At 39.5% G+C, this 115,343-nt stretch carries 106 protein-coding genes and 1 pseudogene (1 of these 107 running past the window's edge); 50 read left to right on the forward strand and 57 right to left on the reverse strand.

The features are described from left to right. Nucleotides 1-33: 33 nt before the first annotated feature. Nucleotides 34-249, reverse strand: coding sequence for a PIN domain-containing protein (locus tag H6G41_RS01345; RefSeq protein WP_242037776.1), 216 nt, complete (start codon nt 247-249; stop codon nt 34-36). 12 nt (nt 250-261) lie between these two features. Between H6G41_RS01345 and H6G41_RS01350 the strand changes: the two are divergent. From H6G41_RS01350 to H6G41_RS01370, 5 genes and pseudogenes are all read left to right on the forward strand, one after another. Beyond that, nucleotides 262-447 (forward strand): annotated as a pseudogene (locus H6G41_RS01350) (Uma2 family endonuclease); the annotation flags it as partial. A 329-nt stretch (nt 448-776) separates the two neighbouring features. Further along, complete coding sequence (locus H6G41_RS01355) at nt 777-992, forward strand: hypothetical protein (protein ID WP_190742905.1); 216 nt, start codon at nt 777-779, stop codon at nt 990-992. A 44-nt stretch (nt 993-1,036) separates the two neighbouring features. Continuing rightward, nucleotides 1,037-1,306 carry a DUF2171 domain-containing protein gene (locus H6G41_RS01360; RefSeq protein WP_190742907.1) on the forward strand — a complete coding sequence of 90 codons (270 nt, stop codon included), beginning with the start codon at nt 1,037-1,039 and terminating at the stop codon, nt 1,304-1,306. A gap of 472 nt (nt 1,307-1,778) precedes the next feature. Further along, a complete protein-coding gene (locus tag H6G41_RS01365; RefSeq protein WP_190742909.1) occupies nt 1,779-2,468 on the forward strand; it encodes a conjugal transfer protein TrbI in 690 nt (229 codons plus the stop codon). A gap of 456 nt (nt 2,469-2,924) precedes the next feature. Then, the gene (locus H6G41_RS01370; protein WP_190742911.1) at nt 2,925-4,166 is read left to right on the forward strand and encodes an S-layer homology domain-containing protein; all 1,242 of its coding nucleotides are present in this window, start codon (nt 2,925-2,927) and stop codon (nt 4,164-4,166) included. A gap of 150 nt (nt 4,167-4,316) precedes the next feature. Here the strand turns inward: H6G41_RS01370 and H6G41_RS01375 are convergent, their stop codons facing one another. Further along, nucleotides 4,317-5,648: an ATP-binding protein gene (locus tag H6G41_RS01375; RefSeq protein WP_190742913.1), complete on the reverse strand. Its 1,332-nt coding sequence runs from the start codon at nt 5,646-5,648 to the stop codon at nt 4,317-4,319. A gap of 281 nt (nt 5,649-5,929) precedes the next feature. On the opposite strand from H6G41_RS01375, the gene H6G41_RS01380 reads away from it, so the two are divergent. Then, entirely contained in the window at nt 5,930-6,247 is a 318-nt protein-coding gene (locus H6G41_RS01380; protein ID WP_190742915.1) for a DUF3155 domain-containing protein, read from the forward strand. Nucleotides 6,248-6,676: 429 nt separating this feature from the next. Here H6G41_RS01380 and H6G41_RS01385 read toward each other — a convergent pair whose 3' ends face one another. Together H6G41_RS01385 and H6G41_RS01390 are read right to left on the reverse strand one after the other, a co-directional pair. Continuing rightward, on the reverse strand, nt 6,677-7,207 hold the full coding sequence (locus tag H6G41_RS01385) for a cofactor assembly of complex C subunit B (protein WP_190742917.1): 531 nt from the start codon (nt 7,205-7,207) through the stop codon (nt 6,677-6,679). A gap of 59 nt (nt 7,208-7,266) precedes the next feature. Next, nucleotides 7,267-7,614, reverse strand: a complete 348-nt coding sequence (locus H6G41_RS01390; protein ID WP_190742919.1) for a PadR family transcriptional regulator — start codon at nt 7,612-7,614, stop codon at nt 7,267-7,269. 598 nt (nt 7,615-8,212) lie between these two features. Between H6G41_RS01390 and H6G41_RS01395 the strand changes: the two genes are divergently transcribed. From H6G41_RS01395 to rpsN, 5 genes are all read left to right on the forward strand, one after another. Next, nucleotides 8,213-8,788 carry a DUF3611 family protein gene (locus H6G41_RS01395; RefSeq protein ID WP_190742921.1) on the forward strand — a complete coding sequence of 192 codons (576 nt, stop codon included), beginning with the start codon at nt 8,213-8,215 and terminating at the stop codon, nt 8,786-8,788. Nucleotides 8,789-8,992: 204 nt separating this feature from the next. After that, nucleotides 8,993-10,273: a serine--tRNA ligase gene (gene serS, locus H6G41_RS01400; RefSeq protein WP_190743305.1), complete on the forward strand. Its 1,281-nt coding sequence runs from the start codon at nt 8,993-8,995 to the stop codon at nt 10,271-10,273. A 238-nt stretch (nt 10,274-10,511) separates the two neighbouring features. After that, entirely contained in the window at nt 10,512-11,609 is a 1,098-nt protein-coding gene (gene rseP, locus H6G41_RS01405; protein ID WP_190742923.1) for an RIP metalloprotease RseP, read from the forward strand. Continuing rightward, nucleotides 11,585-12,274 (forward strand): endonuclease III, encoded by a 690-nt coding sequence (gene nth / locus H6G41_RS01410; protein ID WP_190742925.1) that lies wholly within the window; start codon nt 11,585-11,587, stop codon nt 12,272-12,274. Before rseP ends, nth begins: the two co-directional genes overlap by 25 nt. Before the next feature lie 97 nt (nt 12,275-12,371). Further along, entirely contained in the window at nt 12,372-12,674 is a 303-nt protein-coding gene (gene rpsN, locus H6G41_RS01415; RefSeq protein ID WP_190742927.1) for a 30S ribosomal protein S14, read from the forward strand. A gap of 134 nt (nt 12,675-12,808) precedes the next feature. Here rpsN and H6G41_RS01420 read toward each other — a convergent pair whose 3' ends face one another. Beyond that, complete coding sequence (locus tag H6G41_RS01420) at nt 12,809-13,138, reverse strand: hypothetical protein (RefSeq protein WP_190742929.1); 330 nt, start codon at nt 13,136-13,138, stop codon at nt 12,809-12,811. 105 nt (nt 13,139-13,243) lie between these two features. Here H6G41_RS01420 and aat point away from each other — a divergent pair, with 105 nt between their 5' ends. Next, nucleotides 13,244-13,819 carry a leucyl/phenylalanyl-tRNA--protein transferase gene (aat, locus tag H6G41_RS01425; protein WP_190742931.1) on the forward strand — a complete coding sequence of 192 codons (576 nt, stop codon included), beginning with the start codon at nt 13,244-13,246 and terminating at the stop codon, nt 13,817-13,819. Between the two features lie 229 nt (nt 13,820-14,048). Here aat and H6G41_RS01430 read toward each other — a convergent pair whose 3' ends face one another. Then, complete coding sequence (locus tag H6G41_RS01430; RefSeq protein ID WP_190742933.1) at nt 14,049-15,515, reverse strand: diguanylate cyclase; 1,467 nt, start codon at nt 15,513-15,515, stop codon at nt 14,049-14,051. Between the two features lie 360 nt (nt 15,516-15,875). Here H6G41_RS01430 and H6G41_RS01435 point away from each other — a divergent pair, with 360 nt between their 5' ends. Beyond that, a complete protein-coding gene (locus tag H6G41_RS01435) occupies nt 15,876-16,094 on the forward strand; it encodes a hypothetical protein (RefSeq protein ID WP_190634527.1) in 219 nt (72 codons plus the stop codon). A gap of 125 nt (nt 16,095-16,219) precedes the next feature. On the opposite strand, the gene H6G41_RS01440 is transcribed toward H6G41_RS01435, so the two are convergent. Together H6G41_RS01440 and H6G41_RS01445 are read right to left on the reverse strand one after the other, a co-directional pair. After that, on the reverse strand, nt 16,220-17,029 hold the full coding sequence (locus tag H6G41_RS01440) for a DUF3598 family protein (protein WP_190742935.1): 810 nt from the start codon (nt 17,027-17,029) through the stop codon (nt 16,220-16,222). A gap of 93 nt (nt 17,030-17,122) precedes the next feature. Then, on the reverse strand, nt 17,123-18,025 hold the full coding sequence (locus H6G41_RS01445) for an ABC transporter permease (protein WP_190743307.1): 903 nt from the start codon (nt 18,023-18,025) through the stop codon (nt 17,123-17,125). Between the two features lie 176 nt (nt 18,026-18,201). On the opposite strand from H6G41_RS01445, the gene def reads away from it, so the two are divergent. The 4 genes from def to recG all read left to right on the forward strand — a co-directional run bounded on the left by def (nt 18,202) and on the right by recG (nt 22,804). Further along, complete coding sequence (def, locus tag H6G41_RS01450) at nt 18,202-18,765, forward strand: peptide deformylase (RefSeq protein WP_190742937.1); 564 nt, start codon at nt 18,202-18,204, stop codon at nt 18,763-18,765. 11 nt (nt 18,766-18,776) lie between these two features. Next, nucleotides 18,777-18,980, forward strand: a complete 204-nt coding sequence (locus H6G41_RS01455; RefSeq protein ID WP_190742939.1) for a hypothetical protein — start codon at nt 18,777-18,779, stop codon at nt 18,978-18,980. 350 nt (nt 18,981-19,330) lie between these two features. After that, nucleotides 19,331-20,209: a hypothetical protein gene (locus H6G41_RS01460; protein ID WP_190743309.1), complete on the forward strand. Its 879-nt coding sequence runs from the start codon at nt 19,331-19,333 to the stop codon at nt 20,207-20,209. A gap of 105 nt (nt 20,210-20,314) precedes the next feature. Continuing rightward, nucleotides 20,315-22,804, forward strand: a complete 2,490-nt coding sequence (recG, locus tag H6G41_RS01465) for an ATP-dependent DNA helicase RecG (RefSeq protein WP_190743311.1) — start codon at nt 20,315-20,317, stop codon at nt 22,802-22,804. Between the two features lie 11 nt (nt 22,805-22,815). On the opposite strand, the gene H6G41_RS01470 is transcribed toward recG, so the two are convergent. Beyond that, nucleotides 22,816-23,940, reverse strand: a complete 1,125-nt coding sequence (locus tag H6G41_RS01470; protein WP_190742941.1) for an ABC transporter permease — start codon at nt 23,938-23,940, stop codon at nt 22,816-22,818. Between the two features lie 824 nt (nt 23,941-24,764). Here H6G41_RS01470 and H6G41_RS01475 point away from each other — a divergent pair. The 6 genes from H6G41_RS01475 to H6G41_RS01500 all read left to right on the forward strand — a co-directional run bounded on the left by H6G41_RS01475 (nt 24,765) and on the right by H6G41_RS01500 (nt 31,886). After that, nucleotides 24,765-24,929: a hypothetical protein gene (locus tag H6G41_RS01475; protein ID WP_190742943.1), complete on the forward strand. Its 165-nt coding sequence runs from the start codon at nt 24,765-24,767 to the stop codon at nt 24,927-24,929. A gap of 370 nt (nt 24,930-25,299) precedes the next feature. After that, nucleotides 25,300-27,159 carry an NAD(P)H-quinone oxidoreductase subunit F gene (locus tag H6G41_RS01480; RefSeq protein WP_190742945.1) on the forward strand — a complete coding sequence of 620 codons (1,860 nt, stop codon included), beginning with the start codon at nt 25,300-25,302 and terminating at the stop codon, nt 27,157-27,159. Nucleotides 27,160-27,322: 163 nt separating this feature from the next. Further along, nucleotides 27,323-28,042: a carbonic anhydrase gene (locus H6G41_RS01485; RefSeq protein ID WP_190742947.1), complete on the forward strand. Its 720-nt coding sequence runs from the start codon at nt 27,323-27,325 to the stop codon at nt 28,040-28,042. Between the two features lie 157 nt (nt 28,043-28,199). Then, the gene (locus H6G41_RS01490; protein WP_190742949.1) at nt 28,200-29,699 is read left to right on the forward strand and encodes an NADH-quinone oxidoreductase subunit M; all 1,500 of its coding nucleotides are present in this window, start codon (nt 28,200-28,202) and stop codon (nt 29,697-29,699) included. A 219-nt stretch (nt 29,700-29,918) separates the two neighbouring features. Continuing rightward, nucleotides 29,919-30,518, forward strand: a complete 600-nt coding sequence (locus tag H6G41_RS01495) for a CDP-alcohol phosphatidyltransferase family protein (RefSeq protein WP_190742951.1) — start codon at nt 29,919-29,921, stop codon at nt 30,516-30,518. A 48-nt stretch (nt 30,519-30,566) separates the two neighbouring features. Next, a complete protein-coding gene (locus H6G41_RS01500) occupies nt 30,567-31,886 on the forward strand; it encodes a CO2 hydration protein (RefSeq protein WP_190742953.1) in 1,320 nt (439 codons plus the stop codon). A 64-nt stretch (nt 31,887-31,950) separates the two neighbouring features. On the opposite strand, the gene H6G41_RS01505 is transcribed toward H6G41_RS01500, so the two are convergent. The 4 genes from H6G41_RS01505 to H6G41_RS01520 all read right to left on the reverse strand — a co-directional run bounded on the left by H6G41_RS01505 (nt 31,951) and on the right by H6G41_RS01520 (nt 34,661). Continuing rightward, on the reverse strand, nt 31,951-32,268 hold the full coding sequence (locus H6G41_RS01505; protein ID WP_190742955.1) for a hypothetical protein: 318 nt from the start codon (nt 32,266-32,268) through the stop codon (nt 31,951-31,953). Nucleotides 32,269-32,271: 3 nt separating this feature from the next. Further along, nucleotides 32,272-33,456, reverse strand: a complete 1,185-nt coding sequence (locus tag H6G41_RS01510; RefSeq protein ID WP_190742957.1) for an AbrB family transcriptional regulator — start codon at nt 33,454-33,456, stop codon at nt 32,272-32,274. 279 nt (nt 33,457-33,735) lie between these two features. Continuing rightward, nucleotides 33,736-34,074: a hypothetical protein gene (locus H6G41_RS01515; RefSeq protein WP_190742959.1), complete on the reverse strand. Its 339-nt coding sequence runs from the start codon at nt 34,072-34,074 to the stop codon at nt 33,736-33,738. Between the two features lie 224 nt (nt 34,075-34,298). After that, the gene (locus H6G41_RS01520) at nt 34,299-34,661 is read right to left on the reverse strand and encodes a Lin0512 family protein (protein WP_190742961.1); all 363 of its coding nucleotides are present in this window, start codon (nt 34,659-34,661) and stop codon (nt 34,299-34,301) included. Nucleotides 34,662-34,844: 183 nt separating this feature from the next. Here H6G41_RS01520 and H6G41_RS01525 point away from each other — a divergent pair, with 183 nt between their 5' ends. Together H6G41_RS01525 and H6G41_RS01530 are read left to right on the forward strand one after the other, a co-directional pair. Next, on the forward strand, nt 34,845-35,864 hold the full coding sequence (locus H6G41_RS01525; protein WP_190742963.1) for an LD-carboxypeptidase: 1,020 nt from the start codon (nt 34,845-34,847) through the stop codon (nt 35,862-35,864). A gap of 465 nt (nt 35,865-36,329) precedes the next feature. Then, nucleotides 36,330-37,652 (forward strand): hypothetical protein, encoded by a 1,323-nt coding sequence (locus tag H6G41_RS01530; protein WP_190742965.1) that lies wholly within the window; start codon nt 36,330-36,332, stop codon nt 37,650-37,652. Between the two features lie 195 nt (nt 37,653-37,847). Here the strand turns inward: H6G41_RS01530 and H6G41_RS01535 are convergent, their stop codons facing one another. The 7 genes from H6G41_RS01535 to topA all read right to left on the reverse strand — a co-directional run bounded on the left by H6G41_RS01535 (nt 37,848) and on the right by topA (nt 45,367). Beyond that, nucleotides 37,848-38,180 carry a hypothetical protein gene (locus H6G41_RS01535; protein WP_190742967.1) on the reverse strand — a complete coding sequence of 111 codons (333 nt, stop codon included), beginning with the start codon at nt 38,178-38,180 and terminating at the stop codon, nt 37,848-37,850. Nucleotides 38,181-38,246: 66 nt separating this feature from the next. Beyond that, the gene (locus H6G41_RS01540; RefSeq protein ID WP_190742969.1) at nt 38,247-40,016 is read right to left on the reverse strand and encodes a GNAT family N-acetyltransferase; all 1,770 of its coding nucleotides are present in this window, start codon (nt 40,014-40,016) and stop codon (nt 38,247-38,249) included. Between the two features lie 196 nt (nt 40,017-40,212). Beyond that, nucleotides 40,213-40,446, reverse strand: coding sequence for a hypothetical protein (locus H6G41_RS01545; RefSeq protein WP_190742971.1), 234 nt, complete (start codon nt 40,444-40,446; stop codon nt 40,213-40,215). A 217-nt stretch (nt 40,447-40,663) separates the two neighbouring features. Beyond that, complete coding sequence (locus H6G41_RS01550) at nt 40,664-40,951, reverse strand: hypothetical protein (RefSeq protein ID WP_190742973.1); 288 nt, start codon at nt 40,949-40,951, stop codon at nt 40,664-40,666. A gap of 724 nt (nt 40,952-41,675) precedes the next feature. Continuing rightward, on the reverse strand, nt 41,676-41,996 hold the full coding sequence (locus tag H6G41_RS01555) for a hypothetical protein (protein WP_190742975.1): 321 nt from the start codon (nt 41,994-41,996) through the stop codon (nt 41,676-41,678). Between the two features lie 974 nt (nt 41,997-42,970). Beyond that, nucleotides 42,971-43,177 carry a hypothetical protein gene (locus tag H6G41_RS01560; RefSeq protein WP_190742977.1) on the reverse strand — a complete coding sequence of 69 codons (207 nt, stop codon included), beginning with the start codon at nt 43,175-43,177 and terminating at the stop codon, nt 42,971-42,973. Between the two features lie 30 nt (nt 43,178-43,207). Next, nucleotides 43,208-45,367 carry a type I DNA topoisomerase gene (gene topA / locus H6G41_RS01565; RefSeq protein ID WP_190742979.1) on the reverse strand — a complete coding sequence of 720 codons (2,160 nt, stop codon included), beginning with the start codon at nt 45,365-45,367 and terminating at the stop codon, nt 43,208-43,210. A 60-nt stretch (nt 45,368-45,427) separates the two neighbouring features. Between topA and H6G41_RS01570 the strand changes: the two genes are divergently transcribed. Then, the gene (locus H6G41_RS01570; protein ID WP_242037777.1) at nt 45,428-47,701 is read left to right on the forward strand and encodes an ATP-dependent RecD-like DNA helicase; all 2,274 of its coding nucleotides are present in this window, start codon (nt 45,428-45,430) and stop codon (nt 47,699-47,701) included. 10 nt (nt 47,702-47,711) lie between these two features. On the opposite strand, the gene H6G41_RS01575 is transcribed toward H6G41_RS01570, so the two are convergent. The 3 genes from H6G41_RS01575 to H6G41_RS01585 all read right to left on the reverse strand — a co-directional run bounded on the left by H6G41_RS01575 (nt 47,712) and on the right by H6G41_RS01585 (nt 52,411). Next, nucleotides 47,712-49,652: a hypothetical protein gene (locus H6G41_RS01575; RefSeq protein WP_190742981.1), complete on the reverse strand. Its 1,941-nt coding sequence runs from the start codon at nt 49,650-49,652 to the stop codon at nt 47,712-47,714. A 383-nt stretch (nt 49,653-50,035) separates the two neighbouring features. Beyond that, entirely contained in the window at nt 50,036-50,794 is a 759-nt protein-coding gene (locus tag H6G41_RS01580; RefSeq protein WP_190743315.1) for a superoxide dismutase, read from the reverse strand. Nucleotides 50,795-50,989: 195 nt separating this feature from the next. Further along, a complete protein-coding gene (locus H6G41_RS01585) occupies nt 50,990-52,411 on the reverse strand; it encodes an NADP-dependent isocitrate dehydrogenase (RefSeq protein WP_190742983.1) in 1,422 nt (473 codons plus the stop codon). 317 nt (nt 52,412-52,728) lie between these two features. On the opposite strand from H6G41_RS01585, the gene H6G41_RS01590 reads away from it, so the two are divergent. From H6G41_RS01590 to H6G41_RS01610, 5 genes are all read left to right on the forward strand, one after another. Then, the gene (locus H6G41_RS01590; RefSeq protein WP_190742985.1) at nt 52,729-53,442 is read left to right on the forward strand and encodes a GUN4 domain-containing protein; all 714 of its coding nucleotides are present in this window, start codon (nt 52,729-52,731) and stop codon (nt 53,440-53,442) included. Between the two features lie 244 nt (nt 53,443-53,686). Continuing rightward, a complete protein-coding gene (locus H6G41_RS01595) occupies nt 53,687-54,826 on the forward strand; it encodes an ABC transporter ATP-binding protein (protein WP_190742987.1) in 1,140 nt (379 codons plus the stop codon). 37 nt (nt 54,827-54,863) lie between these two features. Then, the gene (locus H6G41_RS01600) at nt 54,864-55,403 is read left to right on the forward strand and encodes a Uma2 family endonuclease (RefSeq protein ID WP_190742989.1); all 540 of its coding nucleotides are present in this window, start codon (nt 54,864-54,866) and stop codon (nt 55,401-55,403) included. Between the two features lie 96 nt (nt 55,404-55,499). Further along, on the forward strand, nt 55,500-56,336 hold the full coding sequence (gene dapB, locus H6G41_RS01605; protein ID WP_190742991.1) for a 4-hydroxy-tetrahydrodipicolinate reductase: 837 nt from the start codon (nt 55,500-55,502) through the stop codon (nt 56,334-56,336). A gap of 86 nt (nt 56,337-56,422) precedes the next feature. Next, nucleotides 56,423-57,139: a phosphate ABC transporter permease gene (locus H6G41_RS01610; RefSeq protein WP_190742993.1), complete on the forward strand. Its 717-nt coding sequence runs from the start codon at nt 56,423-56,425 to the stop codon at nt 57,137-57,139. A gap of 125 nt (nt 57,140-57,264) precedes the next feature. Here H6G41_RS01610 and H6G41_RS01615 read toward each other — a convergent pair whose 3' ends face one another. From H6G41_RS01615 to H6G41_RS01635, 5 genes are all read right to left on the reverse strand, one after another. Next, nucleotides 57,265-57,885 carry a precorrin-8X methylmutase gene (locus H6G41_RS01615; RefSeq protein ID WP_190742995.1) on the reverse strand — a complete coding sequence of 207 codons (621 nt, stop codon included), beginning with the start codon at nt 57,883-57,885 and terminating at the stop codon, nt 57,265-57,267. Between the two features lie 149 nt (nt 57,886-58,034). Next, nucleotides 58,035-58,844 carry a TPM domain-containing protein gene (locus H6G41_RS01620; RefSeq protein WP_190742997.1) on the reverse strand — a complete coding sequence of 270 codons (810 nt, stop codon included), beginning with the start codon at nt 58,842-58,844 and terminating at the stop codon, nt 58,035-58,037. 214 nt (nt 58,845-59,058) lie between these two features. Then, complete coding sequence (locus H6G41_RS01625; protein WP_190742999.1) at nt 59,059-59,601, reverse strand: DUF948 domain-containing protein; 543 nt, start codon at nt 59,599-59,601, stop codon at nt 59,059-59,061. A gap of 11 nt (nt 59,602-59,612) precedes the next feature. Next, nucleotides 59,613-59,993: a YtxH domain-containing protein gene (locus H6G41_RS01630; RefSeq protein WP_190743001.1), complete on the reverse strand. Its 381-nt coding sequence runs from the start codon at nt 59,991-59,993 to the stop codon at nt 59,613-59,615. A gap of 402 nt (nt 59,994-60,395) precedes the next feature. Then, entirely contained in the window at nt 60,396-60,728 is a 333-nt protein-coding gene (locus H6G41_RS01635) for a hypothetical protein (protein WP_190743003.1), read from the reverse strand. A gap of 129 nt (nt 60,729-60,857) precedes the next feature. Between H6G41_RS01635 and H6G41_RS01640 the strand changes: the two genes are divergently transcribed. Next, the gene (locus H6G41_RS01640; RefSeq protein WP_190743006.1) at nt 60,858-62,246 is read left to right on the forward strand and encodes a 1-acyl-sn-glycerol-3-phosphate acyltransferase; all 1,389 of its coding nucleotides are present in this window, start codon (nt 60,858-60,860) and stop codon (nt 62,244-62,246) included. 623 nt (nt 62,247-62,869) lie between these two features. Then, complete coding sequence (locus tag H6G41_RS01645) at nt 62,870-63,706, forward strand: hypothetical protein (RefSeq protein ID WP_190743008.1); 837 nt, start codon at nt 62,870-62,872, stop codon at nt 63,704-63,706. Between the two features lie 59 nt (nt 63,707-63,765). On the opposite strand, the gene H6G41_RS01650 is transcribed toward H6G41_RS01645, so the two are convergent. After that, nucleotides 63,766-63,990, reverse strand: a complete 225-nt coding sequence (locus tag H6G41_RS01650) for a hypothetical protein (protein WP_242037778.1) — start codon at nt 63,988-63,990, stop codon at nt 63,766-63,768. Nucleotides 63,991-64,128: 138 nt separating this feature from the next. Here H6G41_RS01650 and H6G41_RS01655 point away from each other — a divergent pair, with 138 nt between their 5' ends. Further along, the gene (locus tag H6G41_RS01655) at nt 64,129-64,959 is read left to right on the forward strand and encodes an isopentenyl phosphate kinase (RefSeq protein ID WP_242037779.1); all 831 of its coding nucleotides are present in this window, start codon (nt 64,129-64,131) and stop codon (nt 64,957-64,959) included. Between the two features lie 249 nt (nt 64,960-65,208). Here the strand turns inward: H6G41_RS01655 and H6G41_RS01660 are convergent, their stop codons facing one another. The 5 genes from H6G41_RS01660 to H6G41_RS01680 all read right to left on the reverse strand — a co-directional run bounded on the left by H6G41_RS01660 (nt 65,209) and on the right by H6G41_RS01680 (nt 71,181). Beyond that, entirely contained in the window at nt 65,209-66,030 is an 822-nt protein-coding gene (locus H6G41_RS01660; RefSeq protein ID WP_242037780.1) for a protein-glutamate O-methyltransferase CheR, read from the reverse strand. Between the two features lie 11 nt (nt 66,031-66,041). Continuing rightward, nucleotides 66,042-67,115: a chemotaxis response regulator protein-glutamate methylesterase gene (locus H6G41_RS01665; protein ID WP_190743011.1), complete on the reverse strand. Its 1,074-nt coding sequence runs from the start codon at nt 67,113-67,115 to the stop codon at nt 66,042-66,044. A gap of 147 nt (nt 67,116-67,262) precedes the next feature. Continuing rightward, nucleotides 67,263-68,594 (reverse strand): methyl-accepting chemotaxis protein, encoded by a 1,332-nt coding sequence (locus H6G41_RS01670; protein ID WP_190743013.1) that lies wholly within the window; start codon nt 68,592-68,594, stop codon nt 67,263-67,265. Between the two features lie 12 nt (nt 68,595-68,606). Then, complete coding sequence (locus tag H6G41_RS01675; RefSeq protein WP_190743015.1) at nt 68,607-69,062, reverse strand: chemotaxis protein CheW; 456 nt, start codon at nt 69,060-69,062, stop codon at nt 68,607-68,609. After that, complete coding sequence (locus tag H6G41_RS01680; RefSeq protein WP_190743017.1) at nt 69,055-71,181, reverse strand: chemotaxis protein CheA; 2,127 nt, start codon at nt 71,179-71,181, stop codon at nt 69,055-69,057. Before H6G41_RS01680 ends, H6G41_RS01675 begins: the two co-directional genes overlap by 8 nt. 596 nt (nt 71,182-71,777) lie before the next feature. On the opposite strand from H6G41_RS01680, the gene H6G41_RS01685 reads away from it, so the two are divergent. Genes H6G41_RS01685 through H6G41_RS01695 form a run of 3 tightly spaced genes read left to right on the forward strand, consistent with a single transcriptional unit; the run spans nt 71,778 to nt 74,430 of the window. Further along, complete coding sequence (locus H6G41_RS01685; RefSeq protein WP_190743019.1) at nt 71,778-72,143, forward strand: PleD family two-component system response regulator; 366 nt, start codon at nt 71,778-71,780, stop codon at nt 72,141-72,143. Between the two features lie 8 nt (nt 72,144-72,151). After that, the gene (locus H6G41_RS01690; protein WP_190743021.1) at nt 72,152-72,757 is read left to right on the forward strand and encodes a chemotaxis protein CheX; all 606 of its coding nucleotides are present in this window, start codon (nt 72,152-72,154) and stop codon (nt 72,755-72,757) included. Nucleotides 72,758-72,816: 59 nt separating this feature from the next. After that, entirely contained in the window at nt 72,817-74,430 is a 1,614-nt protein-coding gene (locus H6G41_RS01695) for an ATP-binding protein (RefSeq protein WP_190743023.1), read from the forward strand. 82 nt (nt 74,431-74,512) lie between these two features. Here H6G41_RS01695 and H6G41_RS01700 read toward each other — a convergent pair whose 3' ends face one another. Genes H6G41_RS01700 through cobG form a run of 3 tightly spaced genes read right to left on the reverse strand, consistent with a single transcriptional unit; the run spans nt 74,513 to nt 77,396 of the window. Next, complete coding sequence (locus H6G41_RS01700) at nt 74,513-75,217, reverse strand: precorrin-2 C(20)-methyltransferase (protein WP_190743025.1); 705 nt, start codon at nt 75,215-75,217, stop codon at nt 74,513-74,515. A 3-nt stretch (nt 75,218-75,220) separates the two neighbouring features. Beyond that, complete coding sequence (locus H6G41_RS01705; protein ID WP_190743027.1) at nt 75,221-75,847, reverse strand: precorrin-8X methylmutase; 627 nt, start codon at nt 75,845-75,847, stop codon at nt 75,221-75,223. A gap of 55 nt (nt 75,848-75,902) precedes the next feature. Continuing rightward, nucleotides 75,903-77,396, reverse strand: a complete 1,494-nt coding sequence (gene cobG, locus H6G41_RS01710; protein ID WP_190743029.1) for a precorrin-3B synthase — start codon at nt 77,394-77,396, stop codon at nt 75,903-75,905. A gap of 400 nt (nt 77,397-77,796) precedes the next feature. Between cobG and cbiE the strand changes: the two genes are divergently transcribed. Next, the gene (gene cbiE, locus H6G41_RS01715) at nt 77,797-79,008 is read left to right on the forward strand and encodes a precorrin-6y C5,15-methyltransferase (decarboxylating) subunit CbiE (protein ID WP_190743031.1); all 1,212 of its coding nucleotides are present in this window, start codon (nt 77,797-77,799) and stop codon (nt 79,006-79,008) included. 44 nt (nt 79,009-79,052) lie between these two features. On the opposite strand, the gene H6G41_RS01720 is transcribed toward cbiE, so the two are convergent. From H6G41_RS01720 to H6G41_RS01730, 3 genes are all read right to left on the reverse strand, one after another. Then, complete coding sequence (locus H6G41_RS01720) at nt 79,053-79,766, reverse strand: Uma2 family endonuclease (RefSeq protein ID WP_190743033.1); 714 nt, start codon at nt 79,764-79,766, stop codon at nt 79,053-79,055. Nucleotides 79,767-79,997: 231 nt separating this feature from the next. Beyond that, nucleotides 79,998-80,768 (reverse strand): cobalt-precorrin-6A reductase, encoded by a 771-nt coding sequence (locus H6G41_RS01725; RefSeq protein WP_190743035.1) that lies wholly within the window; start codon nt 80,766-80,768, stop codon nt 79,998-80,000. A gap of 76 nt (nt 80,769-80,844) precedes the next feature. Further along, a complete protein-coding gene (locus H6G41_RS01730) occupies nt 80,845-81,270 on the reverse strand; it encodes a DUF1636 domain-containing protein (RefSeq protein ID WP_190743037.1) in 426 nt (141 codons plus the stop codon). Between the two features lie 225 nt (nt 81,271-81,495). Here H6G41_RS01730 and H6G41_RS01735 point away from each other — a divergent pair, with 225 nt between their 5' ends. Continuing rightward, complete coding sequence (locus H6G41_RS01735; protein ID WP_190743039.1) at nt 81,496-81,675, forward strand: hypothetical protein; 180 nt, start codon at nt 81,496-81,498, stop codon at nt 81,673-81,675. Between the two features lie 23 nt (nt 81,676-81,698). Here H6G41_RS01735 and H6G41_RS01740 read toward each other — a convergent pair whose 3' ends face one another. Next, nucleotides 81,699-82,994, reverse strand: a complete 1,296-nt coding sequence (locus tag H6G41_RS01740) for a dicarboxylate/amino acid:cation symporter (RefSeq protein WP_190743041.1) — start codon at nt 82,992-82,994, stop codon at nt 81,699-81,701. Between the two features lie 175 nt (nt 82,995-83,169). On the opposite strand from H6G41_RS01740, the gene H6G41_RS01745 reads away from it, so the two are divergent. After that, nucleotides 83,170-85,803 carry a DNA polymerase III subunit alpha gene (locus H6G41_RS01745; RefSeq protein WP_190743043.1) on the forward strand — a complete coding sequence of 878 codons (2,634 nt, stop codon included), beginning with the start codon at nt 83,170-83,172 and terminating at the stop codon, nt 85,801-85,803. Nucleotides 85,804-86,507: 704 nt separating this feature from the next. Next, complete coding sequence (locus H6G41_RS01750) at nt 86,508-87,566, forward strand: L-histidine N(alpha)-methyltransferase (protein WP_190743045.1); 1,059 nt, start codon at nt 86,508-86,510, stop codon at nt 87,564-87,566. A 338-nt stretch (nt 87,567-87,904) separates the two neighbouring features. Here the strand turns inward: H6G41_RS01750 and H6G41_RS01755 are convergent, their stop codons facing one another. Together H6G41_RS01755 and H6G41_RS01760 are read right to left on the reverse strand one after the other, a co-directional pair. After that, entirely contained in the window at nt 87,905-88,792 is an 888-nt protein-coding gene (locus H6G41_RS01755) for a hypothetical protein (protein ID WP_190743047.1), read from the reverse strand. Nucleotides 88,793-88,840: 48 nt separating this feature from the next. Beyond that, the gene (locus H6G41_RS01760) at nt 88,841-89,350 is read right to left on the reverse strand and encodes a hypothetical protein (RefSeq protein WP_190743049.1); all 510 of its coding nucleotides are present in this window, start codon (nt 89,348-89,350) and stop codon (nt 88,841-88,843) included. Nucleotides 89,351-89,588: 238 nt separating this feature from the next. On the opposite strand from H6G41_RS01760, the gene H6G41_RS01765 reads away from it, so the two are divergent. Beyond that, entirely contained in the window at nt 89,589-90,050 is a 462-nt protein-coding gene (locus tag H6G41_RS01765; protein WP_190743051.1) for a hypothetical protein, read from the forward strand. A 120-nt stretch (nt 90,051-90,170) separates the two neighbouring features. Here the strand turns inward: H6G41_RS01765 and H6G41_RS01770 are convergent, their stop codons facing one another. Next, nucleotides 90,171-90,824 (reverse strand): class I SAM-dependent methyltransferase, encoded by a 654-nt coding sequence (locus tag H6G41_RS01770; protein WP_190743053.1) that lies wholly within the window; start codon nt 90,822-90,824, stop codon nt 90,171-90,173. Nucleotides 90,825-90,977: 153 nt separating this feature from the next. On the opposite strand from H6G41_RS01770, the gene H6G41_RS01775 reads away from it, so the two are divergent. Together H6G41_RS01775 and H6G41_RS01780 are read left to right on the forward strand one after the other, a co-directional pair. Continuing rightward, nucleotides 90,978-92,612 (forward strand): glycosyltransferase family 39 protein, encoded by a 1,635-nt coding sequence (locus tag H6G41_RS01775; protein WP_190743055.1) that lies wholly within the window; start codon nt 90,978-90,980, stop codon nt 92,610-92,612. A 78-nt stretch (nt 92,613-92,690) separates the two neighbouring features. Beyond that, on the forward strand, nt 92,691-93,158 hold the full coding sequence (locus H6G41_RS01780; RefSeq protein WP_190743057.1) for a MarR family winged helix-turn-helix transcriptional regulator: 468 nt from the start codon (nt 92,691-92,693) through the stop codon (nt 93,156-93,158). 104 nt (nt 93,159-93,262) lie between these two features. Here the strand turns inward: H6G41_RS01780 and H6G41_RS01785 are convergent, their stop codons facing one another. The 4 genes from H6G41_RS01785 to H6G41_RS01800 all read right to left on the reverse strand — a co-directional run bounded on the left by H6G41_RS01785 (nt 93,263) and on the right by H6G41_RS01800 (nt 98,016). After that, entirely contained in the window at nt 93,263-94,207 is a 945-nt protein-coding gene (locus H6G41_RS01785; RefSeq protein WP_190743061.1) for a GDP-L-fucose synthase, read from the reverse strand. Between the two features lie 23 nt (nt 94,208-94,230). Further along, nucleotides 94,231-95,310 (reverse strand): GDP-mannose 4,6-dehydratase, encoded by a 1,080-nt coding sequence (gmd, locus tag H6G41_RS01790; RefSeq protein WP_190743063.1) that lies wholly within the window; start codon nt 95,308-95,310, stop codon nt 94,231-94,233. A 692-nt stretch (nt 95,311-96,002) separates the two neighbouring features. Continuing rightward, on the reverse strand, nt 96,003-96,761 hold the full coding sequence (locus H6G41_RS01795; RefSeq protein WP_190743321.1) for a sugar transferase: 759 nt from the start codon (nt 96,759-96,761) through the stop codon (nt 96,003-96,005). 112 nt (nt 96,762-96,873) lie between these two features. Next, a complete protein-coding gene (locus H6G41_RS01800; protein ID WP_190743064.1) occupies nt 96,874-98,016 on the reverse strand; it encodes a glycosyltransferase in 1,143 nt (380 codons plus the stop codon). 344 nt (nt 98,017-98,360) lie between these two features. Between H6G41_RS01800 and H6G41_RS01805 the strand changes: the two genes are divergently transcribed. From H6G41_RS01805 to rfbD, 5 genes are all read left to right on the forward strand, one after another. After that, on the forward strand, nt 98,361-99,302 hold the full coding sequence (locus H6G41_RS01805; protein ID WP_190743066.1) for an NAD-dependent epimerase/dehydratase family protein: 942 nt from the start codon (nt 98,361-98,363) through the stop codon (nt 99,300-99,302). A 123-nt stretch (nt 99,303-99,425) separates the two neighbouring features. Then, nucleotides 99,426-100,496 (forward strand): dTDP-glucose 4,6-dehydratase, encoded by a 1,071-nt coding sequence (rfbB, locus tag H6G41_RS01810; RefSeq protein WP_190743068.1) that lies wholly within the window; start codon nt 99,426-99,428, stop codon nt 100,494-100,496. 85 nt (nt 100,497-100,581) lie between these two features. Further along, nucleotides 100,582-101,469, forward strand: a complete 888-nt coding sequence (rfbA, locus tag H6G41_RS01815) for a glucose-1-phosphate thymidylyltransferase RfbA (RefSeq protein WP_190743069.1) — start codon at nt 100,582-100,584, stop codon at nt 101,467-101,469. 109 nt (nt 101,470-101,578) lie between these two features. Then, complete coding sequence (gene rfbC, locus H6G41_RS01820) at nt 101,579-102,124, forward strand: dTDP-4-dehydrorhamnose 3,5-epimerase (protein WP_190743070.1); 546 nt, start codon at nt 101,579-101,581, stop codon at nt 102,122-102,124. After that, nucleotides 102,121-103,029, forward strand: a complete 909-nt coding sequence (gene rfbD / locus H6G41_RS01825; protein ID WP_190743071.1) for a dTDP-4-dehydrorhamnose reductase — start codon at nt 102,121-102,123, stop codon at nt 103,027-103,029. Before rfbC ends, rfbD begins: the two co-directional genes overlap by 4 nt. A 119-nt stretch (nt 103,030-103,148) precedes the next feature. On the opposite strand, the gene H6G41_RS01830 is transcribed toward rfbD, so the two are convergent. The 9 genes from H6G41_RS01830 to H6G41_RS01870 form a co-directional block, all read right to left on the reverse strand. Next, nucleotides 103,149-104,564 (reverse strand): hypothetical protein, encoded by a 1,416-nt coding sequence (locus H6G41_RS01830; protein WP_190743072.1) that lies wholly within the window; start codon nt 104,562-104,564, stop codon nt 103,149-103,151. 31 nt (nt 104,565-104,595) lie between these two features. Then, the gene (locus H6G41_RS01835) at nt 104,596-105,384 is read right to left on the reverse strand and encodes a glycosyltransferase family 2 protein (protein WP_242037781.1); all 789 of its coding nucleotides are present in this window, start codon (nt 105,382-105,384) and stop codon (nt 104,596-104,598) included. Nucleotides 105,385-105,393: 9 nt separating this feature from the next. Next, nucleotides 105,394-106,218, reverse strand: a complete 825-nt coding sequence (locus H6G41_RS01840; RefSeq protein WP_190743073.1) for a glycosyltransferase family 2 protein — start codon at nt 106,216-106,218, stop codon at nt 105,394-105,396. Beyond that, nucleotides 106,115-107,245 (reverse strand): hypothetical protein, encoded by a 1,131-nt coding sequence (locus tag H6G41_RS01845; RefSeq protein WP_190743074.1) that lies wholly within the window; start codon nt 107,243-107,245, stop codon nt 106,115-106,117. The genes H6G41_RS01840 and H6G41_RS01845 overlap by 104 nt, the downstream gene beginning before the upstream one ends. Then, nucleotides 107,230-108,573, reverse strand: a complete 1,344-nt coding sequence (locus tag H6G41_RS01850) for a glycosyltransferase family 2 protein (RefSeq protein ID WP_190743075.1) — start codon at nt 108,571-108,573, stop codon at nt 107,230-107,232. The genes H6G41_RS01845 and H6G41_RS01850 overlap by 16 nt, the downstream gene beginning before the upstream one ends. Before the next feature lie 105 nt (nt 108,574-108,678). After that, entirely contained in the window at nt 108,679-109,425 is a 747-nt protein-coding gene (locus tag H6G41_RS01855) for an FkbM family methyltransferase (RefSeq protein ID WP_190743077.1), read from the reverse strand. Between the two features lie 110 nt (nt 109,426-109,535). After that, entirely contained in the window at nt 109,536-110,474 is a 939-nt protein-coding gene (locus tag H6G41_RS01860) for a class I SAM-dependent methyltransferase (protein ID WP_190743079.1), read from the reverse strand. A gap of 26 nt (nt 110,475-110,500) precedes the next feature. Continuing rightward, on the reverse strand, nt 110,501-111,958 hold the full coding sequence (locus H6G41_RS01865; RefSeq protein WP_190743081.1) for an oligosaccharide flippase family protein: 1,458 nt from the start codon (nt 111,956-111,958) through the stop codon (nt 110,501-110,503). A gap of 329 nt (nt 111,959-112,287) precedes the next feature. Then, entirely contained in the window at nt 112,288-114,483 is a 2,196-nt protein-coding gene (locus H6G41_RS01870) for a polysaccharide biosynthesis tyrosine autokinase (protein ID WP_190743083.1), read from the reverse strand. A gap of 798 nt (nt 114,484-115,281) precedes the next feature. Between H6G41_RS01870 and H6G41_RS01875 the strand changes: the two genes are divergently transcribed. Next, nucleotides 115,282-115,343, forward strand: the start of a protein-coding gene (locus H6G41_RS01875) for a sugar transferase (protein WP_199315988.1). The gene runs 1,291 nt beyond the window's last position; 62 of the gene's 1,353 nt are visible here — the first part of the coding sequence; it begins with the start codon at nt 115,282-115,284; the stop codon falls past the right edge of the window.

The raw sequence follows: 115,343 nt of genomic DNA on the forward strand, positions 1-115,343 counted from the left end.
TAAATGTCTGGTTCCTGGTTTTTAATTGTATTATTATTTACCTTTTGCTTCAGTACAGCTATGTAGTTCTTTATGCTTCATAATGAAGTGCGGAATACGGGTTAAGAAAAAAGATGCACCGCCACGAATAGCAGTAGCAATCTGAATAGCATCTGGGGTTCTCAAATTGTAATCTGCTCTTAATTGTGCAGCAGTTTCAGCGATATCTGGAGAAACTTCGATAGTCGTCAAACCTTGGGAATTGAACAATATATCACGATATTACAGAACAAAATGCAAGAATATCTAGTTAATGGTTCTAGATTAGGCTGGTTAATTGATTTAGAAACTAAAACAGTAGAAATTTATCGCCATAATCAAGATATTGAAATACTGCAATCTCCTGCTACTTTATCAGGAGAAGATATACTACCTGGATTTGTGCTGAATTTAAAATATATCTGCTAAGTTTATCAATAAAAAGTGCGATCGCTTAAACACCACAGATATAGTTAAACTAACTCACACTCCTATCAGCTGATAACTCAATACAGTTCAGTTAGCGCCAAAAACATTAAGCTGCGTAGGTTGGGTTGAGGAACGAAACCCAACATTTCCAGGGGTTTGTTGGGTTTCACTTCGTTCAACCCAACCTACAATTATCCTTAACTGAACCGTATTGGCTTATAACTACAGATAGGATTTACTCTTTAAGCCTCTAAGCCTTCTGATAGTATATTTCCTAAAACCAAAAATCCAAGCTAAAGATGTTTGGTTATAGAAGTTAGGGGGAAATCATGCCTAGCGGTCATGCTAATCATAAAGGTAGTTCTAACAAACTCAATGTTAATGCTAATGGGGTAATTGATGACGCTGTAGATGAAGCAGTAAATCCCCAAGACTTACTACCAGAAGAGTTAACTAATACTGAAACTCTCAGAGTTGACGAAGCTGTTAATTATCCTCCCGCTACCCAACGTCCAGCTAAGGAAGGAAATCAGACAAATAAATAAGCTTTGGCGAAGAGAATTTTTAGGTATTTAATCAGAGGCTAAAAATGGAGATATCAAAGATTAAAGAACATCTACCAGTCTATGCAGAAGGTTCTGGTGGTTTAGCAGGAGCATCTGATACACATATTGGTAATGTTGATGCTGTAGAAAATGGTAACTACATCAAATTGACTAAAAATAATGCTCATGATGGAAAACATCACTGGTTTCCTATCAACTGGGTAAGAGCAGTAGATGAACGTGCTGTATATCTCAATAAGACTGTAGACGAAGCAATGGCTCAATTGCTGAATGAACAGCCTACAGGAGCTTAATTTTTAACTATCTGTCCTTGATTTTTGCACAAATATCTGCATTCATGGAATTTTGAAAGTCTAAGTTTTCTGATTTTTGGCGCTAAAACCAAGCGTATTGACCAATTGCTCAGGAAATACCAAAAAATAAATTATCGCAAATTGTAGGGGCGAGGTTTTCTCGCCCTTATGAGTTAAAAGATGCCGAATCATATGATATCGTAATCTTTTTAATTGCCACGCTTGACACAGATATGAAAACTTCGGGAACAATCTGATCGCGATTGCTGTCATATCTCATATATATACTGAACTAATTAATAGGCGCGTATTAGCAGCATAGAAAAGCTCAAGAGCGATCGCAAATAATGCGCGTCTTAAAAACACTTTATCTACGGAATATTCTTATAGGCAGGTTGCAAAATATTCAGAAACAATTTCAGTAAATCTGCGTCCTTAAATTATCTCAAGAGACTGAAACGGAAACCCTACCATGACAACTATTGATCGTTGGAAATCAGGAACAGCTGCCTTAATGGCAATGGCAATTACTACAGGTGCAATTACTCCTTTATTTTCCTCTGCTCCTGCTAGTGCCCAATACAATATTAACCAACCCCGAGTAGTTACTATTCCTTCCAATGTAACATTGCCTGTTACTTATGAAAAAGAAAAAGTAATTGTTAATCCAGGGGAAACTTTAGCTTTAACACTAAAAATAGAAAGCGACATTATTGATAGGAACAGAAATGTCTTGATTCCTCAAGGAACTGATGTTGTTGGGAGATTAGAACCTGTCAACCTGGGTGGAGTTTATTCCAATGATAGGAATGATAATAAGAATAAAGGTGTCCGGTTTGTCGCCCAAGAATTAGTATTTCCTTCTGGTCGCCGTCAGCAAATTAATGCTACTTCGCGCACATACTCTCAAACTGAAAGAATCTCTCAAGGTGCAGATACAGGTAAGATCTTAACAGATGCTGCTATAGGTGCAGGTGCAGCCACTGTAATTTCACTCCTTACAGGTAACCGCAGAATCGAAACTTTAGAACCTATTATTGGTGCGGCGGCTGGTGCTGGAGCAAGTATACTGTTACGCAAAAAACAAGCAGATGTTTACGTCTTACGCCCTCAGCAAGATTTAGACATTACTTTGACCTCTAGTTTGGCACTATCCCGCTAATAGGCTTAATTCAATTTAAGTCGTGAATGTAATCATCCCTAATGCGCGATCGCTACTTTTTAGATGTATGCGATCGCTTATTTTTTTTTATTCTTATCTCTCCCCAAATTGTTGTTTTATTAACTTGTATTTAATTAACTTTTTTAACCAGTATTTTTACAGAATAGGTGATATTTTAACAAATCCAATATCATCCTAAGTTTCATCCGGATCGCTGTAGTAGATTTTGAATAAAGAAATTCAATATCAATACATAATTTAGGTTAATTATAGGATTATTCCAGATTATGTATTGTGCTTTTTTGACTTCATTTATGACTTTATATATATGCCTCTATCACCAGTCATGACTTAAGTCACGGTTCCTAAAAAGACTAAATAATTAGGAACATTCACCTCACTAAAATGTCTAAGTAATTAACAGAAGAAAAATAAATTATATAGGATAAAAACTCTATGTTTGCTTTAAATCGTTGGCAATCTGGTACTGCTGCACTCATGGCTTTGAGCATCACAACAGGTACTGTAGCACCTTTATTTACAGCAACACCCTCATTTGCTCAAACTACTTTTACTGATGTTTCTTCTAACTATTGGGCATCACAATTTATTCAACAATTATCACAAAGAGGTGTAATTGCTGGTTTTCCTGATGGTAGTTTCCGCCCAGAAGAACCAGTAACCCGCGCTCAATTTGCTGCTATGGTAAACAAAGCTTTCCAAAAAGCACCACAACGGCAAGCAATTAATTTTACAGATGTACCCAGTAACTATTGGGCAACAAGTGCAATTCAGCAAGCTTATACCATCGGTTTCCTATCAGGATATCCCGGAAATCGCTTTGAACCTAACCAAGCAATTCCCCGTCAACAGGTTTTAGTATCCCTGGCTAATGGTTTAGAATATAGCCCTAATAGTAATGTTGAAAGTACTCTGCAATATTTCAACGATGCTTCTAACATTGCTGACTACGCCCGTAGTCCAATCGCAGCTGCTACTGAAAAACAAATTGTAGTCAACTATCCCAATGTTAAGTTCCTCAATCCTACTAGCACCGCTACCAGGGCACAAGTAGCAGCTTTTATCTATCAAGCTTTAGTTAGTTCCAATCAAGCCTCAGCGATTAACTCACCCTATGTTGTAGCGCTACAAAATACCACACCCACACCCGTAGCAGTGACAATTCCTCAAGGTACTGCTATCCCTGTGAAGTACGATAAAGCAGAAAAAATTCTTGTAACCAAAACTGAAACCGCACCTTTAACCTTAACAGTTGCGCAAAACGTCATCACTCAAGACGGTGCAATAGTCATTCCCGCAGGTAGTCAAGTAGTTGGTCAACTCAAACCAGCTGAAGGCGGTTCGCAATTCGTAGCCCAAAAACTAGTGTTAACCACAGGACAAGAATATCAAATTAACGCCACCTCTGAGGTCATTAACAAAACAGAAACAGTCAACAAGGGCACAAACGTCGGTACCATCATTAAAGATACTGTCTTGGGCGCAGGAGCCGCAGCTGCTGTATCCGCCGTCACAGGCGATCGCGCGATCGCCACAGAAGAAGTACTCGGTGGCGCAGGTATCGGTGCTTTAATTGGCTTATTCTTTGGTAAAAACAGCGTTGACCTCATCGCTATCGACCCCGACACCGACCTACAAATGACCATCAATCAAAACTTATTAGTTTCACTTAGATAGTCGGTTGTCAGTTGTCAGTTGTCAGTAGGGGCGGGTTTATGGGAGATAGTTATGGATATTTGAGGATATCTGTGAACCCGCCCGTACAGTAGTCAGTTGTTGAATTTTCATTAAACTTTTGACCATTGACCATTGACCATTGACTCTTGACTAATCCTCAACTTCTGGTAACCAAATAACAAAAGTTGTTCCCGGTGCATTGGGTGATGCGATTGTCGAATTAAATGCAGGGCTAAAGACTTCTATTTTGCCCTGCATTTGCTCTATTAACTGTTTAGCGATCGCTAATCCCAAACCAGTACCAGGAATTTCTGTTTGCGCCTGTACGCCTCGGTAATGACGTTCGCCAATATGTATTAAATCTTCTGGGGGAATACCAGGGCCTGTATCGCTAATAGCAATTCCCTGTAAATTCTCTTGTTCTTGCCCTACCTCAATCAAAATTTTCCCACCAGCGGGAGTGTATTTTAAAGCATTATCTAAAATATTGCTCAATACTTCTCGTAAAGCTTTGACATTAACATGGACTAAAGGTAAGTTTCGGGGAATTTTAGTTATTAATTGCAGCTTTCGTTCTTGAGCAATTGCTTTAGCCGATACTAATAACGGTGCTAATATTTCGACTAAAGCACAGTTAGTTGCTTGTTCTCCTGTTCCTGGTAATAACAGGGGAAGTTTTGCTTCTTGGTGAATAGTAGCTTCTACAACTACTTCATTTTCTGGAAGCGATCGCTGTGCTACATCTGGAGGTGCTAAGTCAATTACTTGGTCAAACTGTTGCAGTAATTCTTGTAAGCGATCGCTTTCTCTGATGATATTACCAGCCACATCACGATTCGCATCTCCCGCCCGCAAGCGCTTCATGAGCAGCTTTCCAAACGTCTTAATGGCTGTTAAAGGATTGCGGAACTGGTGTAGGAGGTTATCAAGCAAATCTCGCTGTTGTTCTTGCAGGATTTGTTGTTGATGCAATTGCTGCTGTAACCAGGCGCGACGCTGATCTAAAATACAGGCGATCGCTAAAGTTTGGGCTATTCTCTGAATTTCGCCTTGTTCTTGTTCATTCCAAGCCCTATCTTCCCTACCTGTTACCAATAACCCCATCATCACACCCTCATGAATTAAGGGTAAAACCATTTGGTTTTCACTCAGCAAATATTCCTCTGATGTATCGCGCTCCTGTGATGAATTTGTTGATTCTTCCCTACCTGTTAATAATTTTCCCTGATTCGCTGGTAATGCCAAAACATTTCGTACTGTCAGTTGTTCCGGCATTTTTGCCTTAGCAGTTCCCTCAACTTGCCTTAATATAGCTGTCTCTGGATATACCACTACCGGAATCAGTTTGGCCTCCCCCGTGGGAGCATCCACCAATTCTTGCGTTAAGTAGACAATACTCAACGATGCTCCTAGCCCTTGGGTCAATAGTGCTATTTGCTCTTGGCATAGAGCAACAAAATCAGAACTGGCAGACATTAACATTTTTCAGATTTTGCTCTAGTTTATAGAAATTGGGGGTAAATTAAAGAAGAGGGTAATTTTGTTCCTCGCCCATTTAATAAAGCTTAACTAAATCTTCTTAGTAATGCTTTGTCCCAGGGAATTATATATTCCCTAATTTTGATTTCTCTATTTTTAAAGAGATCTTTTTGGTTGTATCAAAACCTTAAAAACTGTTGATTTTTTGAACTAGAACTTATATAATTACGACGGATTTTGTAGCTATCACTACAATCTATAGCTTGAAAGAGGAGGAAAATAGGTTGGCAAGGAGACGGAAACGGAAAAGTCGTCGTCGCCAAGAAGGGCGTCGAATTCTAGAGCATGTGCCTCAATATAGCATCGAAAGTGGCGAAGAAAAACCTGTGACAGCAGCAAGAAAGTTTATTCAAGCTGAAGGTATCGCGCCACCTGCGTTGCTACTGGTAAAACGGAACGAACACACAACAGATCGGTATTTCTGGGCAGAAAAGGGTCTGTTTGGTGCTCAATACGTAGAAGAGAACCATTTCTTGTTTCCCAGCCTGAGGGTTTTAGAAGCCCCCGCTGGTCAGGAAACCCTAGCTTTAGCTAGTCGCTGAACTACAAATGGTTATCTTACGCCTTAATGTTGCTTCTGACAATCATTTAACTGGCAAAATTGCTCGCGTTATGTAAAAGTTTCATTTTTTTACTTTGTAGCTGAGTTGCCAGTTGGGCTATTCCAGGTAATGGGAAAATCAACTTGTTTCAAGCCACGCTTGTTTGCATGGGTTGATTGATAGCTTCGCGAGCAACAAGGGAGTCAGCATCCAGCGAAAAGTGTTTCCTAACGGGAGCTAAACTGCACGTTTATTTGGTAGATTGCTCAGGACGCTCTGTCAACAGCTATAGTTATTTCCCTACGATCTTGTATCGTAGGGAAACTGACATCTTATAGATTCTAATTTCAACTTCCAAGTGTGTGTTTCCGGAAAATTTAGACAGAAGTCAGCATATCGTACCCAAAAGATGTGCAAAAAATTCACAATTTATGAAATAGGTTTTAACTGTAGTGCCTTCTGCAACTCTGTGAGTTCGTCTCGATGAGCAATTACAGTTATTTTACTTGAGGATTGTTGCTGATTCGGGGTTGATTCCAGTTTGAGCGATACTTTCTCAAGTCTTCCAGCTTTTTTCCAATAAAAAATACCACTCATAGGAGAGAGCAGTAGTAGCCCAAAAAATAAGCTACGAACGCTTGGAAAAAGTATTGACAAAACCAGAGACAAGCAAACCAAACCAGTAAATGCTAGTAGTGTTAAAAACACTGCTAAAAACCAGCTTGGTTTAACAAACCCTTCAAAAGTCACTTGGTTTTGTTCACGGTCTACCGCTGCCACTCGATAAGACCGGGAGTGAAAATACTCCTTGAGTTGAGGCATCAAAGTGGCTTCATCTTGCTCAGATATCAGTTGTGCTGTCTGCGTACGCTCTTTAGTAGAGGCACGAATAAAGAAAAACAGCCCAACCGACAACAACAAGGTAAGTAGGAACGTGGATGGCAGAATAGCAGTATCCATAACTAAAACAGGTACTATTTGATTGGAGGGGACTTATTCATTTCATTATTAATTATTCGTTACTTTGTTCTTTGATTGATGTACTCGAGCCAAAGCTGAGCTAAATCTTGCGATTGAGCCTGCCATTCTGGAGAAACTTGGTACATCCGCCTCGGGCGTCCCCGCCCTTCGAGTTTCTTCCAGTATCCATTTATTGCCCTTTGGTCTTCGAGAAATTTAATCGCACTGTACAGTACGGTATCCGAAAGGCGATAGGTTGGATATTCATTCTCCAGTCGCTGGATCAACTCGGTTCCGTAAGATTCACCTTGTAATAAAACATACAGAATGTAACAAACTGCTAGTTCCTGACAGAGGTAAGTTGGCGGAGGATTCTCAAAGAATTGATATATATCCTCAAGTTTCATGGTTAGGGAATGGCTAAAAAATGCCTTAGGGTGAGATCTACAATGCTGGTAGCTAGTATATCGCGATACTTTAATCTATGTAAGTATATAGCGCTACTTAGCCATGATTTTACAAAGCGTAGACATGATAAATCAGTCCCACGTCAGTTGAAGTTGTAGGACAAGTGTGTGAGTTTCAGGGAAACAGAATATGCATCCCTGCCCAAGCTCAAGACGATGTGGTGAGGAGCGATTTAAGATATTGGCAAAGCCAATGCCTTAGTGTCAAGTGATGCCGAGCTGGTTAGAACTGCTTAAGCATAAGATGCCATCGATGAAATTTTACAGGTAAAATGCGATTTTGTCTGTAAAAGTTAATAAACACTTTTTTTACAATGATTATCCCAGTGCAGACCGTAGAATATGGGGGCTAGGGGCTAGGCAATAGGGAATAGGGACTAGATCTGGGATAATAATTACTCTTGCCACTAGCAATACCCCATGCCCAATACCCCATGACGCCAGTTGCCTCAAGTCGGGAAACCCGCCCACGGCACTGGCTCCCTAATGCCCCGTGCCCACATATTTTTAAAGTGCCTAGTAAATTGGTAATCAGTTTATGTCACAAAACTCTGACATTACATCGTCTTCTAATATTAGAGCAATTGGCCAGAAGTTTCGTTTGATAGGTTGGATTAGTTTTTGGATACAGCTAGTACTAGGTGTAGTTTCTGGAGTAATTTTGCTGTTATTTGCTATCTCTAGCCAAAGACCTGGGAGTACGGGTAATAATGCAGGAGCAGGCTTTGGCATTTTTTTGGCAATTTGTGGGCTAGTTACTTTGGGTGTAGGAATTTATTTAGCTTTTCGTTACAACAGACTAGGTGCTCAACTACTATCTGCCAATCCCAACAACCGACCGCGTAAAAGTGAAACTATACAAGTATTGCGCCTAGGTGTGATGGTAAATTTAGTGGGAATCCTCTTGACTCTTTTAGGAGCACAAGCGATCGTTGGGACTTTAGCAGCCAGAGCAATTACCCAAACTCAATTTATCTTTTCGCCTCAAGGTAACCAACCATTCATTAGCGGTTTGGATATGTTTGTAGTCCAAGCAAATACCAATACTGTGATGGCTCACTTTGCAGGGTTGATTGCATCGCTGTGGCTACTCAATCGGATTAGTAAGCCTTAGTCAATGGTCATTTGTCATCCTTGTCTCCCTTGTCCCCCATATCCTCCTTGTCCTCCTGATCTCCCTTCCCTAGCCCCTAGCCTCTAGTCGCCATTTTCTACTTTTAATTAAATTTTGTATTGTAAATCCTGTGCTGTCATACCAAAATCAGGATATGCTGATGTGTTGGCAGGAAATACTAGGCAAAAGATAAAAGAAAAATCTGTGCTGGATATTAAGCAAATACGAGAAAATCCCCAATTAGTTCAAGAACGCTTGAATAGCCGTAGTGGTAAATACGATATTCAACCAATATTAGAATTAAATCAAAAACAACGGGAATTGGAAGGCACTCGCAGTCAACTCCAAGCCCGGAGTAACGAAATTGGTAAGATTGTTGGGCAAAAGATTAAATCTGGAATTGATGCACAGTCGCCAGAAATTCAATCTTTGCGGGATGAGGGTAACTCGGTTAAAGCTCAATTAAGCGAACTTGAGCCGCAAGAAAAAGCGATTAAAGCGGAAATTGAGCAATTGGTACTTGCACTCCCAAATTTACCCAGCGACTCTACACCCATTGGTAAAAATGAAGAAGAGAATATAGAAGTCCGGCGCTGGGGTGATGAATATATTCCTCAGAACCCGAATATTCTCCCCCATTGGGAAATTGGGGAAAAACTGGGTATTTTAAATGTGGCGCGGGCTGTGAAAATTGCCCAAAGTCGCTTTGTCAACCTCATCGGTGCTGGCGCGGCGTTGGAGAGGGCGTTAATTCAATTTATGCTGGCGCGTCAAATTGAAGCTGGTTATTTAGAAGTCAGTCCGCCGATTTTAGTAAATAGCGAGTCTTTGACAGCAACCGGTCAATTACCCAAGTTTGCTGAAGATAGCTTTAAATGTGCTGATGATGATTTGTGGTTAATTCCCACAGCAGAAGTACCAGTAACGAATCTCTACCGTGGAGAAATTCTCAATGCGGAAGATTTACCTATTTACCATTGTGCTTATACTCCCTGTTTTCGTCGCGAAGCTGGGAGTTATGGGCGTGATATGCGGGGATTAATTCGGCTGCATCAATTCAACAAAGTGGAATTGGTAAAATTTGTTCATCCGAGTACTTCCTTTGATGAACTAGAAAAACTCGTGGGAAATGCAGAAGCTATTTTACAAGCGTTGCGATTACCTTACCGAGTAATCAATTTATGCACAGGAGATTTAGGATTTTCCTCTACCAAAACCTATGATTTAGAGGTTTGGTTACCTTCAGCAGGGAAATACCGAGAAATTTCCAGTTGTTCTAATTTTATTGATTTCCAGGCACGACGGGCGGATATTCGCTTTAAAGAAACAGGGAAAAAAGGTACACAGTTTGTCCATACCCTCAATGGTTCTGGTTTGGCTGTAGGAAGAACTATGGCAGCAATTTTGGAGAATTATCAACAGCCAGATGGGACGGTATTAATACCAGAAGTCCTGCAACCCTATTTAGGGAGGGAAGTATTGTAGTTATTGGTCATTTGTCATTGGTCATTTGTCATTTGTAATTTGTCAAGAATTTCTGGACTGTTGACTGTTGACTGTTGACTGTTGACTGTTGACTGTTGACTGTTGAATACTGACTACTGACTACTGACTATTGACCTTTAGAGAGAAAATCTTTAATTCCAGGGTGTCAAGACCAATGCTAACGATTGACACATTTTAGAATGGGAATATGTATATAGCTTAATATCTTGTTTGATCTATGTCAGTTTTAGCAGCGATCGCAGTTTTGGCTGTTTTGATCTTGGTACACGAACTAGGACATTTCATTGCAGCACGTTCTCAGGGCATTCATGTTAACCGGTTTTCTTTAGGTTTTGGCCCGGTTCTTTGGAAATACCAAGGTACAGAAACCGAATACGCTATCCGCGCTTTTCCTTTAGGTGGCTTTGTGGGCTTTCCTGATGATGACCCAGATAGCGATATTCCTCCCAATGACCCGAATCTGCTGCGTAACCGTCCTATATTAGACCGAGCGATCGTCATCAGTGCAGGTGTGATCGCCAATTTAATATTTGCCTATTTGCTGTTGGTGGGACAAGTTAGTTTTGTTGGTGTGGGACACGCCACCCAACCAGGTGTTTTAATTCAACATTTAGCACCAGACGCTAGTCCTGTAGCAGCCAATGCGGGAATTAAACCAGGAGATGTCATAGTAGCGGCGAATCAAAGAGAATTTGGCACTTCTTTGCAAGAAATCGACGCTTTTAGAGATTTAATTAAAACTAGTGCAGGTAAGCCAGTTCAACTAGAAATTACGCGTGGTGACCAAAAACTATCGCTAACTGTAGTTCCAGAAGCGAAATCTAAGGGCGGTACAATTGGCATTGAACTTTCTCCTAACGGTAAAGTTGAGCGTCGTCCCATTTCTAAGCCGGTTGAAGCGTTATCAGTTGGTGCGACTGAATTTCAGCGTATTGTACTGATGACCTTTAAAGGTTTTGGACAATTAATTACCAACTTTGGGGAAACCGCAGGCCAAGTAGCAGGGCCAATTAAAATTGTGGAAATTGGTGCCAATATTGCCCAAAATGATACTGGCAGTTTGTTCTTCTTTGCGGCCTTAATTAGTATTAACTTGGCAATCATCAACATTTTGCCCCTACCTGCTTTAGATGGCGGACAACTAGCTTTTTTGTTGATTGAAGGTTTGCGCGGTAAGCCCTTACCTAGCCGCATCCAAGAAGGTGTTATGCAAACTGGTTTGGTGCTACTGTTAGGTCTAGGTATTTTTCTGATTGTGAAAGAAACTACTCAATTAACCATACAGTTGGAGTGGGTACAAAAATTGTTCCAGTGATTGCTACTCGCAAATCCCCATCTAAGAAGCAACGAGCGCTAGAAATTTTAACTCGCCTCAAGCGTCTTTATCCAGATGCGACTTGCTCTTTGAACTACGAAACACCTGTGCAGCTATTGGTAGCAACAATATTGTCTGCACAGTGTACTGATGAGCGAGTAAATAAAGTCACTCCAGCTTTATTTACTCGCTTTCCTGATGCTGAAAGTTTGGCTAATGCTGATTTAGCAGAATTAGAAGAATTGGTACGTTCGACAGGATTTTATCGAAATAAGGCTAAGAATATTCAAGGCGCTTGTCGAATGATTGTGTGTGAGTTTAACTCTGTAGTCCCTAATACAATGGAGCAACTCTTACGACTTCCTGGCGTAGCGCGGAAGACGGCTAATGTAGTTTTAGCTCATGCTTATGGGATTAATGCTGGAGTGACAGTTGATACTCACGTTAAGCGCCTCAGCAATCATTTGGGTTTGACAAAGCATACAGACCCAGTTCATATTGAGCAAGATTTGATGAAGTTATTGCCACAAGCAGATTGGGAAAATTGGTCAATTCGCCTGATTTATCACGGACGGGCTGTATGTAAAGCACGTTCTCCCTTATGTGTTGCTTGTGAATTAGCAGATTTGTGCCCAAATGCTAATAAGCCAACGTCAGTAGGCTAAGCTATAATAGCAGCCCTAGAATTGCTAGGAATGAAGGTTAAAAACCTGTCCTAACTGTAGAATGGAAAATGCTGTCTTTAAATAAATTAGAGAATCTATGGCCAAAAAGAGCATGATTGAGCGCGAGAAAAAGCGCGCTAAATTGGTAGAAAAGTATGCTGAAAAGCGGGAATCTTTGCAGTTAGACTTCCAAAATGCTGAATCTCCCCTAGAAAAGTTAGAAATTCACCGCAAAATTCAACAATTACCCCGTAACAGCGCACCTAACCGTCGTCGCAATCGTTGCTGGGTAACAGGTCGTCCTAGAGGTGTATATCGTGACTTTGGGCTGTCTCGGAACGTCCTGCGGGAATGGGCGCACGAGGGTTTGTTACCTGGAGTGGTTAAGTCTAGCTGGTAGTCATTAGTCATTGGTCAATAGTGAGCCAGCGCGGTCTTGGGGGTTTCCCTCATGAGCGACTGGCGAACCCCAAAGGGGTCAATTGTCAATAGTTTTTGAACTTTTGACTATGGACTTTTGACTATGGACTTCGTTTATTGACCACAACATCGATCGATTCCCAGACTTTCTAAGAGTAGATCGCTGACGGCGTTGGCGATCGCAAACTCTCCATAAAAGCTTTTAGAAAAATCAAACGCCTGCATCTCTGTGACAATGGCAATTACCAGAGAACCGAGATCGTTTTCTCCTTCCATTCGTTGGCGGACAAAAATCTGGGCGGCGCGTTGAGAAATTTTTTGATTAACTATTTCTGGCAAAAATTCTGTATCGAGCCACCGCAGCAGGCGTTGTTGTAACCATTCGCCTTCGAGTTGGGGATTTTCGGATGGTGGTAGAGTGATTGGTGGTATTGGTTCTGTCATTTTTTTTAAACGCACAGGGATACAAAGAGAAATTTCCAGGAACGCAGAGGATGACTGTTACCATCAAATTGCGTTCTGAATATGTTTTTTATTGCGATCTTCACTATGGAATATGATATCGCTGCGATTATTCAAGGTTATGCTCAAGGCTATTTTCTCATGGCTGATGACTATGGAGGCTTGGGCTGGTATGGTAGCCGCGATCGCACATTGATTCCTTTAGATGACAGATTTCGCTATCCTAAATCTCTGCGGCGAGTTTTGAACCAAGAACGGTTTACAGTCGCCATTAACCGTGATTTTCCGGCGGTGGTAGCTGGTTGTGCTAACCGCGAGACTACTTGGATTTCACCAGAATTAAAGGAAATATATCAGCTACTTTACCAGCATGGTTACGCCTTTAGTTTTGAAACTTGGCAAGGTGACGAACTGGCTGGGGGAATTTTAGGAATTGCGATCGCAGGTGCTTTTATTGGCGAATCGATGTTTTACCGCATTCCTGAAGGCTCAAAGGTAGCAATGGTAAAGTTGGTGGAGAGATTGCGTCAAAAGCAATTTGTCTTATTTGACGCGCAAATGATGAATCCCCATTTGGCGCGATTTGGAGCTTATAGAGTTCGCGATAAAGAATATCAAGCCCTACTTCAAAAAGCGTTACAAAGTCCCTGCGATTTTAAGTAATATCATGTCTGGTAATAGGACTTACGCAAGGAAAACGGAAAAATAAACCGCAGAGAACACAGAGTTCACAGAGAAATAAGAATTTGAGAAGTTTTATGCGTAAGTCCTAATTACGAACGTAACGATAGCGAAGTGAAGTTAATAATATTCACAATTCGTAAAATAGTTGATGGTGCTTTGCGCTGCGCGACAACACACCCTAGATCATATGAATTATGAGTTTTAGTGGTTAAAAACGGATTTGATTGCGTCCGTTTTTCTTTGCTTCTCGCACCTTATCGCTAGCACGCTGCAATAAAGCTACTGGAACATCTTCTTGTATGAGTTCGACAACGCCAAAACTAGCGGTCATGTAAAATTGCTGACCGTTGTAAGCGGTGACAATTTGCTTACTCAAAGCTAGGCGAATTCGTTCAGCTATCTGACAGCCAGTATTCAGGTCTGTGTCAGCCATAACGATACAGAATTCCTCGCCACCGTAACGTGTAACCCAATCTACCGACCTGACATTACTTTTAAGTATTTGTGCGGCTGTTTTCAGGGCTTGATCGCCTGTGGGAAAGCCGTAAGTGCGATTTACTTCACCAAAATGATCTAAATCGAGCAGTATAACTACTAGTGATTGCTTATACTTATGTGCTTTTTCAAGTTCACGGGGTAGTAATCTGTCAAGATAGCGGCGATTGAAAACCTCAGTCAAGCCATCGTGTTCGGCTTCGGCTCGGTACTTCTGCGCCAAACGACTGGCTTTTAATACCATCTCATTAATCATCCGTTCCGCAGTCACTCGAATTCGATGCTCAAAATCAGTGATCAGCTTGTCTTGTCCAGCTGCATCTGCGATCGCATCAAAGTCTTCAATGGTGACAACTTGGTTACGTCCCCGCTGTTTAGCAGCATAAATACATTGATTTATTTCCTGCCATAGTTGCTCCATAGAAGAATGTCCCTTCATGGGTACGACTCCTAAAGAAGCTGTCAGCTGAAGGAAAGACTTGTTCTCCAAAGGGAATTTATAATTTTGAACCTGAGTCTTGAGAAACTCTGCGAAGGCTTTTCCTTGCTCAATATTGCCACGCATACAAATAGCGAATTTATCACCACCTGTGCGGGCGACTATCCCGGCTCCGAGAGAGTATTGTTGGAGAATTTTGCCCAATTCTTGTAATATGCGATCGCCTGCACTATGACCATGACTATCATTGATGAATTTAAAGCGGTCAATATCTATGTAAATTAAACATACAGGGTCTTCATCTTCCTTGGCGGTGAGAAGCTTGAGTGCATAATCTTTGAACTTCTGAAAATTCGCAATTCCTGTAAGTTTATCAAGGTGGAATGAATACTTGTGCTGGCTATGCCAAAAACTACGCTGTAAACGCAAACCTATTTGCCCATCGATTGCTTGACGCTGACAGATTTCATCTCCTGCTTGTAACCAATAAAGAGCAGCAGATTCTTGTTCAATTGTGTCTACCAAAATTACTGTTGGTAAACCTATGGTGCTGTAAAGATATTTGACTTGCTCTAAGTTGTGAAAACTTTTGATGTCAAGTACAAGAATGTCAAAACCTTTTGCCGATAAGGCTAGAGCATCAACTCTAATCCATTCAAACTGGAGAGGCCAATCTTGCGATTGGGGCAAATCCATCGGACTGCACCAGGCAACTCTAATTACTTGCACCTGTTCATCCATTGATTCTACCTTTGTCAGCCAACATCTTGAGAATAGGTTTACCAAACAAGCAATTATGCTTATACAGGTAAATTAAAGTTTAGCAACCAAATTCACCATTGACTATGGCTGTGATTACCGCACTATCTACTGATGGAAATGAGGATGGATACCCATTTTTTGAATATTCAGCTAAGTTTTAAACTGGGTTACGTGAAGTTACCTGTATAAGATTTATTAATCAAATTCGTAGGATTCCTCACAAGTTCCTCAAATTCTTTGCTTATAACATTGTTGATGGAGATGAGCAGCAGTAAAAAAACGCCCTTATCTCCTAGTTAAGTCAAATTTGACCAAGAGAACTTAAGGGTTGTTAATTTTATGAGTAACTACTTGTTTCATGATCCAATTAGTCTGGCAGAGCAAGCAGAAGAATTAGGTAAAAAAGCTGTAAAATTGGGGCTTATTCCTTCTTTTAGCGTTCATTATTACTCGGATAGTCCAGAATTCTTTTTACCTGATGAAAAGACTGCTCTTTCTCTTACGGCACCAGAAGCTTACATGAAATTTAAAAAATTAGTTGAAGCTTCTTCCTGTTGAGGATACACTTATCTTTCTCAAATTCAATTTAATCAACTCCCATAATTTAGCGATCGCATAACTCTATTTGAGAAGATCGCTTTTTTATTGCGCTTCCCGTGTCAACAGTCAAAAGTATTTTGTTCTCACACTTTTTCTTCTGTAACTAAGGTAAGACTCACCCATTCGCCTTTGTCACTGTAGCTGCGAATCATGCGTTGGCGAAGGTTAGGCTTGATTAACCAACCAACTTCTAAAATAAAACTTTGGCGTAAATTTACTTTTAATGGAGAAGTAGCAGAAGCACCATGAGGTAAAAGTAATACCTGCATTTGCTTTTGTGGATCTTGATCGAAATGAAGTATCGATCCTTTAATGGTAGCGCTGGAGGTAATTGTATGTTGACCAAAAGACAAACTTTGGACAAATCGCCCAGCTGCATCTAGCTCTAATTTTAGAGTTGTAGGGGTAGTTGTAGACGGTCTTAAATCTGTATAGCTGGTTATTGCTTCACCCCGCCATTCTCCTAATAAATCATTTACCTGTACAGTTGGACTGGGTGTGGTTTCAGTACCAGCTAAATGTTCTGGTATCAAGGTAAGTTGACTAAGCTGACCGTTTTTATCAAATAACTGAACTAGCCGCAAACGGCGATTTTCATGAATTAACCCTAATTCTGCACCAAATTCGCTAAATGGTGCAAGTTGGATGGAACCTTGAGAAAATGCTCCATTTTCCAAAAACAGAGTACTCTTGCCTAAGGAACTATATTCTAGAACTAAATCTTCTTGTCCTTGACGGCTGACAATCTGGCGGATTGTTTGATTATTATTTAACCCTTCCAAGGAAACAACGCTTTTGACATCTGCTAGCAGTTCACCTTCAGGAGCGAAGCGAACAAACGAACCTTCCCACGCACCGAGATTAAGTAGCAATCTTTCCCATTGAGATGTCATAAGTATTGTCCTTTGTCATTGGTCATTTGTCAGAGACGCGATTAATCGCGTCTGTACAATTGTCAGTGGTTTCATGAAAATTGACCGTGGACGCTAACTTTTAGCAAAACGTCGAACAGCAAATAAACTGCCCATTAATCCTACAGTTGCACCAAAGCTTAAGAGAATCAAGGGTAATAGTAAAATTTGCATGGGTGTGAGTTGTAAACCCTTGCTAATAAATTGAATAAACTCCGGTTGGTTGGACAGGAGGTTGTTAATAAACTGTTGAGTGAGGCTAATAAAAGCCCAAGCGATCGCGCCGCCAATTAAGCCAAATGTTACACCTTGAAAAATAAACGGCAAGTAAATCCACGCAGTAGTTGCGCCAACTAATTGCATAATTTCAATTTCTTGCCGACGCGCCATAACTATCAGGCGGATTGTAATGCTGGTGACAGCGATCGCAGTTAATGTGAGAATAACCGTAATTGTCAAGCTAATCCAGTTTAAACCTTTGTGTAGCTGGGCTACCCGTTGCACTACTTCGTCAACATACTGGACTGTACTAACTCCCGGTAACTTAGCCAACTGGGTTGCTAAATTGGGCACGGCTTGAGAATTACGTGCTTTTACCTTGATTTCATCAACTAGGGGATTTTCTCCTAGCTGTTCGTTAGCACCTTCAATATCAGAAATTCTCAGTTCGCTAACTAACTTACTCCAAGCTTGGTCTTTGGTAATGGTTTTAGTTTCTACCACCTCTGACATATCTGTGATTAGTGGTTCAAGGGTGACAGATGATACCCCAGAATCAAGATAAACTGATACTTCCAATTGGCTGCCAAACTGATAAAGTAGTTGTTCTAATTGCCAGGAAGTTTGTAAACTCATACCAAATAAAAATAGTAATACCGTGACAGTACTCACAGCAGCCCAATTCATCCAACCACCGCGCAGCAAGCCGAGGAAAGTTTCTTTGAGCAGATAGTCAAATTTCGTGAAAAATTTCAACACAGAATTTTTGGTCAATAATTATTTGTCATTTGTCATTTGTCATTTGTCATTTGTCAAGAAGTTAATTATCATTTCTTGTGTCTTAGCCCCTAATCCCTAATCTCTAGCCCCTAGTCCCTAGCCGATTGATAGAATTAAACTAGTAGGAATTTTCACAATCTAGCCCATAAGGAATCATGCCCTCCGAAATTGCTGTCGAGAAAAAAAAGTTAAAAAACCCTCCTTTGGAACTTCACTATTTAGGCGATCGCGTTCTTCGTCAACCAGCAAAGCGCATCACCAAAATAGATGATGAACTGCGCCAGTTGGTACGCGAAATGCTGCAAACCATGTACAGCAAAGATGGGATTGGTTTGGCTGCACCCCAAGTAGGAGTTCATAAACAATTAATTGTTATTGACTTAGAACCAGATAATCCAGCTAATCCACCCCTGGTATTGATTAACCCCACAATTAAACAGGTGAGCAAAGAAATCTGCGTTGCTCAAGAAGGCTGTTTGAGCATCCCCAATGTTTACCTAGATGTCAAGCGCCCTGAGGTGGTGGAAATTTCCTATAAAGATGAAAATGGCCGACCTAAGACATTAAAGGCTAATGATTTACTCGCACGCTGTATTCAGCATGAAATGGATCACCTCAATGGCGTGGTCTTTGTAGACCGCGTGGATAATTCCTTGACTTTGGCACAGGAACTATCTAAAAATGGCTTCTCGTATCAAGCGGTGAAACCTGTAGCATAGGGTGTGTAGTAGTGTATTTAACTCCGAAAAGCGGTTTATTTTTGGCTGGGTCTTGTGTAAGTGCGATCGCGGCTGTCGGTTCTATTTTTGAACTCAGTTACGGACAACCAGATTTTGGTGTCACAGCCACGACAATTATCCTTGTATTAAGCATTCCCCTCACAGGATTATTTTTCTTTGCCGCAGTGAGGGACGCAAAGGATAACATTAAATAAGCATCAGGTACATAAAAAGGTAAAGGGATGGACGAGCGATCGCAAAATTCATCCTTTTGCCTTTTATTTTTCTGCACTCATGGATGTTCGTGAAGAGGAAAAGGGGCAAAATAGGCAGGGAGCAGGGGGTAGGGAGCAGGGGGATAAATAAATACTCAATGCCAAATGACGCCAGTTGCTACAACGGAGGTTACTTCCCCAATGCCCAATGCCCAATGCCCAATGCCCCATGCCCATCTGGGAGATTTGCTATACTTTTCGGGAAAATCTTCAATCCTTGGGATGTTTATTTTACAATAAATTCGTACATTTGTACCATATTAGGTTTAGGTGGTCAATTAAGAGAAGATATGGCTAGAGCAATCGAGAGAATTGATCGGGATATTGCATCGCTGAAAGAAGCGATAAAAGCGATCGCAGCAGAACTACAAAAAGCTTACGCTATTTATTTCACCCTTTTAGGTCAATCTGTGCGCCAGCAGTTGATTCTGGCAACTTACCACCTGTGTACTCAAGGGTATCCCGAAAAATTCCTGAGTTTGTCATTAAATCAACGGCAACATTTGCAGCAAGCCATCCGCAAGATGGGTAAACAAACAGCCGAGCATTTACTGACTATTATTAGTAGCGATAATGGTAGTGATACTAATGATATTAGTAGTGAACCAGAGCAGCAGCCAGTAAGCGAGGAAGATGAGGGGGAAGTGGAAGATGAAGTTGATGAAGAGAATGAAAACACTTTAAAATCCCCACTTTCAGTTTTAAAACTCGCTGACTCTTCTAACCCAATGGAATTATTAGCATGGCAACAGAGCGTAGAGAAGTTAACACACCACACAATCAGAAAACTCTCTCATGATGTTAATGCTGTGTTACAACAAGTCAGTATTTTACCCAAAAAGATACCAGAACCAATTTTAGAAGTAGCTGCGGCGGCATCAGAAGCATCTGCCGAAGTTATGCCAGGCCCACCTAATCTATTAAACGTGGTGATTGAAATTGAAAATGAACAGGATGCAGAAGAACCAAACCTGACAAAAGTCATGGCGATAAACCTCCGACTAGGAGAAATTGAATTTGCCGATCCGAAACTTTCCTCAGCTCGCAAACAGATACGCAACACCCTGCTGCAATTAAACAAACTAGGACAAGACTATCAAAGAAAGCATCGCGAACGCACCATAGCCGAAGCCGAAGCAGCTTGGCGGGCGATTTGGAATGATGAATAATTAGTCATTTGTCATTTGTCATTTGTGAATAGCTAGTGACTAATGCCCAATGCCCCATGCCCAATGCCCAATGCCCAATGCCCAATGCCCAATGCCCAATGCCCCATGACTACTGACAAACCAGATTGGATTAGATTGCAAAAAGCCTTGGCTGTAGAAGCGGAAAGCGGTTTTACAGATTTGATGGGTAGGCAATATCGCTTTAGTGAATTTCTCAGTCTAACTCTGGGGAAATTTCCTATGGGTTTACCCGCAATTGAACGCCGTCGCTGGCAAGAATTGGCGGTGCAATTTGCGAAATATCCCGATTTGGGTTTGGAAGAAAGGCAGCATTTAGTCGCGGAAACTCGCAGGTATTTGTATCAATTACAGCAGGATGATGGCAAGCCGCCAGAAAAAACTGGGGTAGCGGAGTCACAACCAAGAAATTATCAATCGAAAAATCAAATTGCCACGACGCCGATTGTGGCTGAAGTGAGTCGGAGACTTGCGCCCAAAATTGACCAAAAACTCAGCGATTTACCAGAAATTGGTATTAGAAAAGCTGACAATTTGGCGCGTCTGGGTTTGTATACTGTGCGTGACTTACTTTATTATTATCCCCGCGACCATATTGACTATGCGCGTCAGGTAAATATCCGCGAGTTACAGGCGGGTGAGACGGTGACGATAGTTGCTACCGTGAAGCGCTGTAACTGTTTTACTAGTCCGAAAAATCAGAAATTATCGATTTTAGAACTGGTACTGAAGGATAACACCGGACAAATCAAAGTTAGTCGGTTCTCTGCGGGTACGCGCTTTACTAGTCGCGGTTGGCAAGAAAGTTTAAAACGCCGCTATCCTGTGGGTGCTGTGCTTGCAGCTTGTGGGTTGGTGAAGGAAAGTAGATATGGCTTGACGCTGGATAACCCAGAATTAGAAGTATTAGCAAATCCCGGAGATGCGATTGATTCTTTGACTATCGGTCGAATCGTGCCGATTTACGCTTTAACTGAAGGTATTGCGGCGAATATGGTGCGACAGGCAGTAATATCGGCTTTACCTGCGGCGGCGAATCTTAAAGATCCTTTACCTAGTGGGTTGAGGGAAAAGTATGGGTTGATGGAATTGAAAGATGCGATCGCTAATATTCACTTTCCCCCAGATAGCGATCGCTTGCAAGTCGCCCGTCGTCGTCTAGTTTTTGATGAATTTTTCTATTTGCAATTAAGTTTACTGCAACGACAATATCAAGCAAGGCAAGTTCAAACTAGTGCTATTCTCGCTCCCAAAGGGCAATTATTAGAAAAATTCTACGAAATACTCCCATTTAAACTCACTGGCGCACAGCAGCGAGTCATTAACGATATTCTCAAAGATTTACAAGAAACTACACCCATGAATCGCTTAGTGCAAGGCGATGTGGGTTCCGGTAAAACTGTGGTAGCTGTGGTGGCTATTTTAGCGGCGATTCAATCAGGTTACCAAGCTGCGTTGATGGCTCCGACTGAAGTTTTAGCAGAACAGCATTATCGTAAGTTAGTCAGTTGGTTTAACTTGCTGCATTTACCAGTAGAATTACTGACAGGTTCCACAAAAACAGTTAAACGGAGACAAATTCATGCCCAACTAGAAACGGGAGAATTACCTTTATTAGTTGGCACTCACGCCTTAATTCAAGACCCCGTAAACTTTCGCCAATTGGGGTTAGCGGTGATTGACGAACAACATCGCTTTGGGGTGCAGCAACGGGCGCGTTTGCAGCAAAAAGGCGAACAACCCCATGTATTAACTATGACAGCCACCCCCATTCCCCGGACATTGGCATTAACCATACATGGGGATATGAATGTCAGTCAAATTGATGAGTTACCACCAGGGAGACAAAAGATACAAACTACCATGCTCACAGGTCAACAGCGCAGCCATGCTTACGACTTGATGCGGCGAGAAATTGTCCAAGGAAGACAGGTGTATGTAATTTTACCTTTGGTGGAAGAATCAGAAAAGCTAGATTTGCGTTCAGCTGTTGAGGAACATCAAAAGCTACAGGAAAGCGTGTTTCCAGAGTTTCAAGTCGGTTTGCTACATGGACGCATGACTTCCGCCGAGAAAGACGAAGCAATTACCAAATTCCGCGATAACAAAACCCAAATTTTAGTATCTACCACCGTTGTAGAAGTCGGCGTAGACGTACCCAATGCTACAGTCATGCTCATTGAAAACGCGGAAAGATTTGGTTTATCACAACTGCACCAACTTCGCGGACGGGTGGGAAGGGGTGCAGCGCAGTCCTATTGTTTATTAATGAGTAGTTCTCGAAGTCCCGACGCGCAACAAAGATTGAAAGTGATGGAACAATCCCAAGATGGATTTTTTATCTCAGAAATGGATATGCGTTTTCGCGGCCCTGGGGAAGTCTTGGGAACTCGCCAATCAGGTGTGCCGGATTTTACCTTAGCAAGTTTGGTGGAAGATGAGGAAGTTTTGCTGTTAGCACGTCAAGCAGCAGAGAAAGTTATTGAGATGGATGCAACTTTAGAACGTTGGATTTTGATGAAGGAAGAATTGAAGTATCGCTATGAGAGATTGATGGGTGGGGCGATTATGACGTAAATTTGTCACTATTAACTCAATTGACGGCGGAATTGGTTGATACTGATAGATAAGAGTAAGGTAGCAAAGAGAAAAAGTGCGATCGCATTCCACCACAGTACCTCTAAACCCACACCTTTGAGCAAAATTCCCCGTACAATCTCGATATAATGGCGTAACGGATCTAGTAGAGACAAGTACTTAAAGAATTCCGGCATACTTTCTATAGGTGAGATAGCACCAGAAAGTTGAATCAACGGTAAATTGATAAAAAACGATGTCAGCACAACTTGCTGTTGAGTACGGCAAATTGTCGCCAGCATAATTCCAATACCGATACCAACAAATAAATACAGTCCTGATAAACTTAAAAACAATAGCGCATTTCCGCGAAAAGGGACGCTAAATACTAATCTGCCGATACTTAAAGCTAAAATTACATCACCCATCAGCAATATAAATAAAGGCACAATTTTCGCCAGTAAAATTTCCCAAGCTTCGGCGGGAGTCATTAATAATTGTTCGAGAGTTCCAGTATCCTTTTCGCGAACTACTGTGACAGAAGAAACCAAAGAACTAATCAGCGTTAAAACTAAACCTAAAACGCCGGGGATGAAAAACCAACTGCTGCGTAATCCTGGATTATATAGGAAAGTCGTCTGCGGATTAATTAACGGCGGGGCTTGATTAGAGGAGAGACGGCGGCTAAATTGATTAATCATTTGATTGAGATAACCTTGAGCAATTCCCGCCGTATTTGCATCGACTGCATCAATTAAAATCTGTACCTCACCAGATTTATCTTCAGCTAAATTGCGTTTAAAATCTGGGGGGATGATTAAACCGGCTGTGATTTTACCTTGGCGTACCTCTTCACCTAAATCTTGGGGACTAAATAAATATTTTTCTAAAGTAAATACCTTATTGACTGTTAAGACAGAAACTAATTCTCGGCTTTCATAGGTATTGGCATAATCGACCACGCCTAACTTGAGATAATGGACATCAGGATTAAGTGCAAAGCCATAAAGCAGCATTTGCACTGTGGGAGGAATGATTAATAAAACTAAAGTCTCTCGACTCCGTAAGATTTGGCGAAATTCCTTAATCGCCAAACTCCAGAATCGACTATTCAAGAGATTTTGAATAAATTTCATAGCTATTACTTTGATGGTAAACAGATCCCCCGCATTCCTCACAAACTGTAGGGGCGGGTTTACAGATATGATTCAATCATCCACGAATATTTGGCTAAACCCGCCCCTACAACTCCTACTTCTCAATGCGGATACAAATAATTCTCTGGCTTACCCGACATAACGCCCGCAGGCTCAAAGCCGCAACTTCGAGGATAAAAGGTGCAACTTCGAGGATAAAAGGCTCATCATTGAGGTTCAGAGGCTCATCGCTGAGGTTCAGAGGCTCATCGTTGAGCTTCAGAGAGTCATCGTTGAGGATAAAAGGCTCATCGTTGAGGATAAAAAGCTCATCGCTGAGGCTAAAAGGCTCATCATTGAGCTTCAGAGAGTCATCGTTGAGGTTCAGAGGCTCATCATTGAGGATAAAAAGCTCATCGTTGGAGATAAAAGGCTTACCTTTAAAATCCCCGCTTGGCTGCTAACCCGCCTGGGAATGAATTCCCAGTCTAATAAATCAAGTCTACTGAAGTAGACTTAACTACATAATTCAGTCCACTTGAGTGGACTTACCCTATTAGCCCGGAACTTCAGTTCTGGGCGGAATGACGGTTAGGGCGATACTTTGACTGTGACAAAAATGTGGGTAAGCTATTCTGCTTTTAAGTTGTACAATCCATCGTGAAGGCTGTTGACCGTGCCGCACTGAAGTTGACAGTAGGGGAGGGTTCACCGATATCCGCGTTGAGCAACAAAGATCTAAATAAACCCGCCCCTACACCCGTTCGTACAACTGGCAATGTGGATATAGACACAACAGAAAAATTCATTTACAGGAAAGCCTAATGGAACGCTCGAAAATAATTGCCATTCTTACAGGTGCGATATCGATTATTTTAGCGATCGCCTACCTGATCATAGTTCAAATCCTCGACTACCGCGACATGAAACCCGCCCCCATTAGCGAACTCAACCAACCACCAGCAATTGTGGCTACTAGTTGGTACTAAAAATCCGTTTCTTTCCTCTTCCTAAGGATATAAACATTGATCGAGACGCAATTAAATGCGTCTTTTGTCATTTATGTCAATTGAAATTATTAATGATAACTATTGATTTGTTGCCTAAATTATCCATAGATAAAAATCAATAGTTGTTATTGATTAATTAAATAAAGTCCACCTATAAGAATTAATTAGAGGACTTATCGATCATTTATTTATTTGAAGTATTTCCTTTTTGCCATAGATAAAGGTAAGCTATTTCTAACAAAATTAAGCAAAAATAAAATTAAAGTATTGGTGATAGCTGGGTTGGTGGGGATCAAAGCTATTTGATTCTTAACCCCAGAGTTGTGCTGGATGTTATAGAGGTAAGTTCATGGCTCAGTTTCTTGTGGAGACTGTGTGGCTAGTTCCGTTATATGCGTTAATAGGTGGGCTGTTAGCGGTTCCTTGGTCGCCAGGGATCATTCGCCGCACTGGCCCTAGACCAGCTGGTTATGTCAATTTGGTAATGACATTTCTAGCGTTTTTGCACAGCGCGATCGCATTTGTTGCCACTTGGAATCAACCACCTGTAGAAGTATTTATTCCCTGGCTTTCTACAGCAGGTTTAAATCTTACCATTGCTTTAGAAATTTCTTCAATTACTGTAGGCGCATTGACTGTAATCACAGGCTTAAATTTCTTAGCGCAAATTTTCGCCATTGGTTACATGGAAATGGATTGGGGGTGGGGACGGTTCTATTCTCTATTAGGATTGTTTGAAGCGGGATTATGTGCCCTAGCTTTGTGTAATAACCTGTTCTTCAGTTATGTAATTCTCGAAGTTCTGACTTTAGGAACTTATTTGCTAGTTGGGTTGTGGTTTAGTCAACCGTTGGTAGTTAGCGGTGCTAGAGATGCTTTCCTTACCAAACGGGTAGGCGACTTATTCCTGCTGATGGGTGTACTGGGTTTATGGCCTTTAGCAGGGACTTGGAATTATACAGAATTAGCTGAATGGGCGACAACTGCCAATGTTGACCCCACTGTCATCACCTTGGTAGGTTTAGCTTTAATTGCCGGGCCAATGGGTAAATGCGCTCAATTCCCGCTACATTTGTGGTTAGATGAGGCGATGGAAGGGCCTGTTCCCAGTACAATCTTGCGGAACTCGGTGGTAGTAGCCAGTGGTGCTTGGGTACTGATTAAACTCCAACCAGTGTTAACTTTATCACCTTTCGTTTCCTCAGCTTTGGTAGCAATTGGTGCAGTTACAGCCGTTGGTGCTTCCTTAATTGCGATCGCGCAAATTGACATTAAACGCTGTCAATCTTACTCTGTCAGTGCTTACATGGGCTTGGTATTTATCGCTGTAGGTACTAAACAAGACGAAGCCGCACTGTTATTAGTACTGGCTAATGCTGTATCAGCTGCACTATTGGTAATGAGTACTGGCGGAGTTATCTGGAACAGCATTACCCAAAATGTTACACAGTTGGGTGGATTATGGTCGCGTCGTCCAATATCTGCGATCGCTTTTATTGTGGGAACATTGGGATTAATTGGCTTTCCCCCTTTAGGCGGCTTTTGGGCGTTGATGGAATTAATCGACGGACTTTGGGGAACTCAACCTGTATTGGTGGGTGTAGTCATAGCTGTGAATGCTTTAACTGCTGTGAGTTTAACCAGAGAATTTGGTTTGATTTTTGCTGGTAAACCACAACAGATGAGCGAGCGATCGCCTGAAGTACACTGGCCAATGGTCTTACCAATGGTGATTTTACTAGGCTTTGTGTTACATCTGCCATTAGTGTTGCAAAGCTTATCATTACTACCAAGTTGGGTAATTCTCAATAAGGATGTTGCACTGTTATTAATTTGGTCAAGTGTTTTTGGTTGTGGTATTAGTGGCGTAATTTATTTAGGTAACATTCCTAAACCAGTTCGCCTACCTTGGAAACCTTTACAAGATTTATTCGCCTACGATTTTTACACGCCAAGAATTTATCGGATGACGATTATTTTCAGCGTCGCTCAACTTTCTAAATTTGCCGATATGCTGGATCGTTTTGTTGTCGATGGTATCGTGAATTTAGTTGGTTTATTCTCTCTCTTAACGGGCGAAGGTTTGAAATACAGTACATCTGGACAAACGCAATTTTATGCCTTCACTGTACTTTTAGGAGTTGGTGTATTTGGCGTTTGGGTAACTTGGCCTTATTGGGGAATACAGTTTTTAGAGTTGATGTTTTAAAACCTAGAATTAGTGACTAGAAAAGAAGATTTTTCTGCGCCTAAGCATATAGAAAAATACTCATCTCTAGTTTCGCAATTTTAGTTCGATAGTCACGCGCCATCTTTCTTTTGTTGTTGAAATTTTCAGATTTTAAATTTGTGTTGTGTTGGGGGAAAAGACAATGAAAAAACAATATCGTCAAACAAATGTTTCTCGGAGAAACTTACTGAAACTCGGTGCAGGTGCAGTTGGTGCAGGAGTATTAACAGCCGGATTAGGTGCAAATTTGGCTGCACCTGAAAAAGTCTCAGCGCAAGACAAAAAAGATATTACTCCTGATGCAGCACTCAAAGAATTGCTGGATGGTAATGATAGATTTGTCAAAGCTAAAAAACGCTACCCAAATCAATCGATAAAACGCTTGCAGGAAGTTGCTAAAGGGCAAAAACCTTTTGCATCAATTCTCGGTTGTGCCGATTCACGAGTACCTTCAGAGATTGTTTTCGATCAGGGATTGGGAGATTTATTTGTTTGTCGTGTAGCTGGTAATATTGCTCCACCAGAAGAAATTGGCAGCCTAGAATTTGGCAGCCTAGTATTAGGTGCTAAGGTGATCATGGTACTAGGTCATGAAAGATGCGGCGCTGTAGATGCAACTATTAAAGGAGCCTCAGTACCAGGACAAATTGGTAGTTTACTCGAAGCCATTAAACCTGGTGTAGAAAGAGCTAAAGGACAACCAGGCGATCCATTAGAAAATGCTTGTAAAGCTAATATTTTAGTGCAAGTTGAGAAGCTACAATCATCACCAGTTCTGGCTGAGTTAATCAAAGAGGGTAAACTGAAAATAGTAGGTGGTTATTACGATTTAGATACTGGCAAAGTCAGCTTAGTTAGTTAGGTTTTGGGTATGGGGCATGGGGCATGGAGCATGGGCAATAGTCAATAGTTATTTCTCCTCTGTCTCTTTGTCTCCCTTGTCCTCCCATCCTTCTCATCTCTTTTGACCATTCACATATTTAAGAACTTCTTCTTTTTACTAATTTACCCAAATTGCCATGTTAAGTGTTCTGATTTGGCTCCCGATTTTAGCAGCAGCTATTATAGCGGTAATACCTAAAAATTTGCCTACCAATACTGTGCGGTTAAGTGCATTATACTTTGCTGCTATTGTATTGCTCTGGAATATTTTTATTCTCTTCAAATTTGATATCAGCAATCCAGGGATGCAGTTTCAAGAGAATATTCCTTGGAATGAAACTCTCGGTTTGAGCTATCAATTAGGCGTTGATGGGCTATCTATATTAATGTTGGTGTTAAATAGCCTCCTCACCTGGATTGCGATTTACAGCAGCAGCAAAGACACTCAAAGACCAAGGCTTTTTTACTCCCTAATTTTATTAGTCAGTGGTGGGGTAGCAGGGGCATTTTTAGCAGAGAATTTACTGCTTTTCTTCCTGTTCTACGAACTAGAATTAATTCCCTTCTATTTACTAATTTCCATTTGGGGAGGGGAAAAACGCGGTTATGCTGGTATCAAATTCCTGATTTATACTGCTGTTTCTGGGGCTTTAATCTTAGCAACATTCTTGGGTACTGTGTGGCTAACAGGTTCTACTAGTTTCGCCTTTGATGCAGTTTCTACCCAAACTTTATCTGCTGGGTTGCAAATCATTCTCTTAGCAGGAATAGTCTTAGGTTTTGGGATCAAAATTCCCTTGGTTCCCTTCCATACTTGGTTACCTGATGCTTATGTTGAAGCTTCTGCGCCAATTGCGATTCTTTTGGGTGGCGTGTTAGCTAAACTGGGAACCTACGGATTGTTACGATTTGGTATGGGGATGTTTCCCCAAGCTTGGAGTATTTTCGCACCGACATTGGCAATTTGGGGTGCGGTGAGTGCAATATATGGGGCTGTAGTAGCGATCGCGCAAAAAGATATCAAGCGCATGGTAGCATACAGTTCCATCGGTCACATGGGTTATATTTTGCTGGCTGGTGCTGCTAGTAATGCTCTAGCGCTGGTTGGTGCTGTCGCTCAAATGTTTAGCCACGGTTTAATTCTTGCTATCTTGTTCCATTTGGTGGGAGTTGTAGAAACTAAAGTTGGAACTCGCGAGTTAGATAAACTCAATGGTTTAATGAGTCCGATTCGGGGTTTACCTTTAATTAGTGCTTTGCTGGTATTAAGCGGAATGGCGAGCGCTGGTATTCCCGGTTTAACAGGTTTCGTGGCTGAATTTATAGTTTTCCAAGGAAGTTTCTCGGCGTTTCCTATCCCCACAATCTTGTGTGTAGTTGCTAGTGGTTTAACAGCAGTTTATTTTGTCATCCTGCTTAACCGCACCTGTTTTGGTAGACTCGACAACTTAGCCTACTATCCCAAAGTGCAATGGTTTGAGAAGACTCCTGCGTTAATTTTGGCAGTTTTAATCATCTTTTTGGGAGTTCAACCTACTTGGTTAGTGCGTTGGAGTGAACCCACAACTACAGCAATGGTAGCTGCAATTCCGGCGATGGAAAAAACTGTCAACTCGGAAATTGCTTTGAAACCATAACTCTTATCTGATTTGCGTCTTTGCGTCTACCCTGCGGGAACAACTGTGTCGAATGCGTGAGATTTATTTTGATAAATGAACCACAGAAACGCAGAGGAGCCAGTGTGTTGCGGGGGTTTCCCCCGTTGTAGAAACTGGCGTGACACAGAGAAAAGAGAGAATTTTATCAAATGATTGAGGATTGCTATCAGGAGTTATGCACCAAGATTAGGAGGAAGGATGAATTTAAAATTAATTCCCAGTGCTTTAGTAGGATTTCGCTTTTTAATTTCTCCCTTCCTCCTCTGGGATGCTGTTGATGGTAAAACTAGTATTTGGTTCATTGTTGGTTTTATAGCCGCATTCCTTTCGGATATTTTTGATGGCATAATTGCCCGGAGACTTGGTGTTAGTACTGCCGAATTAAGACAAGCTGATAGTTGGGCTGATGTTTGTCTTTTTAGTTGCATATTTGTGAGTGCTTGGTTAGTACATCAAGAAGTTTTAATTGCTTATCAAATCCCTTTACTCACAGTAGTTTTTGCCCAGTTGGTATGGTGGATAGTGAATTTAGTGAAATATGGTAAACCTGCTAGCTATCACACCTATTCGGCTAAATTTTGGGGTATCACTCTGGCGATTGCGATTATTTCTCTATTTGGCTTTAATTATGCAGGAATTTCTCTTTGGCTAACTTGTATTGCTGGTTTAGTCTACAGTATCGAAGAAATAGCCATGACAATGATTCTGCCAGTGTGGACACACGATGTTTTAAGCATTTTTCACGCCCTAAAGATACGCGAACAATTATTAATACAAAAAGACGAAATTGCATCATAGTCATCACAGATGACTAATAAAAAATAACAACCCTCACGAGATTTAAATATGACAGCAACTTTTGATAAAGCTACTAAATTACCTCCTTCTCGCCATGAATTTGCGGAAGTAATTCATCGTTTAGAAGCTGGCGGTTCAATGTTACCTGATACGCCAGAAAACTTGATGCAAATTATCGGTTTGTATAAAGCTTATGCAGTGCCGATGGATTTTTACTGGCGGGATTTACTTTATATTGCGGAACAAGAATTTTTAAATCCCTTTCCTTTCTTTAAATACTTCTTACCAAAAGAGTATTTAGACAGACATAATCATTATGCTGGTGATGATGCCGATTTAAGAATTTGGCGGGGACAAGCTACAGCCCATCCTGAGTTATTAGCATTTATTGAAAAAGGTGAAACTGGGAAAATGCCCAGATTATTTCACCATTTATTCCACGATCGCATTAATATGGAGTTTGCTGAAGCTTGTATGCGGGCTATGCTTTGGCATCGTCAGATGTACGCACCAGTAAACCAGTTTGACGCTTACCTGGATTCGGAAGAATATAAAGCTAACGCCGATAGGGCAATTAAAGCTTACTTTAAAGGTAACCCGGTAATGTTGGGGCTGCACAAGCTGTTCCCGGATATGTTCATTGAACAGTGCCGCCAGATGTCTTACTATGCTAACTTAGGCTTATTCTGGGAAGTCATGGCACCTGTGTTCTTTGAAATGTCGGATATCTACGACGAAGGCGGGTTTAAAGGTGTCCCCGATGCAATGAACTTTTTGGTAAATGGAATTTTTGCGATCGCAGGTCGTCCGATTTATCATCATGTATATATAGATGGCGAATGCTATGAAATCATTCCCAAATCTAAGGGTTTCACCTGGTTATACGAAGCTGCATTACCTTATGTAGAAGCTGTTTTCTACCGCACCGCACCTTTTAGAGGCACAAAATCTTATAATGCGCAAGCAGGTCAAGTACCTGATGATCAAAAAGATTTCCACTATGGCATTCTCTACGCTGATGTCTTCCCTGTAGGTACAGCAGGTATTCCACCCACATTATTGATGCAAGATATGTTACACTTCTTGCCTCAATATCTGCTTGATTATTACAAAAAACATTGTCGTGGCGAAGAAGATATGTTGATTCAGTTAGGAATTAGTTTCCAACGGTCAATGTATAATGTAACTTCTGCGGTAATTCAAGCATTACGCACTGCACTGTTATATCCTTTAGATGATCCCAATCCTAAGCATTTACAAGCAAACCGGGAATTCTTTGAAGCCCAGTTAAATCGCTTTACTCGTGCTGATTACAATATGCGAGATGCTGCGCGATTACAGAGTATTCAAAGTCAAGATTACAGGTAATTCGTAATTCGTAATTCGTAATTCGTAATTCGTAATTTTTTGGTAGGGTGTGTTACGCCGTAGGCTAACGCACCTTATATTTTTGCCAATGGTGATTCAAGGTTTTCGGAATCAACTTCAGGGTTCCTGGAATTAACTTCAGGGTTAACGTTTCCGTGTTTCGCGTAGTCTGAATCAACTTCAGGGTTCCCGAAATCAACTTCAGGGTTAACGTTTCCGTGTTTCGCGTAGTCTGAATTAACTTCAGGGTTCCTTGAATCAACTTCAGGGTTAACGTTTCCGTGTTTCGCGTAGTCTGAATCAACTTCAGGGTTAACGTTTCCGTGTTTCGCGCAAGCTGTGCTTCTGCATTTTGTCGGTGCGTTGCGCTGCGCGACAACATAACCTACTTTAGAGATAATTGCCCATCAAGATGACGAAACAAAAATAACCAAATTGGTAGAGAACTATTAATGGCAATTAATCTGATTAAATGACCTGTGGTGACAACCTCTACATTATGATTTAATACCAGAGAGATGAGAATCATTTCTGCTGAACCTCCTGGTGCTGTTACCAATAAACAAGTTAACCAATCCCAAGAAGTTAATTGCATAGCTAATATAGCCGCGATTGCGCCAGCAATTAAAGTCATCAGTACAGAAATTACAGCATAAACTATAGTACGTTTTTTAAAGCTGGGTTTTTCTCCCCAATATTCACCAATGGTAATTCCTAATAGTATTTGACCAACTATTTTTACTAATGATGGTGGGGTAAAGTCAATATCATGGAAAAAAGGTAGGAAATTTAGTACGGGATTAAATCCTATACCAATTAATAAAGCGCCAAAAAAATCTCCTGCGGGTATGTTAAATGTTATTGCTAAGTAAACAACTAATCCGATTATCCCCAGTGCTAACAAAAGTAATCCTAATTGAGAGGTATCGACACTAAACAAACTACTTTGAATAGAGATTGTTTGGTTATTCCATACATTGCTAACTGTATTTTTTGCAATAAAAGGAATCAGCAAAACTACAGATGTAACGCGCAAAGCTTGAACTAAGGCAACTAGGGTAACATTTTTGCCATAATCAGCAGCAATAGACGCCATTAGTCCCACACCACCAGGAACTGTGGCTAGCATGGCTGTTAACAAATTAGTCTGACTCAAGCGGGAATAAATGTAGCCAATACCAATACCACAAAGTAACAAAAAAAATGTTAATAAAATAAAAATCGGAATACCAGAAACTACACTAGTTAAATCGCTATGGGTAGTTGAGGCTCCGACTGTTAATCCTACCAATGCCATGCCCACTTTTCTGGCGTTGCGGTTAGGTTTGGGAGAATATTGATAGAAAATGCGGCATCCCTGCAACACTACAGTACCAGCAGCAATCCCCCCAAATATCCAAGCAATTCCACCAATTTGGAATCTGGTTAAACATAAACAAAAAGGTAAAGCTAGTAGCATTTCTACGCAAAGTATAGCTACTTGCTTGATAAATGAATTTTGAGGAGTAAGGGGAGAATTTTCAGCAGTAGATTGTTCTACAATGGGAATAAGGCTCAAGCTATTATTCATTGATATAGCGCTTTTTTCATTAGTTTAACTATGCACATAAGCTAATGCGATCGCGCAATACCCCAGACAGGATATAAATTTAAATTCTCCGATTAATGATGAAGAATGTATATATAGTGAATCTAACTTACGCATTATTACCAAGAATTTCTCAAAAATTTTCGTAGACGACAATATTATAGTAGGGACACAACATAAGTTATGACCCTACCGATAAACTGTATTTTTGTCCAGAGTCTAATTGTTGATTATTTCAGCTATCAGGGCGTATTTGTTGGATTAGTCTTCATCAAGCGCTGGGAAAACTTCTTCAAATTGCCATAACTCATCTTTGTGTTCCATAAACCAAATTCGAGTTTCTGGTGTCAATTTGCTCCAAATATTTTCCACAGGAATATGGGGAGATGCATAGCGATACTCTTCTCCCAAAGATTTAAGATTTTCCGCTACATCAAGCGGAATACCAAAATCGCGCCAGTCAACTTTTACATTTCTACCAGAAAGTCCGGCTGCGGGGTCAAAAATTAATTGTGCAGTTCTAATTAAATCAGCAAAATGGTTTGGTTTCAGTCCTATTATTTGCTGAATTTGGGGTGATTCATTATGCTGTTGAGACATTGGTCACTGGAGTGGTGAAGATGGGTCATTGGTTGAACTTACTGCCAGAGATTTTTATCCCAATTTCCTCATTTTAACCTAAAGTCACTCAGGCAAATGGTTTAGGCTGTACAAGTAGTAAAAAGATAAAAGTAAAGAGCGACACATCAATATATTCTAGAGGACATGGCAGTGCCATGCCCGTACTGAGCTTGGCTAAATCTGCTATCTCATGCCACAGTTATTTAGTTGTCAATGAAAACGGTAACAGCCGCAACTGCTATCAACATTTCATCATTTTTATCATTGAGAGAGGGAATTGCTCTTCCTTGCACTACCATCCCGCCAGATTCGACAGTCAGAGATTTGCGCCCAAAGGGGAGTACAGCTAATACTTCCTCTTGATTGACTTGTTCTGGGTATGGTACTGCTACTTGCACTTCCACAATCATCTCATTAGGATCGGTTAAACCTGCTACTTCCCAAACACCAGGTAAAGCATTATGTGCGATCGCATTTCTTACCGCCCTGGCTGCTGCTACTGTTGGTTCTTGTCCATGTTGGTCAATTCCCATTCCCATTTCAATTATCAAGCGTTTTTTGACCATAGATATTTCCCAAGCTCATTTACAGTATATTGCAGGTAAATAAACTAAAGGCAAAGCAAGGGCAAAGCAGTGCTTCCCTACTATGCCCAATACTTCTCTGCGAGACGCTTCGCGTAGGGTACGACTTCGCTCAGTACAAGTGCCCAATGCCCATGCCCCATGATGCCCAATGCCCAATGCCCAATGCCTATCAATCGCCGTAAATTCCTGACAAACTTTGGACTTGCTACTTTAGCGACTCAGTTACAACCGTTAACTGCTCAAGGTAAACTATCTCCCCAAGTTACCCTCAAGCCGCCACGCTTGCAAAGAGGTGATACTGTAGGCTTGATTGCACCTGCGGGTATCGTGGATGCTGAAGATGTGGAAACAGCAAGACGCAACTTTGCAGATTTAGGTTTAAAAGTCAAGTTAGGCAAACATATTTTAGATCGTTATGGTTATTTAGCTGGGAAAGATAGCGATCGCGCTTCTGATTTAAATAACATGTTTGCCGATAAATCTGTGAAAGCGATTATTACTATGCGCGGTGGCTGGGGTTGTAATCGCATTCTACCTTTACTGAACTATTCAAACATCCGCACCCACCCCAAAATCTTGATTGGGTACAGTGATATTACTTCTTTATTGTTAGCTATTAACGCTCGCAGCCGCATAGTTACTTTTCACGGCCCAGTTGCTATTTCTAGGTGGAATCAGTTTACCCTAGATTACTTTCAGCGCATCCTATTTACAGGGGAAACTGTAACCATGCAAAACCCTACCAATAGTGAAGTGCAATTCTTACCCATCGCCCCAGGGAAAGCTAAAGGTAAACTGGTGGGTGGCAATTTATCGGTACTAGCGGCGATGGTAGGTTCGCCTTATCTCCCTGCGTGGAATCAAACTATTCTATTTTTGGAAGAAATCGGTGAGGATGTCTATCGTGTAGACCGAATGCTCACTCAGTTAAAAAATGCAGGTATTCTACATCGCCTTGCTGGCTTGATTTTTGGGCAATGTACCAATTGTAGTTTAGGCGATGAACCGAATTTTACTTTAATGCAAGTATTACAAGATTGCATTCTCCCCTTAGGTATTCCCGCCTGGTATGGTGCGGCGATCGGTCATATTAAAGATAAATTTACCCTGCCATTGGGTGTGGATGTGGAGATCAATGCTGATGCTGGCACGATTAAGATGTTAGAGCCAGCTGTTAATTAATATTAATCACTCTTCTAGATAAAAGATAAGATTAGATTATAAATAGTAATCGTAAATTCATCAAAACTTCATATTTAAGCCGAAAAATTCCTAATTTACCACTGTTTTCTTAATTTTTCCTCATAAATCAAAAAAACTAGCCATTTTGGCTGGGAACTATGGAGATATGAATTATCCTTTTTATTAGGAAAGGATTAAATATTGCTTTCCCATAAGTACTTGTGCAAATAAATTATCTAGCAAAACTGATTTAAACTCACTTTTTATACCAGCTGCTTTATAACAATTTTTGGCGGGTGAGAAGTTTTTGAAGATTCTCAAACCCCTAATTTTGTGTTGCCTATATTGACCTAAATTCAGGTTTTGATACAAAGAGGTGAAGTTTTCAGTTTATGACTAAATGTGCAATTAATTGCCCAGTAGTACTTATCATTTGCCCTCACAAAAGATGAAAAGGAGGATGTGATGACAGCCTTTAACTTAAACCAATTCAAATTTACCCATAAAGCTGATTTAGTCGAGCCAGGTAAGGAAATATTCAATCCCCGATTCTCCTATATAGATACATTGAGAGGTAACGATCAAATTATTGGTACTTCCAAGGTAAATGGAGATTTTGCTTTAGAAGCCTATGCCATATCTCTAGCTAAAAATGGTAGTGCAATTACTTCGGCTCAATTAAAAAATCAAGCTACTGTTATTACCTATGGGATTAAAAACGAAGGAATTATCAATACAAATAATGGAGATGATAGAGTTAGGGGAAGAGCAATCGCTGACATTAGTGTGAGTGCAAAAACAGTATCTGACGCTATAACTATTTCCCAAAAAACAGATGCTGTGGCGATCGCTAAAGCTTTTGCTGAAGTTAACGTCAAAGCTATTGCTGACGGCATTGATAACTCTAGAGGCATACTTTATACTGGTAATGGTAGTGACTCCGTTGTTGGCGATACTGAAGGTGCTATATCTGCGGAAGCTACTGCAAAAGTTGATGCTGTAGCCATTGTTGAAGCTATCTGCAAAGCTCCTATGTCTGAAGGCTTAACAGCTTTTTCTGGCGCGATCGCTAGCAGTATAGCGAAAGCCAGCATCATAGCTACCGGCATTAAGAATATTAGCGGCATAATTGCCACTAGCAAGGGTAGTGATACTCTCAATGCTAGTGCTACTTCTAGTTCTAATAACTTCAGCCTTGCAGAAATTTCTGCTTTTGCTAGTGCCAATCGTGATAATCAAGCTTTGGCATTGGCTATAGCTGATGCTACTGCTGCGGCTGTTGACAAGGCGATCGCCATTGACAACACCAGAGGCTTAATTAGTACTGGAAGTGGAAACGATACCATCAAAGCGCGTGCTTCTGCTGATGATATAGCGATCGCTATTAATAACACTAGAGGCAGTATTGATACTGGCAATGGACACGATACCATAGAAGCCATAGCGACTGGCTCTGAGGCTTACGGCATTTTTGGTGGCACTATTTCTACAGCCAGGGGAAACGATCGAGTCATCGCTTCTAGTTTTGGAGGTGGTGTTAACATCCACTTGGGAGACGGTAATGACTTTATTCAAGGTTTTGGTGAAGCTAAAGTTTATGGTGGTAGGGATTTAGATACCATTAGCTTTGGTTCCTACGAAAAAGATGATTTTCAAATTAGTTTTGGTGCCAGCAATAATAATAGTGTAAGTTTTAAGCTAGACGGCATTACTATGATTACTACTGAATTTGAGCAATTTAACTTTGCTAATGGCAGTTACACTTACAATGAATTAAAGATAGCTTAATGTCTCATTCAATTTTTGCAAATGAGTAAATAGCCAGTATGTTTAGGGTGCGTTATCACTTCGTGATAACGCACCCTATTCTGGAATTTAGTGCGGCGCTTGGCGACAAAACAACGCCAGTTTGCACAATAATGGAAACTAGCAATGCACTAATCAATAGTCAACAGTCAACAATCAATGTCCAAAAAACAGAAGTTAGTTAGGTAAGTCTAATGCTATTACCTTAACAGTTTCATAGTCAGAGTTTTTGCCTGTCTTGGAGCGAGTTTTTACCTTGACTTTATCCCAACCTTCATAACTTACATAAACATCAGCTAGAGATTTAGTGCCAATCGCCAAAGCCGTTCCTGTACCCTTTGCTTTTGTAACTTTACCTTTGTTTTTAATATTAATATTAGTATTAGCAGAAGTGTAAGTATCATCTCCTTCTGCGAAGGCTACAGGAGTTATAGCTAATACAGCACCACCGACAATCAACTCGGTAGCGGAAATGTTTTCTAAATAAGACAAGTCTTTGATATCAAGCATAGTTACCTTTTGGCAAATGTTTTTCAGGATGGACTTCCTTGATGTGGGAAGTTAATTACCTATAAACTAGGTAAGACTGAGGGCTTTTTGATCGCAAGTACTAGCGGTTTCATGTAGAGTTTGTGCTTGCAGTACCAAAGCCAAATTATTCAAATTAGATTGAGCTTCTGCCAAATTTGGGTTCATAGCAATAGACTGTTGATAGTAGACTATAGCAGTTTTGATATCACCCAATTCTTGACATTTAGTCGCTAAATCATAATTCATTGCTGCATAATGAGCATGTTTGTCTTTTGAAAGTTTTCCTTGAGCATAAAGTGCATTGGCTAAGTTAATTTCAGCTTCAATGCAATCAGGCTTTAGTTTCAGAGCTTTTTCATAGCAGGCGATCGCATCTTCCCATTGGCCTTGCTGTTGTAGACTGTAACCAAGGTTATTGTAGGCCGCGATCGCATCTGGCTGTAGAGTTAAGACTTGATTATAAGCTGTGATCGCTTTCGATAACTCACCTTGAGTTTGATATAAATTCCCTAAGCCAAATAAAGCTTTAATAGAATTTGGCTGTACCTCTAGCAGACTTTTTAGAAGATTTTCCGCAGTGTGATATTCACCTTTTTGTCTCATCAATACCCCCAGTCCATACAGTGCTTCTGGGTGATTTGATTGTGTGGCTAAAATCTGACGGTATCCTTGCTCAGCTACACTAAATTCATTTGCTCGATGCTTCTCAACCGTTAGCTCAAACGCCGCAGCAAGAGTTCTCACATCTAGCTTGTTCTCTTGACAATCTTGATATTGAGCGATGAAGTACTGAATCCGGCGCTCTTTCGCACCAAAATAATACTTATATTGCTCATTCCCCCTTAAAAAATCATAAATTTTAAAGCCATTTTGAATAGCATAGCGGATGGCGTGCGCGTGCAGTATAAGCCCAGGAGGCAGATTTTTTACAGTTTCATCGCGCCCGGTAATGTAAAACAGCATAGACTTTTGCGTCACATCAACCAAATTCGCGATCGCTCCTAAAGGCCGATTTCCTTCCCAAAGAACTGGTAAATACAGGCAGTTATTTTCAAAACAATGCAATAAAATAGCGCGAACAAAAGCTATGATTACTTCGCATTGATCGCCTTTTTTTTCGCTCCATTTCAACTTCCAGAATTTGAGTAGGATCTCAATATGAGACTCCACATTTTCTGCATTAACGTGAGTAATATAAAACTCATCTGAGTTTTCAACTTGTCTCAACAAACGTCTAATTTTTTGGCGAGTATTTGCACTAACCTGGTTTTGTAAATATTGCTCCCAGTCATCTGTTAAAGAAACATAAGGAGCAATATGATTATCGATATTATCTTCCTCTTGCTCAATGTGGCGATTAATAAACCGCAAATTTTCGCCAGAAAAACTCCTCAATAGGAGAAGCATTCTTGTATCTGTTTCTAAAATATTTTGGAGATTGAAATTAGACCATACTAAATGCTGTTGAATGTAAGCAGAAAAAGCAGGAATTACTTCTTCTTCATAGCCTGGTAAGCAAATAAATCCCGTGTAATCTGCCATGCTACTTCCAGCCATCCAGAGTTCAGTATCAAACTCACCTTCATCCTTCTGGATTAGTACAAGTTTTAACGGAAAAAATGCCACATATGATGCACCTGGAATCTCTGGTTTGGCAGCTAATATTAACCAAGGTTGTGTTAGCATTTCTAACCATCCAGAAAACCAAATCCAAGATAAAAAGAACTGAGCCTGAGAGTCAGCCTGATAGACACAATCCCAATCTTTCTTTATATCTTGAAATATTTCAAAATCATCAATTACGTCAATTAGCATCTCATTTTATTCGAGTTAGTTGCTAATACAAATTAAAAAAATAAGGCAACAGATGATAAGGACAGAAAAATGTTGTGCCCTCTAAAATTTATTGCTGTTCCGCAAAAATTATTTAAATTGAGATACTTAAAAAGTACGCAGTTTTTTAAATTTGTTATCGTCAGTATTTAAGTCGAACTATTTGACTATACTCTAGCTATTCTTGACTAATTGATGAACTACAACTTGAGATTGAAGAACTACTAGAGCTACTAGAACTTCTGGAAGTAGCTCTCACATAACTGCTGCTACTATTTTCAGATGAAATGTTTACAAACACGCTTTGATCTGTCTCACCTTCACTTGATGTTTCAACTACACTTTTTGCTTCTGCAATAACTTTACCATCGGGTGAGACAATACGTTTAGCCACGACTTTGTAATGAGTCATAATTTTAATACCAATTATTAAATTTTAGTTAACTGACAAGCATCATAACTTGATTTTACAAATGTAAATTTTTGACCTTTCAATTAGATATTTCACAAGAAATTTGGAATAACTAATGTTAAACAAATTTCTTGTGAAAAGTAAAAGATTATGATATCACCAAAGACTTTTGTTTAAGCCTTTGGCAATCTATAAATTAACTAATCTCTAAAGCCTTCTATGCAGATATAGCAACACCACTAACTGTAGAGCTAGAAGAGTATTTGTCAGCAGACAATAATAGCTCAATATCAGTGAAGGTATGTCTACCTTTAGCGTTTGCTTCACCGTAGCCAGTAGCAGTATTGCCTTTAATTTCGGGCTTAACTTTAACGTCAATATTTGCGTCGTAGTCGATTTTTACATCAATTCTTTTCTTGAATTCAACTTTTTTACCTTTGCCTCTACCACCAGCAACATCAGATCCTTCAACAGCTTCCAAGTAGTTTAAATCAGAAATAATCATTTTTTTCTCCTTTTGTTTCCCATCAACTCTGTTTGAGTTGTTGATATCAATATAGCTAAGTAAATTTTGCTTGTGTAGCCAATTTGGCTTGGATTTGCAACTTTCTAGCCAATATGGCTGAGAAATTATTTTTCCGGGAAATCAGTTTATTCACAATAATCTTTCTAACTCTTGGACGTTAATATAAAGGAAGGATTTCCTTACCTTATAAATAAGGTATTTATCTGATGAGTTAGCTATAATATCACCCATTGCTGCGCCAAAAGTGAGCGTAAATAGTTATATTCAAACTAGACGACTAGATGCAGTAAGGATGAGAAAACCAGATTCATCTTTTCATCATCACTACTAAGTAACTGAAATAAGAAACACACCCAGCTTGATCTAATAAACTGGGTGCTATTCCTCAAAGTCGTTAAATAAGAAGTATATAAATTGATGTATATATAGAGTTTCTTTGGTACTTACCGGAGATTGCAATGTAGTGAGGTACAGATAATCCTAGATAACAGTATTGTTATACCGCTACTCGGACACCTGATTTATAGTAATAAAAAATTATAGATTTCTGTCTACGCTTCCTGAAGGGATTTTAACGCATACCATTAAATATGAGTCGCCATTTTGGCTTAATATTGGAAAAACTTTCCATATTTATAAGTTAGCACTGCTGATGTGACAGGAGGTGCGTTAGAACAGAGTCTTATCGCACCTTTTGAAGGTTTTACCTTAGCGATATTATTTTTGTAACCACCAAATTAGGTTTGAACATTGACACTCCAGCTTTGATTATTTTATTAATGCCTCTAACCAAAGATGGTCTATCTTTAGATAGATTATTAATAAAATTTAGCCTTTGTGTCAACATTGATTTGACAATTCCTGTGTTGAAGCTAACAGTATTAGCTCTATTATATTTACTCAAACTTAGAGCATGGTTACCAATCTGAGAGCTTCTAGCCAAATTGACATTAATTTCACTACCTCCAAATACAGCGACATCGTCAGAAATAGTATCCAAGTAGTCTAAATCGTAAATTTTCATGCTCTTGAATTCTCCAATTTATGCGTTATTGAGCATTTATATGAATTCTGACTTTAAGACTTATAAATTTGGTATTAGTGAGTTATGTAAACCGATTGATGATAAATGCACAAAATAATTTATCAATCAATTTTTATTTTTGAAATTATATGCTTAGTTAGGTAACAGAGAAGAAATCATAAAACTGTACCTAGCTTTAGAGAAACTAAATAGGCTTATCCTAGCTTTCAATTAGCTGAAAACTAAGACATATCAAGCTTGCTGGATTTTGATGGCTGATATTTGAACGCCGCTAGTATCAGCACAAATTGGTTATTTAACAAAGCAGATTCAAGTTAAAAAACTTTGCTACTCACATAGATGATTTATGCCGTCTTGAGAGAAAAATTTAAAGCCCATTTAGAGAGATTTCTGGAAGATTTACTGTCAACAGATGTATCTTTTTCTATTCAAATCATGTGGAAATTCTACCCAATCTCATAAGAGATTTGGAGCCATTTTGGCTGATTTTTGGAAAATATAAAGGTGCATCAATTAACCGCTTATTAGCAATATCTGAAACGATCGCCTACTTGCTGCCTACTTGCGATCGCTGCATGAGCCATTTTTTTATACTGTATACCCAAGGTAGCTCACGGTCTACTGGGTCTTAGTAAACACTACCTAGGATGAGTCGATTGTAACTAGTGTCAGTTGATAAAGTGTCACTCACCACATTACTGCAATTCTGCTAGAGGAGATATTCTTAGTTAGTGCAAGGAGTGATACCACTTCACAACATGTTTGTCACCGATTATCTTCGTAATGCTCCTCCTTCAGGGGTTATTGCGGGTTTCAGATGTTGCATCAAACAAGTGGATTGGTATAGAGTTATACGAAGGGGCGCTTGGGTGAGCAAAACTCTCAAGCGCTTTTTCGTGTATAAATAAAAAAAATTTTCCCTGAGTAACAACGACTAAGTCTTTAAAAGCACATTATTTGCCAGAGGTATGTTTATCAGTATTCTTTTCAAGAATAAACTGCTTTCTAGTAATTATTACGGGTATGGGGCATTGGGCATTGGGTATTGGGCATGTTTCCAGAAAGCCTTCAGGCTTTAGCCTGAGGCTATAAAAACAAAGCCCACCTGCGTGGGCTAAAAAGTTTAAGCTCATCCCATCCCAACTGGCGTCATTGGGCATTGGTGGTTTTTCCCATGCCCCATACCCCATTTACAATTTCAATTCGCCGTATTTGGGACTCCACCAGCCTTTTTGGGTATGGAAGTAAGCGACATCTTTGTGTTTTTTGTCTTGGCGTGACTGGGGTTGAGAACACCGCAGCATGGTTTTAGGCTGTCCATCTTTGGTGTAGCTATATTCCTCTAAACACTTTTTACATACTGGACAAGGGTATGTGGTAATTTTGCTGGGAGGCTTTTCTTGCTTGGTTGCTGTTTCTTGGTTGCGCGGTGCTTCCCAAGCTTTGTTAAACTCGTTCCAAAATAAGACTACATTTTCACAGCCACTTTGACATTTTAGGAAATATTTCTTTTTAACTTTACTGCTGGGAATTTTGGCGAGACAATTATTGCAATGCGGGCAACGAGTTCTCGAAGTTTCAAATTTGCGTTCAGCAACAGCAGCCGTTTTCGTTCCATTCCCGGAATTTACAGCTACAGTTTTGGCTTTGGCTAAGGCTGGTGCAAAATAATTTTGATTCCAACTGGTGAGATATTGCTGCCAAGGTTGTTTTCCTGATGCGATCGCATCTAAGGCATCTTCCATTTTCGCAGTAAATTCTGCCTCAAGTAAATCGGGTAGGGCTTTTTGTAAGAAAACGTCAACTTCTAACCCTAATGCTGTTGGCTGAATAATTTCTTTTGTGACTTGGATATAATCTCGCTTTTTCAATGTGGCAATGGTGGGAGAATAGGTACTAGGACGACCTATGCCTTTACGCTCCATTAATTGCACTAATTTGGGTTCGCTGTAGCGTGGTGGTGGTTGGGTTTGCTTTTTCTCGTGACCGGCATCGGCTAAAGTTAGCATTTGTCCCTGTTGCAAGGCTGGTAAAATGGTATCCTTACCCAAATTCGGCCAGTAGCGCGCATAGCCTAAAAATTCGACTACTTGCCCTCTAGCTTGCCAGAAAATATCCCCTGATTTTGTAATAACTTTGGTTTTGCGCAATTGCGCTGGGCGACATTGAGATGCGATCGCTCTTTTCCAGATTAAAACATATAAGTTAAACTCGTCAGCAGGCAATTGCACCCGTAACTCTGCGGAGGGACGAAAGACATCAGTAGGGCGAATCGCTTCATGAGCTTCTTGAGCAGTTTTACTGCTACGATGTCTAGCAGTACGCTGGGGGACATTCTGCGGATCGTTTTGTTCTAACCACTGGCGCGCACTTTCACAAAATTCCGGACTTAACATCACCGAATCTGTGCGCATATAGGTAATTAACCCAGCTTCATACAGCTTTTGCGCCACCTGCATGGTTTTTTCTGGCGTAAATCGCAACCGCGAACCCGCAGCTTGTTGCAGAGTAGAAGTGATAAATGCTGGTGGTGGTTGGCGGTTATTGATTTTCCCCTCATATTGCACAACTTGGTGGGGATGGCGTTTTGCTTCTTCGACTAAGCGGTTAGCTTCAGCTTCGGAAAGTACCCGCGTTGATTCCGGTGTTGTTTGATTATTAATCTTGGTATCATCATGTACCTCTGTTTCCTGCTGGGTTTCTTGGGGTGCATTCGCTGTTCCCAGATAAAACGCCCGAAACCCCTCTGCATAATCTACCCAGACACTCCAGTAATCTTGGGGTACAAAGGATTGAATCTCGCGTTCTCGCTGACATATTAGGTGTAATGTGGCACTTTGAACTCTGCCCACACTTTTAGCACCATTATTTAACGCCCAAACTAGGGGACTTCCTTTATAACCGACTAATTTATCTAAACAATCTCGACACAAACCCGCACCAACTAAATTTAAGTCAAGTTTGCGCGGATTTGCGATCGCACTGCGCACCGCCGAGGCGGTAATTTCTGTATAGACTACGCGCTTGGCTTCCCTTAAACCTAGCACTTCTTTCAAATGCCAAGCGATGGTTTCCCCTTCTCTGTCGGGATCTGTAGCTAAAATCACTTCACTGACTTGTTTGGCTACAGTCTTTAATTGCTGAATAGTTTCTTTAGAACGTTGGTCACGGGGGACATAGTTACATTGTACGTGACTCCCATCCATACTAAATCCCAGCGCATCTTCACCTTGGTCGCTGAGTTCGCGAATATGTCCGCAACTGGCGCGCACAATCCACTCAGCACCGAGAATTTCACTGAGTTTTTTGACTTTACCGGGAGATTCGACTACTAAAAGGCGTTTAGGCATAGCACCCGCTTTTAAGATGCTGTATAACAGATACAACTTTTTATCATATATTTAGTATAAATGTACTATAATTCTCCTATTCTGAATCAGCAAGCAATGTCCACCCTAGAACAGCAGGAAACTATTACCGGAGTAGTCGAACGCTTGACTTTCTATTCTGAGGAGTCGGGGTATACAGTGGCACGGCTGACCAGGATTGGGGTAAAAGATTTAACTACAATAGTTGGTAGTTTCGCGAATATTCAACCAGGACAAACCCTGCAATTAACCGGGTTTTGGCGCGACCATCCTCAATACGGGGCGCAATTTCAGGTAACAAATTACAAAGAAACCAAGCCAGCCAGTCTCACCGGCATTGAAAAATATTTAGGTAGCGGATTAATAAAAGGTGTCGGCCCGGTAACAGCCAAGCGGATAGTGGCGCATTTTGGGCTGGAAACTCTAGAAATTATTGAAAATCAAATTGAGCGCTTGGTGGAGGTGCAAGGTATCGCCAAGAAGCGAATTAATATGATTAAAACCGCCTGGGAAACCCAAAAGGCTATCAAAGAGGTGATGGTGTTTTTACAGGGGCATAGTGTTTCTACTACCTACGCAGTAAAAATTTATAAGCAGTACGGGGATGAAGCGATCGCTATTGTAACTCAGAACCCCTATCAATTAGCTACCGATATCTATGGTATTGGTTTCCTCACGGCTGATAAAATTGCCCGGAATATAGGCGTAGCACCCGATTCTGAATATAGATATCGTGCGGGAATTATCCATGCTTTGAGTGAAGCAGCAGAAGATGGACATTGCTATTTACCCCAAGGAGAACTGGTAGAAAAAGTCATTCCCCTATTAACTACCGATACTCATCAACCCCCAGAAGCAGCGCTAATACAAATTATTCGAGATATGGCGCTGAAGGAAGAATTAGTCAGAGAAAGTAGCGCCAATAAAATAGTTAACTGCTATAAACCTGCTTTCTTCCACACAGAACAAAACCTAGCCCAACTCATCCAGCAACGCCTCAATCAACCTGTAGCTACTGATTTTCCCCGCGTCCGTTCTTGGCTGGAACGCTTCACAGCTAGCCAAAAAATTGAACTTTCCACCCAGCAACAACAAGCTGTAGAAATGGCGGCTTATTCTCCGGTAATGATTTTGACAGGGGGGCCGGGAGTCGGGAAAACATTCACCACCCACGCTATTGTTTCACTGTGGAAAGCGATGGGTAAATCCATTGCTTTAGCCGCACCTACAGGACGCGCCGCCCAACGTTTGAGTGAAATGACTGGCTTGGAAGCAAAAACCATCCATCGGTTATTGGAATTTGACCCGAAAACGATGGGTTTTAAGCGTGACAGCGAAAATCCCTTACCAGCAACCGCAATTATTGTTGATGAAGCGAGTATGTTGGATTTATTTTTGGCTAATTCCTTGCTGAAAGCGATGCCTGCGGCGGGCTACGCCTACGCTAAAAATGCTCAACTATTATTAGTCGGAGATATCGATCAGTTACCATCTGTAGGGCCGGGTAACATTCTCGCTGACTTGATTAATTCTCAACGAGTACCTGTAGTCCGGTTAACTCAAGTCTTCCGCCAAGCCCAACAAAGCGCTATTGTTACCGCCGCCCATCAAATCAATCGCGGTCATTATCCCACAATTGAACCGATATGCGATCGCCCCGTTTCCGATTGTTTATGGCATGGTGGTGGGTATCAACCAGAACATGGAGTACAAGCAATTTGCGAATTAATTACCGATTTAATTCCCAATTTAGGCTTTAATCCCGCCACAGATGTGCAAGTCTTGTGTCCAATGTCACGGGGATTAGTCGGTACTCGCAACCTCAACCAAGTTTTGCAAGAACTAATTAATCCTCCTAGCGCCGAGAAAGTGGAAATCGCCAGAGGTGGAATTAAGCTACGGGTAGGTGATAGAGTCATTCAGCAGACAAACGATTATCAGCGAGAAGTATTCAACGGCGATTTGGGGATAATTACCGCCATTGATACAGTAGAACAAGAAGTGAATGTTCAATATTGCGAGCGAATTGTCACTTACGATTATGCTGATTTAAATGAAATATCCCTAGCTTTTGCTACCACAATTCATAAAAGTCAAGGCTCTGAATATCCGGTAGTAATTTTGCCAATTTATATGCAACATTATATTATGTTGAGTCGTAATCTTATCTATACAGGTTTAACTCGTGCGAAACAGTTAGCGATTATTATTGGTGCGAAAAAAGCGATTTCTTTAGCTATAAATTCTACTGATAAACAACAGCGCTATACCCAATTACAGCATAGGCTAATTCAGGCGGAACTAATATCAATTTGAATGCGTCCACCTACTTATAAGAAAATACATGACGCATTTCAAACCGACATTCCTCCCACAAAGGAAGCAATGCTTGTTTCGCTGCATTCATCTGTGGTTGGGAATAGCTAATTTTGCCATTTTCGATAATCCAAATAAATATGCGCGTGATTGAATCTGCATTTAAACTTTTTTCATAATCATGATTATTGATTCTGGTTACTTGCTCATCCAAACAATTTATCGCATTTTTAAAACTAGAAAATTTTTTATATTGAGATATTCTACTGTCAACTAAGCCTTGTGAATTCTGCCAATCAATTCTCTGTAAATTGGCAGTAAGATAATCCATACCATTGATACTAGAGTCAGTATTACGGACTAAATCTGTAAATGTGCGATAATATAAGCGCAATATGGTAGCAGCAATATTTTCTCTATATAAATTAAACCATGATTGAATATCTTTTAAATAGGGTAAGAGATTTTTAATATCATCAATTGCTACAATAGTAGAACGCTCAGGTTGAGACTTTTTTATAGCTGATACTATGTCATTTATAGAAAACTGATTCTGCTGTGAATAATAATTAATAACTTTAGGAATGTACTGTTCTAATAACCATTTTTTAGTATATTTAGCCGTCCATGTTCCCTGTGTACCTATATTTCGTTGCCAATAATTTTGTTCTTTTTTATCTAAAGGCTGTAAATGTATAGCATTTATTGTATATATAATACTGATTTTTGTATAGGGTAATAAAGAACAATAACTACTAGCTTTTGGTGTAATCAAGACATGATCGCGAATACCCCGACTTAGGCGAATTGAAAAATTCTCATGATTAAATAAATGCCATGCTGATTTACCTTTGTAGTAAGTAAATTCATGGGCAAACTTATACATTAGCTCCCAAAGTTTTGGCTCTACATCACATATTTTAAAGCCACGAATACCTGCAACTTCTATAAATTCAAATTCCCAAGTTTCTAAGTTATTTTCAAACTCAATTATTGATTTTTTGTATTCTTGGCAAATTTCATCAATACATAAACACAAATCTATCGTTTCTAATTCCGATAAAATTATTGTAGTTTCTCCTAAAACAGCTTCAAATATATTTTTATCTACTTGTTTAATAAAAGGACGACATTGCCAATGAGGCTGAGTATTTAATCCAATCATCAGATTATCTAATATCTGCCGATGGTTAATACTAATTTTTATGCCTCTAAACATAATGTTACTAAATTCTATTTCACAATCACCTTCACTAAATGCTTGTGGTAAATTACATTTGATTGCTACTTTAGGTTTAACTACAATTAATTGATTACCTTTTTGCGTGATTTCTGGCTGAAAATCTGTTTGATTTAATAAATCTTGCCAATATGCATAACGTCGGAGATGCTTTTCTAGCAAATTATGATGCTTAAATGTAAATAAATTATCTAAATTTTTATTAATTGAACTGACATATAAAAAATTGAGAGTTTGATAAAAATCTATTGCTATTTCTTGTTTTTTTAAAGTCTCAACTGTGATATCAAATAAACAATGTAGCGGACGATAGCGCCAGTATTGAAAAACTTGAATTTCATAACCATTGGTAATGATCAAAAATAGCGGTTTTACAGAAATACTGGCTAAACTAGATTCCACTATAGCAGGAGATAAATTAGTTTCTCTTGGATTCTTAATATCAATAATTACAATGGCAGTATCTGTATTATTTAATTCAATAACATCTGAGTGAAGGTAAATTTTATTAATTTCTAAGTTTGCGCTATTAATTGATGATGCATACTTACTCACAGTAAATTTACTCTTAAGGCATTTGTTCGGATACCCAAGATACTGAAACATAGGTAAGATAAACCTATTTTTGACATCATCTACATTTTCTAAAATTTGATAGTTAAAACTTTGTATCCATTGGTTAAATTGTTTAATTGGCTCAGAAATTGACATGCGATAGGCTACTTGTTTGGATAAAATTTGCAGAGATATGGTTGTCCAATTAGCAATTTATCAAGCCAGTGGGGATATTGTAGTGATGTCCAATACTTTACAAGAGTGTTGAGTAAAACAAAGCAAATTAATTATAGCCGTTGACTGTTGACTGTTGACTGTTGATAGTCTTGAAAGGCTTTTATCTTAGTTTGATGTCCTAGTCTGTCTGGCTACGGCTATAAAATTTATTAATCAACAAAATCACCAAAATCAATAAAATCAATAAGAGAAGTAAAGCGAAGATAACAAGCTAGAATCGTTATTAAATAACAAATATCTCCGCTTTAGCCATGAATTAGAGCGATTTTTACTATTTACGCAAGTCTGTGATTAATTGTTGATTAAGCCAACTTACTTGCATCTGCAAAACGTTTATTAATTTCATCCCAATTTAACACATTCCACCAAGCTTCTAAATAATCAGCCCGGCGATTTTGATAGTTAAGATAATATGCATGTTCCCAAACATCATTACCCAAAATGGGATATAGTCCTTGGCTTAAAGGCGTATCTTGGTTAGCTGTTGTCGTCACTTCTAGCTTGCCAGTTTTATTGCGTACTAGCCAAACCCAACCACTGCCAAATTGGGCTGCACCAGCTGCGTTAAATTGTTTTTTAAAATCAGCAAAACTGCCAAAATTTTCCTTGATTGCAGATGCGATCGCACCTGTGGGTTCCCCTCCACCTTGGGGTTTCATAATTTGCCAAAACATTGAATGATTGACATGTCCACCGCCATTATTGCGTACTGTTTTGCGGATATCTTCGGGTACTCTATCGAGTTGACGTAACAAGTCTTCAACACTTCTGCTTTTAAGCTGTGGATATTTCTCTAAAGCAGCATTCAAATTTTTCACATAAGCTGCATGATGCTTATCGTGATGAAATTGCATTGTTCTGGCATCAATATGTGGTTCTAATGCGTCATAGGCATAGGGTAGCGGTGGTAATTGAATTGCCCCTGTGGTGGTATCTGGTTTTGGTTCGGGACTTGTTTGGCTACCACTAGGAGATTGCTCTGCTGAAGCGCAACCTTCTAAAGCCAAAGTACCCGTACCTACGGCGAGTAAAAACAAAAAATGGCGTCGATTAATAGTCATAAGAAATTTGCAGCCAATCAATGGAAATATCTCGATAGCTTTTATTTTCGGTGATTCAGGCTGCAAAAAATTAGGAATTTGGGCATTGGGTATGGGGCATGGGGCATGGGGCATTGGGCATTGGGCATTGGGCATTGAGTATCTGTTCCTGTAGTCCCTAATCCCTAGCCCCTAGCCCCTAACAGCCCCTAACCTCTAGCCAAAATGCTGAATAATCGCGTCAGCGAATTCAGAACATTTCAAGGGTTCTACGGGTGGTTCTAGCAAGCGTGCTAGATCATAGGTAACTTGACCATTAGCGATCGCATCTCCTAAACCTTTCTTAACTAAGTCTGCGGCTTCTTGCCAACCTAGATATTCCAGCATCATTACGCCAGATAAAATTACAGAACCGGGATTAATCCGGTCTAAGCCGGCGTGTTTGGGTGCTGTACCGTGGGTAGCTTCAAAAACTGCACAAACATCGCCGATATTCGCCCCTGGCCCCATGCCTAAGCCGCCAACAATCGCCGCAGCCGCATCGGATAGGTAATCGCCATTTAGGTTCATTGTTGCCAGAATTGAATACTCGTCAGGTCTGGTTTGGATTTGTTGAAAAATGCTATCAGCAATCCGGTCGTTGACCATGATTTTATTTTTCCACTTACCGTTGCCGTGGCTATCCCAAATTGCGTTAAGAACTGTTTCTACTTCCTTGACAATTTGGGCTTTTTTCTCTGGAGTTAAGCCATCAAATCCCGGATCTACTTGACGGGCGTTTTCTTCTAAGGAAATATTGGGGTTTTTCTCCTTGTTGCTCAAAATCCAAGATTCCCGTTCAGTAACGCATTCAGCACGGAATTCGCTGGTGGCGAGTTCATAACCCCAATCGCGGAAAGCGCCTTCGGTGTACTTCATGATGTTGCCCTTATGCACCAAAGTCACTTGCTGCTTGTGTTTAGGCAATGTCAAGGCATGTTTGATAGCACGGCGGACTAAGCGCTGAGAACCCTTTTTACTGATGGGCTTAATGCCGATACCAGAATCTAGGGGAATTTGCTTTTTCCCATGTTCTGGGGTAGCGGGGATAAGATCCTCATTGAGAATTTTAATTAAGCGATCGCCAATTTCGCTGCCTTGTCGCCACTCAATCCCCAAATAAATATCTTCTGTATTTTCCCGATACACAATCACATCAAGCTTTTCGGGGTTTTTGTGGGGTGAGGGCGTACCTGCATAATAGCGGCAAGGACGCACGCAAGCATATAAGTCAAAAATTTGTCTGAGTGCCACATTCAAAGAACGAATGCCACCACCCACAGGAGTGGTTAACGGGCCTTTGATAGCAACACCATATTCTTCAATTGCTGTGAGGGTATCCTGAGGTAAATACTGGTATGTGCCGTATAACTCACAGGCTTCATCCCCAGCATAAACCTTAAACCAACTAATTTGCCGCTTACCGTTATATGCTTTTGCTACCGCCGCATCAAGTACTTTTTGGGCAGCCGGCCAAATATCTATACCCGTTCCATCGCCCCGAATAAAGGGGATAATGGGGTTATCCGGCACAACCGGTTCACCATTCTTGAAGGTAATTTTTGTTCCAGTTGTAGGGGGTTTAATCTTGTCGTACATAACTCACACACTCCTGATTGATAGGCTGTTGGGATTAGGGAATTGGGCATGGGGCAGTGGGCATGGGGCAGTGGGCATGGGCATGGGGCATCTCACCTGCTCCCCTAGCCCCTAGCCTCTAGTCCCTAGCCCCTACTAGCCCCTACCTATTGAAGCGCAGATTATCCCCTGATAGGACTTCAAGTATGGGATGAAGTGAAACGATCGCAATTTTGTACGATCAAAAATAGTAAACTACATTTCGCTATCAGTGTTTCACTTTTGGTAAAACCTCATAGCGATCGCTTTTTCACGCACCCGCTAAAACGAGTAATGGCATGACAGACCCAATGATTGTATCAGGCCCTGCTAATGACATCGACTCCCTTCGACAAACGTTAATCGCTGGGTCTATTCAAGTCCAACAACAAATTATCTCAAAGTTAGCTGACTTGGGTAATGAGGGATTGGATGTATTGATGGAATTCTTACAGAGACGTTCTGACACCCCGGCCACTTGGATTGACGGCAAAGCCTACCAAGTACTCTACAGTTCTGATGCACCATTAGCCAAAGAATTTCTGCTTTCTTCTTTTCCTGAGGGCATTGTACCTCTAAAATCAGACTGCGGGATCGATTACCAGCCGTTGCAACAGCTATTAGCTAGTCAAGACTTTCAAGCGGCAGATCGTCTCACCATCCAAAAATTGTGTGAATTAGCAGGCCCAACGGCATTACAAAGAAAATGGTTGTATTTTACAGAAGTGGACAGTTTCCCAATAGTTGACTTACAAACCATTAATCATCTTTGGTTAGTTCACTCTGAAGGTAAATTTGGTTTTTCAGTACAGCGCGAGATTTGGTTAAGTTTGGGGAAAAATTGGGATAATTTTTGGCCAAAAATAGGTTGGAAAAATGGTAACAACTGGACAAGATATCCCCATGAATTTATGTGGGATTTAAGCGCCCCAAAAGGTCATTTACCTTTATCTAATCAACTACGTGGAGTGCGCGTCATTGCTGCTTTATTTGCTCATCCTGCTTGGAAGTAGTCATCATACCAATTTTGGATTTTAGATTTTGGATTTTAGATTTTGAACTTGGGATAAAAATTCTCGATGTGAGAAAATCTAGAAATCTCTAACAATACTAACTAATCCAATTTGGTATCTTTCATGAGTCCTAATTGATTCAGGACAAATGACAACACTTCGGGTGAACTTCAGTGCATCGCTGACAAATGACAACTGACAAATGACAACTGACAAATGACAACTGACAAATGACAACTGACAAATGGCAAATGTTCGTCTAGAAGACATTAAACGTAGATTCAACAACGTGACAGCCATCGAGGATATTTCTTTTGAGATTCCCGATGGTGAATTTTGGGTTTTGGTAGGGCCTTCAGGCTGTGGTAAATCTACAATTCTACGCACGATCGCCGGTTTAGAAACAGCCACATCCGGTAAACTGTTTATTGGCGATCGCTTGATGAATAATATCCCAGCTAGACAGCGGGATGTGGCGATGGTATTCCAAAACTATGCCCTGTATCCGCATATGACGGTGGCGCAAAACATTGCTTTTGGGTTGCAGATGCGGAAAATTGACGCAAAAATTATTCAGAATCGGGTAATCAATGTAGCGCGATCGCTGTCTTTGGAGCATCTGTTAGATCGCAAACCTAAACAACTATCTGGGGGACAGCAACAACGGGTAGCTTTAGGAAGAGCGATCGCCCGTCAGCCCCAAGTCTTCTTGCTAGATGAACCTTTGTCTAATTTAGATGCCCAATTAAGAGATGACACTAGGGCAGAATTAAAACAATTGCATCAAAATTTAGCAATTACAACGATTTATGTTACCCACGATCAAGTTGAGGCTATGACCTTAGCAGATAAAATTGTGGTGTTAAATCGTGGACGAATTCAACAAATTGGCGATCCTCAAAGTATTTACGCTTTACCTGCTAATCAAATGGTGGCATCTTTTTTGGGCAATCCCCCGATGAATATTTTACCAGCAATTTATCAATATTCAGGGTTTAATATCAGCGGGCAATTATTAGAAATTCCTACAGATTTACAGGCAAGATTACCATTATCTCAGGGGCAAAGTGTAGATTTAGGTATTAGACCAGAGCATATTTATCTTCACGAGTCACAATCACAAGAAAACCAAGCCGGAAAAGTTATTAAATCATCACAGTTAATGGTGGAAGTAAAGGTAGTAGAACCTTTGGGAAGGGAAACTTTGATTCGCGTCAGTTTACCCGATTCATCAGCATTATTGAATGTGCAGTTGGGTGGTGGTGTGCGCTTGCGTCCAGGCGATCGCTTGACTTTACAATTAGATTTAAATCAGTTGTTTGTCTTTGACTCTAATAGTGGTGAGCGAATCTGGCCTCAAAACTCCCTAGCCCCCATACCGTAGAAATGCCAAAATAAATTCACATGTTTCCGGAGGCCTTATGTCTCTTACTGTCAAAGACCTGGAGAAAGTGCAGGCAAATTATCCTGAATATCGCATGGAATTAGTTGATGGAAATATAGTCATCATGAGTCCATCAGGTTATGAATCCGAAGAAGTAGGAACTGAGTTTTCCCGACTTTTGGGAAATTGGGTAAGACCACGTCAACTGGGACGTGTAGCAGGTTCCAGCGCTGGCTTCAAATTACCTAACACAGATTTACGCGCACCGGATGTGTCTTTTGTACGTGCAGACAGACTGAAACGTTCTACAGAAGACTATGCAGAATTAGTTCCAGATTTAGTGGTTGAGGTTAAATCTAAGACTGATTCTGTTGATAAACTCCGCCAAAAAATTCAGGAATTTATCAGCCTGGGTACGCAAATTGGAATTTTAATTGACCCCAAAACCAGAACGATGGAAGTTTACCAGTCTGGCAAAAAAATCATCTTGCGAGATGGTGATGTGTTAACTCTCCCTGATTTACTCCCTGGTTGGGAAGTAGTTGTGGCTGAGATTTGGTCACCAGTATTTGAGTAATTTCCCTAAAATTAAAAACCCAACTAGACAACATCACCGTCAACGAAGAGATTGCTCTACAATTCCTTTGTTAGTTAAAAAAGTTTTGCTCAATTTATGACGAATCAAGCTCCTATTCCAGTAATTGTCAATGGTGCTGCTGGTAAAATGGGTCGCGAAGTGGTAAAAGCTGTAGCCCAAGCACCAGACTTAAACCTAGTGGGTGCAATCGATCATAGCCCAGAACATCAAGATAAAGATGCTGGCGAGTTGGCTGGTTTAAGCGAAGCCTTAGAAGTGCCAATTACCAATCAATTAGAGCCAATGCTGGGATATGTAGCTGGGGACAGAAAAGGGCCACCAGGGGTGATGGTAGACTTTACTCATCCTGATTCAGTTTATGACAACGTTCGCAGTGCGATCGCTTACGGTATTCGTCCTGTGGTGGGAACTACTGGGTTAAGTCCAGAACAACTTCAGGATTTAGCAGACTTTGCCGATAAAGCCAGTACAGGCTGCTTAGTTATTCCCAACTTCTCTATTGGGATGGTACTACTACAGCAAGCCGCGATCGCAGCCTCCCAATATTTTGACCATGTAGAAATTATCGAACTACATCACAATCAAAAAGCCGATGCACCTAGCGGTACAGCAATTCAGACCGCACAATTACTAGGGGAAATGGGTAAAACTTTTAACCCGGCTGTTGTCCAAGAAACAGAAAAAATCGCTGGTGCTAGAGGCAGTTTAGCCGACGAAGGCATTCGGATTCATAGCGTACGCTTGCCGGGATTGATTGCCCATCAAGAAGTAATTTTTGGCGCAGCTGGTCAAATTTATACTTTAAGACACGATACAAGCGATCGCGCCTGTTATATGCCAGGAGTCCTATTAGCCATTCGCAAGGTCATACAGCTAAAGTCATTAGTATATGGATTAGAAAAGCTACTATAAACTTTAATGGTCAATAGTCATTGGTCATTGGTCATTGGTCATTTGTATTTCTCCCCTTTCTTCCTCATCCCCACTAACCAGTAATCATGCTTGTCCCACTGACTCGACAAAAATTTGAACAAGTCATTCCCTTAATCGCCAGTGGCCCCCAGTACAAGTACTACTGGGGAAAATTTTCCAGCTTCATACAGCGGCTATTAATTTCTGTAGTTGCTGTAGTTGTGATTTTACTGGTCAAAGTCTTATTCAAATTTGAGTTTGATCTCATCATATTTATCCTGGGGATAATTGGCGCATTTTTCTGGCTGTGGTATCCCGTGTTCCAAGCAAGTATCCGGAATTCCAAATGCCGCCGTTACAAGTACTGCGGTTTTTTTCGAGGTCGAATATTAGATTGGTGGATTACAGATCAATTAATTGGTAAGCAAGAAACTGTCAATAGTAAAGGGGAGTTGGTAATTGTTGAAAACCGAGAAAAACGGATTAACTTAGAAATCGGCGATGATACGGGGTTTAGCATTGAGTTTGACGCACCACTAAAACCTGCTTACAAAGTAATTAGTCGGGGACTAGTTGCCGAAATGGTAGTCATGTCTAACAGCCGAGATTTGAGCAGAATTGAAGAATTCAGCGATGTCTATATTCCCAGCCGCGATTTGTGGGTGAGCGATTACCCTTATGTGCGCCAGGATTTCTTTAGTGAAGTTAGTATTCGCTTGCGTGAAGATGCAGAAGATAGGCCAAGTCGCCGCCGTCGTCCACAGAGACGACGGGATGAAGAAGATTATGAAGATGAATACTAATTCACCTTCTTAGGGAACTTCAAAAATAAGTTATTCCAGGAAATAGAAGCAACACAGCAGTTTTCTCCCCTGCTCCCTGCTCCCTGCCTATACAGCGATGGGATATATTTTTAGTTGGAAGTCCCTTAGTTCTTATCTTGTCCGTAAGCTTGCCAAGCTAAGTCTATCAACCCATCCATAATTGCAGCCGCTACAACAGCATTTCCCTTGCGGCTATCAATTGTGATATTTGGCACCAAAGATTCTTGCAAGCGTTCTTTAGCAACATCCACATCCACAAACCCCACGGGAGTTGCAATTACCAAGGCTGGCCTAATTTCTTCTGCTTCAATTAAATCCACAAGTGTGGTTAGTGCTGTTTGCGCCTGACCTACAACAAAAATACCTTCGGGATAACGCTGTGCTAGAGTTTCTATTCCCCCAGCTACACGGCTTTTTTCTTTGTGCGGACGTGTAGGAGTGTCCAGGCTGCAATATACCGGATTGGCAAAGGTATTTTGAATATCGTAATTAACGCCTACCTGTACTAAAGGCACATCTACAATAATACTGCTACGTGCCGCTAAAGCTGCTGCACCAGCCTGCAAAGCGTGCTCAGAAAAGCGAATTAAAGACTTATACTCAAAGTCAGCTGTGGCATAAATTATTCGTCGGACAATTTCATACTCCGCTGGCGAAAATACATGATCGCCAATTTCACTATCAATAATTGCTAAACTTTGAGCATCAGTTACGTGCCATTCCATTACCATTGCGCTCTCTCAATTTCAGCTTACAGCTTATCAGCTTCATACGCTTCCGAGAATACTGATTTAGTCCATACTTGACTTTTCAAATTAAAAATATTGGTGGGCAATGCCCACCGAGAAAGAAAATTACTGTAAGCTGAAATCTCTTAAGACTCAGCATTGGAAGAAGAACGATTGAAAATTGGTGAGAGATAAGCTACTAAAGCACCGATGAGAAAACCTGCGATATTACGAAATAACGGTAACCAATCAGTAGTTCTCGTCACAACTGGGCCAATTCCGAAGGCAATAAACAAAATCCCCCATAAAGGCGAGAAAATTAAAGCCCATTGCCAAGCAATAATTTGTCCTTCGCGCTGGGGTTGAGATGCAAATCCACAGACTATACCGCCAATTACAGAGGTAACCAGGGTGAGAATCCACTGTTCTCGTGGTAAACCAGGAACAACTTTGCAACCACCATTAAGTAAACAACCTTTAACTGAATCTAAGGCTTGCAGAATAGCTTGGTCTTCTCCTTGTTCGCGGACAAAATACAAATTACCAAAGCGGGTTTGTAATTCTATCCAAAAAGTTCGGGGTAAAAGTTCATAAACTGCGTCGCCAACGCTAAAGCTGAGGATGTTACCACCACGGGAATCAGCAACTAACAAAATACTTTTGTCATCTAATCCCCAAAAATTGATCACCGCTCGACCTGGAGTCCGGTCATATTGGGTTAATACCCGCAATTTCCAACCAGTTTCTGTTTCAAACTCCTCTAAATCGTGAACGAGCTTTTCTTCTTGTACATCAGTGAGCGATTTGGCTAAGTCTACAACTGGAGTTGGGGTATTTGGTAGTAACTCAGGATTGTCATAAGCCAGTGCTGGGGGAGAATGCATCGCCCAAATAGATCCAGCTAAGAAAAATACTGCAACAGATAGGATGATTCGTCGCCAAAAACAAGACTGCATGGACGTTTTTATACAAATATCAACAGTAGAAGTGAACAAGTTGTTTTAAAAGGTAGGTGAAAAGTGATAGTTCTTTACACTTGTTTACTTTACTCTAATCTTGGGTAATTAATCTATAAGGATTGGGTATGGGGCATTGGGCATTGGGCAAGATTATTGTCTCTCTACCTCTGTGCTTCCTTATTCTCTCTAGCCCCTAGCCCCTAGCCCCTAATTATTCTTGATCGTCAAAACTCTTTTCCCAGTCCGAATTTTCGCCGTAACCGTCGTTATTACTGTATATTTCTGATTTGGAACGGCGATTTTCTGGTTTGAGTGCTTCGCGATCGCGTAAATTTAAGGGCTTTTTCTCAGGAATGGGTAAGCGCTCAAGGGATGAGCGTCTAGAAGGTTTTGGGCGGGTGAAGGTTTTCCAGGCGGTTTTTACACCCACAAAAATGCTGTGTGTGCCTACTTGAATATTCTGAGCCTGTTTTCTGGCACTATCTAAGCTTTGATCGACTTGTTTAACCACTTGAGCGGCGCTTTTGACACCTTCACTGACATCATCAGTTAAATCAGTAATTTCTATTCCAGTAGTGCGGATAGCATTCAAAGTCGGTGGTAACTCTCGTGAGAGAGTATCAAATAATTTTTCTGCACTGCGAGCTGCACGGGCTAATTCTTGCAATGCGGGTATAGCCGCTACTAAAACAGCGGTTAAACTAGCAGCGACTAAAAGTATGGAAAGTCCCAGCCAAAACAGCGGATCGGTCACGGTTATGCTATTTAAGAACGTTCTAGATGCTGGGCAAGAGAATCTGAGTCTTCTTCAGCTTGGGAATCGCTGCGATGGGTTTCGACAACGGTTTGCCGCTTTAAGACTTGGTTTTCTCTTTGAGATGCAACAATACCAGCAGCGATCGCTTCTCGCAGTCGATCTAAAGTTTCATCCCAGTTACGCAGTGCGTTGGCAGAAAGACGATCTGCCTGTAGTTGCACGCTGGTTGATAAATCTTCTGCCAATTCTGGTAGGGCATCAGCAGATTTTTTTAAAAGTTTACGGGTTTCGCGCCCTGTGCGTGGAGCGACAAGCAAACCTGTCAAGGCTCCGAGGGTTGCTCCTAGCATCAAACCGCCAAAAAAGACTCCAGAACGGTTGTTAGACATTTTTATATTGGTTTCTCTCCTTACACTCATTTTAGGTGGGTTTTTTCCCCTTGCAAGACTACAGTAATTTTATTTATTTAAGGGCATGGGGCATGGGGCATGGGGCATTGGGCATTGGGCATGGAAAAATTGTGGATTTTGGATTTTAGATTAGAATGCAAAAGATGCTCGTGGACTCGCTCTAGGTGAAGCTATGCCATTGGCGATCGCGTAGCGTCTCCGTCAGAAGAAGACAAGGCTTTACACTGCGCGATCGCAAATCGTTCGACTGGGGACTTCCAGAGAATAAATTAGCCAATTTATTTAATGAGATTTTTCTTTACTCCCTCTGCTCCCGTTCGGCTGACGCTCACAGCGGAAGCCTGCCCCCTAACCTCTGCCTGCATAGCGATTGGTTAATTTTTAAGAATTACGAATTTTCCGGAGTGGGAATAGCTTGTTACGAACAGAACGCTGCCAGATCTGTCTGCCAAAAAAAAGCAGGCTAATAATTTGCCGTAATTGTTGAATTTGGAGATCTAAGCGTTGATTTCCCTGGCTAAGATTATGAATGTTGTCTTGCAAAAAATAAATTTTTTCTGGTGCTTGATATAAAAATGCATGGCTACATATCTCGTAGTTAGTTAACGTATCTGTGATGATGCGCAACTGTTGTTTTAAATTCCATATATGCCAAGCAACATAAAATAGCAAGAGCGAAATTAGAGTATTTATAACTACAACTAGTGTTACCATTTTGACTTATGTTATAACTACACGCTGGAAGAGTTGAACTAAAATTGTCTATTTTAATTTGCGATCGCCTACTTTTAAAAGTGTCAAAATCAAGGAGGCGATGCTGAAAAACAGAATCTGGAGTTTAACTTGCCGAAATCGATTCAATCCATTCAACCACCATTAAAATTTATTCCTCCACGCTTTAACGCAGTCATACTCCAGATTGCCCGATGGTTGTTACCTGTAATGCTGCGCTTGAGGCTGAGGCCTTGGTTACCAGCAGGTATTATCCAGATTGAAGCTAAAAATGCTGAAGTGTTAGCTCAGCTTTATCAACAATTTCAAGCTGGCAAAATTAGGTTTTTGCTAGCTTTTAGGCATCCAGAGGTGGACGATCCGCTGTGTATGTTCTATCTACTATCCCGGATTGTGCCACAAGTTGCTCGTCAGCAAGGAATAAGATTGCAATATCCGGTTCACTCTCATTTTCTCTACGATCGCGGGATGACTTTGTGGGCTGGAGACTGGCTAGGTTGGTTTTTTTCTTGCTTAGGGGGTGTGGCGGTTCGTCGAGGTAAGCGTTTAGATAGACAAGCTATCCAAACAGCGAGGGATTTATTCGCCAATAGCAACATACCAATCGCAGTTGCACCGGAAGGCGGTACTAATGGTCATAGCGGTGTTGTTAGCCCTTTAGAACCTGGTGTTTCCCAATTAGGGTTTTGGTGTGTAGAAGATTTAGCTAAAGCCCAGCGTCCTGAGACAGTTTTGATTGTCCCTATTGCCATTCAGTATGGCTACGTTAACCCACCTTGGGCAAAACTGGAATCTTTACTGCGGAAGTTGGAAGCCAAGAGTGGCTTACCAACATCGTCAATTGAGAATAGCACTGATCCATTAGCAGAAATTTATCATCAACGCCTCCATCGACTGGCGGAACATGTGATTTCAGAAATGGAAGAATTTTATCGACGTTTTTATCATAAAGATCTGCCTACTATCAGCGATCGCGATCTCAATTTCCGGCTTCATCGCTTGATGGATACGGCTTTACAAGTGCCAGAGCAATATTTTAATATCCAGGCTAAGGGAAATTTTATTGATCGCTGTCGTCGTTTAGAAGAAGCAGGCTGGAGCTACATTTACCGAGAAGATGTAGAGGATATCGGGGCGTTGTCTCCTATGCAACGAGGTTTAGCAGATTGGATCGCTCAAGAAGCCGATTTGCGAATGCGACACATGCGCTTAGTGGAAAGTTTTGTCGCCGTCACAACAAAGTATATTCAAACACACCCAACTGTCGAACGCTTTGCGGAAACAACCCTCATTATATTTGATATGCTTTCGCGAATTAGTGAAAGTAATATGCCTGCACGTCCTCGCTTGGGTTGGCGTAAAGCCAAGATTACAGTTGGTGAACCAATTTCAGTGACAGAACGCTGGCAAAATTCTCAAGGCGATCGCCAAGCTACTCGCCGTGCTACAAGTCAGTTAACACAAGATTTGCAAGTCACTTTAGAACAGTTAATCAGTTAGCGATCGCTTAATACCCATTCTTGATGAGAATGCATACAATTAGCCTACCTATGCAGGCTTTGTTTATTTAGCCCCAGACTTCTAGGTTGTGGGCGTTTATATACCCAACCGAGAAGCTTTATGAGAATTAATGCGACAATTTGGCGGCCAGTAGAGAGTTAAGCCAGGGGATATGGCAAATTCTCCATCATAGGTATATCTCTATGTTGAAGATATAAAAAAGTTGAATATTAAGTTTTAGAAACAAATTGCCCAATTTCTTACGATTAGAGATTTGAAGCGGTTTATTAATAAGTTTGCTTAATATGTTATGAATTTTAAAATTAGCCGACCCTATATTTTTGGGCTTGAATAAGAAATTTCTGCCAAGATACCACACTCGATATAAAAGCTTGTAGTTAGAACATGAAAGCTTTACTAGCTTTTTACGTATAAATACTGTATAAGATGTTTGTTTTGTTTGTGATTAGCGTATCCGGATTCATAGCTTGGCTGTTGTAGAAGTAATTAACAACACAAGTAAAAATAACGAGAGTCAATTCTCCATAACAAAATACAGCTAAAACAAAAAAGCTGTCAAATCACAAACATACATTTTTAAAACAGGGAATCAGGAGCGAGCAATGACAAATTTAAATTTAATGGATGATAAAAAATTAATTAGCCAATATGTACAAGGCAAAACCAAACTAGCTTTTAATCAAAACTTTCGGATTGAATCAATTTCCACAACAATTCAGTTATTAACTAAAAAAGGCTTCTTACTGGCAAGTATTAATTTATCTAGCTCATCTAAGGTTTTCTTAGTCCGCCAAAACTCCAATCATTTAGAATTAATCAACGAAGTATTATTAGAAAATAATTTTATCCCTACAGGAAAAATCGAAAATGGGTTAATGCGGTATGAATATTACCATATTCCTGCCGGCTACCAAATGAATTACACGGAAGTAAGATATGTATGGAAATTGTGGCGTGCTCAAACAATTTGTAGAGATAGAAATCAGGCTAAATTGAAATTAATGATTTTTACTGGTAATGGTTTCCAGAACATTCATGAAATGGCATTTAGTCGGGAGAGTTTATATATCACAACTACCAATAATGAAGTTTTAGTACAAGCGGGCGATCGCGTGATTTGGCTCAGCGCTGAACAATCACAATCAGAACCTACAACTGCGATCCAAGCACATACAACTCTCAAAAGCGATCGCACTCCAGCAGAGTCAAACACGACCGCTAATAATTTGCTGGATTTATATCAAGAACAAATTCAGCCTAGTGAGCAGCTATTATCAATGGCTGCAATCACAACTAATAATATTGTCCGCTTCGATCAAGGTAAACTTTATATTCAAACATCTGAAGGTGAAATTGTCGTTGAAGGTTCTAACCTCAAATTTTCTCTCAATGAGCGTAGAGTTGAAAATTTTACTGCTCAACCAGTATCTGTAAGATAACTAATCACGATCAACTGCGCGAACCAGAACGAATAAAAAACTCATTTCTCAGTCCACCGTCAACCGTCAAAGGTTACACAAGGACTGTCAATTTCCTGGGATGGTTGAAATGAATTGCAAAAAATTACTTGAGAACAATTAACCTGCAATTCGTCTGGGTGAATACAATTTATACCGCCTTCTGTTTGTGTATGAAAAGCACAATCTTGGCAAATAGTTTGGCGTGGTAAAGTTTGTTTATCTTCTGGCATTAATTGATATTGGTAATGGGTGAAATCTGACATAAACCAAAATCACGATAAATATTTTATCCACATAAATAAGTATATAAAGGTTGAAGACTGAAGCCTAAAGTAGGAGCTAATATACTCTCTGTATGGTAAGCTTTGGGAAAGTTATCATCTGAGTGTTGTCAATATTTCATGATGGATCTGGCATTAATTAAGCTCGGAGGGTCATTAATTACTGATAAGGATCGACCTTATACTGCTCGACCCGAAATTATACAACAACTAGCCAGGGAAATAAGAGCGATCGCTCATCAAAACCCCCATCTGAAATTGATTATTGGCAATGGTGCTGGTTCTTTTGGTCATCAGTCAGCCAAAAAATACAATACCATCAATGGTATGACCACTGATACTGATAAATTGGGATTTTGTGTAGTCCATCAAGATTCTATCGATTTAAATCGGCTTCTGACTCAGGCTTTTTTACAGGCTACTTTACCAGTAATTAGCTTACCACCTGTAACTTTGGCAGTTACTCAAAATAAACAGCTAATCAAATTTGATTGTTCCGCTATAGAAAATACTTTAGAAGCTGGTTTAATTCCCTTAATCTTTGGGGATGTGGTTTTAGATAAAAAAATTGGTAGTACAATCCTCTCGACTGATAAATTATTAACAGAATTAGCAAAATATTTTCATACAAAAACTAAATTCCGCGTTCGACTCATAAATGTTGGTAACTATCCTGGTGTGTATGATGAACATGGAAAAGTAATATCTGAGATTAATCCAGCTAACTATCTACAAATCAAAAGTTTTATTGGTGAAAGTAAATCTCTAGATGTTACAGGGGGTATGCTGGGAAAAGTTGAAGAGTTTTTAGCTATCTCCTATTTAGGAATTGATTGTTGGATAATTGATGGTAATATCCCAGGTAATTTGACTGGTGCTGTGTTGGGAAAACCAATTTTAGGCACTTTTATTGGGAATTCATCAAAACAAGACAATTATGAACACAGTTAATTGGCTAATTGAACGGCATATTTTTGATGCAGATGCAGAATTATGTGTGAATCAGCGGGGGAAATTCACATATTAAAACTAGGTTCCTTTAGCTGTAGTGCAGAGTATTGATGTGATTTGAGTTTGATTGTTGAAGCTGGTGCAAAAGCAGCATTAGAAGATTACAAAGCTGCGAAAGATTAACTATTTAGTTAGGAAACTCCAAAACATATAGGTGTAGTGGACTGATACACAACTAATTGTTTTCAATTATTTATTTAAGCGATAGCAAATAGCTTTATCAAATTGAACGCGAGTGAATCCAGAATCTAGATGAATCGTGGTTTCAGCATTACCAAGAAATAAGTATCCATCTGGATTTAATTTATGGCGGATTTTTTTTAGTAAGGCTTTTTTTGTGGCGGTATCAAAGTAAATTAAAACATTGCGTAAAAAAATTACATCTTGCTTGGGAAAGATGGGCCAGCATTCTAATAGGTTAATCTGGCGAAATTCTACCATTTGAAGTATTTCTGGTTGAATTTGCCAGGAACTATCTAACTGTTGAAAATAGCGATCGCGGAAATTTTTTGGTAATCCCCGCTGAATTTCTAGCTGATTATAACGTCCTTCTGTTGCCCTTGCTAAGACTTTACTCGAAAAATCGCTCGCTATGAGCTTCCAAGTCCAATTACTCAGCATGGGAAAAGATTCTTTGATCAGCATGGCGATGCTGTAAGGTTCTTGTCCATTAGAGCAAGCGGCGCACCAAATATTTAGCGATCGCTCTATAGTTCTTTTAGCAATCAATTCTGGAAGCACAAATTCTTTGAGTGCTTCAAAGGGGTGGCGATCGCGAAAAAAAAATGTTTCATTTGTTACTAGAGATTCAACCACCTGGCTGTGCAAATCGCTGAAAGGTTTATTTCGTAAATAGCCTACTAAGTCGGTAATTGACGCAAAACCTGCTGATTCAGCAATTGGTTGTAAATACAGCTCTGCTAGGTAGGTTTTTTCCGGTTGTAAGACTACGGAGGAATAGTCGTAAACTAATTGACAAATATAACTAAAATCATGAGTACTGATACGCATAGTCTGCTTCATTACAGACCTGAAAAAGGTAGTTGATTGTCACGAACTCGGTCAATAATTTTACCTGCTATTAGCTCAAGCGGAAGCACCTCATTAGCTAAGCCTGCATTGACGACGAAACTAGGCATTCCCCAGACTACACTAGTAGCTTTATCTTGTGCTAGAATCTGTCCGCCAGCTTCCCGGATACATTTACAGCCATCTAGCCCATCTTGTCCCATACCTGTGAGGATGACGGCGATCGCTTTCTTACTATAAACTTTTGCGACAGACTCAAATAGTATATCTACTGAAGGGCGACAGGAATTTTTTGGTGGTGCTTGATTGGTACCCAAGCGCACAATATCATCTTGACGATGTACAACCATGTGAAAATCGCCAGGTGCAATCCAAGCTTGTCCAGGCTCGATAATGGCTCCAGACACTGCTTCATGTACATGAATTTGGCACTGAGAATCTAGTCTTTGGGCTAATAGTTTGGTAAACATTGGTGGCATATGTTGCACAATTAAGACGGGAACCGGTAAATCGGCTGGGAGTGCAGGAAGTATTTTGGCTAAGGCATTAGGCCCGCCTGTGGAAACGCCAATTGCGACAACATCTACCTGTTCTCTGGATTTGGAAACAGCGGAAAAAATTGAATTAGTAATTGTCGTCCCTGGGGAAAATAAATTAGTTCCGACACCAAATACCTTAATTTTGGGAATTAATTCTGCCCGGATATGTTGGATGCTGGCCTCCACGTTTCCTAGGTTACTCGGTTTGGTGGCATAATCTGAAGCACCCAAAGAAAGAGCTTCAAGTGTGGCGATCGCTCCAGTATAAGTAGAGGTGCTAAACATGATGGTAGGTAACTTTGGATACAGTTCTCTGATTGCCGCCAAGGTTTGTAAACCATCCATCTCCGGCATTTCCACATCGAGAACAATCACATCGGGATGAAGGCGGGGAATTTTTGCCAATGCAATACGCCCATTAGCCGCCACACCTACTACCTCTAGTTCTGGGTCTTCGGCTAAAATTTTACTAACCCGACTGCGAACTACTACAGCATCATCAACTACGAGTACCCGGATTTTTAGCATTGGGGGGCTAGGGACTAGGGGCTAGGGATTAGGGGGATGAGGGAGAAAAATGACAACTGTAGGGGCGGGTTCACAGATATCTTCACCGATCAAAGACGATCTAAATAAACCCGCCCCTACTGACAACTAACAACTGACAACTAACCATCAATATTTAAATTGACTCACGACTTTCTGTAAATCTACAGCCATGCGGGCTAACTCTGCCGCTGCTTGGGAAGTGTTATTTGCACCAACTGTGGTAGTTTGAGCATTAATGGCGACAATGGCAATATTTTTGGCAATATCTGAGGTTCCTTGGGCAGCTTCGGCTATATTGCGGGCAATTTCATTGGTGGTGACTGTTTGTTCTTCAACGGCACTGGCAATGGTGCTTTGTAGGTCGTTAATCTGATTGATGATGTCTGTAATCTGAGTTATAGCACTAACTGCACCTTTAGTATCAGTCTGGATAGCTTCAATTCGCTGGCTAATATCTTCGGTGGCGTTTGCAGTTTGTTTGGCAAGTTCCTTGACTTCATTAGCTACGACGGCAAATCCTCTACCTGCTTCTCCGGCTCTGGCTGCTTCAATAGTAGCATTTAAGGCTAGTAAGTTTGTTTGTTGCGCGATCGCGGTAATGACTTTGATGACTTTGCCAATTTCCATGCTGCTTTGACCGAGTTTAGCAATGGTTTTGTTGGTACCATCGGCTGTTTTTACGGCTTCAGCGGCTACCGTTGCCCCGTTAGCAACAGTTTTGGCAATTTCACGGATGCTGGCGTTCATTTCTTCCACCGCAGTCACTACTGTACTGCTGTTTTGATTGACTTGCTCTGCGGAAGCGGATGCGGAAGTGGCTTGTTCTGAAGTTTGTTCAGCATTGGCGCTCATTTCTTTGCTAACTGCGGTGAGTTCTTCGGAAGAAGATGCAACTGCGATCGCGACATCGGCCATTTGTCTGATGGAAGATTTCAGACTATTAATCATCTGATTGGCATTATCGCTGAGTTGCTTAAATTCTCCAGCATTGCGTGATTTAATTTGTTTTACTAAATTACCTTGGGCTACAGCTAGGGTAACTTCGTTAATATTTTTAATCTGCTGTGCCAAGCTAGCAGACATTTGGTTTAAATTCGTCAATAATTCTTGCCAAGAACCTGCTGCTGCTTTCAGCCGCACTTGCGTACCCAGCTTTCCTTCTTTACCAACTTCGGTTGCTAACCGGGTAACTTCGGTGGCGAAATCTTGATTAAAACTTACCCATTCGTTAAAAACTGCGGCGATTTCACCTAAACCATTGTTCTCCACAGGGAGACGAACGCTAAAATCACCGTTTTTAGCAGCTTTCATGGCTGCTAATAATGGTTGCAGTTGGGGATCTGTGATGGGGTTATTGATTTCTAACTCATCTGTAATATTATCTACATTATTATTGATGGAATTATCTATGGGAGAGTTGGAGTTATTCGTTTTTTTCCCCGTTCGGTTTGTCGCCATTACCTAGTACTCCTAAATATTTTTAAATAAAAGAATTTTTTCTGTATCTAGAACTAGCAAAAACCCTTCAGATAAGGGGTACGCACCTGCTAGAAAGTGACGCATTTTTCCTTTTAAGGTTGAGGGTGGGGGTTGAAATGTGTTGGCGCTGAAGGCTAAAACATCGCCAACATCATCAACCAGTAAGCTAACTACTTGCTCGGCAATACTAACAACGATATAAAATCCTGGTAGTTCATTTATTAGCTTAGTAGGTAAACGCATGGCTGATTTACCCATGTTTAAACGCTGTTGTAAATCGATTACCGTTAAAATTTGCCCTCTGAGGTTAATTAACCCACAAATATCTGCTGGTGCTAAAGGTACAGGTGTTAATGCATGGGGACGAATTACTTCCTGAACATGCTGCACGTCAATACCAAAGAATAGTCCATTAAGAAAAAAGGTGCAAAGTTGTTGTTCAGCCACTATAACTCCCTGACAACAAATAGGGGTTAGCAATTTGAATTACAGCGTCAATATCAATAATTTCTGTAATTTGACCTTGAATTAATGTACAAAAAAGTATGCCCGGCCTACTAGGAATACCTGTAATTGTGAGGGATTCTGCGACAATGTCAACAATGCGATCGACTACTAAACCGACACTCAATTTTGAATGTGGGGAGACGATCGCAATTTCTAATGTTTCGGTTACCAGTTCCAGCTGGCGCTGATGGCGATCGCTAAATATATTGTGCAGATCGATTAAGGGTAAAATTTGCTGATGATGGCGGAAAACATAGTGATTGGCGACTTGTTCCACTGCTGTCGCTGGAATTTTTTCGAGTCGCAATGCTTTTGTTAAAGGAATACCCATTGGTGCAGCTTCTGGCCCGGTAAATAGTAAAACCATTTGGCGATCGCTGGGGGCATCTGGGATGTCTGCGACTGATATACTGGTTATTTGTTGCTGTTTCTCACTTACACCAGTTTGTTTTGCTAAACCCACGACATCAATAATTAATGCTACTTTGCCATCACCTAAAATGGTGGCCCCAGCAAAAACTGATACAGTTTTTAACTGTTGTCCTAAAGGTTTAACAACAATGTCAAAGATATCTTCTATCGTGTCTACAACTAGCCCAAAGCGATAGTTATCAACTTGGAGAATTACCAGATTCAGGGTTTCTAAGTTGGCAGTTTTTTCTTGAGTTTGCAATACTTGGTGTAAGTAAATTAAAGGTATAATTTCTCCGCGCAATCGATAAACTGGTACGTCGTAAAGCATCTCAATATTATTAACGATCGCGTCTGCTTCTAAACGCACTAACTCTTGTAAACTTAATTGGGGAATGGCATAGCGATCGCCGCCACTAGTCACTATTAATGCGGGAATAATTGTTAATGTCAGCGGTATTTTCATTTTAAAGGTGGTGCCTTTTCCCAACTGACTGTAAATTTCTAGGCTCCCGTTAATTTTTTCAATATTAGTCTTGACAATATCCATACCTACCCCTCTCCCCGACAAGTTGGTAACTTGTTCGCTAGTCGAGAAACCAGGTAAGAAAATTAAGTCTATGGCTTGGGAATCGCTCATGATTTGGGCTTGACTAGCATCAATCAACCCCAGTTTTTGCGCTCGTTGTTTAATTTTTGTGGGATCGATTCCCCGCCCATCATCTCTAATTTCAATATTGACTTTACCACTTTCATGAAAGGCGTGCAGAGATATGTGTCCTGGGTTTGATTTACCGCTAGCAGTACGTTCTGCTGGTAGTTCAATGCCATGATCGATGCAGTTACGAATGAGATGAGTTAAGGGGTCTTTAATCGCAGCGATAATAGTTCTATCTAGTTCCGTATCTACCCCTAGCATTGACACTTGCACTTGTTTACCCGAAGCGATCGCTAAATCGCGAATTACCCGCGGGAACTTTTGCCAGATAATATTAATGGGTTGGAGGCGAGTTTTCATTACCTGTTCTTGCAACTCGCCTGTAATTAAATTTAAACCTTGGCAAGCCGCAGTCAAGTTACTATTTTGCAGGTTGGTAGATAATGTCATGATTTGGTTACGGACTAACACCAACTCACCTACCAAGTTCATTACTCGATCCAACAATCCTACATGAACGCGGATCTGAGAATCTGAGGCTGTCTCGCTATCAAATGTTTCTCCAGACTGAGGTGATGGTGTTGCAGTGACAGTAGCCTGAGTCTGTTGTAATGCAGTTAAAGTCTCAATCAGTTCTGTATAGTCGCGATCGCTTTCCATTCTTGTCGCTGCGATCGCAGATAACATCTCGCGGATACTGTCAATTGTTTGCAGTAAGGTGCTGATAATTTGGGGAGTAATGGCTAAATTGCGATCGCGCAGACTTGACAGCAAACTTTCCGCCCCATGAGCCAGTGCTTCTAATTTAGGAAACGGTAAAAACCCACAATTTCCTTTAATCGTGTGGAGCGAGCGATAAATCCTCCCTAACTCTTCGCCATTTCCAGACTCTTTCTCTAGTTGAATAATGTCTTGTTCAATTCGATCTAGATTCTCGTAGCTTTCAACGAGAAATGCTTCTATATCATCATCAATTTCTGCTAACTCCATTGTGTTGATAGATTCTAAACTCCTTATTCTAATACTAATAATCCCCAAAAATCAATAGATATCTCTCTAATGATGGATGTTTAACTGTCTAAATGCTGAAAATATAATGCTACACTTAAAAACGAAAGCAAAGAGATGCAATGTCCTCGTTGCTATTCCCAGGAAATTTTTAAGAATGGTCGGCGGAAAAGTAGACAATGTTACAAGTGTAAACAATGCAATCGTCAATTTCTCGAATCTTATCTACCGTGGGGTTATTCTAATGATATCAAGCAACTTTGCCTGCAAATGTATCTTAATGGCATGAGTCTGAGAAAGATTCAACAACTAACTAATATTCACCATACAACAATTTTATCTTGGCTCAAAAAAGCTAAAATGAAGTAAATAATATTTCTCAATAATAATTTAATTTTAAATGCTTTTTTTGCTAAAAAACTCAATGTTTTAAAAAGAATTAATTATTATTTACTTCTATAAACGATCCTGACAAACTAAAGATAAATTTGTATGTAAAACCTTAGTTGTGACTAATAATCCCAGCCAAGACTAATTTCACAATTTCTGAGATTGACAAGATCAAAAGGGTAAAGCTGATGGCATTGGTGTTGATTATCGATGATGCAGCCTTTTCTCGCAGAATGATTCGGAGATTTTTGCAAGGAGATGGCTATGAAATCCTCGAAGCTAGTAATGGGCGCGAAGGATTAGAAATGGTGCACAAGCATCAGCCTAACTGCGTTTTAGCTGATATTTTAATGCCTGACATGAATGGGTTTGAATTTTTGCAGGCTCTCCAAGATGAACAATTAAAAATTCCTACCATCATCATCTCAGCCGATATTCAAGACGGCGCACGCAATCAAAGTTATCAGCTAGGAGCAGTTAACTTTATTAATAAACCGCCGAAAGAAACAGAATTGCGCGCAGCTGTCCAGCAAATTCTCCAGACAAAGGAATAAACCAACAGATGAATGTGACAGCAGAACAATTAGATGCCTTGCAAGAATTAATTAATATTGGCGTTGGTAGGGCAGCAAGTTTACTCAATGAAATGGTAAACTCTCACATTCGCCTAGAAATTCCCTTTGTGAAAGTATTAACAGCTGCGGATGCTTATGAAGAATTAGCATCCCGATTTCATGATGATAGTTTAGCCGCCGTGCGACTAGGTTTTACAGGGCCTTTTTATGGCACGGCTGGCTTGATTTTTCCTACCGATAGCGCCTCAACATTAGTGGCAGTTTTGACTGGAGAAGAACCGGGTTCAACGGATTTAGATGCAGTCAAAATCGGGACATTAAGTGAAATTGGTAATATTGTGATTAATGGGGTAATGGGTTCGATTAGTAATGTGCTAAAACAACACATGAACTATACATTACCCGTTTATCTCGAAGATAAAATTGAAAATTTATTGGCATCTGCTAATGTCAGCGAGTCGAAAATTTTACTGGCACAAGCTAGGTTTACGATTGAACAATTAGAATTAATTGGAGATATTATCTTAGTCTTCGAGTTAGATACATTTGATGCTTTGATTAATATTCTTAGTCAAGAAATGGGAGTCTTATGAACTGGCAAAATCAACCAAATTGTCGTCTTAAAAAACATTAACAGTGGTCTGATGATAATATGAACAAAATCGAACAAGCTCAAGAAAAATTCGCCCTATTAGATAAAATTACTTTAGGAGCTTTTGTTCTACAATCAGACTACAGTGTTTTATTTTGGAATTGCTGTTTAGAAGAGTGGACACAAATTCCTCGCAGCCGCATCTTAGGCAATTCAATTTTGGAATATTTTTCCCATCTTAATCAACTGCGCTACATTAGCCGCATAGAGCAAATTTTTCAAGGTGGCCCCCCGACAATCTTTTCTTCGCAACTGCATAAATTTATCATTCCTATACCTTTAGCACAAGAGAAATACCGCATTCAACACACAACAGTCACGGCTGTACGAGCGGATGGGGATGAATTTTATGCTTTATTTTCCATTCAAGATGTTACCGATTTAACCTTCCGCGTTCAAGAATATAAAAACCTCCGAGATCAAGCCTTAGCTGAAGCCGAAGCCCGCCAGCGATCGCAAGAAGCAGCCGAAGCCGCCAATCGTATCAAAGATGAATTTTTGGCGATCGTTTCTCATGAATTGCGATCGCCATTAAATCCTATTTTGGGTTGGGCTAAGTTACTGCGAAAACGGACTTTAAATGAAGCAGCTACCGAACGCGCAGTTGAAACTATCGAACGCAATGCAGAATTACAAGCGCAATTAATTGATGACTTATTAGATATTTCTCGTATCCTCAGAGGTAAATTAGGACTAAATTTAGAAACGGTGAATTTGGCGAAAACAATTGAAGCCGCTTTAGATACAGTGCGGTTAGCAGCAGAAGCCAAATCAATTCAAATTCGCCTTAATTTAGATCGACAAATTGGACAGGTAAAAGGTGATAGTAGTCGGCTGCAACAAATTATCTGGAATTTACTTTCTAACGCCATCAAATTCACCCCATCTGGTGGAGAAGTAGAAATCAAATTACAGCAAATCAATTCTCAGATAGAAATCCAGGTAAGAGATACAGGTAAAGGTATTAGTCCAGATTTTTTACCTCATGTATTTGAATATTTTCGCCAAGCAGATAGTACAATTACCCGTCGTTCAGGGGGACTAGGACTGGGTTTAGCAATTGTCCGCCAACTAGTAGAATTACATGGTGGTAGAGTTTGGGCAGAAAGTCCGGGAGAAGAAAAAGGTGCTACATTTACAGTTTCTCTGCCTGCGGTGTCAAAAACGCTGAAATTATCAACCAGAGATAGCGATTTATCAGAAAATTCCTATACCTTATCCGTGCCTTATGCGCCATTAGAAGGAATTAGGGTATTAATTGTTGATGATGATGTGGATACCAGAGAATTTCTCGCCTTTTTGTTAGAACAGCATGGTGCGATCGTTACCAGCGCCGCTTCTGCTGAAGAAGCTATAACAGCCATAGCTCAATCCACACCAGATTTATTATTAAGCGATTTAGGTATGCCAGAAGTTGATGGCTACGCTTTAATCCGCAAAATCCGCAGTATGCCCAGCGATCGCGGTGGCGAAATTCCCGCGATCGCCCTGACAGCTTACGCCGCCGAAACTACCCAACAGCAGGTGTATGCAGCCGGATTTCAACTGCACATTGCCAAACCAGCCGATCCTTCAAAGTTAGTAACTGCGATCGCTGCACTGGTGAAACGTTGAAGAGAAGGGACATTACCCCATGAGCAATACCTCGGCTCAATAAATAAAGCCTAGCGTGAGAAACAATATCAATTTTCTCTACCTATAACCTACTTTTACTGGGAATTACAATCATCGCAAAATAAGGTACCTCCGCCGGATCGACCTCATCTAAGGGTACAATTCTTTGTTGTGTCATTGTCGCTCGTTCAATATATAGCGCCCGCGAGGCTAACCCTAATTGATGTAAAATATCGCGCACTTTCGTAAAGTGACGCCCCAATTTCATAATTGCAGCTGCATCGGTTGTTAATAGCTGTGAAATCAGTTCTTCCGCTGGTAAGGGTGCAGGTAAAACGGTAAGAATATCATTGTAGTAAGTAAAAGGTACGCCTAAAGCTACCGGACAAGCCATGAGTGAGGAGACTCCAGGGACAACTTCTGTTTCGTACTCCTCTGATAATCGTGTAAATACATACATAAAGGAACCGTAGAAAAACGGGTCACCTTCACAAACTACAACCACATCCCTTCCCGCTTCTAAATGTGCCGCAATCGGTGCGACTTCTTGATCGTAAATTGACTTAGCTTTCTCTGGCTCCAAAGCGCGGGGGAGATGATACAGTACTTCAATTTGATTCCCGGAAAGATAGGGCGCGATGATTTTTCTGGCGATGCTTTCTTTATCTGTGGCTGATTGATAGGCAATTACAGGTGCAGCTTGCAATAGCCGTAGCGCTTTCAGAGTCAAGAGTTCTGGATCGCCAGGCCCTATGCCAATTCCATACAGCCGACCTTTGTTGGACATATATTATTCTTCCTCTGTTGCTAAGGCATTAACTGCGGCGGCGGCGATCGCACTTCCGCCACGCCGACCATATAATGTTAAAAATGGTACATTGCGGCTATCTTCTGCTAGGGCAGCTTTTGACTCAGCCGCACCTACAAATCCTACAGGAAAACCCAAGATTACCGCAGGTTTAGGGCAACCTTCATCCAGCATTTCCAACAGTCGAAATAAAGCAGTAGGCGCATTACCAATTGCTACTACTGAGCCTTCTAGGTGCTTTTTCCATAATTCCAAAGCCGCCGCCGATCGCGTAGTACCCATTTTTTGAGCTAATTCTGGGACTTCTGCATCATACAGCGTACAGATAACTTGATTATTCGCAGGTAATCGCTTTCTCGTGATTCCTTCCGCCACCATGCGACAATCACAAAGTATCGGCGCACCATTTGCCAAAGTTACCCGTCCAGCCTGGACTGCGGTTGGTGAATATCCCACATCAGAAACAATATCCGTCATTCCACAGGCATGAATTAACCGCACCGTAACTTTTGCTACATCTGGCGGCAATATTTCTAAATTCGCTTCCGACCGGATGATAGCGAAAGAATTACGATAGATTTCCTTGGCATCTTGGATGTAATCAGGCATTTCTAGGGGCTAGGGAATGGGGGTTAGGGGCTAGGGAAGGGAGGAGAATAACTGACTATTGACCATTGACTATTGACCATTGACTAACATCATATCGATGGGCAAATTCTCTAAAGGTTTCATTCAGGTTTAGGCGTTGGGTTTTATATACTAGCAGCATCTCTTCTATTAATGCGGGCAATTTAGCAACAGTTACAAATTGATATTCCCGACCAAATTTTTGCTCGTTATTGTCAACACCTATGTAAATTCGATAACCTTCTACGGTTTTATGATCTTCTTCCACGCTGACACCGAGGAGAGTGATATCACTTTGATGATGTTGGGCGCAGGATTTAGTACAGCCGCTAAAGTGAATATTGACAGGACTATCTAAAGCAATGTGAGTTTTGAGATATTCTGCTAATTTGAAAGCGTCACCTTTAGTGTCAGTTGCAGAAGCTGCACACCCTTTTTTGCCAGAACAAGAAACTAATGCAGCGCTAATATTGCTGACAGTACAATCTAATCCCAAAGCGTCAATTTTCCGTTGTACATCAGCGATCGCTATTTGGGGAATATCGGTTAATAGTAAATTTTGCCAAGGTGTGAGGCGAACAGTTCCACTACCGTATTTTTCGGCTAATTCAGCTAATCCTAATATCTGCATTGTTTCTAACCGACCTAAGGGCAAAACAACACCAAAATAATATAAATTCGGCTGGCGTTGGGGGTGAATACCAATATGGTGATAATTTATTGCTATTTTCTCAATCGCTGTCTCGATTTCGCGGGTAGATAAGGGAAAATCTAAACGCTGCTGGACTTGTTGCAGATAATTTTCCCAGCCGATATTGTTTAATAACTCTCGCAGACGCAGCTTATATTGAGTCGTAGGTTCAAGATGAGCTAGGTAAACATCAGCTAAAGCTGCTAAAACGGGCAAACATTGTTCTGGTGTAACAATAATTCCTGTATCTTGGGCTGGTTTACCCTTTGCGCCGATACTCAAACAAAGACGGAAGTAAACCTCATTCTCTATCAATACAGCCGCGAAAACGATATCATTAATGCGATCGCTTACTGAAACAATTCCTCCACCATCAAAGCAAACGCTAAATTTAGCAGATAGGGCTGATAGTTGAGTATTTGCTGTGATGTAATTGTCCCAAGCTGTAACAAAAGGACAAGTGTCAATCAATTCTTGAGGATCGATACCCGCCGTGGGACTGGTCATAATATTGCGGATTTGATCTACAGTTGTGTTACTACAACCTAAGCCTAAAGCTTGGAGACGCTGCAACACTTCACCATCAATCCCTTGATGAATTTCCCGCACTTGTAAGTTAGCGCGATTCGTCACATCAATATAACCACCACCATATTGTTCAGCTATCTCTGCGATCGCGCGACATTGTTGACTATTTAAAATGCCACCAGGTATTCTAATGCGGGATAATATACCATCTTGAGCAGGGGTGGCGTAAAATAAGCCAGGACATTTAGTAAACCCAGACGATAACAAGACTAGAACTCCTTCCCCGTGCAACGCAGGGATGTAGATTACCACTGTTCTTTAACAGCTTGAAAGTTGGCATTCTGACTTACTCAATTTTGGATTTTTGGATATTGAATTTTGGATAATTCGCTGACTCTTGATTTGTCTGAGTCACGGGTTGCTAACATAATCCCGACCATCAAAATTGCTATCTAAAATCTAAAACTGCTTTACAGCTGCGGCACAGTCCCGGAATTTCACCGGCGTTTCCCAACCCCAAGCTTTAGTAATTTAGCATGAGTAGGTGGTGAGAATTAGCGCTGCTTTATATTTTTCATTAACTGGTTAAGATTTCTTTAACCAAGCTATACATAAGGAAATCCAGTCTGGATATACCTTGCAGCTATACAACTGTTAAACATAAAATTAAAGTCCTTAGATTAAGAAGGCATAACTTAATTACAATCTTCTGATGACAGATAAATGGCTGGCGATTGTCGGTATTGGTGAAGATGGGTTAGCGGGGTTGAGTGCGATCGCTCGTTCCCTAGTAGATGGTGCAGAAATTATCGTTGGTGGCGATCGCCATTTAGGTATGCTTCCTAGTCACGATCAACGCCAGAAAATTACCTGGACTTCCCCCATTAGCGCCTCAGTTGCACAAATTATCCAACATCGCGGTAAAGCTGTATGTGTCCTCGCAAGTGGCGATCCCATGTGTTACGGCATTGGTGTCACTTTAACACGACAAATTCCCATCACTGAAATTACAATTATTCCTGCACCTTCAGCGTTTAGTCTTGCTTGTGCCAGACTAGGATGGTCTTTAACGGAAGTAGAAACTTTAAGCTTGTGCGGTCGTCCAGCTGCACTGCTTCAAGCTTACATTTATCCTGGGGCGCGGCTACTAATTTTAAGCGCTAACCAAGACACCCCCGCAACTGTGGCGCAAATTTTGACACAGCGAGGCTATGGTAACAGTCAAATTACAGTCTTGGAACGGATGGGTGGAACCCAGGAACGGATGAGAGAAAGTACTGCTGCGACTTGGGATGAGACAGATATCGCCGCTTTAAATGCGATCGCAGTTTATTGTATTGCCGATTCTGGGGTAGTCTCTTTACCCAAAGTACCAGGATTACCAGATAACGCCTATCACCACGATGGACAATTAACTAAACACGAAGTCAGAGCGATTACCCTAGCTACTTTAGCACCTACACCAGGACAATTATTATGGGATGTAGGCGCTGGTTGTGGTTCCATTTCTATAGAATGGATGCGCACCGATCCACGCTGTCGAGCGATCGCTATTGAACAAAACTCTACTAGATTGAGTTACATTACTGATAATGCAGCCGCTTTAGGCGTACCTAATTTGCAAATTATTGCGGGAAAAGCACCAAATCCTCTCAAAGATTTACCCCAACCCGATGCGATTTTTATCGGCGGTGGCGTCACCGCCGATGGTTTATTTGATATTTGTTGGTCAGCACTCAAACCAGGTGGTAAATTAGTTGCCAATGTAGTCACCATTGAGGGTGAACAAACATTATTTAAATGGTATGAACAAGTCGGGGGAAATTTCACCCGCATCGCCATCCAACGCGCCGAACCTATTGGTAAATTTTTAGGCTGGCGGGCGATGGCTCCGGTAACACAATGGGTAGCGCAAAAGTTATAATTTTTGATTTTGGTAACTTCAAGCTACACAGAATAATCTATTAATTACATAATATTTGCTAACAATCTGGTAACAAAGTTTGTATACTCTGGCGAATTTAATCCAGCTTTTAAAGCAGTCATTACATGAGACATATTGCCTGCTATTAATGCGGAAATTGCTAGCCATAAACCAGGCATAACTTGACTGCGTAAAATGCCATCTTCATTTGGTTTCAAAGGTACATATTCATTTTTGCTCAAATGAAACCAATCTAGCCTATTGTCTAATATATACCACACGATATATTCTTGAATACCATTGCGTCGATAAACCTTTTCTTTATTATGTAAATTATCAGATTCACTATTAGCAGCAATTTCTACAACTAATTCTGGTGCACCTTCTATATAGTCATCTTCTGTTAATTGTGATTTACCGCCTAAGTTTTGGTTGATAAACAAAACTGCATCTGGTTGCGGTTCATTATCTTGGTCTAATCTTACCTTTGGTTCAGTTCCTAATTTGATACCTGGGGTAGCAATGCGATAATTCCATAACCAATCTATTAAATTAGTCTGTGCTTCTACATAGCTCAGAAAACTGAGAGGAGATTCTAAGTATACGACTCCTTCAATTAATTCAGCTTTCTTATGTTTAGGCATAGTTTGATAACGACGCTCAAATTCACAGCGTGATAATCTCTCACCGTTTTCCAAAGGTAGAATTAAATCAGAAATTTCATAAATATCTGATTGCATGGGTTGTTGTGTCACCATATAGCATCACTCAAAGTATTGTGGATTAGTCAATGGTCAGTTGTTAGAGACGCGATTAATCGCATCTGTACAGTGGTTATTGACCTCCTGATGTTGCTTCTTTTGCTTCATAAGCAATACTTTGTTAGATTTATTCATCAATAAATAAGGGAATAAAGGTATATAAAGGTAATTATTATCAATAACAATGAATATTATTTATAGTCTCTTAAACAATGCCCCATACCTTAATTACAAATTATTCAGCAACCAAGTTATGGCATCTTCAATATTCGTTACTTGCTCGCTTGGTGGTACTGGAGGACGGTTTACCATGACGACTTTTACACCTAGTTCTCGCGCGGCTATAATTTTGGCATAAGTAGCATCACCACCGCTATTTTTGCTGACAATGCTATCAATTTGGTGCTGAATCAAAATTTCTCGCTCATTATCTAAGGCAAAGGGGCCGCGATCGCACAATATTAAACCAGGCGGTACCAAGGTATCAGGGCTAGGCGGATCTATCACCCGCATTAAAAACCAAATATTATCTAGATAGGCAAAAGCGCTAATTTCTTGCCTACCAACGGTTAAAAACACCCGTTTTGCTTGATTTTCCAAAGCTGCGGCGGCATCTGTAATATTCTCAACTTCAATCCAGCGATCGCCTTTTTGCTTTTCCCAAGGCGGACGATTAAATAGCAATCGGGGAATACCAACTTCCGCAGTAGCCGCAGCCGCATTCCAGGACATTTGATTAGCAAAGGGATGGGTAGCATCAATGACAAAATCAATCCTCATCTCTTGTAAATAGCTAACCAACCCCACCACCCCACCAAATCCGCCAATACGCACATTACCAGCCGGGACTGAAGGTTGACGAGTCCGACCGGCTAAAGATGCGATCGCCTCAATTCCTGGGATAGTAGCGACTCTTGCAAATATTTCAGCCGCATCACCTGTTCCACCCAAAATCAAAACACGTTTCACAATTGTTAGTTGTTTTTGGGCATGGGGCATTGGGCATTGGGCATTGATCATATAGTCCATAACTATTTATCTCCTTACCCCCTGCACCCTGCCCCCTGCCTCTTCCCTAGTCCCTAGCTTTTATAATCGGCGGAATTTTAGCCAAAATCCCCTTTTTCAGCGCTTCTGGTCGTTCTGACCAAGGTAGTAGCCCATCAGGCTTATTGTAGTATTTCTGGGCACATTCCAATACAGCAGAAGCACTATCATCAACTGCGAGATCGCCAAACAAATATGTAATTTTACCTTGTGCAGCAAAAGCAACAACACAAGAATGACTACAAGCACTCATGCATTCTACTTGCTGAATGGGAAATTTATCTCGTAATTCCCAATCTTCTGCTAAAATTTGCAGCTTTTTCAGTAATTTTTCGCCCCCACTTTCACCTACACGTTTGCTATCTTGCCAAACACTAGCGCAGGTTTTACAAACAAATAAAGTATGAGATGATACATCTAAATTACTATTTTGAGAATTATTGCTAGCAGTCATCCTTACCTCGTAGATGTATAGAAAAATAATTAAAATTCAGTAAAAATTGGGGAGAACAGGAACTCGTATACACGGAAAATAATCTATGACAACTGACTAATGACAGATGTCCTTACATCGGAAATAAAATTTAGTAATTTTCCGCAATTTTCACCAGGACGATGTTGTCTATCATTGTTTAATCTTTAACTAGACTGCGACCAAGCTCCTATAGTATTTCTTCCTATGGCTCCTAAACATCAAAAGATTAAATTCCCACTTTGGCATTATCTCAATCAACCTTTATTTAGCCGAGACAGTAAATTAATCTGGAATCCCCGAACTTTTGCTTCACTCTGGCGAATACAACTCCTAGAACGATGCTGGACGAAAGAATGTGATGCTAAGGGGCCTCAACAGCATTAGATGATTAATACCAAGGGTGCTAACTAAGCCTCGTCTAGGGTACGAGGCTTTTTACCATCTAGCAAAGCGCTGACGGTCATATCTCCCATCACATTAATTGCCGTCCGACACCGATCTAAGAACCAATCTACTGTAACTAATAAGGCTATATACTGCGTAGGCAAACCAACAGAAGTAAACACCAATGTCATTGTAACTAGTCCAGCATTAGGAATTCCCGCTGCGCCAACAGAGGCAAAAATAGACGTAAGCACAACTATTAATTGCTGTCCTAAATCTAAATGTTGTCCGATAACTTGGGAAATATATAATGCAGACATTGCCTCATAAAGGGCTGTACCATCATTATTAAAGTTGGCTCCAACTAATGCCCCTAAGGAAGCGGAAGATTCTCTTAAACCGAGTTTTGTTTGCAATACCTCAAAGGTAATTGGCATTGTTACTGTTGAGGAAGATGTGGAAAAAGCGGTAATAAAAGCATCGGAACCACCCATTAAAAATTTGATGGGATTCACCCAAGAACCTAATTTTACCCTGGTGAGATAGTAACAAGCTTGTAATACTAAAGCTACCAACACTGCCACAATAAATGCTGCTAAAGATTGAAAAGGCGCAAAACCTCTTTCCGCAACAGTTTTGGCGACAATTCCAAAAACCGCTAAAGGAACTAGGGCGATTACCCAGTTGAGAATACGGATTACTGCTTCAAATAAAATAGCAATGACATCTTCTATTGGTTGATAAGCGGTTTTTCCTTGGGCAATTTGTTCTGATTTTAAGGCTCGGAGGACAATGCCAAAAGAAAGGGCAATGACTATTAGTTGAATAACGTTATTATCGACTAGTGGCTTGAGGATGGCATCAGGTACAGCATCTTTGAATAAACCCCAAGGATCGACACTTTGACCAGTTACTTGTTCTGCGCCTGTTGGGGCGGCTAAAGTTCCCCAGCTACCAGGGTGCAAAACGTTGGCTACTAGCAAACCAATGAGAATGGCGACAGTGGTATTGGTTAACAGGAGAACTGCTAACCTTCTCCCAGCCGTACCGGGAATAGTGGTAGTCATGAAGGTGTGCAGTACTGCTACCAAAATTAGGGGCGTAGCTAGGGCGCGTAGGGCTTTAAGTACCAATTCGGCGGGAATTGCTAGATTAGTGATGAAAGTGGCGTTTTCTGGGCTGGGATTCCCCGCACCAAGGGCGATTCCTAAGCTGACAGCAAGCAATAAGGCGATCGCAATTTGTAATGTCAGAGGGATACGCAGCCACCAAGGACGGGTTTTCGTTTCCAATGAAGTAATGGTATCTGGTTCACTCATTGATCGATAGGGGCTAACTCAACAGTTGTATTTATTTAAACATCTCTTGCGGAAGTGAAAATTACGCAAACGGGTTAATCTAAGATCCCGTTGCTTTCTTTGCAAAATCCTGCTCAAAGGGGTATGTCATGGTCATGCCCCCAGAGTTATCGTTGGCTTGTGGTTGGAGATTAATATGTCCTTTGTCCCTTTGCATATTCACAGTGACTACAGCTTACTTGATGGGGCGAGTCAGCTACCAGAGTTGGTGGATCGAGCGATCGCCTTGGGGATGAAAGCGATCGCCCTCACCGATCACGGCGTCATGTACGGTGCGGTAGAACTGATCAAAATTTGCCGCAGTAAGAACATTAAGCCAATTCTTGGCAACGAAATGTACATCATCAATGGCGATATTGAAAAGCAAGAACGCCGCCCCCGTTATCATCAAGTTGTCTTAGCTAAAAATACAAAAGGCTACAAAAATTTAGTCAAATTAACTACTATTTCCCATCTCAAAGGTGTACAAGGAAAAGGTATTTTTTCTCGTCCTTGCATCAATAAAGAATTATTAAAAGAATATCATGAAGGCTTAATCGTTACTAGTGCTTGTTTGGGTGGAGAAGTTCCTCAAGCAATTCTCAGTGGTAGACCAGATGCAGCCCGAAAAGTTGCTAAATGGTATAAAGATGTCTTTGGTGATGATTATTATTTAGAAATTCAAGACCACGGTTCCCAAGAAGATAGAATCGTGAATGTTGAAATTATTAAAATCGCGAAAGAATTAGGGATTAAATTTGTTGCTACCAATGATTCTCATTACATTTCTTGCTTTGATGTAGAAGCGCACGATGCTTTGCTTTGTATTCAAACAGGCAAGCTAATTAGTGAAGATAATCGAATGCGTTATAGCGGCACAGAATATCTCAAATCTGCCGAAGAAATGAAGCTGCTATTTCGCGATCATTTACCGGATGATGTGATTACTGAAGCTATAGCCACTACTGAAGAAGTAGCCGATAAAGTCGAGCCTTACCAAATTATGGGTGAGCCGCAAATCCCTACACCTCCCATTCCCTCTGGACATACTGCGGATACTTATGCTGAAGAAGTTGCATGGAACGGACTTTTAGAAAGATTAAATCGTAAATCCCGCAATGAGGTTGATTCTACCTATAAAGAAAGGTTGGAATACGAACTCAAAATGATTCAACAAATGGGTTTTTCCAAATACTTTCTAGTTGTCTGGGATTACATCAAATTTGCTAGAGATAACAATATTCCTGTGGGGCCAGGCCGCGGTTCAGCGGCGGGTTCTTTAGTGGCTTATGCGATGCGGATTACTAACATTGATCCTGTGCATCATGGTCTACTATTTGAGCGATTTTTAAACCCAGAACGGAAATCCATGCCTGATATTGATACGGATTTCTGCATTGAACAAAGAGATAAAGTCATTGAATATGTCACTGAAAAATATGGTACTGATAAAGTTGCCCAAATTATTACCTTTAACCGTTTGACTTCCAAAGCAGTATTAAAAGATGTTGCTAGGGTATTAAATATTCCCTATGGGGAATCCGATAAAATGGCAAAATTAATTCCGGTGGTGCGGGGGAAACCAACTAAGTTAAAAGTGATGATTTCTGATGACACCCCAGAACCAGAATTTAAAGCCAGATATGATAATGAACCCCATGTTCGTCATTGGGTTGATATGGCGATGCGCATTGAAGGAACTAACAAAACCTTTGGCGTTCATGCAGCAGGTGTAGTCATTTCTGCCGATCCTCTTGATGAAATTGTACCGTTACAAAGAAATAATGATGGTTCCGTGATTACCCAATATTTCATGGAAGATTTGGAATCAATGGGACTGTTAAAAATGGACTTTTTGGGGTTACGGAACCTCACTTTAATTCAAAAAACTTTAGATTTAATTGAACAAACTAAAGGTTATCGTGTAGACCCTGATGAAATTACAGGTCAAGAAAGAAAGGCGCAGAAGATATTAGCCAAAGGAGAACATACCACTTTACCAAAAGATGTGAAAAAGGCTTATGAATTATTAGAGGCTGGGGAATTAGAAGGAGTATTTCAGTTAGAATCTTCGGGGATGAAGCAGATAGTACGAGATTTAAAGCCTTCTAATATTGAAGATATTTCCTCAATTTTGGCACTTTATCGCCCAGGCCCTTTAGATGCAGGATTGATTCCTAAGTTTATTAATCGCAAACATGGCCGCGAAGAAATCGCCTATGAAACGGAGATTTTAGAGCCAATATTAAATGAAACCTATGGAATCATGGTGTATCAAGAGCAAATTATGAAAATTGCTCAAGATATGGCTGGTTATTCCTTAGGACAAGCTGACTTATTGCGTCGCGCGATGGGTAAAAAGAAAGTTTCTGAGATGCAAAAGCAGCAGGAAAAGTTTATTGATGGTGCGACTAAAAACGGCGTTAAAAAGCAAGTAGCTGAAAAGTTATTTGACGATATGTTGAAGTTTGCCGAATATTGTTTAAGCTACGATACGCCAGTTTTAACAGTAGAATATGGCTTAATTCCGATTGGGGAAATTGTTGAGAAACAGTTGGAATGTAGGGTATATAGTATTGATGCAAATGGAAATGTATATACCCAACCGATAGCACAGTGGCATAATCGTGGTCAACAAGAAGTATTTGAATATTGTTTAGAAGATGGTTCGATTATTCGAGCGACAAAAGACCATAAATTTATGACGACTGATGGGAAGATGTTACCAGTTGATGAAATCTTTGAGCGGGGGTTGGATTTGTTACAAGTTCCGCAATTACCAGGATGTTAAAAATTCAAAATTCAAAATTCAAAAATAATTAATGTTTGGATGCTTAAAGTAAGAAAAATCAGTCATGAGTTTCTTATTTTAGTTCCTGCTATAAAGTCTTAGTCATAGCTGTGAAATTTTGGAATTTGTACGATTTTCCCGTTGCGGTACAGTGACCTCAATTTATTCCAATTTCCACAGTTTCCTTGTGTGCGTTGAATTTTTGTGAAAGAATTAATGAATCAACACAATTAAAATTAAATAAAGCAATTTCAGTAGCTGTAAAAAATATTTACAGTCATTGCGTCAAGCGTAAAGCCTCTGGCTTTGCTTTCCTGATGATACAGTTTCTCCTAGAGAAGCCATGTCCGAAGGAATTGAGGAAGCTTACTGCTAAGCGTTATCCGTACTCCTATGGAGAAGCAAATGATGCGTAGCATTCCTCAGGAAAAAAGTAAGCTTTCTTGATAATGACATGATGTAATGAATTCTGCCCAAGTGCTTATACCAGTGTGAAAAGAATGCGACAAATACATGAATTAGGAGTGCAAAGTTTTGCGCCCCTAGAAATAATGGATATGTAGTAAAGATTTTTAAATTGGTATTACTAGTCAGAGTCTTACCCAGAAATTAAAAAATGGGTAAGACTCTAACTTCTTGGGCGAGTTAGAAGCAGCACTAAGGAAATGCTTATTAACTTCAATACCTAACAGATCCAAACAATCATGGCTAACATTTTATCCAATAGTTCACAATTCTCCTCAGATAGCCCTAATTCTATTATCCGGAGAATAGAGCCTAGTTCTAAGTTTTACTCTATCTTCTCTAAAAAAGAGGTTCTAGAGTTAATTCAGGCATTAGAAATTGGCAGAGAAATTCCTTTAAAATATTCTTATAAAGGTAGAGGTGGAAGAATTTGGAGTAATTTTTATCAAAAATATCTTATGATTCGATGGTATCGAACATCAAATGTAGAGATTGATTTATTAAATAAAAATTTTGATTATATTAACGGCAATCATCAAAATTGTACTAAGGTCAATATTATTGATATAGGTGCAGGTAATTCCTATCCAGTTAAAAAATTTATTAATCAACTTTATAAATTAGATAGAATTAATCAATATATTGCTTTGGATATTAGTAAAGAACTCTTGACTTTATCAAAATCCAACTTTACTACATGGTTTCCATTAATTAAATTTAATAGTGACACAATTGATATAGAAACTAGTACTGTTCCCACAGAGCTTTGGCAAAATTCAAATTCTGAAGTTGCTCAAGATTTTGCAAATATATTTTTACATTTAGGTGTGACTATAGGAAATCATCGAGACAGGATTAGAGTTTTGCAAAACTTTAGAAAGAGCATGAAAAAAAACGATTTTCTTGTGTTCAATAACGAAACTGGTTCTAATTCTACATGGGATGGTCAAGCCAGAGGTGGGTGTAAATATCATGTAGAAGAAATCTATGCATGGATTAAAAATAAAGTAGGAATTAGTGCTGAAGATTGCGAACTTGTAAGAAAGTATGATTTAAAAACCGATAGTATCATTGCCAATATCAAATTTAATCAAAATTACACTGTAGTTTTTAACAATTTAGGAATTGATAAGAATTTAGAAATTTTAAAAGACGAAGAAATTACTATTTGGAGGCATCATAAATATGAGATGCAAGAAATTCTCCAAGAACTAGAAAAAGCCGGATTACAACTTGTTCACTATAGTTATAATAAATACTTTTCACATATTATAGTTATTTGTAAAATTGCTTGTTGATACCAATTCTATGTAAAGACTGCATATTAACGCCCGTATAAATATACATAGGTATACAACAGTTTGAACAAGGTCAGTATGCTGAGGCTTTAAAGTCTTACTAACAAGCTTTAGCAATTGTGCGGGAAATTAAATATAGTCAAGCTGAAGCGGTAATTTTAAACGAAATGAGTGCTGGTTAGCGCAAATTAGCCCATTATCCCAAAGCAACAGAAATTTTAGAACAAGCTTTAATAATTATCAAAGAAACAGGCGATCGCGCTGGAACAGCTATAATTGGTATGAGTAATAGATAATTACAAACATTGCCCATTACTCATCACCAATTAAGGACAAATTTAAATCTCAGCTATAGCACGTTCAATTAAACGACGCGCTAAAGTCTGTGTACCAGTATGTTCATAGTAATTGGTTGCTACATCCAAAAATGCTGCTAGATAATCCAATTTACTATCAGAAAATTCAACGAAATTTTGCAAATGACTGGTCACTTTCTGGGGTGTGAGATTATTAGAGGTAACGAGATTACTCATCCAACCCTTGACTGAATCAAAGCTTTCACCGATGAAATTCAGTTTACTGCCAGCATTGTTACCAGGAATCACATCTTTAATCCCTTGAAAAGTGGTGTTCTGTTCTAACTCCTGCGGACTTGTTTGATTTAATCCAGATATAGCTTTGCCAATAAAATCAGGCCCTAAAGGAATTAAACCATCAACGCAGACTAAAGCCACCAGGCGAATCAAAGATTCACCACTATACTCGCCCAAAGAAGCAACAAAATCGCCAATACTGTCTCCAGGAATACCGTTAATTTGACAGAAGGCTACCAATTCCGCAACTAATTTTAAAGTCAAGTCAATAGTTTGAGCTTTGTCAGGTTTGGGAGTGACATTGTTCAAAAAACCTAACAAAGGAATCTTCTCGCCCACCTTATTTGCTAAAGCTGCTGCACCCAGAAGTTTATCTGTATTATCAACAGTTTGATATAACCACAAAGCAGTTTGATAGCCTTGAGATTTATCATTAAAAAGATAAATTGCTCGTTCGCCAATTTGTTGAATTAAACCTTCATCAGTTTCGCCTGTGACAGTCTTAATCGTGTTGACAAAGCCTACAGTATTTTGCCACTCACCTGGAGCCACAAAATCAAGAGCGTTCAACATATTCACAGTCAATCCACTTGTTGGTAGTTCATCCACCAACTGAAAAATTGATTTACTCAAAACAATCTCCTTATTGTGATGTAGTGATTTTTATTTCTGTATTGCGGCTTATTTGAGTTTCGCTAGACCATCAAGATTGAACTTCTCAATCCAAGCTTCCCTATCTGCTGATGTAAATGCTGGGTCTTTAGAAATCACCTTCACTTGGTACTTACCCACTAAAATCGAAGTTTGCGTATTTCCCAGTTGGACTGCGGGATAACCGCCAACTTTTTTGGTGCTGTTGGAGAATTTTGCTGCCGCACCAGGAATGCTAGTAGTATCAGAAATAGCTAGTTGGGCTACAACTTTGCCACCCTGTTTCAAGTTAGCTTCCGAAAAGCCTTTTTTCTCTTGAGTATAGACACGTTGGTAGCCATCTCCCTCATCTGGGAAGAATTTGTTTAATTTGCTACCTTGAGTCGCATCTTTAGCAACTGCTTGACCGCTTTTTTGCCGACTGCTTTCTTGCTGTACCTGGTCAAAACGTCCTGGTGTTTTTGGCGTACATGCTGTAGTCAGTAATAATACTGAAATTAGTACAGCCGCTAAAATTCTCCGCCCACGGGGGAAAGTCATGTTTAGCTTCTCCTTATGCTTGTGCTTTGAGGCAATTATCAGCGCTTGTCTGGTTTTTAGCCAGAAAATTTATTTTTTGATAACTATTGGTGAGTATTGAGTATTACAGCCAATGAAAAAAGATGTAAGGAACGAATGAGGAAGAAATAAGTGATGAGCAGAAATTTTTCCGAAATTCGCGGATATTTTGTTGATATCAACTATGTAACGGCAAAGAGTACATCTACAGGTGATTTAAATGTATTTTTTAACTTTTTCCCTCCATTTCGATAGAGAACCTGGCTTAGATCAGGGTCGTTTATGTTTGCGTCATTTGGAAAAAGGGACTTTACAAATTTGGGAGGCTACGTCAGCTACAGATAAAAAGCAATACAAAGAGAATTTTCATGAAAAAGGAGGGTTTATACCACCTGAGTATAGAGTACCAGGTCTCAAATCTTGGACTGTGAATACCAAACCTATCTCAATGCCAGATATCCCAGGTGTTGCTGGAAACTTTTATAAAATTGATCCATACGAAGTCAAGACAGATCAAGGCGGTAGCAGAGGCGATTTTGGTATTCATAAAGATGCTAATGTTCCTGGCTCAATGGGATGCATTGTTATGAGTCCCGAACGCTTCCAGAAATTTGAAAAAGAAATGACCGAACTAGCTAAAGATGGTGTAACTTCATTACCACTATTTGTGACTTACAGCTAGAAACAATATATTTTTTGACAATCACCCGCTAACCGCGTTGAGCGTTAATCGTCAACGCTCAACAGTCAACAGTTAACAGATCTTATTAGTAGTTATGCAATTTCAACGCCCATTAGCTTACTATTTTGCTTGAGTCCGATAAGCTATGACAGCATAAAACGGATCTCCCCCTGGTGCGCCCAACCATTGCAGAATATTAGGCATGGTTGATTTATGGACAATAACTTCTGGGGTAGAAAATCCCGGTACTGAAGCAAAGTAACTTTTCACTAGTTCCACTCTGCTGTCTTCTGTACCATCTCGCCAAGCTTGAATTGCTTTTTGATAAAACATCCGGTTAGAAAAGCTCATAATCGCTACACCACCGGGTTTGAGGATGCGGTGAATTTCCGAAAAGGCTGCTTCTGGATACTGGATGTATTGGACAGAAACACAATTGAGAACCGCGTCAAAATCTCCATCTGGCAATGGTAGTTGGGGGTTATCGTTGAGATTCTGCACAAAATAATGATTTAATTGGGGATTACGTGCCAACTCTTCAGCATTTAATCCATGTCCTTCAACGTGGGAAAACTGCATTTCTGGCGGCAGATGGGATACCCAACTACTCATCATATCTAAGATGCGTGTGTTAGGTTTAAGTCGCTGACGATAGATATCTGTTAGCTGTTTAATAAACCCTTCATCAACATGAGTAACAAATCGAGGATAATTATAAAACAAATTGTCATTTGTGTCATCTAGCTTCAAGCGTTGATCTGGTCGCAAAATCATAACTTAAATCTTTATTTGGGAGGATTTTTTGCCCAACTGAATAAATTTCAGTTAGGATTTAAATCTAGTGATTGGTATGCTGCTTTACATATTTTAAAGGCAGATTAACAATTAAATGAAGTTGAAATCACAACATTCAATTCGTACTAATTAATGTTGTACAAAAACCGAGTATTTCCGAGCATCTGGCGGTCTATCTATCTAGTGGGAGGATTGCCATATGTAAGTTTATTAATTTGGCTGCTGCCTTTACTATTGTGCAATTCTGGGCAAAACAGCCTGATGGCTCATGACGAGGGCTTTTATGCGGGTAGGGCCAGGCAGATGTTTGCATCTGGTGATTGGATAGCGCCTTGGGGTAGTGCCCATCATAAAACTCCTGGGTCTTATTGGTTAATTGCTAGTGCTTATAAGTTGTTGGGAATTAGTGAATTTAGCGCACGGCTTCCTAGTGCGATCGCCGGAATTCTTTGTTTATTCACTATTTATGAAATTGGCAAAATAATATTAAGTAAAAAAGTAGCATGGCTTACAGCTACTATTTTAAGTGTAGAATTTTTGTGGCTACAATCATGTCGCCTAGCCGCCCCTGATATTCCCACAATTTTATTGGTACTGGTAGCTATTTTAGCATTGCTAAAAGCAGAAATATCTCCGCAAAAAAGCTATTTTTGGCTGTTTATTGCGGGATTAAGTTTTAGTCTGGGATTTTTATTAAGAAGCTTTGTGATTTTTCTGCCAATGGTGGCTTTATTACCTTATTTAATAGGGGAACATCGCCGTCATCGTCATCTTTTCAACCCCATGCTTTATTTAGGCTTGGTTGTGGGTGTAATTCCTACATTAGCTTGGCTATGGTTGAGTTGGTTACGTTATGGTAGTGAAAGTTTTGGGCAATTATTGGGGTTTGTGGTAGAGCTAGGTTCGGATGATCGCAACCATAATGGATTTTTTTTCTATTTCTGGAATCTTCCTTTAAAATCCTTCCCTTGGTTCTTTTTCAGCCTCTTAGGCTTGGCTGTAGTTATCCGCCATCCTATCCCCCGCTACCAGTTAATTTTAGTTGGTTTTCCCTTAGTTTTACTCGCGGAACTGAGCATTTTCTCTACTCGTCTTTCTCACTATGCACTTTGTCTTTATCCTTTTATAGCTTTACTGGCGGCGGTGGCTTTGGATTGGCTGGGTAACATCTATCAGATGGGATTTATACACCAAGCTAAGTCTTTGAGGAGTCAGGCGAAAAATCATCTTCCCCGTAACCTGAGTTATGCCTTGGGAATTTTCAGTATTGTATTAATATTCACAGGGATATTAGCGCTGAATTACGGCGATTTTTATCTCCGTCAACGTGCAACTCTATGTTTAATTTTGGGATTAGGCTGGTTAATAGTACCTTTGATCTGGATTGCGCGTTACCACTTTGGACAAAAGTTTTTGACTGATAATTATTGGCTAGCGAGTTGGTTAATTCCTTGCTGGCTAACTTTAGCTATGGCTGGTAATTTAGGTTTTTTAGGTGATTACAATCCAAATTTTAAGGCTTTTTTCCAACAGCCAGCGATCGCCTCTATTCTCCAGACGCATCCGGTTTATTTTTCTCAAGTCGAAGATAAAAACTCTGTATTGCTGAATTTCTACACTCCCATACCTGCTGCTAGAGTAAGCGCTATTTCTCAAGTCCCAATTTTGAGCTATGCTTGGATATCTGCAAATAACCAGCAATTATCCACGCCTTATCGCGTTATTGCTACACTACAAGAGTACCAGCTGATTCAAGTCCTACCTTAAGGCGGATGGCACTCAGTTGTTGCAAACCAAAATTTAGTTAGTTAAAATAATAGTAAGCACACTAAATAATTATTTGCTATGGTGTCTATATCTAAGGATTCTGAAGTGTTAGAGTCGTGGCAGCAAGTTCTAGCACCATATAGCATTGGCTACAGAATTAAGCTACTCTCACAACTGCTGACTCGCAAGTTTACAGAAAAGCTAGAACCTTTCGGATTGACACCATTTCACTGGTTAGTATTGTGCTGCTTGTGGCAAGAAGATGGCTTACCGACTTCCAGCATTGGCGATAAACTCAAACAGGTGGGAGGGACTTTAACCGGCGTATTAGATCGGATGGAAGAACGGGGTTTAGTACGTCGCGAACGAGATGCTCACGATCGCCGTATCTGGAGAATTTGGCTAACCGATGGGGGTAAGGAATTAGAAAAAGTTTTACCACCCCTAGCCGCAGACTTGCGTGATGAAGCTATGTCTGGTATATCCGCTGCTGAGCGAGAATTGTTTTCACAGTTATTAAATCGGGCGATCGCAAATTTGGGTTGAGGGCCTAGTTGGGAGTATTATTCTTAGTAAAATTATCAACCTCTCTTTGTTTGGAAGAGAGGTTAGCAAAGAAGTCAAAATCCTATTCATCAACTCCCGTTTGTTTAGGCAGAGTGCTGCCGATACCACTCAATAGTATTCTTTAGCCCCTGCTGAAAGCTAACCTGAGCAGTAAAATTAAAAGCTTGCTTTGCCCGTTCCGTATCCAAACAACGGCGAGGTTGTCCATTAGGCTTATCTGTTTCCCAGACAATTTCACCTTTAAATTCCATCAGTTCACAAATCAGATTGATTAAATCGCGAATGGAGATTTCATAGCCTGTTCCTAAGTTCACCGGTGCAGCATCGTTATAGAACTGAGTACCCATGACAATTCCCCTAGCCGCATCTTCAGAATAGAGAAATTCACGGGTAGGACTACCATCACCCCAGACCGGAAGTTGCTTTTCTCCTTGAATTTGCGCTTCGTGAACTTTGCGAATTAGCGCCGGAATCACATGGGAACTTTTGGGGTCAAAGTTATCTTCAGGCCCGTATAAATTTACAGGTAAAAGATAAATACCATTAAAGTTGTACTGCTGGCGATAAGCTTCTAACTGGACTAAAAGCGCTTTTTTCGCAACTCCATAGGGTGCATTAGTTTCTTCAGGATAACCATTCCACAGGTCATCTTCTTTAAAGGGTACAGGGGTAAATTTCGGATAAGCGCAAATAGTCCCGACACAGACGAATTTTTCTACTCCAGCTTGATAAGCTGCATGGATGAGTTGAGTTCCCATGATCAAGTTGTCGTAGAACAACTCAGCTGGCTTTTCGCGATTGAGACCGATACCACCAACATGGGCGGCTAAGTGAATGACTATATCTTGCTGATCGACTACAAGTTGGCAATTTTCCCAGACGCGCAAGTCGCGATCGCGCGATCGCGGTACGGTGATTTTCTCGCGATCGGCTCCTGCTTGACAAAGCTGATCGATTACCTGACGACCTAGGAAACCCGATCCACCAGTTACGAGAATTCGCTTATTCTTTAGTTCTAAGGCAGTCATATTTTTATCCTCAGCCTTGGGCATTAAAAGTGGAGAGCGCCTAATTGTTGGCGAACAGTCGCAATATCTTCTAGCACGGAAGAACCACTACCATTGGCTGCGGTAACACCCAGTGCTTGTAAATCTGCTTCTACCATTAATGCTACCAATCCCTCAAAGCTTACCGATGGTGTCCAACCTAACTTTTGCCTTGCTTTAGTGGAATCGCCAATTAATAACTCTACTTCTGCCGGACGAAGATAGCGTTCATCAAACTCTACATAATCTTGCCAATTGAGATTCACATAACCAAATGCTAAATCCAAAAATTCCTTGACTGAATGGGTTTCACCAGTGGATATCACATAATCATCGGGTTGTTCTTGCTGTAACATCAGCCACATGGCTTTGACATAATCTTTGGCATAGCCCCAATCTCGCTTAGCATCAAGATTGCCCATGTAAATTTTTTTCTGTTTGCCCGCAACAATCTGCGCTACTGCTCTGGTAATTTTGCGTGTGACAAAAGTTTCACCACGGCGAGGCGATTCATGGTTAAACAAAATACCATTACAAGCAAATAAAGAATAAGATTCGCGATAATTTACTGTCTGCCAATGAGCATAAACTTTAGCACAAGCGTAGGGGCTGCGAGGATAAAAAGGCGTTGTCTCGCTTTGAGGTACTGCTTGAACTAAACCATACATTTCCGAAGAACCAGCTTGGTAAAACCGCACCTGAATACCAGTGCGTTGTTGGTAATCCCGAATTGCTTCTAGCAAACGTAGTGTACCCATCCCTACCGCATCTACGGTGTATTCTGGTGAGTCAAAGCTAACTCTCACATGAGATTGAGCACCGAGATTGTAAATTTCTACGGGCTTTACTTCTTCTAAAATTCTGCGTAGGGTTGTACCATCGGTCAAATCGCCATAGTGAAGAAACAACCGTACACCCTCTTTATGGGGGTCTTCGTACATGTGATCGATACGGTCGGTGTTAAAGGTAGAAGTGCGACGGATAATACCATGAACCTCATAACCTTGCTCTAGCAAAAACTCACTCAGATAAGAACCATCTTGACCAGTAATCCCGGTAATCAATGCTCGCTTCTGTTGCGTCATGCTTAGTTATTCCTTTGTGATCTTTTGGTAAAGAAGTTACAGTCTAACTGATACAAGCTAACAATTAATTAATCAATTGCCTAATGGGCAAGGTACCAATTTTAGCTAGTACTTAAAGCAAGTTAGTCAAATAATATACTCATAATATCCAATATTTTAAATCCTTTGAACAGAGGAAAATCAAAATTCTGAGATTTGACCCTTAAATGAGGAAAATCTTTACTAAAATTTCATATAATGCAGAATTATATTAAGCCTACATAAATTTTATTGAGAACTGAGATTTATATCACTGACAGGCTCAATAACGTCGAGGATTACCAATTATCAAGACAGCCATTCACGCCATACTTTGGCACAACCAAGAATAAAAATCTGTCTTTCCCATGCTAAATGCCTATTTTTTACCAAGACAGTCATGGGGTAAATTACACAATTGAAGGCATAAATATTTTACTGCTCCTACTCTCTACCTTATTTTCAAGCAAGTAGGAACAGCTAGTTGAAAAGAATTACAGGTTGAAAATATTTAGGCTAAACCTGCTTAGACATAATTTCTTTGTTTATAGCCTCAGTCCATAGTCTCAAATATTTGACTAATGACTCTTAGTAACAAGACAAGCAGCTTGATTCTTGTAAATTATTTATCTGGGGGCATTAACTGCCCCACAAAATCAACTCTGAAGTGTTTTTCAGTAAGCCCCGTTGTTTTTGGGTATAATTACAACATCAATAGTTTTCAAAATGATCCACAAATCGAGCCAGAAAGTCCTAAATTTTACATAGTGCAGGTCGATTTGGACTCTTCGCGGATAGGGAATATCATTACGTCCAGAAACTTGCCACAATCCAGTTATACCCGGACGGGTAGTTAAAATCCGATCGATGTGACAACCGTATTTGGGTAGTTCTTCTGCTACCAAGGGTCGCGGGCCGACAACACTCATGTCCCCTTTTAAGACATTCCAGAATTGAGGGAATTCATCTAAGCTAGTGATACGCAAAAACCGCCCAATTTTGGTAATTCGCGGGTCTTGTTTGAGCTTAAAGCTGCTTTCAAATTCTTGCCTCATCTGGGGGGAAGTTTCCATCATTTGTACGAGAATTTCATCGGCATTGCTCACCATTGTGCGAAATTTAATACAATTAAATGGTTTGTAGTTTTTCCCTACCCTTTCTTGGACATAAAAAATCGGGCCTTCTGAGCTTAAAGCAATCAGTAAGGCCAAGATTAAGTAAACAGGGAAAAATACAATCAAAACAAACAGCGAAAATACAATATCAAACAGTCGTTTGGCAAACTCTCCGTTTAAACCTTGAAAAGACAAACCTTTGGGTTTTAACCTAGGAGTCTTTCTTTGTTGACCGCGTTTTAAGAAAGTACGCGCAGATGCGTTAGCATCTTGCCGTAGGCCTCGCTTGCCGGAGAGGAGTGAGCTCTGGGCAGTCATCATACTCCTTAACAATCCACACCACACATAGTCCCAATCTTAAGCCTAAAAGGAGGCGCTTCTGGGTTTAAATTTCCAAAAGCTCACATAAAGAATTACACAAACCTTGGATCTAACTCCCAGGGTTGCTTTTTTTGCTGCACCGATCTACAAAATTTAGATAGCGCTCGGCAAATACCTGCCCAGAAAAGTTATGAGCGTGCGATCGCAAATACTCAGCATTAAAAGATCCTTGATACATTTCAAACTTTTCTACTGTCTCTACTAAAGCAGCCTCCGTTTGTGCTTTAAAGAAGATACCTGTTCCGGTATTGCCGCAAAGGCGAATATCTCGTACAGTTTCTAATGCTCCTCCTGCACCGTAGGCAATTACCGGAGTACCACAAGCTTGAGCCTCAACTAAAGCAATTCCAAAATCTTCACAAGCTGCGTACACAAATGCCTTGGCTTTTGCCATGTATTTTTTGACTACATCATCAGGTTGCCATCCCAGTATTTGTATATTAGAGTTTGCTATCTTCCGAAGGTATTTCATCTGCGGCCCCGTACCAATTACTACCAACTGTTTTTGCAGTTGATTAAAAGCTTTGATAATTAGGGATACTTGCTTGTAACTGACTAACCGGGAAACTATCAGATAAAAATCTTCTTTATCGGCCACAAAAGGCATAGCATCTACATCAACTGGTGGATAAATTACTTTTGCCGTGCGTCGATAGCAACGCCAAATTCGCCTCGCTGTATGCTTGGAGTTGGCAATAAAATAGTCAACACGATTGGCTGATAATACATCCCATTGGCGCAAGCGATGTAACAAATATCGCGTCATCCATCCAGGTAAACCACTCCCTAATTTGCTTTGTTGGAGATAATCAAAAGTTAAGTCCCAAGCATAACGCATAGGGCTATGACAATAACAAATATGTAATTGTTCAGGACTAGTAATCACACCTTTAGCGACAGCGTGAGATGAAGATAAAATCACGTCATACTGCCGTAAATCCAATTGTTCAATAGCCAACGCTAACAAAGGTAAGTATTTTTGTACACCATTGCGGGCAAAGGGAAAACCTTGGAGAAAAGTTGTGCCAATCTGACGCTGATATAAATAGCTTTCTGGATTGCAAGATTCAAAATCAATGAGTGCAAATAAGTCAGCATTTATATGATTCAGAATTTCACGTACAACTAGTTCTGAACCTCCAGTGGCTTTAGGTGTCAGCCATTCATGAATCAGAGCATATTTTAAGGGCACAGCTAACGTAAATAAATGGAAAATACAGCAATTTAAGTGATGAGGTTAACTGAAAACTTTCCCTTTTCAATTAAAGAATGGAAAGCAACCCAGGTGTTAATGAAGACGCTATTGTCCTAAAACAGGTTCCAGAGGAATGCTGCAACCTGATAACCTCAAATAGGGAGAACTAGGGACTAGGGATGAGGGAGTAGGGACTAGGGAATGAGGGATGAGGGATTAGGGAAGATAAAGCATTAATATTTTTTACACTACCCCCTAGCCCCTAGCCCCTAGCCTCTAGCCTCTAGCCTCTAACTTGTCCGCTAGCCCCTAGATGAATAACAGAGATTACAGGGGAATTTATGCGCATTTTGATGATGGGTGGGACTCGGTTCATTGGTGTTTACCTAACTCAACTGTTAATCGAACAAGGACATGAGGTGGTGCTGTTCAATCGTGGTAATCGTCCTGCACCTGGTTTACAGGGAGTAGGACAAATTATAGGCGATCGCACTGACGCTACTCAGTTAAAAGCAAAATTATCACAGGAAGAGTTTGATGTCATTTTTGACAATAATGGGCGAGAACTCAATGACACCCAACCGCTAGCAGAAATTTTTCAGGATCGGGTACAGCATTTTGTCTATATGAGTTCTGCTGGAGTATATCTTAAATCTGACCAAATGCCCCATGTAGAAGGCGATCCTGTCGATCCGAAAAGTCGCCATCGGGGTAAACATGAAACAGAAGCTTACCTAGCGCAAATCGGTATCCCCTTTACCTCCATTCGCCCCACTTACATTTACGGGCCGCGAAACTATAACGATTTGGAAGCTTGGTTTTTTGATCGAATTGTCCGCGATCGCCCAATTACCATCCCCGGTCATGGTTTGCACATCACCCAACTAGGTCATGTCAAAGACTTAGCCCAAGCTATGACTCAGGTTATCGGTAATCAGCAAGCCATCAGGCAAATTTATAATATTTCAGGCGATCGCTATGTCACTTTTGATGGGTTAGCCCGTGCTTGTGCGCAAGCTGCTGGTAAATCACCTGATGAAATCAAAATTGTTCATTACGATCCCAAAAAATTTGATTTCGGTAAACGCAAAGCTTTCCCTATGCGGACACAACATTTCTTTGCATCAGTCAATAAAGCTCAGACCGAATTAAGTTGGAAGCCTGAGTATGATTTGCTTTCTGGGCTAACTGATGCTTTTAATAATGATTATTTAGCATCTGGGCGAGACAAAGCTGAAATTGATTTTTCTGTGGATGAAGAGATTTTACAAGCCCAGAGTTAATAATTCAGAGTCCAGAGTTCAAAGTCAATAGTCCAAATTCAAAAAAACTATTGACTATTGACTCTTGAGCATTGATTATTGACCTTTGACATAAAATCTATCAACCAAATAATTACAGAAAATATGCAAACAATTTTGGTTACCGGAGGAGCCGGATTTATTGGCGCAAATTTTATTCTCCAGGCGAGAAAGGCGCAATGGGCTAATGTAATTAATTTAGATAAGCTAACTTACGCTAGTAATCTCCAAACTCTAGCAGAATTAGAAACTGACCCCAACTATCATTTTATTCAAGGCGACATTGGCAACTTTGAATTGCTCAATTATCTGCTAGAACAGTATCAACCGGATGCAATTATTAATTTTGCTGCAGAAAGTCATGTAGATAGGTCAATTTTGAGTCCCCATGACTTTATCCAAACTAACGTTGTCGGCACATTTCAGCTATTAGAAGCAAGTAGACTTTACTGGCAAAAACTATCATTGCCAAAACAACAGCAATTTCGCTTTTTACATGTATCTACAGATGAAGTATACGGCTCACTCCAACCCCAAGACCCAGCTTTTAGAGAAGATACTCCCTATGCACCTAACAGTCCCTACGCTGCATCTAAAGCCGCATCCGATCATTTTGTGAGAGCATACTATCACACCTATGGATTACCAACTTTAACTACCAATTGCTCAAACAATTACGGCCCTCGACAGTTCCCCGAAAAACTCATTCCTTTAACTATTCTCAACGCTTTAGATCGTCAACCATTACCTATATATGGGGATGGACAAAATATTCGCGATTGGCTGTATGTTATCGACCATTGCGAAGCTATTTATCTTGTTCTCCAACAAGGTAAAGTTGGGGAAACGTATAATATTGGTGGTCTTAATGAACAAGCTAATTTAACAGTTGTTGAAAAAATTTGTGCCATTTTAGATGAGTTAGCGCCTCAACCTAATTTCCATTACTCTGCTTTAATTAGTTTTGTTAAAGACCGTCCTGGACACGACCGAAGATATGCAATTGATTGTAGTAAAGTTTATCGGGACTTAGGCTGGGAACCTCAAGAAAATTTCGACAGTGGATTATTAAAAACTGTTCAATGGTATTTAAATAATTCTACTTGGGTTGCTCAAGTACGTTCAGGAGAATATAAAAACTGGCTAAAACAAAATTACGAAAATAGGAAAGCTTAGAAATTTAGCCCCTCTTAAAGTTTATAAATTTGTAATTTTCACGAATTACAAATGACCAATGAACAATCACTAATGGCAAAAAACTATGAAAGGAATAATTTTAGCAGGTGGCTCTGGTACGCGTCTTTATCCGCTGACTTATGCTGTTAGTAAACAACTAATGCCTGTGTACGATAAGCCGATGATTTATTATCCCTTATCCGTATTGATGTTGGCAGGAATTCGAGAAATTTTAATCATCTCTACTCCTAACGATCTACCTTTATTCGCAAAACTCTTAAAAGATGGAAGTCAGTGGGGCTTAAAGTTTAGCTACATTGAACAACCACAGCCAGAAGGATTAGCACAGGCTTTTATTTTAGGCAAAGATTTTATTGCTAACGAGCCAGTATGTTTAATTTTAGGAGATAACATTTTTTATGGACATGGTTTAACAGAAGTATTGTCTAAGGCTGCAACTCTTAATGAAGGAGGATTAGTTTTTGGCTATCAAATTAAAGATCCTCGTCAATATGGAGTTATTGAATTTGATAGTGATGGACGGGCAATTAGTATAGAAGAAAAACCTTTAGTTCCCAAGTCAAAGTATGCTGTTCCTGGTATCTATTTTTATGATTCTCAAGTAGTAGAAATTGCAGCTAATCTTCAGCCTTCGGCGCGGAATGAACTAGAAATTACTGATTTAAATACAGTTTATTTGCACCAAGGAAAACTGCGAGTGGAAATTTTAGGACGAGGCTATGCTTGGTTAGATACAGGAACCCATGAATCTTTACATCAAGCTGGTAACTTTATTCAAACATTAGAAGAACGCCAAGGTTTAAAAATAGCTTGTATTGAAGAAATTGCTTATAATCAAGGATATATTAACTCATCTCAACTGTATCAATTAGCTGCATCTATGGCTAAGAGTAGCTATGGTCTTTACCTCATGTCTATTTTAGAAAATGAGCCAATTTCCGCAACTATATAACAAACAATAATCTTGATTTTTGAATTCAATAATCAATCAAGAATGAACTGAACAGTAAATGATATAATATCAGTAAATACACTGAATTGTTAAAAATTGTAAGTAGATAATGCAAGTTAAACAAACAGAAATTACTGATTTATTAGTAATTGAACCGCAAGTATTTGGAGATGAACGCGGTTACTTTTATGAAAGTTATAACGAAAAAACTTGGAGAGAAAAGACAGGTATTACCGAGCATTTTGTCCAAGATAATCATTCACGTTCTGCCAATAATATATTGCGTGGTTTGCATTATCAAATTCAGCAGCCTCAAGGAAAACTGGTAAGAGTAGTAGTAGGAGAAGTATTTGATGTTGCTGTAGATTTACGCAAAAGTTCCCCAACTTTTGGTCAATGGATGGGTACGCATTTGAGTGCGGAAAATAAAAGACAACTGTGGATACCAGTAGGTTTTGCACATGGTTTTTTAGTGCTTTCGGAATATGCAGAATTTTTGTATAAAACTACCAATTACTATGCACCCCAACATGAACGTACTCTCTTGTGGAACGATCCGGATTTAGCGATCGCTTGGCCGATAAAAACAGAACCAATCTTATCAGCTAAAGATAAAGCTGGGACAAGACTGCAAGATGCAGAGGTATATGCATGAAAATTCTCTTAACAGGTGTAACCGGACAAGTAGGTTGGGAATTGCAACGTACCCTCATGACTATAGGAGAAGTTATAGCTGTAGGGCGTAATGTTAGTAATCCAAATTTACAAATGGATTTAGCTCAAGTAGATACTATTCGCCATACTATTAGGGAAGTAAAACCAGACTTAATTATCAATCCGGCGGCTTACACAGCTGTAGATAAAGCCGAAACCGAACCGGAATTAGCAATGGCGATTAACGGGATTGCGCCAGGTGCGATCGCCGAAGCTGCTAAGGAAATAGGCGCAGCAATGATACATTATTCTACAGATTATGTATTTGATGGCAATAAAAATACTGCATACACTGAGCAAGATGAACCCAATCCCCAAAATATTTACGGTAAAACTAAACTTGCTGGCGAACAAGCGATCGCATCTGTAGGCGTACCTTATTTAATTTTCCGCACCAGTTGGGTTTACAGCCTGCGGGGTAAAAACTTTTTACTGACTATGCTCAGGCTAGCGCAAGAACGAGAAGAAATTAAAGTAGTTGACGATCAAATTGGCGCACCGACTTGGAGTCGCATGATTGCTGAAGCTACAGCCCAAATTGTAGCGCAAGCTCCAGGGAATATCTCTGATTTTTTAGCAGATCGGGGTGGATTATATCATTTAACAGCTAGCGGTCAGACAAGCTGGTATGGATTCGCCAAAGCAATTTTTGAGCTTGATGAGAAAAAGAGCGATCGTAAATTGCAAAATTTGACTGCGATTACCTCTAAAGAATACCCTACACCAGCCAGCAGACCAGCTTATTCTTTATTAAACGACCAAAAATTATCGCAAAGCTTTGGGTTAATCTTACCCGATTGGGTAAGGAATTTAGAATTGGTAATGGGGAAAAATAATTATGGTTAAAATTATATAATTACACCCGCCTATTCCGATGAAAAAATGTGAATAAAACCAAAACTCTGCAAGCTCAGCACAGTTGAATGCAGTCAACAACAATATCAAATCAGGTAATATTATTGTTGTTATAACTTAAAGCTAGGTTCTATCATATACTCTGGTCTTTGAACACCAAAATAATTAAGTATGGCAGGAGCGTATTCAAGATAATTAATAGTTGTGCTATTAGCAGAGCTAGTTTTACTATTAAAAATTATCAAACTCCCTTTAGGATAGTGACATCCAGAGTGATGATCTTCAATATTAAACTTAACAAAACCTAGTTGAGAATAAGTAAAATGCTGCCCTTTTACACCATACAAAGTAGCATTATGTTCTAAATAGGTTGTAAGAGTAATAATATTTCTATTTAAATCTACTTTCAGGTTGATATTCTCCAAAAATTTGCTGCAATCTTGAATTTCTGAAAAACACTTTTCAGCATCTTGAGAACTGGAAAACTCCAAAGAATACTGAGGAACCATCCCAGCTTCCACCTTATATTGAAAACTGCTAGTTGTCAGTTTGTCTACAAGTTTTCTAGCATCCTCTAGCCTGAAATCATGACTGCTCAGCTTTTGTACTCCCTCTGGCAATGTTATATTCGCATGTTGTCCCATACTACTCACAATAACTAAGATACTGTTAGTATTTTGAGTAAATTCAATTAGCTGATGCAAGTAGTAGTCCAATATATCAAGCGACTCAATAATTTCATTCGAGTATTTATTCACCCACTCTTGTTCATAAGCTTTTAAAGGATAATCATTCGGAAAAAGTGCATACCAATAGCGATGCATATTTGCTGCAACGTGATTAGTGAACAATATTGCTAAATCAGGCTTATGTTTTTGTAGCTGATGCATGAACATGTCAGCTATTAGCGGAAATTGTAAATTTCTTAATCTTTCTTTATTAACCTGCTTCAACAATATTTTTGACACTAAGCTAACAGCATCAAATATTGTTTTTAACCCTATTCCGTATCTTGGTAAATTCAATATAGTAGCTAATAATTCTTGAAGCGGTGCTTTTAGAGTAGATACTCGAGAGTTCTGGGATGTTGCTTTCAGATTTAACTGTTGAAATGTTTGATAATAGCTAGGTTTAGTAAAGGCATCCACCGCAAAAGAATCAGGAATCACAAATTTATAACTATCATTCTCTGCGTATGATGATGCTGGAGAAGAATGCAGCGTATTCACTAATCCAACTTTAAATGCATTTTCTGCCAGCACTTTCCAATATAATGGGAATTCTTGGGGTTTAGGGTCGTTATACCAATGAATTTTATGTAATGCATAAGGTGAGCCAGTATTGCATGAAGCCCATGTTTGAGATGGATATAGAAAAGACTCATCAACATCCTGAGCTAAAGTTTCTAACACTAGAGAATTCTCTAGTAAATATGATATAGAGGAATTTAATTTTATTGATTGATAATATTTGAATAATTTCAGAGGAATTTCGTTAGCTTCAACAACAATAACTTTTTGAATCATTTACTTAATCTCACTATCTTTGAAAATTAAATCAAAACAATTTCCATCCATGTTTATTAAAAAAATAAAATGCTGACTGGATATTAATTAGTGTTAGTTTAAATGATTTATATGAGCCTTTAGCCCAATGGTGAACAATATGAACATACGGATAAAATACAGTGCGATATTTTTTCGCCATCCTCAAAGTGATATCAGCATCTTCCAGATACATGAATATATTTTCGTCAAAGTAGCCAATTTCATCCAAATATTTTCTCCGGAAGAACATAAAGCAACCGGAAAGATATGTAACATTCATTACTTCCTTATACCCAGTTTCTCGCATTTCATAACGAGCTAAATAATTCTTCATTAGAAACTGAAATGTTTGAGGTATGAATCGCCTAGCAAAAAGTAAAAATAAACTAGGATAATTTTTACAAAGATATTGTATTTCTCCGGAAGGATAATAAATTTTTGGTGATATCAAACCAATATCTTGGTTATGCTCAAGATATTTAATTAATTCTGGAATTACATTATTTTCAAAGAAAACATCTGGATTGAGTACTAAATGGTAGTCCGAATCGGGTAGTAAACTTAATGCTACATTATGAGCTTTACCAAATCCCAAATTATTACCATTATTATAATGATAGTCAACGTTATTCAGATTATAAAAAATATTTTTTAAATCTGGTGAAGGTGAATTATCTATTACATATAGCTTCACTTCAATACTGGTATTTAAAAGTGAATTTACGGCATCTTTAATCATTTCAGGATTATTCTTGTACACCACTAGAGATGCCGTAAGAGTTATTTTATTTTTCATCATCTTTACTCTTTAACTATCAATTTGTTGTCTCATTAAACAATGAACTTTTGGCAGAAAAATCAGTAATAAAAGTTTAGATATTGAGTATACAATGAAGAAACTCATTGTCATTAAATTTATTTTTTTCTCTTGCCATAATTGGTAATAATTTTTCAAGTCACCTAGCCTCATATTTATTTTATTACTACTGAGACTTTGGTAATCATTAGATTTAAATACATAAACTAAAGGCAGCTTGATTATAGAAACAGAATGATTATTGAAACAAATTTGCGCCCACAAAAGATAATCTTCACAATAATGTTTTCTCGGTTGAAATCTATAACTAATATTCTTCTTGATAAGAACAGATGGAGTCACAAAAGGATTACTAAATAAAACTTGATTTTTTGTGATGGAGTGTAATTTAACTTCATCAATATTTAAGGAATCAAAACAGCATTCTTCAGTACTAAATGTCCGATAAATATGTCCACATACTGACACATGGGGGTTTTGAATCATCAAGGAATACTGTATTGCTATTTTTTCTGGGTGCCAAACATCATCAGCATCTAGAAAAGCAATATAATCTCCTCTTGCTATATCCCAACCTAAATTTCTAGCAATGCTCGGGCCACTGTTCGCTGGATTTTTCAAAATTTGAATTGACAAATCTTGGTTTTGAGATCTATAGGTTTCAATAGTTTTGATAGTTCTATCACTACTACAATCGTCTATACAAATTACCTCAAGAACTTGACAAATCTGATTTTTCACTGAATTCAGTGCTCTGATAATAGTTTTTTCTGAGTTGAAACAAGGGATAATCACTGAAACTGGAACTTTGAGCATATAATAAATAGACAAAAATCACAAAGGTTGGCCAACCTGTTAGATAGTAAAAATTAAATCCATACAAAAAGATTGATAAAGCTGCTGATTCATTATATCTGCCAAGTTTATGAATAAAGTAAATATATACAAATATGCCGTATAAACCAAAATTAACAGCAAGCGAAGAAATATTAGAATAACTTCTAATAACTGCTACACTATCTACATCACTTAAAGTAGTTCCATAAATACCAGTGAGTATTTCAATTAAATTACTGGAACTTGTAAACTCTTTTAAACCCGAATACCTATCGCTGAAAGTTTGATATAAATAATCAGGTACGTAGGCATCAAGAAAATACTTAACAAATAATATTTGAATTAAAACAATTAACATTGTATATATTAAAAGACTATATTTAGTTTTAAATAAAAATCGAAAGCAATAAAATCCCAGCAGTCCAATGACAGCATAAAGTGAAACTAAAGAAAAACTTAAAATATAACCAAGCACACAAACCAATTTTATAAAAATTCTTTTTGTGATAAAGAAATAAACACCTACGGTAAAAGCAAAATATGAAGGTTCCCTAGTGAAAGACGCTACTCGCAAGATCCCACCACGTAAATCGAAAGCCGCACCTAATTCTTCTTTACCTGTTCCTATCACTTCATGTAACCAAGTAACGTAACCCAGATTCCCAACTAGAAAGCTTACATATTGGGAGAGTCCAAACAAAACCAAAATAATTACAGATATGTCAATTATGTTGAGAAGTTTGTCTTTATCGAAGAAACTATTTAGATAGAGAAAATAAGTAATCATAATCCCTAACTTAACTACGTCAGCAATTAAGTAAAATTTGCTAGCTAGAGCAAAGACATAAACAGGTATGATGATGATGATAATTTTGGTTATATATTTAGGATAATATGCCTTAAATATATATAGAGGAATTAAAAGATATGAAGGATAAAATGACACTCCCAGAATGTCAACTGAAAATAGAGTCCAAAACGAGAATAATGCTAAAATTTGATGCATTGCCTAATCCAATATTTTGTTATTAATAGAAGATAGCTTAAAAAAGCTAAGAATTTGTTGCTACCTAACTCGGTAGCAGCCTTAAAAACTTCTTTTCTAGTTTCATAATAAAAAAAGTTTGATACTCCCTCTGTTCTGACAATGGTGATTGCTTGACTTAAGGGTTTTCCTATAATATTGTTTCTTGTTAATCGTAGAAATAAGTGATAATCCATACAGTACTTATATTGCTTAGAAAATAAAAATTCTTCTAAAATTTTTTTCTTCATAAAGACAGTTGGGTGGTGGATATGAGGCATATAAAAATTAATTTTTTTTACATAATCAACATCAGCATTAACAACTGAGATAATTTTATCTGAGATATAAAAGCATTTTCCGAAGCAGAAAGTTTGGAGATTATTCGCAAATTCTTTTACTATTGTGTTGACGGTTGAGGTTTGAAAATAAAGATCGTCGCTACTGAGTATACCTATAATGTCACCAGAACATAAACTGATACCCTTATTAAAGGCATCACTTATCCCTTCATCAGGTTCGCTTAGCCAATAATCGATTTTGCTATTATATTTTTTGATAATATCTAGAGTGCCATCGGTTGAGCCTCCATCAATAATGACATACTCGATATGGGGATATGTTTGATTAATAACTGACTGAATTGTCTGTTCTAAATATTTTTCTCCATTTTTTACAACGGTGATTATTGACACTAATGGTGTTAATCCTGAACCATTTTTGGCAACTCCTTTAGTGCGTAAACCACCTCTATCAATAATTTGGTTGTGTTCAAAGTTTTGTGGTTGAAAATTAGGCATAGTCGCCATCATTTCCAAATTTAATTTAGGTAGCACAAAGGGATGTGCCATAGTATAGGGAAGATAGAGATGAGAAATAGTTTGCCAGTAATTTCCTAAAACAAATTGTGGTGGAGTATTTTCAATTTTTTGATTGTCTAACAATTGAATTTCCGAATTGCAAAAATAAATTATTATTTTATGTCTGTTATTATTAACATTAGTGTTATTATTAACATTAGTTAGTAAAGTCTTTTCTGTCCAACCATGATCTATGAGGTTTTGTTGAAAAACGATCGGGTTCCATGCATAACGTATATCAATATCATAAAATTCATTGCTCTCAGTTAAACAGGTGAATGATTCCACACCCTTCCAACCTATTAGATCATCACTTTCATGGGAATCTACATTTACTATTTCAACAAAATGATGAGAAAGGTATAAGCTATTAAGGTATGATAAATAGTGTTGGAATCCTGGTAATGGTTGAGATTGCTCCGAATTTAGGTTATTAATTAAATCTTTCATTTGTCGCAGAATTAATAGCTATATAGATTCAAATCTAGAAAATAACGAATATTATTAATATTTAAAAATTTATATTAATTTCACAATTTAAATATAAATTTTGATTTATTTATCCCTGATAAAAATGCTATCAGCTTGTAAAATTTTTCCATTCTGTGGGTTATAATTTTGTTCAATCGCTCCTGCATAAACAAAGCCATATTTTATTAGTTCATTATATAAATCATTAAATAAAGGTTGCCCTTCATAAAGTGGTTCAAAAGAAGTTTCTATAATTAATAATTTGCACCGCATAATAGTATTTTCAGCCCCACGAATAACTTTATATTCATAACCTTGTACATCTAATTTAATTAGAATATTGTCACCAATTTCAAGACTATTGATAATGTGATCAAGTGTCTCTACTTTTACATTTATATAATTAGTATTTTTTGTATGTGGGTATACTGTTTTATGTAAATCAGTCATCTTCAGAAAAGAGGAAGATGGCGTAAAAGCATTTTTTTCAAATGTCAAATTTCCCGGTTCATCTCCTAAAGCGACATTAAATCCGGTAAAATTTTTACAGTTTGACATAAGAGTCTGCAACTTTTCAAAACATTCAGGTAGCGGCTCAAAGGAATAAATTTTAGCTTTTGATAGGATTTTATTTATCGTTAAAGCAAACTGACCAGTATTTGCACCAATATCAATGACTGTATTTATATTAAGAGAGTGTAACCAAGGTTGATTCAGTTGTAAAAAGGTATTGGGAAGACCACCTCGTTGGCGCAGTCCAAAAAGTTGTGGATTTTCAATATAATTTGCTAGTGAATTAAGACGACGGGTGAATTGGCTGAAAAATGGCATGATATTTTTCTAAGTAAATAGTTTTTCTGAAAAGCCAAAAGAAAAAATAAATGTTTTCTTAAATAAACTCCTAAATAAATCCGGAATATTAGCAATTAACTGAAATTAGACTATTTTTTTTGAAAAATTATAAAAATGTGATCTTTAGTAAATGGACTCCAAGGTTGAATTCCTGATTTTTCGTTAAATTTGGCAATTTTTTGGTATATTTTTGGATTAAACACATATAATCCTATCTTTAGTAGTTGATTCAAATTTTGGAGATACCCCGAAATAGCACGCCTTGATTTATGTTTTTTAATTTCACAAAATATAGTTGTAAAACCATGTTCTTCGGCAAGTTTTTTGAGAGCATTAGTATTCCAAAATATATGATGCTCTACAAATTTTACATACCACCAATTCTCAATACCATATTTTTGAGGCCAATAATTATCAGCATCTCCTGTTTCAATTAAGACATAGCCGTTGTCTTTGACAAGTGATGCAAGATTCTGAAAAACATTTTGAGGTCTATATAGATGTTCCATAATATCGAACATTGTAACTACATCATATTTTTCGCTACTCCATATCAATTGCGGATCATCTATAAAATTCTGAATAAACTCTCCTTTGATATAAGGTTTAATTCCAGGGTACTGAGCTATATCTAGAGCAGATCTTCTACCCTCAATATTAGATAAAGCTTTCAGTAAATTTCCGTGGGAAGCTCCAATATCAAGAATATCAAAAGGTTGATAATTATTGAGCTTTTCGAGAAATTTAGATTCATAAACAAAATCGTATGGTTCAGACCAAATTTTCTTTGACTGTTTGCTAAATAATTCAGATAAAAATGATGATGACGGTACTAAATTCTTGTAATATAGGCGACAATTGCTACATTGTAATATTTCAATTTCTTCCTGGGGGGCATAAATAATTTCATCTCCACATTGATATGATTTTTCTGATAATTTACCGGAATATAATGTGTTTGAAGTACTACATGAAGGGCATTTCGTAACCTTTTGCCATTGTTCCTTTGCTAGCATTTTTGGCTCCATTTGTTTTATTAATATATGATTTGAGTTTAATTGATTCTGAGTTTAGGATATTGAATAAATTTGAACCATGCTAAAAGAAAGATACATTCAATGCTCACAATTAAAATTCTGATGTTAATTAATAAGGGAATGATAAAACCAATAATAGCGCCAATAAATAACCAAATAAATGGTACTAATGTTAAATCTAGTAATTTTCTATAACTTAAACCAATTTTTCGGCTAGCGTAAACTGATAATATAATAGTGATTAAATAACCTGAATTGCCTATAATAGCACCTAAAAGTCCATATTTTATAGATAAAATAAATATTAGTATTAAAGATAAAAGTCCACTACTAATAACAATGAATACATTAAATAAGACTAAATTTAAGGCAAACAATACATAATAACCTACTGCATTGATTGAATATAGTAAGTATATAAGTGCAGAGATTTGAAATACTACAATATATTCTTTATTAAAAGTAGACGGTAACATTAATTGTAAAATTAATGGAGCAATAGTTATGAGAATTACTCCAAGACCAAAGGCAGTAACAACATTGATTAGCAGAGCTTGTTGAATAGATGTTCTCAGTTTACTTAAAGCATTTTGGCTCCCTTCTGCAAACAGAGAACTCACTGATGGAATTAAAGGTTGTATTGTTAATGCAGAAAATGTGTTTATCTGTATTGTTATATTAGTGATAGCTGCATAAACACCAAGTATTTCTGTGTCTAATAGATATCCAACTAGCAAGCGATCAACTTGACTAAATAAAACCGAGCCTATAGAAGCAAACCAAGTCATTAAGCTATAATGCAATATATTTAATCCTTTAGCCTTGTTCCATAAAAGCCGTGGCTTGATATTGGCAGTTAATGACCAGCCTAACCAAATATGAGCAATCAATGCACCTATGCTTAAAAAGGCTTGACATTGCATTAAAGCAAAGCTTTTTCCGCCCAGCCATGCAACTACTAACAAGCCTAAATTACTGAGTACTGACTGGAGTGTAATTAAAAGATTCATGACTCCATAACGTTGATAAGCTTGCTCTATACCCACAATTATTTGCTGTAGTAGTTTAGCCCAAACTACTACCCCAGCAATCTGCAGGACTTGTACAGCGGCTAAACGCTGTTCGCTTCCCAATTTAGGAAATAAACTGACTAAGGTTTGTGCACCGAACCACAGAGCGATCGCTGCTATCGTAGCCAGTATCAGCATTGCCCCAATAGTGACTGTCAAAGTCTGCGATAAACTGACACTATCTTCACGGGCAAGATCTTGTGATACAAAGACGGTTGTTGTTGTTGAAAGACCGGCTTCAGCTAAAGCAACCATTGCGACTACCGCAGAAGTTAGTGTCCAGAGTCCATACTCTTCAACTCCAATTAGACGAATTAATATAGGAATTGTTAGTACAGCTAATCCAATTCTGACTACTCCAGCCGCAGCATTGTAAAAACCATTCTTTAATAACGAATTACTCACTTAAATAATAACCATGTAACAGATAAATATCCTAAAATTTTTTATCAAAGCATCTTTTCCCATATTATTCACTATCAAATTAGTATGGATTTATTTGATGTCAGCAATAACTCTTGACTGCTTAATGACTAAGACAGCTTCGGGCGTAGAGGAAGGAGGGTTTTTGAATTGTTGTACAAATGAGAGAATTATCACTTATCAATTGGGCTGCATATAACTTGGGTTAGCTTTTAAATCTACATTAGACATTCAATCGCAGCATGACAGAATGTAGGCATTGCAAGTTCGTTAAGATCAAAATTCATTAAATCTTAGTTCACCTGAGATGATTAATTACGGATTTTCAGTGTTTTCATATCAACATTACCATTCTTGGAATGTCCATTTTGATGATAATAACCTTTGGAATAGTATCCACCATAGCTGCTCTTAGCAGTAACACCATTAACAACCATTCCCAAAACTCGCTGACCAGACTGTGCTAACAGAGCCTTGATCGCACCAGCAGCTGCCGAGTTAGCTACACCAGGACGCACAACTAGCAATATTCCATCTACTAATTTTCCTAATATTTGGGCATCAGCAACTGCTGTTAAAGGTGGAGCGTCAATAATCACAAAATTATACTCATTAACAGCCTCTTGGAGCAAAGAAACCATCCGTTTTGACTCTAGAAGCGCAGCAGCATTAGGTGGAATTGTACCAGCAGTTACTAAGTCTAAAGTCATCAATGCTTCTTTAGTAGTTGTGGGTAACTCAGCCTGATTTACTAAAATATTACTCAGCCCGATCAGATTTGATTGTTCCCAAATTTTGTGCTGACGAGGGCGACGCATATCTGCATCAATTAACAGTACTTTGCGTCCGCTTTGCGCTGCTGCTACAGCTAAGTTTGCGGCGACAAAAGATTTACCCTCACCTGGAATTGAGCTACTAATTACAATTACTTTCAAGGTTTTATCAGAAATGCTGAAGCCTAAGTTGGCCTGAAGCATTTCAAAAGCTGCGGATTCAGGGGAGTAGGGATTATTCAATACAGGTAATTCTGCTCCTGCTTCATTACTATCACTACTTTTAGGTTTTTCTGCTAAAGGAATAGTGCCTAGTAAAGGATAGTCTAGTAACTGCTTGACTTCTTCAATAGTCTTGAGAGAATTATCTGTAGCTTCTAGGATTAATGCTGTGCCGACACCTAACAAAATTCCCAAAAAACCACCTAGCGCCAGATTTAAAGGAACAATTGGAGAAACTGATTTATCGGGAACTAAGGCATCTGAAATGATCCTCGCATTACCAACATTCTGGTTCTCAATCATTTCAACTTCTTGAAATTGCTTCACCAGTTGTTCATAAGTAACTTTTGCTACTTGCATCTGTCGCTGTAGCTGTAGCTGCTGTTGTTCTAATCTAGGTAGTATATCTAAGCGTTTCTTATTGATTATGTATGCTTGGCGCAATTGTGCAACCCGATTCCCTAATGCCAATCGTTCTACTTCTGACTTGACTAAATCTTCACTTAAGTTTTGTTTGAGTTCTCCTATCTGCAAGTTTTGTTCTGGTATAGGCTCAGAACTACCAAGGGTTTGACCTACTCGTCTTTCGAGCTGGCTTCTTAAGGCTGCTTGTTTTTGCTCTAAATTAATAATTGTAGGGTTATCGTCTGTCAAACGCGTCCGCGCAACAGCTAACTCATCTTGCGCTTTCTGATATTCTTCAAGTACCTGTTGTATTCCAGGCGATTGACTTAAGGTGCTTAGTTCCACTGCCTGCTGGATACTTAAATCCATTTCACGTTGTAGAGCAGTAGAGCGTGTTTTTGCAGCTGCTAATTCTCCTTGAGCGGTGGTAATTTCTTGTTCTAAATCTTTGAGTCCTTCCACTCCAGCTTTTGCTTCTACATCTAAAGCTACTACTCTGTTTTGCTCTTTAAAGCGACGCAGGGCTATTTCGGCTTTTAAAACTCTTTTTTCAATCTCAGGTAGCTGCTTGCTTAAAAATTCCCTTGCTGCTCTAGCCTCGGAACGGTTAGTGCGAACATTACTTTCTAAGTAATAACCCATCAGGGAATTAATGACAGTTGCAGCTTCTTGGGGATTAGTGCTGCGGTAGGAAAGTTGCATCACATCTGTCCCCCGAATAGTCTTGAGCTTCAGCAGTTTGAGAAATTGTTCGATTTTCAGTGGTTTACCAGATTTGTCTTTGAGATTAAGGCTGTTAATAGTTCTTTGGATTATAGGATTTGAACGGATGACCTCAGCTTCTGTATCTACTGGGTTACTGAGGTTGGTTAAACCGCTGAGTTCTCCTACTTGTGAAGACAGACCAGTGAGGGATGAAGCTCCACTCTGTTTGTTAAACAACAGCTTGGCTTGTGATTCGTAAACTGGTTTTTGTATGAAGGTGGCTAATGCTGTTAGTCCAAACACAGAGCTAATCACAACTGCTGTTATTGGCCAACGCCTTTTTAATATCGGCCAGTATTGTTGAAAATTAATCAGGTCACGGTCGTCTTGCTGAGTAGGCATAAATAATGTACCGAAACACCACAAATAATAATTTGGGCTATCACTGCTCTAAGTGCTGACACACAAAGTAATTTTTTCGACAACATCCACTGGGAATGGCTAGTCTTAACTTTCTATCAAAACATTTTCCTGAAATGTTCTGATTCCCAAAATGTCCTGACTATTTTATACTAGTTTTCTGTTCGCTCTTCACTAAAATACTACTTTTGACAAAAATCATTGGTAGAAAGGACAAAATATTTATAAAAATTTAAATATAATATAAGATTAACTTATTATTTGAGCTTAAGCTTGAAGCTTGATGGCAATTAAAAGATTTTTGTTTAGAGTAAATATCCTTTATTGTTGTAAATTTCACTGATTTGGTAATGTATGTTTGACCTAAGTCTTGCTACCTAGGTTATTGATAAATAATACATTGAATCAAAATATACACAATTGTTCACTAGTATTTACTAGTGAACAAGAACTTATATTAAGGTATACATAACAAAAATTACTGTTACTGTGTTAATTTTTTTATGTTCTAAAGTAATAAAATATTATCGCATAAACACTTAAAATCTTCTTAAAATCAAACTAAGTTCATCGAATTTGCCTGTTTTATTACCAATTTTTGGTAATTTAAAGTACATGCTTAAGGTCATGGACTTGAGGGTTAAGCATCTTAAGGCACAAAAAATTTACTACCGACAGATTATTTACCTGAAAATTTAAACGTAGTATAAAATACTTATGTTCAATGTACCATTTAATTGTTACAGGGGAAGCATTCAGTTTCATAAAATCCCCCGCTTCATGCCTGTATTGCTTTTGGTAGGGGATATTTTCGGCTTATTTATCTGTTTAAAAATTACATT

The organism is Tolypothrix sp. FACHB-123, assembly GCF_014697075.1.
Lineage (GTDB): Bacteria > Cyanobacteriota > Cyanobacteriia > Cyanobacteriales > Nostocaceae > Aulosira.

Bases quoted from the DNA above. Each gene is read 5' to 3' on its own strand.
- H6G41_RS01355 (WP_190742905.1), top strand. From the start codon at position 777: ATGCCTAGCGGTCATGCTAATCATAAAGGTAGTTCTAACAAACTCAAT.
- H6G41_RS01360 (WP_190742907.1), top strand. From the start codon at position 1,037: ATGGAGATATCAAAGATTAAAGAACATCTACCAGTCTATGCAGAAGGT.
- H6G41_RS01365 (WP_190742909.1), top strand. From the start codon at position 1,779: ATGACAACTATTGATCGTTGGAAATCAGGAACAGCTGCCTTAATGGCA.
- H6G41_RS01370 (WP_190742911.1), top strand. From the start codon at position 2,925: ATGTTTGCTTTAAATCGTTGGCAATCTGGTACTGCTGCACTCATGGCT.
- H6G41_RS01375 (WP_190742913.1), bottom strand. From the start codon at position 5,648: ATGTTAATGTCTGCCAGTTCTGATTTTGTTGCTCTATGCCAAGAGCAA.
- H6G41_RS01385 (WP_190742917.1), bottom strand. From the start codon at position 7,207: ATGGATACTGCTATTCTGCCATCCACGTTCCTACTTACCTTGTTGTTG.
- H6G41_RS01390 (WP_190742919.1), bottom strand. From the start codon at position 7,614: ATGAAACTTGAGGATATATATCAATTCTTTGAGAATCCTCCGCCAACT.
- H6G41_RS01395 (WP_190742921.1), top strand. From the start codon at position 8,213: ATGTCACAAAACTCTGACATTACATCGTCTTCTAATATTAGAGCAATT.
- rseP (WP_190742923.1), top strand. From the start codon at position 10,512: ATGTCAGTTTTAGCAGCGATCGCAGTTTTGGCTGTTTTGATCTTGGTA.
- rpsN (WP_190742927.1), top strand. From the start codon at position 12,372: ATGGCCAAAAAGAGCATGATTGAGCGCGAGAAAAAGCGCGCTAAATTG.
- H6G41_RS01420 (WP_190742929.1), bottom strand. From the start codon at position 13,138: ATGACAGAACCAATACCACCAATCACTCTACCACCATCCGAAAATCCC.
- aat (WP_190742931.1), top strand. From the start codon at position 13,244: ATGGAATATGATATCGCTGCGATTATTCAAGGTTATGCTCAAGGCTAT.
- H6G41_RS01430 (WP_190742933.1), bottom strand. From the start codon at position 15,515: ATGGATGAACAGGTGCAAGTAATTAGAGTTGCCTGGTGCAGTCCGATG.
- H6G41_RS01435 (WP_190634527.1), top strand. From the start codon at position 15,876: ATGAGTAACTACTTGTTTCATGATCCAATTAGTCTGGCAGAGCAAGCA.
- H6G41_RS01440 (WP_190742935.1), bottom strand. From the start codon at position 17,029: ATGACATCTCAATGGGAAAGATTGCTACTTAATCTCGGTGCGTGGGAA.
- def (WP_190742937.1), top strand. From the start codon at position 18,202: ATGCCCTCCGAAATTGCTGTCGAGAAAAAAAAGTTAAAAAACCCTCCT.
- H6G41_RS01460 (WP_190743309.1), top strand. From the start codon at position 19,331: ATGGCTAGAGCAATCGAGAGAATTGATCGGGATATTGCATCGCTGAAA.
- recG (WP_190743311.1), top strand. From the start codon at position 20,315: ATGACTACTGACAAACCAGATTGGATTAGATTGCAAAAAGCCTTGGCT.
- H6G41_RS01470 (WP_190742941.1), bottom strand. From the start codon at position 23,940: ATGAAATTTATTCAAAATCTCTTGAATAGTCGATTCTGGAGTTTGGCG.
- H6G41_RS01475 (WP_190742943.1), top strand. From the start codon at position 24,765: ATGGAACGCTCGAAAATAATTGCCATTCTTACAGGTGCGATATCGATT.
- H6G41_RS01480 (WP_190742945.1), top strand. From the start codon at position 25,300: ATGGCTCAGTTTCTTGTGGAGACTGTGTGGCTAGTTCCGTTATATGCG.
- H6G41_RS01485 (WP_190742947.1), top strand. From the start codon at position 27,323: ATGAAAAAACAATATCGTCAAACAAATGTTTCTCGGAGAAACTTACTG.
- H6G41_RS01490 (WP_190742949.1), top strand. From the start codon at position 28,200: ATGTTAAGTGTTCTGATTTGGCTCCCGATTTTAGCAGCAGCTATTATA.
- H6G41_RS01495 (WP_190742951.1), top strand. From the start codon at position 29,919: ATGAATTTAAAATTAATTCCCAGTGCTTTAGTAGGATTTCGCTTTTTA.
- H6G41_RS01500 (WP_190742953.1), top strand. From the start codon at position 30,567: ATGACAGCAACTTTTGATAAAGCTACTAAATTACCTCCTTCTCGCCAT.
- H6G41_RS01505 (WP_190742955.1), bottom strand. From the start codon at position 32,268: ATGTTGTCGCGCAGCGCAACGCACCGACAAAATGCAGAAGCACAGCTT.
- H6G41_RS01510 (WP_190742957.1), bottom strand. From the start codon at position 33,456: ATGAATAATAGCTTGAGCCTTATTCCCATTGTAGAACAATCTACTGCT.
- H6G41_RS01515 (WP_190742959.1), bottom strand. From the start codon at position 34,074: ATGTCTCAACAGCATAATGAATCACCCCAAATTCAGCAAATAATAGGA.
- H6G41_RS01520 (WP_190742961.1), bottom strand. From the start codon at position 34,661: ATGGTCAAAAAACGCTTGATAATTGAAATGGGAATGGGAATTGACCAA.
- H6G41_RS01525 (WP_190742963.1), top strand. From the start codon at position 34,845: ATGCCTATCAATCGCCGTAAATTCCTGACAAACTTTGGACTTGCTACT.
- H6G41_RS01530 (WP_190742965.1), top strand. From the start codon at position 36,330: ATGACAGCCTTTAACTTAAACCAATTCAAATTTACCCATAAAGCTGAT.
- H6G41_RS01535 (WP_190742967.1), bottom strand. From the start codon at position 38,180: ATGCTTGATATCAAAGACTTGTCTTATTTAGAAAACATTTCCGCTACC.
- H6G41_RS01540 (WP_190742969.1), bottom strand. From the start codon at position 40,016: ATGCTAATTGACGTAATTGATGATTTTGAAATATTTCAAGATATAAAG.
- H6G41_RS01545 (WP_190742971.1), bottom strand. From the start codon at position 40,446: ATGACTCATTACAAAGTCGTGGCTAAACGTATTGTCTCACCCGATGGT.
- H6G41_RS01550 (WP_190742973.1), bottom strand. From the start codon at position 40,951: ATGATTATTTCTGATTTAAACTACTTGGAAGCTGTTGAAGGATCTGAT.
- H6G41_RS01555 (WP_190742975.1), bottom strand. From the start codon at position 41,996: ATGAAAATTTACGATTTAGACTACTTGGATACTATTTCTGACGATGTC.
- H6G41_RS01560 (WP_190742977.1), bottom strand. From the start codon at position 43,177: ATGCCCAATGACGCCAGTTGGGATGGGATGAGCTTAAACTTTTTAGCC.
- topA (WP_190742979.1), bottom strand. From the start codon at position 45,367: ATGCCTAAACGCCTTTTAGTAGTCGAATCTCCCGGTAAAGTCAAAAAA.
- H6G41_RS01570 (WP_242037777.1), top strand. From the start codon at position 45,428: ATGTACTATAATTCTCCTATTCTGAATCAGCAAGCAATGTCCACCCTA.
- H6G41_RS01575 (WP_190742981.1), bottom strand. From the start codon at position 49,652: ATGTCAATTTCTGAGCCAATTAAACAATTTAACCAATGGATACAAAGT.
- H6G41_RS01580 (WP_190743315.1), bottom strand. From the start codon at position 50,794: ATGACTATTAATCGACGCCATTTTTTGTTTTTACTCGCCGTAGGTACG.
- H6G41_RS01585 (WP_190742983.1), bottom strand. From the start codon at position 52,411: ATGTACGACAAGATTAAACCCCCTACAACTGGAACAAAAATTACCTTC.
- H6G41_RS01590 (WP_190742985.1), top strand. From the start codon at position 52,729: ATGACAGACCCAATGATTGTATCAGGCCCTGCTAATGACATCGACTCC.
- H6G41_RS01595 (WP_190742987.1), top strand. From the start codon at position 53,687: ATGGCAAATGTTCGTCTAGAAGACATTAAACGTAGATTCAACAACGTG.
- H6G41_RS01600 (WP_190742989.1), top strand. From the start codon at position 54,864: ATGTCTCTTACTGTCAAAGACCTGGAGAAAGTGCAGGCAAATTATCCT.
- dapB (WP_190742991.1), top strand. From the start codon at position 55,500: ATGACGAATCAAGCTCCTATTCCAGTAATTGTCAATGGTGCTGCTGGT.
- H6G41_RS01610 (WP_190742993.1), top strand. From the start codon at position 56,423: ATGCTTGTCCCACTGACTCGACAAAAATTTGAACAAGTCATTCCCTTA.
- H6G41_RS01615 (WP_190742995.1), bottom strand. From the start codon at position 57,885: ATGGAATGGCACGTAACTGATGCTCAAAGTTTAGCAATTATTGATAGT.
- H6G41_RS01620 (WP_190742997.1), bottom strand. From the start codon at position 58,844: ATGCAGTCTTGTTTTTGGCGACGAATCATCCTATCTGTTGCAGTATTT.
- H6G41_RS01630 (WP_190743001.1), bottom strand. From the start codon at position 59,993: ATGTCTAACAACCGTTCTGGAGTCTTTTTTGGCGGTTTGATGCTAGGA.
- H6G41_RS01635 (WP_190743003.1), bottom strand. From the start codon at position 60,728: ATGGTAACACTAGTTGTAGTTATAAATACTCTAATTTCGCTCTTGCTA.
- H6G41_RS01645 (WP_190743008.1), top strand. From the start codon at position 62,870: ATGACAAATTTAAATTTAATGGATGATAAAAAATTAATTAGCCAATAT.
- H6G41_RS01650 (WP_242037778.1), bottom strand. From the start codon at position 63,990: ATGTCAGATTTCACCCATTACCAATATCAATTAATGCCAGAAGATAAA.
- H6G41_RS01655 (WP_242037779.1), top strand. From the start codon at position 64,129: ATGATGGATCTGGCATTAATTAAGCTCGGAGGGTCATTAATTACTGAT.
- H6G41_RS01660 (WP_242037780.1), bottom strand. From the start codon at position 66,030: ATGCGTATCAGTACTCATGATTTTAGTTATATTTGTCAATTAGTTTAC.
- H6G41_RS01665 (WP_190743011.1), bottom strand. From the start codon at position 67,115: ATGCTAAAAATCCGGGTACTCGTAGTTGATGATGCTGTAGTAGTTCGC.
- H6G41_RS01670 (WP_190743013.1), bottom strand. From the start codon at position 68,594: ATGGCGACAAACCGAACGGGGAAAAAAACGAATAACTCCAACTCTCCC.
- H6G41_RS01680 (WP_190743017.1), bottom strand. From the start codon at position 71,181: ATGGAGTTAGCAGAAATTGATGATGATATAGAAGCATTTCTCGTTGAA.
- H6G41_RS01685 (WP_190743019.1), top strand. From the start codon at position 71,778: ATGGCATTGGTGTTGATTATCGATGATGCAGCCTTTTCTCGCAGAATG.
- H6G41_RS01690 (WP_190743021.1), top strand. From the start codon at position 72,152: ATGAATGTGACAGCAGAACAATTAGATGCCTTGCAAGAATTAATTAAT.
- H6G41_RS01695 (WP_190743023.1), top strand. From the start codon at position 72,817: ATGAACAAAATCGAACAAGCTCAAGAAAAATTCGCCCTATTAGATAAA.
- H6G41_RS01700 (WP_190743025.1), bottom strand. From the start codon at position 75,217: ATGTCCAACAAAGGTCGGCTGTATGGAATTGGCATAGGGCCTGGCGAT.
- H6G41_RS01705 (WP_190743027.1), bottom strand. From the start codon at position 75,847: ATGCCTGATTACATCCAAGATGCCAAGGAAATCTATCGTAATTCTTTC.
- cbiE (WP_190743031.1), top strand. From the start codon at position 77,797: ATGACAGATAAATGGCTGGCGATTGTCGGTATTGGTGAAGATGGGTTA.
- H6G41_RS01720 (WP_190743033.1), bottom strand. From the start codon at position 79,766: ATGGTGACACAACAACCCATGCAATCAGATATTTATGAAATTTCTGAT.
- H6G41_RS01725 (WP_190743035.1), bottom strand. From the start codon at position 80,768: ATGCCCCATGCCCAAAAACAACTAACAATTGTGAAACGTGTTTTGATT.
- H6G41_RS01730 (WP_190743037.1), bottom strand. From the start codon at position 81,270: ATGACTGCTAGCAATAATTCTCAAAATAGTAATTTAGATGTATCATCT.
- H6G41_RS01735 (WP_190743039.1), top strand. From the start codon at position 81,496: ATGGCTCCTAAACATCAAAAGATTAAATTCCCACTTTGGCATTATCTC.
- H6G41_RS01740 (WP_190743041.1), bottom strand. From the start codon at position 82,994: ATGAGTGAACCAGATACCATTACTTCATTGGAAACGAAAACCCGTCCT.
- H6G41_RS01745 (WP_190743043.1), top strand. From the start codon at position 83,170: ATGTCCTTTGTCCCTTTGCATATTCACAGTGACTACAGCTTACTTGAT.
- H6G41_RS01750 (WP_190743045.1), top strand. From the start codon at position 86,508: ATGGCTAACATTTTATCCAATAGTTCACAATTCTCCTCAGATAGCCCT.
- H6G41_RS01760 (WP_190743049.1), bottom strand. From the start codon at position 89,350: ATGACTTTCCCCCGTGGGCGGAGAATTTTAGCGGCTGTACTAATTTCA.
- H6G41_RS01765 (WP_190743051.1), top strand. From the start codon at position 89,589: ATGTATTTTTTAACTTTTTCCCTCCATTTCGATAGAGAACCTGGCTTA.
- H6G41_RS01770 (WP_190743053.1), bottom strand. From the start codon at position 90,824: ATGATTTTGCGACCAGATCAACGCTTGAAGCTAGATGACACAAATGAC.
- H6G41_RS01775 (WP_190743055.1), top strand. From the start codon at position 90,978: ATGTTGTACAAAAACCGAGTATTTCCGAGCATCTGGCGGTCTATCTAT.
- H6G41_RS01780 (WP_190743057.1), top strand. From the start codon at position 92,691: ATGGTGTCTATATCTAAGGATTCTGAAGTGTTAGAGTCGTGGCAGCAA.
- H6G41_RS01785 (WP_190743061.1), bottom strand. From the start codon at position 94,207: ATGACTGCCTTAGAACTAAAGAATAAGCGAATTCTCGTAACTGGTGGA.
- gmd (WP_190743063.1), bottom strand. From the start codon at position 95,310: ATGACGCAACAGAAGCGAGCATTGATTACCGGGATTACTGGTCAAGAT.
- H6G41_RS01795 (WP_190743321.1), bottom strand. From the start codon at position 96,761: ATGACTGCCCAGAGCTCACTCCTCTCCGGCAAGCGAGGCCTACGGCAA.
- H6G41_RS01805 (WP_190743066.1), top strand. From the start codon at position 98,361: ATGCGCATTTTGATGATGGGTGGGACTCGGTTCATTGGTGTTTACCTA.
- rfbB (WP_190743068.1), top strand. From the start codon at position 99,426: ATGCAAACAATTTTGGTTACCGGAGGAGCCGGATTTATTGGCGCAAAT.
- rfbA (WP_190743069.1), top strand. From the start codon at position 100,582: ATGAAAGGAATAATTTTAGCAGGTGGCTCTGGTACGCGTCTTTATCCG.
- rfbC (WP_190743070.1), top strand. From the start codon at position 101,579: ATGCAAGTTAAACAAACAGAAATTACTGATTTATTAGTAATTGAACCG.
- rfbD (WP_190743071.1), top strand. From the start codon at position 102,121: ATGAAAATTCTCTTAACAGGTGTAACCGGACAAGTAGGTTGGGAATTG.
- H6G41_RS01830 (WP_190743072.1), bottom strand. From the start codon at position 104,564: ATGATTCAAAAAGTTATTGTTGTTGAAGCTAACGAAATTCCTCTGAAA.
- H6G41_RS01835 (WP_242037781.1), bottom strand. From the start codon at position 105,384: ATGATGAAAAATAAAATAACTCTTACGGCATCTCTAGTGGTGTACAAG.
- H6G41_RS01840 (WP_190743073.1), bottom strand. From the start codon at position 106,218: ATGCTCAAAGTTCCAGTTTCAGTGATTATCCCTTGTTTCAACTCAGAA.
- H6G41_RS01845 (WP_190743074.1), bottom strand. From the start codon at position 107,245: ATGCATCAAATTTTAGCATTATTCTCGTTTTGGACTCTATTTTCAGTT.
- H6G41_RS01850 (WP_190743075.1), bottom strand. From the start codon at position 108,573: ATGAAAGATTTAATTAATAACCTAAATTCGGAGCAATCTCAACCATTA.
- H6G41_RS01855 (WP_190743077.1), bottom strand. From the start codon at position 109,425: ATGCCATTTTTCAGCCAATTCACCCGTCGTCTTAATTCACTAGCAAAT.
- H6G41_RS01860 (WP_190743079.1), bottom strand. From the start codon at position 110,474: ATGGAGCCAAAAATGCTAGCAAAGGAACAATGGCAAAAGGTTACGAAA.
- H6G41_RS01870 (WP_190743083.1), bottom strand. From the start codon at position 114,483: ATGCCTACTCAGCAAGACGACCGTGACCTGATTAATTTTCAACAATAC.